Here is a 115343-nt window from a genome sequence, read left to right on the forward strand (position 1 = left end):
TAATTTTAAGGCTACACTAAAAGTGCCAAAGCAGTGTATTGCATTAAGCCCTGTGGCATACCCTTAGCCTGTGATTACTGATTAGGATTTTAACCCGAGATTATACTATCGCGGAATACCATCGGGCCAGGTAGCACCGGTGATACTGTCCCGACCCTGCTTGCATCGGGATGGGAAAGTAGTTCCGATAGCTATCGGAAGCCGCCATTTTAAAGAAAAGCCTCCCGGAGCAATCGGGGAGGCTTTTTTTATGCCCATAATTTTACAGCTACACTAAAAGTACCGGATCAGTGTACTGCATTAAGCCCTGTGGCATACCTTCTGCCTGTGATTACTAATTAGGATTTTAAACATGGATTATACTATCCCGGATTACCATCGGGCCAGGTAGCGCCGGTGATACTGTCCCGACCCTGCTGGCATCGGGATGGGAAAGTAGTTCCGATAGCTATCGGAAGCCGCCATTTTAAAGAAAAGCCTCCCGGAGTAATCGGGGAGGCTTTTTTTATGCCTGTAATTTTAAGGCTACACTAAAAGTGCCAAACCAGTGTATTGCATTAAGCCCTGTATCATACCTTTAGCCTGTGATTAGTAATTAGGATTTTAAACATGGATTATACTATCGCGGAATACCATCGGGCCAGGTAGCGCCGGTGATACTGTCCCGACCCTGCTTGCATCGGGATGGGAAAGTAGTTCCGATAGCTATCGGAAGCCGCCATTTTAAAGAAAAGCCTACCGGAGTAATCGGGGAGGCTTTTTTTATGCCTGTAATTTTAAGGCTACACACTAAAAGTGCCAAACCAGTGTATTGCATTAAGCCCCGTGGCATACCTTCTGCCTGTGATTACTAATTAGGATTTTAAACATGGATATACTATCGCGGAATACCATCGGGCCAGGTAGCCCCGGTGATACTGTCCCGACCCTGCTGGCATCGGGATCACGATAATAATTGGAGACTCAGTTATATGCGAAAAACTTTGCTGTTAATTTTGGCCGTATTAATCAGGAATCGACATACGAATATACATTATTGTGTTTTATGGTTTAATTCTAAAAAAAAAAAACAGAATCCCCCCTGTATAAAACAGGAGGGACTCTGAGGGTTATTCATGAGAAGAAGTTACTGTTTTACAACAGTACAAATATTTTTAATTCCGCTGTTTAAAGATGTTTTTACAATATATGTTCCTGATAGCCAATGAGATGTACTTAAGGCTTTGATGTTGCTTTTGCCAGTATAAATTAATAAACCGTTTGTATTATATATTTCAATACTTTCAATTTTATCAGAAGTATCAAAATAGAGAACACTATTAAAAAGACTTGGATAAACCGAAATTCCTGACTTGTTTTTATTTGATTCTGTGGTTACTGTTCTTGAAATATAGATGGTCATTGAGTAATCTGTGGTTAGTCCTGTAAAATATGGAAAAAGCTTAATCCATATAGTATCTCCTGGGTTTGCAGGATATGCAGATTGAGTTTGTTGGGTGAAAGCTGTTGTCCAGGCATTGCCATCGAATAGTTGAAGTGATATTGCCCCTTCGTTATATTGTGGATTATTGCTTCCTTCTTTATCTCGCTCTGAAGAGGTGTTGGTATAGATATTAATATTGTACCGATACGGGCCTTCTGGCAAATAAATTTTGAAATAATCAACATCGCTGTCTGTATGAATACTTAAACTGTCAAAGATTTTATAAAAATAGTTTGAGTTTATTTCAACAGGGAGTTGTTGTGAAACCTCAATCGAGTCATTATTTTCAAACCGGTCACCTTTAGGAGGTTCGGGTAATATAATAAGAGAAATGGGGTTTTGATATAAGCCCGGATTAATACGGTACTCATTTACAGTTCCAACAGGACATTCAAATACACTGATAAAATATTTACCCGGAGACAATTTTACGGAATCCAGCTTTAGTGTCAGATTAATGGAAGAATCAGGCTTGATTTCAATAAATTTGCTGGAATCAATTACACTGATGAAATTGCCCCAATTATTAAAAACCTTAATCTTTAACTTTCCCAAAAATGTTTTTTCAGATTTATTCAAAGCATGTATGAAGATGCCAAGACTGTCATTTTGGACTGGTGCAAAAGGGGTTAATTGCAAAGAATCCTTGAGAATAAGTGATGAAATGCTATCAGATTCAATTACAGTTATTTCTTTGAAATTCATGAATTCACTGTCTTTAAAAGGCATCCAGTTTGTTCTGTCTGTTTTGTAGAACACCCCTAGCAGATAATTTCCACCTGGTACACTTAGGTAACTGTTATTAAAAACCAGCCCGTCTCCCAGTGAATCACCTGCATTAATTGTCTTATTCCACTGATAACCGGAATATTGTATCATAGCAGAATCTTTATCGAACAGGAAAGCAGCGATGTCCCCGTTAAAATTATCCGGCCCGTTATTTATCGCATTAAATGTAATGTTGTATGGACTATTCATATATAATGTATCGCTGGAGAATTCTATTCCATGGCACATAGCCAGGTTATATTCTTCACTATTTAATGGCGGTTGAACACCAAATACAGCATGTTGATAATAGTTAAATCCAGCAGGATAAGCTCCTGGATTCAGTGCTGTTAATTCAAAATAGCCATCATTAAGGCCACCCCAGCCCCAGTTTATATGAAACTTATCACCATCATTATTTGAATATCCGTCAATGATAAATGCATGTCCACTTGAACTTCCAAATCCGGCATAAAGCAATGGTCTGTCATTATTGAGTTCATTACAGACACTATCCACCCAGTCCTGGTAGGTGAAATTGTGCATGTGCATTATGCGAAGATCCTGTTCATATCCGAAATAGTTTCTCAATGCATTCGCGAGTCGGTTCATCGTAGAACCACTTGCTGTAATGCCGTAATTCATGCTTACACTTACCCCACAGTCATACATAAGTTTGGCGACCGCTTCAACTTCTGAAGCACTGCTTGTAGCATTTAAATTTTGAGGCATTTCGGACCATTCATAGGTCTGGTTGGCAAAAATCACACTTTGCTGGCCAAAATTATTTGCGATATAATCGTAGAAGGATTGACCGTGTTCCGGATAGTTGTGAAATTTCATGATCTGGGCCATTGCCGTGGCTACACAACCGGTTACTGCTCTTTGTCCTAATTCATTTTCTGGACATAAATTATTGTAATAGGGGCTCTGACTCCACTTTGTATCAATCATCGGGACTACATCAGGATATACAACTCCACTTTTTGTATTCACAGAACTATTTAATAACCGATCCCACTCATTTTTTATATCAGCGACAGCATTGTGTTTAGAGGCAAAATCAATTTCTTCTTTATATTGTTCCAGTAATTCAATCATTGCATCAGGTATATGTTCCGGATCAATTTTGGAATTGAACGAATATCCCAGTACCGGTTTAGTGCTGTTACTGCCACTTATAATGATGAAGCCGGAACCATCATTTATATCATATGTGTAAAATGGAGGAGAAGTTGTTGCTGACTTTGTAACATATGATTCTTTTGCTGTTCCTATATCTACAGGTTTTAATTTATAAGCCTCAGAACTTTTAAACCCTATGTCAGTACTATGTATCTCAAGATAGTTCCGGGCTGCAGATAACGCAGTTTCAGGAGTAACATTTCTTGCCATACTATGAGAGGTCAACAAAACAAGCAGATAGAGTAAGTATTTATACATAAAGATAAATTATCATTAAAATAACAATTATTTCATTAATGACAGTGTGGCTCTAAAAACTACTTACTATATTAAAATAAAAAAGCCCATGCAAAATTGCACGGGCCGGATTATAGTCTAAGAACAAAAATTATTATCTGTAATCTTTAAGCTGATTCATCAATCTCTTTCTTGCAAAAAATATTCTGCTTTTTACAGTACCGATGGGTAATTCCATGTCGTCTGCAATTTCTTTATATTTAAAACCTGCAACATGCATCGAGAATGGTTTTTTATACTCTTCAGGAAAACTGTTCAGTACTTTGTTAATTTCGTTTAATGAATAAGCGCCGTCGGGTGTTTGAAATCCTGAATCCTGTGGTAAATTGAGATGATATAAATCCTCTGTTTTGTCAATCAAAGTTTGACTGTTGATAAATTTCCTGTAATTATTGATAAAGATGTTTCTCATAATTGTAAACATCCAACCTTTAAAATTGACATTATCAACGAACTTATCTTTATTGCGAAGTGCTTTTAAAGTTGTTTCCTGCAGAAGATCCTGTGCATCTTCCACGTTTGCAGTTAAACTTAAAGCAAATGTGTATAATTTGCTTTGAAGACCCAGTACTTTATCCTGAAATTGAAGTGTTGTCATGTCTTTAATTTTTTTTGGTTTAACTATACTTATTTTGGTTTTGCTGTAACAAATATAATGCATTATTTAGATAAAGTCCAAATAAAGATATGTGGAAATATTTCTTTAATGTAGAATACGTCTAAATAGACATAGTTGTAAATGTTTGAATGAGTGAATATTGAAGTTCGGAAAATTATGTTTGTCTAAATAAAAAATTGTCATATTTTTAATAAATTTTTGTTCTGTTAAGATTTTAGATGAACAAAGTATATAGCCTGTTTTACATATGAATGATTATATTTGTAAGGAACATGATGTATTAGATAAATATTTGAAAATGAAAAGAATATTAGTCCTTTTGCCTGCTCTGCTCTGCATTATAATGTGTGGTTATGCACAAGCTGACAGTTTGAAAAATACTGTGTATGTTATTGATATAAAGCAGGAAATTAACAGTACATCGTGGATTCATGTAGATGAAGGTTTCAGGGAGGCAAAATCACTGAATGCAAAGGCAGTATATATTCACATGAATACATATGGTGGAATGGTGATCTACGCTGATTCCATCAGAACTAAAATATTGAATTCAAAAATTCCGGTATATGTTTTTATTGACAATAATGCCGCATCAGCGGGTGCACTGATTTCTGTTGCCTGTGATAGCATTTACATGCGTCCGGGAGCAAACATAGGAGCTGCAACTGTGGTAAACCAGACAGGCGAGAAATTACCGGATAAATATCAGAGCTATATGAGAGCTACTATCCGTTCAACTGCAGAAGCGCATGGGAAAGATACTGTAATAGTAGGAAATGATACTGTAATTAAGTGGTTTCGCGATCCACGTATCGCCGAAGCAATGGTCGATGAATCCATTTATATCCCGGGTATTATCGATACAGGTAAGGTGTTGACATTCACAGCACAGGAGGCCCTCGATCATGGTTATTGTGAAGGGATATTTGAAAATCTCGGGCAGGTTATACAGGAAACCGGAAATAAATCTGCAGAAGTAGTAAAGTTTACACCGAGTTTTTATGATGGACTGAAGGGCATACTAACCAGTCCGGTATTGCATGGAATATTAGTGATGCTTATTATTGGTGGTATTTATTTTGAACTTCAGTCCCCTGGTATCGGCTTCCCTCTGGCAATTGCAGTACTTGCAGCAATACTTTATTTTGCTCCATTATATATTGATGGGCTGGCTGCCAACTGGGAAATTCTGATTTTTATTATCGGTTTAATTTTGGTAGCTCTGGAAATATTTGTAATTCCAGGATTCGGGGTTGCAGGCATTTCAGGTATATTGCTTGTTATTCTGGGGCTGTCATTAAGTTTAGTCGGTAACAGGAATTTCGATTTTCAAGGAGTCGATGTGTCAGGTATGGTTCGGGCACTGTTGGTTGTCGTTATGGGGATGTTTATGGGTCTTTTAGGCTCAGTCTGGTTAACTAAAAAGTTCTGGGGAAGAGGCAGACTTGCAAAATTATCGCTTCAGAGTTCTGAGAATGCAGAACTTGGTTTTGTGAGCTTTGATCCGGAGCTAAAGAAACTGGTGGGTAAAACCGGTGTGGCTACAACCGTACTTCGTCCATCGGGCAGGGTAATCATTAACGATGAATATTACGATGCAAAATCTGAAGATGGTTTTATAGAAAAAGGTGCAGCAATAAGAGTGATAGCACAGGAAAGTGGCCAGGTATATGTAGTAAAAACCGAATGAACCAGGTTAATTGTTATTCTTTTTAATGAATGCTAAAATGGCTGAACTTAAGAGGAGCAATATTCCGGGGTACCAAAGAGAAGCATTAAAACTAATCATTACTCCAACAAGCGAAAGTACATATCCAAGGAAGAACAAAATGAAATAAGGTGCAACATTTTTGAATATAATTCCTTTTTTTATTTTTATAGTCAGACCATTAAAAAGTAATACTGAACCTGTAATTAATTTAGATACTGCCCACCAGATATCATTTTTGCTTCTGAGTTCAATGAGTCCGGAAATGATATATGCAAAAGCAGTGATCACAATAACCATGATCCAGGTACTACGAATATTTTTATTATAATCCATTCGCTTTTTTTGCAAGTATAACTTTTTATTTGAAAACCTTAAACTTGTTTTACTTCCAAATATTTACATTTATCGATAAGACAGATGTGTTGATCGAAAAAAATAGATACAAATGGTTTCAATGGTTACATTTGGATAAAAAAGATTATGAAACCAAAAAGAAGCAAATACAACGTTTTAGCCGGTTTACTTTTCTTTATTATTATTCCGGGATGTGTAGTCATATCATTTTATCCGTTATATGAAGAAAAAGATTTATTTGCGAATGATTTGTTACTTGGAAAATGGTATGGTGACGATTCAACAGTATGGATATTTAACTATCCCACCGTGAAAAAGAATGGAATAAAAATCGATGACAGTACCGGGTATGTCATGCAAATAGTCACTGCAGATGGAGAAACTGAAAAATCTACTTTAGCAGTGCATGTAATTAAACTCGATAACCGCTATTATCTTGATTTTTATCTTGATAATTACGCACCGACAAAGGGGGACAGAGGTGATTTTGTTTTATTCGACCTGCACATGATGCCGGTTCATACCTTTGCCAGACTGGATTACTGGAACGATAGTGTTGAAATAAGTTGGTTTGATCCTGATTGGCTGGATCAGCAAATAAGAGAAAATAGGGTGAGGATTCGTCACGAGAAAAACGAATCAAACACCTTGTTAACGGCGAGACCACATGAATTACAGGAGTTTGTCAGGAAATACGGACACTTGGATGATGCTTACAGCATGGATCAGAAACTGATAAAAATAAAATAGATTTGAAGACTGATAACATATTCCGTTCTCTGTTTAAACTAAGGTTGCTTCAGCATTTTGCTTTCTGGCTGACATCAATTATTGTGTTGACTTATCTGTTTAAGGTATCGGCTCAGCCAGCGAAGATTGATGTTATATTTGCACTTATATTTCATATTCCACTATGGATTACTGTATACCTGAATCTTTACATTCTGATTCCCTGGTTATTACGCAGGAATAGATATACGGGTTATGGATTGGGTGTAATCGTTTTGGCTTCAGGAATGGCCTTCTTCTATCAGTTCTTATTTAACCATTTAATTGATCATATATTAAAAGGTTACTTCTTTATATCTTACTTTGAATATCGTGATTATATCCTATTCCTTGCAGGATACATTCTTATTACCACCCTTATAAAACTTGCCAGGGGGTGGTTTCACTTATCAGAAATTGAATCCGAGAAAAGGAACATGGAGTTACAGCTGATTAAGTCACAGGTGAATCCCCATTTTTTATTTAATACATTAAATACATTGTATAGTGAAGCACTGAATAAGGATGAAACACTGCCCGCTTCAATCTTAAATCTGTCTGATATGCTAAGATACAGTCTTTATGAATCCGGAAAGCCGTTTGTTAGTGCCGCGAAGGAAGCGGACTTTATAAGTGCATATTTTAAACTTCAGGAAAAACGTTTTAATAATAATAACAGCAATATTGATTTGAGAATAGTGGGTAAATTCGATGAAATGTATATCCCTCCATTAGTCTTATTACCTTTTGTAGAGAATTGCTTTAAACATTTGTCGGTCAATGAAAAGGGGAGCTTTTTTATTCACATCATTATCAGGCGACACAAAAACGCGCTTGAATTTGTGGCAGAAAATTCTTTTAATGAAGAGGAGAGGAGATTTAGTAAGGGTGGGCTTGGCGTTGACAATGCACTAAGGCGATTGGATTTACTCTACAAAAAAAATAGTTATAACTTTGAAAAATACGAAACACAATCTGTATATCGGGTAAGATTAGTACTTAAATCACAGAAGTAATGTCTGTAATAAAATGTATGATAGTTGAAGATGAGCCTTTTGCCAGAAAGGTTTTGCAGAATTATATTCATCAGTTTGAGCATTTGGAAATTGTAATGGAGGCAGAAAGCTCTGAGCAAGCCAGAGACTATTTGAATTTGCATTCTGTAGATCTTATTTTTTTAGATATTAATTTGCCGGGTACTGATGGTGTTGCGTTTTACCGGTCGTTAAAAAATCCTCCCAAGGTTATTTTAACAACCGCCTATCCGGAATTTGCCGTTGACGGTTTTGATATTCATGCGGTTGATTTTTTACTAAAGCCATTTTCATATGACCGGTTTGCTTCTGCTGTAAATAAGTTATTCAGGGAGATAAAGCAGTCAGAGACTTTTAAAGCTGAAGACGTCATATTTTTTAAATCCAGTAAACGAATTTACCGTGTAAAGTACGAGTCAATCTATTATATTGAAGGACTGGGAGATTATGTTTCGGTTCAAACCATGGATAATAAGATAATAGTGCATGAAACAATGAAGGATCTGGAATTTCAGTTGCGTGGATATGGTTTTGAGCGCATACATAAGTCGTTTATTGTGAATAGTAAACACATTGAATATATAGAAGGGAATCAGGTTAGTGTGAATGGCAGGTTAGTGCCGGTTGGTAAAGCATACAGGCACAATATATTGTCTTCTGACAATATGTTATAGTGCTGTTTATTAATAGGATAATTTAATTATGAGAACTTAATTTTTTCATTGTTGTTAGTATTGATGCAGATGTTTTGCGGGTATAGGAAAATGATTTGTATTTTTGCAGTCTAATTTTAACAAATGACAAAGTTAAGTGTAAATATCAATAAAATAGCCACTCTGAGAAATGCCAGAGGTGGAAATGTGCCTGATGTAGTTCAGGTTGCCAGGGATTGTCAAAATTTTGGTGCACATGGAATAACCATTCATCCCCGACCGGACGAGAGGCACATTAAGAGGGTGGATGTGGTAAACCTCAGACCTGTTGTAACTACAGAATTCAACATTGAAGGATATCCGTCTGAAGAATTTATTAACCTTGTAAAAAAGGTTCGGCCCGAGCAGGTAACTCTGGTGCCGGATCCACCGGATGCCATAACATCAAACAGTGGTTGGGATACGTTTGAGCATTTTAGCTTTCTGTCTGAAGTTATAGAAGAGTTTCGTTCGGCAGGTATTCGAACTTCCATTTTCATAGATACGGATGTCGATAACATAAAAAATGCAGCGGAAACAGGTACTGACAGAATTGAACTGTATACGGAACCCTATGCTTCGAAATATGGAAAAGACAGGGATGAAGCTGTTTTGCCCTTTGTAGAAGCAGCAAAAATGGCCAGAAAAGTAGGTTTGGGAATTAATGCCGGGCACGATTTAAGTCTTGAGAATCTGGCATTTTTAATTGAGAAAATTCCTTATATAGACGAAGTTTCAATAGGTCATGCTTTGATCTGTGAAGCCTTATATCTTGGTCTGGAAAATACAATTGGACAATATCTGGATATTCTTACAAAATAAAATTCTGTTTTGAAATTATTTTACAGAACACGGGGAACTGGTTCACCATTCGTTATTTTACATGGTTTGTACGGCATGTCTGATAACTGGATGTCAATTGTCAGAAAGATGGAAGATGAGTATCAGTTCATTTTACCGGATTTACGTAACCATGGAAGAAGTGAATTCAGCAGCAATCATACATACGACGCAATGGTAAACGATCTTGTTGAATTACTGGATGATCTGGGGTTGAATAAGATTATTCTGCTGGGTCATTCCATGGGAGGGAAAGTCGCCATGCGTTTTGCGCTTAAATATCCCGACCGGATCAGCAAACTGATCATTGTCGATATTGCACCAAAAAATTATTCCAATGCGACAAATTTTGGTAAAGAAACGGCCAATCATACTGATATCATTAATACTCTTATGAGTCATGCACTGGAAGGTGTTTCAAGCAGAGAAGATATAGATGCACTTTTTTCTAAAGATTTGCCGGATCCGAATCTCAGGTCATTTCTATTGAAAAACATAGAGAGAAATAAAGACGGTAAATTTACCTGGCAGATTAATCTGCCGGTTTTAAAGGAATCCTTACCCGGAATTCTTGATGGCTTTGATAATGTTAAAGGTGAGAATAATACCGATGTGCTGTTTATAAGGGGAGAGCGTTCGCCCTATATCCATCCTGATGATCTGTTCTACATTAAAAAATACTTTCCTAATGCTGAACTGGTAACTGTGAAAGATGCAGGACACTGGGTTCATGTACAGCAGCCTAGAATTCTGATAAATACTATTCGCTTTTTTTTATCCTGAATAAAAAAATAAAGGAAGCTTCGGTGGCCCGAAACTTCCTTCTTGGGAGAACAAAACTACATGGCAAAAACCACGTTGGGAAATTCGTTCTAGTTATATACGCTTTGACCGTGTTCGTGGATGTCAAGACCTTCACGTTCTTCGTTGGTCGGTACGCGGATACCTATTGTTTTCTTAAGAATAAAGAACAGAATGAATGCAGTTACGATTGTCCATGCACCTACAGCAAGTACACCAATGGCCTGAATTCCTAACTGATGAAATCCACCACCGTAGAGTAAACCACCGTCGGTTGCAAATACACCTACAAGCAGTGTTCCGAGTGCACCTGATGCACCGTGAACAGAGATTGCACCAACAGGATCATCCACTTTGAGTACTTTGTCAAACAGTTCTACAAAGAACACCACACCTACACCTGTAATGATACCGATGGCAACAGCTCCTTCAGGAGAAACTGCAGCACAACCTGCGGTAATACCTACAAGTCCGGCCAGGGCACCGTTCAATGTCATTGAGATATCAGGTTTTCCAAACTGTATCCATGTTGTTACCATGGCAGCCAGTGCACCGGCAGCAGCAGCCAGGTTGGTTGTAATAACGATCATTGCAACAGCATTTGCATTGTCACCGCTGATTGCAAGCTGTGAACCAGGGTTGAAACCGAACCAGCCTAACCACAGGATGAACACACCCAAGCCACCTAATATCAGGTTGTGACCCGGTATGGCATTGACTTTTTTGTTTTCGTATTTTCCAAGACGCGGACCAACGAGGATTGCACCGACCAGACCAGCCCAGCCACCTACAGAGTGTACAGCTGTGGAACCAGCAAAATCAATAAATCCTAGTTCGCTTAACCATCCACCGCCCCAGATCCAGTGACCTGAAATAGGATAAATTACAACGGTAATTAAAGCACTGATTACCAGGTAAGCAGTAAATTTTGTCCGTTCTGCTACCGCACCGGAAACAATTGTTGCTGCTGTCGCTGCAAATACGGTCTGGAAAAACAGACTGTGCATATCTTCAGGGTTGTCGTAAAAGAAGCTTAATTTACCAGCAAACCAGCCCTCTCCTCCGTACATTATACTGTACCCTACAAGCCAGAAAAGTAATGAACCAAATACAAAGTCCATAAAGTTCTTCATCAGAATGTTACCAGCATTCTTGGCGCGTGTAAAACCGGTTTCAACCAGTGCGAAACCTGCCTGCATAAACATTACAAGTATTCCGGTTATAAGAACCCACATTAAATCTATAGCGTATGTATCCATGATAATAATTTTTATACCTTTATGTGTTTTTAATCTTGTTCAAAAGGGTTGGACTGTTTGCGGCAGCCACCCCTTTTATTTTTTTATTTCTCGTATAGTGTTTCAGGACCTCTTTCTCCGGTTCTGATTCTCACTGTATCTTCCACGTCGGAAACAAAAATCCTTCCGTCTCCAACTTCACCCGTGCGTGCCGCATTGGTAATGGCATTCAGTGTTTTATCCAGGTTAATGTCTCTGACAATGATGGAAATGTACCTACGCTCAATAATACTGGTGTCGTATTTGGTACCTCTGTAGAGGTGACCTTCCTTTGCAATACCAACACCTCTGGCGTCCCAGTAAGAGAAGAATGTGATGTCTTCAGCTTCCAATGCATGTTTTACTTCTTCGAATTTTGTTAATCGAATGATTGCTTCAATCTTTTTCATGATAATACTGTTTTGTCGTTAAATTCCTCTTTATATATTATAGGGAGATTCCAACTGTGATAAAGAAGCCACCTGTTGATGGGTTTAATATTACAGAACCTGAAACAGGAAGCGAGAAACTGTCGGTAATTTTGACTTCTTTGGATGTACCCACTGCGATGTTACAAACGGTGAAGCTGCCATCAGAAGTATATGCACCATCACCAGCACCAAGTGTCAGATCGAATGATCCAAATGCATAAGCTGCTTCAACATAGGTATCGCCTGCCTCAAAACCCGGAGCAAACATATAGGCACCGGTAAGACTGAGGTCACCGACACCAACTCCAATCATTGGTTCAATGTAATGATTAGCAGAAAAATCAGTCCAGTCAGGTCCGAAATAGTAATCGGTAACGGTTAGTGATACAGGACCGAATGAATAGCTTGCATAAAGGTCCATTTCAAATCCTTCTGATCCAATAAAGCTCACGTTGCCGTCATCATCTGTTTCAAAATCAAGTCCACCTGTACTTACGGATCCCCATGCGCCAAGGGCAAAATCACCGGCACTGAATTCAACATAAGGTTGGAATGCAGCACCCGTTCCAAATTTAGAACCACGCCAGATATAGCTTGAATAAATATCCAGACCGGTTGAAAACTCCTGAGCAGTAAGACCAGGTAGTACAATTAAACTCAAAACCAATACACTCAAGATTCTTTTTACCTTTTTCATGATGTTAAAAATTAGTGTTATACAATCGTTTGTTTGTTCTCTTAATTTATGATTTCCAAATTTTATTCTCAGTTAATATATGACTAAATGTTAATCACGATGCAAATATAATGTCAAAAAGATATATCATCCAAATAATTTCCAATAAAAATGTAAAAAACATAAAAAAACTAAATAGTACCCTTTAAAAATAGGGGTATGTGTCTTTAAAAAAGGTGAAAAATTAAAATAAAGACCAAAAAATAGGGGTGTGGTGGGATAAAAACAATATATATTATTTGTAAAAATAGCTCTACAACATAAAAAATTAAACTTAACACCCATTAAAACTATCTTTAAAAATATCAAAATGATATATAAAAATAACAAGAGGTTTCAAAATGGTATTTTTATTCTGTGAGACCTGTGCAATATAGTTTTGATTAATACGTTATATCAATACAGTATAAAACGAGACATTAAACCATAAGTAAAATAACAGAGCAGGATGCTTAACTAAATACGAGATATATGAATTGAATTTACGCTGACTAACCAATTAATCTTTTAAGTTATGAAACGAATTAAAGATCATCGTTCATCCGTGAACTTGTTTATCGGCGTATTAATTTCTCTGGGATTTATTTTTATCTCATTTGAATGGTCTACTTCAGAAATTCATATCAGAATTATTGATGACCAACCGGCACAGGTTTTTGTGCCTGAACAACAGATTCCTGTTTACAGGGAAGAGCAGAAGAAAACGGAATTACCCTTATTAAAAGCAAGTTTTGAAAGAATGAAGATTGTAAAGGAGTACACACTTGAGATTAATGAGGAACCTGAGTTTGATGAACCTGGCAAGGAATCACCGGAAGATTTTCTTCCCGACATTCCGGTAACAACAGAAGTCATTGATGATGCTTTACCACTTGTTGAAATAATGCCTAAATTCCCGGGTGGTGAGAAGGCATTGTATGAATTTTTAAGAAAGAATATTAAATATCCTGAAATAGCTAAGGAGATTGGAATTCAAGGCAGGGTTTTTGTTGCGTTTATTATTGAAAAGGATGGTTCTGTAAGTCATGTGAAAATAGTACGGGAAAAAGACCGTTCTTTAGATGAAGAGGCGCTGCGTATTGTTCATTTAATGCCCAACTGGGTACCAGGCATGCAGAACGGACAGAAAGTTAGGGTTCGTATGACATTGCCGGTGAATTTTGTGTTGAAGTAAAATTAATTTTTTAAGAAACAGAAAATATATATATTTACCGGGCAATAAAAACAAATTGATTTTGTAATTTTGTGATATAATAAATAAGTAAAAATGGATATTAAAAAATCACCGAAAGCAAATCTCGAAAAATCAAAAATGATGTTTACCCAGCTGGGTTTAGTCATTGTTCTTGGTTTTATGTTCATCGCTTTTGAATGGTCACAGAATGATGTAAGTGACGTCAACGATTTCCAGATTCAGGAAGAAGTTCTGGAAGAAGAAGCTATTCCTGTAACCAGGCAAGAGCAGGTTCAACCACCACCACCACCACCACCACCAAAAATTTCAGAGGTTCTGAATATTGTGGAAAATGATGTTGAGCTGGAGGAAGAGCTGATCATTGAAGATACTGAAATTGATGAAGATACTGAGGTTGATTTTGTAGATATTGATACTGAAGATGAAGAAATTGATGAAAACGTGGTATTCCAGATTGTAGAAAAAATGCCATCATTTCCGGGTGGTGAAGCTGCAATGATGAAATTCCTCAGTGATAATATCAAATATCCGACCATTGCTCAGGAAAATGGAATTCAGGGACGTGTTTACGTTAATTTCGTGGTCAGTAAAACGGGTGAAATATCCAATATTAAGGTTGTGCGTGGTGTGGATCCGGCACTTGACCAGGAAGCCATCAGGGTTGTGAAATCAATGCCTAAATGGGAACCGGGTGAACAGAGAGGTAAACCGGTAAACGTATCATTCATGCTTCCGATAAACTTTGTATTGAACTAAGATTGTTCTTAATAATATTGAGAACCCGGCTTTTTGCCGGGTTTTTTTGTAATGTCAAATTTTTACATTTAAAGGTATTTATGATCGAGTCCAGAATAGAACAGGAAGAGGAAAAAGTAATCCTAGTCGGTGTAATTAACCAGGATCAAACGGAAGAACAGGCGGAAGAATATCTGAGCGAACTGGCTTTTCTGGCAGAAACAGCCGGTGCAATTCCCTCCAAAAAGTTTCTGCAAAAGCTGGATAAACCAAATCCGAAAACATTTGTGGGGCAGGGTAAGCTACAGGAGATATTGGATTATTGTAAAACGGAAGATATTGATCTGGTTATTTTTGATGATGAGCTAACGCCCACACAGTTGCGAAATATTGAACGTTTCTTATCGGTTCGTGTACTGGACAGAACCAATCTTATACTCGATATTTTCGCGAAACGGGCACAAACAGCCCATGCAAAAACACAGGTTGAACTGGCGCAGTATAAGTATCTTTTGCCCCGTTTAACCCGTATGTGGACGCACCTCGAAAGACAACGTGGTGGTATTGGAATGCGCGGCCCCGGGGAGACTCAGATTGAAACAGACCGCAGGATTATTCTCGATAAAATTGCACGGTTAAAAGAACAATTAAAGAAAATAGATAAGCAAAAGTCAACTCAACGAAAAAACAGGGGGAAGTTGGTACGTGTCGCCCTGGTTGGATATACCAATGTCGGTAAATCAACATTGATGAACCTCCTCAGTAAATCAGAGGTCTTTGCCGAAAATAAACTTTTCGCAACACTGGATACGACCGTTAGAAAGGTTGTGGTTGATAATCTTCCATTTTTACTCTCTGACACTGTTGGGTTCATCCGGAAATTACCGCACGATTTGGTCGAATCATTTAAATCGACGCTTGATGAGGTTCGTGAGGCTGATTATCTGATACATGTGGTTGACATTTCCCATCCCTCTTTTGAAGAACAGATTGAGGTGGTGAATAATACACTTCTGGAAATAACCGAGGTTCAAAAGCCGACGTTGGTTGTGTTTAATAAAATTGATGCCTATTCATATATCAGAAAAGATGAGGATGATTTAACTCCTAAAACAAGGGCAAATTACTCTCTCAATGAATTAAAACGGTCATGGATGGCAAGTCATAATGCACCATGCATTTTTATCTCTGCCAGAGAAAAACAAAATATTGATGCCCTGAAGACCGTGATCTATGAAAAAGTTAAGGAGATTCATGTCACCCGGTTTCCGTATAACGATTTCCTTTATGAGATTACAGGGGAAGATGATTTCGATGATTCAGAAAATCTTCAATAATTTTTTTGTGATCGAATGCGAGATCCGGCAAATTATCTACTGAATACCATCCGGCATCTCCCGCATCATCGTTAGCAACAGCTTTGTATTCAGATTCAATGCATTTATAATAGATGATTGAAATGGTTCTGCCTCTTGGATCCCGGTTGACTGTGCCATAAGTTTTAAACTGATGTAATTGTGGTATTTCGATCCCTGTCTCTTCCTGCAGCTCACGGATTGCCGCCTCTTCCAGTTCTTCTTCCATTTCCACAAAACCTCCGGGAAGCGCCCAGTTGTTTCTGAATGGATTGTTTTTTCTCTGAATAAGTAATACACGTTCGGGTGTAGTATTTGTCAACAATATTATATCAACAGTGACCATTGGACGGGGATACTTGTAAGAATATGTCATATTTTAAATATACTTAAAAAGAAACCAAAATTAGATATAATTCATTTTAAAGTCTAATTTTGCAGTAAACTACATTTAAAGCATGTTTGATCACTCGGATTATGATGCCATCAGACCTTACAGGGACGATGAAGTACAAAAAATTTTTCATGAACTTGCTGGTGAGCCTGATTTTCTAAGGTTAATAGGATTTTTGTATCCTGAATTATCAGTCAAGGGTTTTCTTAAATTATTATTCAGCCTTAATTCCATTGCGGATTTTCAGGAACAGGTCATTGCACCATACGTTCAGAATATTGCACGGTTAACTGCCGATTCTCTGACTATTGACGGGCTGGAGAAACTGAATAAAAGTACGCCGTATTTTTACATTTCCAATCACCGGGATATCATTCTCGATCCGGCTTTTTTAAACATATTGTTGATATCAAATAGTTTTGATACTACGGAAATAGCCATCGGGGACAACCTGCTGATTTATCCATGGATAAGGCACCTGGTCCGTTTAAATAAAAGCTTTATTGTGAACCGGAATGTTCCTGTGCGGCAAATGTTTGAGGTATCACAGAGATTATCAGATTATATCAAACATACCATGAATGATAACGGCCATTCCATATGGATGGCCCAACGGGAAGGAAGATCTAAAGATGCCAATGACAGGACGCATCTTGCAGTATTAAAAATGCTGAATATGAGTGGGGACAGTAACTTTATTGATAATATGAAGGAGCTTAATTTTCTTCCTGTCTCAATATCCTATGAATATGACCCATGCGATTTTCTTAAGGCACGGGAATTTTTAATGAAAAGGGATAATCCGGAATTTAAGAAAACTTCTGAAGATGATCTGGAAAGTATGTATACAGGTCTTAAAGGTTATAAAGGGCGTGTTCATTTTCATATTTGTGAACCCATTGCTCATGAATTATCGGACCTAAGGGATGTAGGGGACCGAAATCAACAGGTTGCCGGCCTTGCTCAGCTTATTGATAAGCATATTCATCTCAATTACAGGTTTTATCCCGGTAATTATATAGCTTATGATTTACTGACCGGAAGTGATAAATTTAAAGATATGTATTCGCAAGCTGATAAAAACAAGTTTCATAGCTATGTTGAGAATCAGTTGAATAAAGTACCAGAAAAAGAGAAGGAGTATGATTTTCTTTTGAACTCATTGATTGAAATGTATTCCAATCCACTGATAAATCATTACGAAGCTAAGGGTACACCAATTATGTAGTTCCTGTTCAAAATTTAATATCTACTTCTTATTTAATTCTTTCCATATCAGATCCTTAAGTTTGGTAATGTTCATGTTACTGACTGAGGATATAAACATATATGGAATTTCTGGTAAGTCATTTTCTATTTCCTGTATCAGCTCTTCGTCCAGTAGATCACTTTTCGATATGGCCAAAATCCGGTCTTTGTCAAGCAATTCAGGATTATATTGTTTCAGCTCATTCAGGAGAATCTGGTATTCTTTATGAATATCATCACTATCAGCAGGAATAAGAAACAATAGAATGGAATTTCGTTCAATATGACGAAGAAAACGGAGTCCTAAACCTTTACCCTGATGTGCACCTTCAATAATTCCGGGAATATCAGCCATAACAAATGACTGGTGTTCGCGGTAGGAGACGATACCAAGATTCGGAACCAGGGTAGTGAACGGATAATCAGCAATTTCCGGTTTGGCCGCAGAAACAACAGAAAGGAGTGTGGATTTACCTGCACTGGGAAATCCAACGAGGCCAACATCAGCCAGAATTTTTAATTCCAGCACCACAGTACGTTCCACGCGTGGTTCACCCGGTTGTGCATATCTGGGCGTTTGGTTAGTTGCTGTTTTAAAATGCCAGTTACCCAGTCCGCCGCGGCCGCCTTCAACCAGTATTTTTTCCTCGCCATCTTCAGTGATCTCAAAAATGACATCTCCCGTTTCTTCATCTCTTGCAACGGTACCCAGAGGTACTTCTATAATCTGGTCTTTTCCACTGGCACCGGTACTTCGGCTTTGACTTCCACTTTCACCATCATCAGCAAATATGTGCCTTTGATATTTTAGATGAAGAAGAGTCCACAGTTGCTTATTCCCTTTTAGAATAACATGTCCGCCACGGCCTCCATCACCTCCATCAGGACCCCCTTTTGGAACAAATTTTTCACGGCGCAGATGGGCAGATCCTGATCCCCCTTTACCGGAGCGACAAAATATTTTTACATAATCAACAAAATTTGTTCCTGCCATAAAATATTAAGCTTTAGAAATAATGTGTGCAATATCAGAAAAGATATCGTCAACGGAACCAACACCGTGAACCGGATAATGGGTGCCTTCCATCTTATAAAATTCAATTACCGGAGCTGTTTGTTTATGATATACATTTATTCTTTTCTCAATGGTTTCGAGGTTATCATCCGATCTACCGGAAGCTTTGCCCCGTTTCAACAGACGGTCAATAAGTTCTTCTTTATTGACTTCCAGGCTGATCATGGCAGCAACATCGGTTTCACGCTCATTGAGCATCTCCTTTAGTGCAACAGCCTGAGCTGTTGTTCTCGGAAAACCATCAAAGATTACACCTTTAGTGTTTTTGAGTTCGTCCAGTTTACCGGCAAGCATTCCGATTATTACATCATCAGGAACGAGCTGTCCATCATCAATGTATTTTTTTGCCAGAATGCCGAGATCAGTTTCTTTAGCAATTTCGGCTCTGAGCACATCGCCGGTTGATATGTGCGCCAGTCCAAATTCATCAATAATTTTGTCACTCTGTGTACCTTTACCTGATCCTGGAGGGCCAAAAATTACAATGTTTTTCATCACTAATCACTTATGTTTTTATAGATATCCTTTAAATTTCTGCCGTGACCATTATAATCCAGTCCGTAACCAACAATGAAGTCATTGGGGATACTCATGCCGACATAGTCCAGTGGAATACTTTTTTTGTATGCATCCGGTTTCAACAGGAGTGTTGCAATTTTAACTTCTTCAACTCCTAATTCATTGAGTTTGTCAATAATCAGTCCCATGGTATTGCCGGAATCAACGATGTCTTCCACTATTACAATGGTTCTGTTTTTTAGCGACTCATTAAACCCGATCAGTTCCTTAACAATACCGGAAGATTTAGTACCTTGATAGGAGGCCATTTTTACAAAGCTGACTTCACAAGGAAGAGTGATTTCCTTAAGTAAATCAGAGGCAAACATAAATGACCCGTTCAGGATGCAAACAAAAATAGGTGTTTTCCCTTTCAGGTCTTCATTGATCTTCATTGCAACCCTCCGTATTGAAGCCCTGATCTCTTCATGGAGAATTGAGATTCCGAAAGTCTTGTCGTGAATTTGTATCTGCTGCATGTTCTTATAACGTATGTGTTCTGAGCCGACAAATTTAAGCTAAAAAGTTCGTTACCCAAAGCAAAATTTAGGATCATACATACGATATGGCACCTTAATATGCCACACGTGTGTAAAGATTTTCGCATCAATGGAATAAAATGATATATTTGATTGTCTTAAATATGAAATGGAATCAGTTTTGCAAAGCAATATCTCTGATATAGATTTACTCCATCGGGTAAAAAACGGCGATCAGTATGCATATACTATCATCGTTGAACGCTATAGAAAGCAGGTGGCTAAAACTGTATTCGGTATGCTGGGTAATACGCCTGAGGCTGATGACGTTGGTCAGGATGTATTTATCCGCTTTTATCATTCCATTGATGGATTCAGGGGAGACAGTAGTTTGAGTACCTATCTGACCCGCATAGCCATCAATTTATCGTTGAACGAACTCAAAAAAAGAAAAAGAAAGGCTTTTTTCTTTTTTCAGAAAGACGATGGTTCACATCTGGAAATTGATGTGGAAGATGAAACAAGAATGGATGAGGAGATTGATAATAATGAGATTGTGGAAAAAGCGCTTTCCGAACTGGAGCCAAAATTCAGGACCGTTGTGGTTTTAAGGTTGATACAGGGATATTCAACCAGAGAAACAGCCGATATGTTAGGTTTACCTCAGGGAACTGTGCTGAGCCGGCTTGCAAGAGCACAGGATAAGTTAAAGGAAGTTATAAAAGACTTAATGATAGTGTGATGAAAAAGAACAGTGAAAATTTTGATGTCTTACTTAAGAATTACGATCGGGATTTCAGACCGTTTTTCGAAACCAGGCTGAAAGCCAGGTTGGACAAAGACAGAAAAGAAACACGGTATGAAATTGTGTATAACCGTTTCTTTAAGCGTGTTGTATATTCCGGTTTTGTTGCAATTGCCGCTATTTTACTGGCTATCTTTGTAATGAACGGAAGTCTTGGAATGGATTCTTTATTAGGAGTAAAAGATCTTTCAGTTGAAAACTCTCTCGTATTGTCTTTAGCTGATTTATAAAAGTCAATTATGAAACTTAAAGTTGTTATTCAGTTAGTTGTTGTCCTGATCCTTGGATTTTTTATCGGTTTTTTGACCAACAGCAGTATTGTGTCAAAAAAAATAAAAAACTACAACTGGAGAAGGGGAGAAGTAGTCTTCTGGACACGCACGCTTGATGAAATTCATGCTTCGCAGGAGCAGAGAGATAAGATAATGCCAATTGTGTTCAAGTATTCTGATAAAGGGCATCAGATAATGAGGGACGCTGCAAAGGAGATTGAACCGCTCTGGGAAGATATGGAAGAGGAAATTGCGCCTATTCTTACTCAGGATCAGCTGAACGTTGTAGAAGATATTAAGAAACGACGAATTGAGAAGTTCAGAGAGAGAATGAAAAATCAGGGACGGAATAATGATCGTTGGAGAGACGGAAGACGCGACAGTTCGGATCATGGTAAAAGATCCCAGGGGCCGCCACCTCCGCCACCACCCGGAGATAATTAATATCCATCGGGATTGTTAAAGTAATCCCGGATACCGATGGCCGGTTTTTGGTCCAGAACTTTATGATCCGGAATTATAAGTTGGGTAACCTGCTTTCCTTTGAGCTTATTGTCAGTTACAAACGTCTCATTCAAATTTACGGAACTCAGGTGATATTTGTCCCCCTGATTATGATAAACTATGGTGGCGACATATTGAATATCATCTCCAAACAGGTCATTATTCCCCTTAACATAATACGATTTACCCAGTACAGATTTTTTTGTGCTGCTGCCTTTAATGATACATTTGATTACTACACCTTCGTTTTTTAAAAGGTATAATTCGCCTTCATAATATTTAATATAGGCATCCTGTGTGGTAATCAGGTCCGGATCCAGATTTTTAAAGGCTATGTGTATTAATGTGTCTCCATCGAATGGTTCAGAATCAAGAAGTTCCAACTGATACTGATATAAATTTTCATCTGAAAAGATACTGGTATGACTTCTAACCACATCATAGTTAAGCAATTCATCCATGTTGGTCATGCCGGTTTTGAACGGAACCTCCCGGTAGTTGCGCTTGGTACTTAAAAAGGAATATGTTCTGCTTTTAAAAAGCTCTGCAGGGGTTTGGAATTTGTAGCCTGAATCATCGGTAATTGTTCCCTGTGATTCCGTAACCCGGTTTATATTCCCGGCGATGTACGTATTTTTATAATTAAAATTGTAAATGAACGGATCAGAAATGAAGTTTTCTTCCACGTTTTTTATCGCTTTTCTCACATAACCATACAAAACTTTAGATTCTGCTTCTATGTTTATGCTAACTATTTCGTAATTAATGGGTTTTAGTTCAATCACAGCGTTTTCAACTTTTTCAAGTTCTGATAATTTAAAACGCTTTGCGGAAAATCCGATAACCGAAATAAAAATGTTACTGTTTTCAAGTTCTTCGGGATAAGTCAGGATAAAATTTCCTTCTTCGTCGGTGGATGTTCCTGTGAGTGTATTTTCAATAACGATATTCGCAAACGGGATGCCTTCTCCGTTATATTCATTTACAATTTTACCACGAATTTCTCTTTCAGATTTTTTTAGGAAATCCATATCAGATTTATCTGTGACCTGGGAGAATGTAAAACTGCCTGAATATAATGTTGTTACGATGATTGCGATAAGTGTAAAGTATGTGTGACCTGCCCTTCTGAATCTACTTTTCATGAAGTTGTTTTTTTATCTATATTTGGGGTAAAATTAGAAAAAAAAACTGTATGAAGAATAGACTGGGGCTTAGCTTCTTAATCCTGGCAATATTATTTGCAGGAGGATGTGTTTCCAAGAAAAAGTATCTTGCAATGGAAACATTAAAAAACCAGTATGTGAAGCAGGCAACCAATTTGCAAAAGGAGAACGATGAGCTGAAGAGTGATCTTGCAAATTCTGAAAAGGAGTTCGATGAGTTTAATCAGAATCTGCGGTACAGTAATTCGGTAAAGGATGGAGATCTTTCAGAATTAGCCGCAAAACTGAAGGAGATGGAGGAGAACTTTAACAGAGCACAGACAGAGCTTTCGCGTACGCAGGATTTATATAAGGACCAGCGATTTTACAATACACAGGCAAGCAATGAAATTACCAGGCTCGAATTTGCTATTGAGCAGTTAAAGCGGGATACTATAAGTATCAATTACTCTTTAAAACTGGCCAGGGAAAAGAACGATCAGGTTCAGAAGAGATTGCAGGAAAGGGTGGATCAGATTAATGATAAGAACAGTGAAATTGCAAGGCTTCAAAATGAGATGGCCGCAAAGGATGAAGTATTAAAACAGGTGGAAGCCCAGCTGGCAGAACAAAAGACAAAAATTGATGCTATAAATACAGCCTTTATTGAATTAAGAAAAGATATGTTGAGGGCCAAGGCAAACAATACAATAATCGACCCGGGTACTGATCCTAATGTAGCTAAAATCAGTAAGACTCTGGGACATTATTAAGAAAATGTATCCCTTAACCATTCCCTGAGTTGAATGGCACTGTCGAAAACAATATCTGCGCCTGCTTCTGACAGCGTTTTATTTTTGAGTTTCCCTGTATTGACAGCAACAGTAAATATTCCGGCAGCTTTGGCTGCCTGAACACCCAACGGAGCATTTTCTATAACAATGGCTTCAGAAGCTTTGCATCCCATAAGGGATAATGCTTTATGATAGGGTTCCGGGGCAGGCTTCCCTCTTTCCACATCTTCACCGGTTATAAAAGAATCCTTAAAACGATTATTGTAATGGTGATTGATATAATTGATTAAGGATTTTTGTGAAGAACCGGTAACAACACAAAGGTTAAATGATCTGTCGTGAAGGAACTCTATTATTTCCGGCATTCCGGCAATCAGATCAGCCTTTCCCATTTCATTCATGAGCTCTGTTTTTCTGGCATACAACTCTTCAATTGTATTTTGATCCGGTGTTTCGTTCAGGATATCTTTAAATACTTCTACTATTGTTTCCCGGCCGGGTCTTCCTTCGTTCATATAGATCATCTCAGTGGGATAATCCACGTTGATTGTTTTGAATGTTTCTTTCCATGATTTTTCATGCAATGGCATGGAGTTATATAACACGCCATCCATATCGAATAAAAAAGCATTTATATTATTAACGTTCATGGGTTGTTTTAATATTAGTCTTCTACCTTAAAAGGAGTAATTAAAGGAATTGTTTATAGTATAGTAAAGATTATCAACTCCACTGGGTGTTAAAGAGTCATAGTCAATTTTAAAAAACAGATTAAATGAAAAGTTTTTACGGATGTCAATTTTCAAACGCGATTCACTCCATATTCTGTAGTCCTCAGGATCTGAATAGTCAGGCTCATAGTAAGTGCTGTGCTGTAATTTCGTGTTTTCACTCATTTGCCAGCTAAAGTTTAACAGGGAACTGAATTTTACAAGGCTTTTGCGGTTAATAATCTCGGCGTTTTCATATAATTCATTCAGATAAATGGTGTAAGCGACGAGACTGAGGGAGAACTTTTGAGACGAAGCAATCTTAAAACGAGGGCCACCACCAAGGATATTGCGGTATTTCAACTTTTTTACATCATTATAGTCATATTGATAGATGGCTTCAGCGGATATGAATTTTTCAGGTACCATGAAATTGTAAATTATACCGAAGTTCCCTTTGTTAATATTTTTTTCTTTATCTACCTGATCCAGAACAATATCACCAAATATCATATAGGTGTTCAGGCTGTCATTGTACTGAAGTTTCATGCGGGAACCATTCTGTATAATATCTTTATTATTGTGTGTAAAGTTTAACGAGTAACTCAATTCTCCCTGAATACCCCGGACCGGATTTTTTGATCGCCTTTCATCAAGGCTGATGATCTGGGAAAACGCATTGAGAGTGAAAAGAAGAGCCGTTAACGTAATTATGAGCCGCATGGTACAAGCATTAATTCTGAGGACAAAAATAAAAAAAGAAATGAAAGCTTCTAAAATTGCAATTATTCGTTTGCATGATTATCTTTGCTCGCTATTAAAAAACTGATAAAAATCAGGGTTATAACGTTTTTATGCCAATTATTTCAGAAAGAGGAATACGCATGCCGAAGTCCCCGATTCGTAAATTGGGGCCAATTTCGGATCAGGCTAAAGCCGACGGAGTAAAGGTATACCACCTGAACATCGGTCAGCCTGATCTTCCTTCGCCTCCCGAGGCATTGGAAGCTATTCGTAATATTCAGCGAACCATACTGGAGTATTCGCCAAGTGAAGGATATTTAAGCTACAGGAAAAAACTGGCGGAATATTATCATACGTTTAATATTGATGTTACAGCAGAAGATATTATCGTCACAACCGGTGGAAGCGAGGCGGTGACCTTTGCTTTTATGTCATGTCTTGATCCGGGAGATGAAATTATTGTACCGGAACCCTCATATGCCAACTATACTGCTTTTGCCATAGCTGCAGGTGCGATAATAAAAACGATTCCTTCGCATATTGAAGATGGTTTTGCCCTCCCACCTGTTGAAAAGTTTGAGGAACTGATAACAGACAGGACGAAAGGGATTATGATATGTAACCCGAATAACCCTACCGGTTATCTTTATACGCAGAAGGAGCTTGACAGCATAAGGGATCTGGTGAAGAAGTATGACCTTTTCCTGTTTTCTGATGAAGTATACAGAGAGTTTTGTTATACCGGTGCACCGTATATCTCCGCTTTTCATTTGGAAGGAATTGAGGATAATGTAATACTGTTTGACTCGGTATCAAAACGTTACAGCGAATGTGGAATACGGATTGGAGCTCTGGTGTCAAAGAACAAGGCGGTGAAGGATAACGTAATTAAATTCTGCCAGGCCAGATTAAGTCCGCCATTGATTGGCCAGATTGCTGGTGAAGCTTCGCTTGGAACCTCGCAGGAATACATGCTGAATGTTTATAATCAGTATGTTGAACGCCGTAAGTTTCTGGTGGACCGGTTGAACCGGATTAACGGAGTGTACTGTCCCATACCAATGGGGGCGTTTTATTGCGTGGCCCGCTTACCTATTGATGATGCGGATCGCTTTTGTGCCTGGTTGTTAAGTGACTACAGGCTGAATAATGAAACGATATTTATGGCACCTATGTCAGGGTTTTATACGACCCCGGACCTGGGCAAGGATGAAGTTAGAATTGCATACGTCTTAAATAAGGACGATCTGCGAAAAAGTGTGATCATTCTTGAAGAAGCATTGAAAGTCTATCCCGGCAGAACAATTTAGGAACTGCTTAACATTATATAAGAGGCACTGAATTTTAATCAGTGCCTTTTTTTTCTACATTTGTGAAAATTCATTACAACGTTGAATCTCGAATATTTTATAGCAAAAAACATTTATAAAGGCAGTTCAGAAAGTACCCGGTTTTCGGGACCTGCTGTAAAGGTTGCTATTGCCGGTATTGCTCTCGGACTTGCTGTAATGATTATCTCTGTAGCTATTGTTACAGGGTTTAAAAAGGAAATCAGGGCAAAAGTTATTGGCTTCGGATCCCACATCCGAATTTCAAATTTTGATAATAACAACAGCTTTGAGACGGTACCCATAAAAGCGGATACTTCATTTGTTGCCTCATTGTATAAAATTGAAGGGGTAAAAAAAATTCAGTCCTATGCAACAAAACCCGGAATCATAAAACATGGCGATGCTGTACAGGGTGTTATTCTCAAAGGTTTTGATACTGATTTTGACCACTCTTTTATCGATCAGAACCTGGTGAGTGGTAAACCGGTTCAGTTTGGAAGCGGTACCCGGAATGACAGTGTCATGATTTCTGAACGGCTGGCTAAAATGATGCATCTGAAGTTAGGGGATAAATTTAATACCTTCTTCTTCCAGAATAAAATAAGGGCGCGCAGTTTTTATGTCAAAGGTATTTTTCGCACGAATTTTCCTGAGTTTGACAAGCTGTTTGTTCTTGTCGATATCCGGCATATAAAAAAACTCAATAACTGGAATGATAACCAGGTGAGTGGTTTTGAGATTATTATTGATGATTTTGATCATCTGGATCAGATCGGGCGGGAAGTTTTTCTTAAAACAGCAAATAAATTTGATGACAAGGGCTCATCTCTTTTATCCAGAACCATAAAGGAATTGCATCCGGATATATTTGGCTGGCTGGATTTGCTGGATATGAATGTATGGATTATTCTGGCTTTAATGCTCACAGTGGCCTCTTTTAATATGATATCAGGTGTACTGATCCTTATTCTTGAACGGACTGCAACAATCGGGTTACTCAAATCTCTTGGGGCCAGAAACTGGTCTGTCAGGAAAATCTTTTTATATAATGCCTCCTTTCTTATACTTAAGGGATTGTTCTGGGGAAATGTAATTGGAGTTCTGCTTTGTCTTGCCCAGTATTATTTCAGGTTTATTCCGCTTGATCCTGTAAATTACTATGTGGATACCGTTCCAATAAATCTGAAACTGTGGCATGTTCTGGCATTAAATGCCGGATCCATGATTATGATTGTCTTAATGATGGTTTTGCCTTCTTACATTATTACAAAGATCAATCCTTCAAAAACAATGAAATTTGAGTAATATGGTTGGGTTTCCTGAGTGGTTGGCAGAGCGTTTAAAACATGAACTTCCAGGAAAGGAAGCTCAGTTGAAAATGGTACCTCCGGCAAGCAGAACCAATCGTTTTGAGCCAATGCTTAATCCCGTTTTAAGCGGTGTGCTTTTGCTCCTCTTTAAAAAGGGGGAGAAGTGGCAGACCGTTTTTATTAAACGTCCGGTGTACAATGGTGCCCACAGCGGTCAGATAAGTTTGCCGGGTGGTAAAAAAGAAGAAGCAGATAAAGATCTGTCAGCAACTGCTTTACGCGAGACTTTTGAAGAAGTTGGTGTAAATCCGGACGATGTTCAGCTTTTAGGCAAACTAACAACGGTTCAGATTCCTGTAAGTGGTTTTATTGTTGAACCATACGTGGGCTATATTGGTTATGAACCCATATTTATTCCGGATCCTGGTGAGGTAAAAGAGGTGATTACAGCAGAGCTGAGTTTATTTACTGATCCTGATATAAGAGATGTATTTACTTTCGTTAGGGGAACTTTCTCAATAGAAGCACCATATTATAAGTTGCATGGTGAAAAACTCTGGGGAGCCACGGCCATGATGATAAGCGAGTTCGAGGAAATTTGGAGAGAGTATTCTGAAAAGCGAACAACGAAGTAAAAAAATGATACTTTTGTAAGTCAATACAGAAAAACTAAAAACAAGGTATAAATGAAAAACAAGAGCACGGCTTTCTTTGGACACCCGATAGGCCTGTTAACACTGTTCTCTACAGAGATGTGGGAGCGGTTTAATTATTATGGCATGCGGGCATTACTTATGTTGTTTTTAACAGCTTCATTCGCCACCGGCGGATTTGGAATGGAGCAAAATGCAGCACAGGTCATTTATGGTATTTTTACAGGAATGGTGTATGTAACACCGATTATTGGTGGTATGCTGGCAGATAAAATTCTGGGTCAGCGTAAAACCATCTACATAGGTGCCATGACCATGGCTATAGGTCAGTTTTTACTGGCATATTCAGCCATAATCAGTCCTGCTAATTATGAATATAAGCAAACAATATTCTTTATTGGTTTAGGTGTGCTTATCTGTGGGAACGGTTTTTTTAAGCCGAATATTTCCACAATGGTAGGTGATCTGTACGAAATTAGCGATCCAAGGCGCGATGGTGCATTTACAATTTTCTATATGGGTATCAACATCGGAGCCACTATTGGTCCGCTTATCTCAGGATGGTTGGGTGAAGATATAGCATGGGAATACGGTTTTCTGGCTGCAGCAGTCGCCATGTTAATTGGCTTTACCTGGTTCTACTTTTCACATGGGGCGCTTGGAACAACCGGTATGCCTCCGAAGTATAACAGAACCAAAACTACTCTTACAGGAAAGGACCGGTTGGATATCGTATTATACATTGCAGGTATTATTGGTTTGGTAACGATTTTCGTTCTTGGGTGGAAAGAAATCCCAAGTGTAATTCAAAATATTCTTGTCATAGGTGTTGCTATTTTTGCTGTTGGTTACTTAGGCCGGATTATTTACAAGAATACCAATGGGAAAACAGAGTGGAGTCGTGTTACGGTTATTCTGATACTTGCGTTGGTTAATATCTTTTTCTGGAGTGGATTTGAGCAGACAGGAAGTACATTTAATATATTTATCAGGGATCAGGTAGACAGAACCATTGGTAGTTTTGAGGTTCCTGCAACATGGTTCCAGACAATCAATGCCATATTTATAGTCGTGTTCGCACCTTTATTTACCATTTTGTGGGCCAAGCTGGATAAATGGAAAATTAATCCGAATACACCAATGAAGTTCTCATGGAGTTTGTTTCTGTTGAGTGCGGGATTTGTGGTTATGGCATTTGCAAATGAAAGAGCTTCTTCCGGTATTTTAGTTAGTCCGCTTTGGCTGGTGGCTGTATTTATGTTACATACCTGGGGTGAGTTGTTTATGTCACCTATTGGTTTGTCTATGGTTACAAAATTGTCTCCTGCAAAACTGGTTTCTACTATGATGGGAATCTGGATGGGGTCATTTGCACTGGGGAACTACCTGGCAGCAATGTTAAAACCAATTGTCGAGAAATTTGATTTGCCACTTTATTGGTTCATTGCCATTGAAACGGCCATAGTTGGTGTGATTATGGCTATTGCAGCTCCATTCCTGAAAAAAATGATGAAGGGTTTGAAGTAATATTACTTATATATACCATATGAGACCCCGGAATTTATCCGGGGTTTTTTGTTTACCCTTATGACTTTTATCAGTTCATGAAATTCTATTGGAATATTTCGCTACATTTGCTTTTTAGGTATTTCATTTAACATCTAAACACATAACAATGAGCAAAGAACGACATCATCCAAGAGGATTAATGATCTTGTTTTTTACCGAGATGTGGGAACGGTTTGGTTACTATCTGATGCTCGGTATTTTTACACTTTACATGACAGAGTCCAAAGGTGCATCCTTTCCCGGACTGGGGATGAGTAAATTTGAAGCCGCTGATATATATGGAACATATCTGGCTCTGGTTTATCTGACTCCGTTTTTTGGAGGACTTCTGGCAGACCGGGTTTTCGGTTACAGACTCTCCATTTATCTAGGAGGCTCACTGATGGCATTGGGCTACATCGGATTATCCATTCCGGACAGCATGCCAGTTTTTTATAGTTCGCTGCTGCTGATAATCCTCGGGAATGGTTTGTTTAAACCCAACATTTCTGTGCTTCTTGGAAAACTCTATGAGAAACCGGAATATGAAGCCCGAAAGGATAATGGGTTTAATATATTCTATATGGGCATAAATATCGGTGCTTTCGTATGCAACTTTGTGGCTGCATATCTTCGTTTAACCTATGGCTGGGGCTGGGCATTTGCAGCTGCCGGTATCGGAATGTTTGTCGGATTGATATGGTTCACATATGGAAACTTTTCCACACCGGAACTTAAAGAGGCTGATAAAATAGCTCCAAAGAGAGAAAACGATATGAGCCTTTTGCGTATATTTTCAACTATGTTTTTGCCCGCATTTGGTGCTGCTGCCCTGGGCTGGTTGATTCCCAATAATATTTTCGGAAGCGACTCAACTGATGCATTTATCTTTTTCTGTTTACCGGTACTTTATTATTTCTATAATGTATGGCGGACAGCGGATAAAAATGAGAAGGAACCTATTGCAGCCCTTCTGGCCATATTTGGTGTAGTCATTATATTCTGGGCTGTTTTTCACCAGAACGGATCAGCCCTGACTTACTGGACACAATACAATACCAAGCGCGATGTTGGGCAAAATACCGAAATGGTATTGAATAAAATAGCCAGTACCGAGGAGGTTTCAACTGTTCCGCGAGAGCGGGAGATTGTAGGATTGCATGGAGAGCCCCGGGGAACTGAAATTGGAATGAGTTATTATTTTGACAACTACACCGGGGAATTGCCCAAGGGTAATCTTGAAGGAAAACCGGCAGACATTTCAGAAGAAACCTGGGATGCTATTCCAAAGGATGAACGCTCGGATTATGGTAAGCTTAAGTTATGGCCAACCGAACTTCAGGCATCAATAAATCCGGGTTTTGTTGTACTCCTGACTCCTTTAGTTGTGGCATTTTTTGGATTTCTAAGACGACGTAAAAAAGAACCGACCACACCCGGGAAAATTGCATGGGGAATGCTGATATCGGCCTTTTCCTGGCTGATTATGGTGGCAGCAGCAATTTTTTCAAAGAATGGCGCAGATAAAGCTTCTGTTTTCTGGCTCTTTGGTGTTTACGGGGTAATAACAATAGGAGAGCTTTGCCTGAGTCCGATGGGTTTATCCCTGGTCTCTAAGATGGCCCCTAAACGAATTGCGGCATTAATGATGGGGGGCTGGTTCTTATCAACAGCCATTGGCAATAAACTGTCCGGTGTGTTATCGGGAATGTGGGATCTGTTTGAGAAAAAGTCCAATTTTTTCCTGACGAATGCTATTCTCACATTCGGTGCATTTCTTGTTATTTTCTTTATCATGAAATGGCTTAAGAGGGTCTACACAGAACATGTAATCAGTAAACAATAAAAGAAAAGAGCGTTGCAGGGATGCAACGCTCTTTTTTTGAATGATTGATTTGAATTAACGGATATCTTCTGTTAAAAACAATGGTTTTTGTTTGAGTAAGATATCAACGTATTGTGCACGCGTATACTGCGTTTTGTCTTTAATATTTATGTGTGCGAGTTTACCTCTGAAATCATCAAGTGACTTATATCCTTTTGATGTCATCCAGCCATCCAGCCTATCCAGAATTGTTGGAATATGTTTCCATCCCCATTTATATATAACGCTTACAATCTGAACTGAATTGGCACCGGCAAGAATCATACTCACTACATCGTTCCAGGTATATATTCCGGTATTACTGACGATATCGGCTTCAATTTTACCGTACAATAAACCAGCAAATCTTAAAGCGTATAAGCGCTCTTCGGGTTCAGTGTAATCCCAGCTTAAAGCAAATTCTTCCTTGTGTGTATCAATGGTCGGTAAAAACAATCGGTTGAACAACACAAACGAATTGGCTCCTGCCTTATCAAGTCGCTCTATCAGGTTTAACGGATTTGTATAATATCGGCTCAGCTTTACCTGAACCGGAAGATTTGTTGCCTTTTTCACGGCTTCTACAATCCTGACCTGGTAATCTTCAATTTCCTTAGCAGTCCGTTCAAGCTTTTTAGGCGTATCATAAAAGTTCAGTTCAAGGCCGGCAATACCGGTTTCTGCAAGTGCTTTTGCATATTCTACCCAGGTTTGTTCAAACACACAGTTAATGCTTGCAAATACGGGTATATTAACTGCATTAACAGCTGCTTTTAATTTTAAAATATGTTCACCGGGCCCGCTATGCTCCACAACCGGAAACAGGTTTGTCATTTCTGCATTACGATCATCATACTGATGAAGCTGTTCGTCAAGCTCATATGCCTCGCGCATAATCTGTTCTTCGAATAAACTTTTAAAAACGATGGCAGAAATACCGGCTTCTTCTAATTCCTTTAACTTTTCGGGATGATTTGATAGGCTGCAGGCCCCTAAAACAAGTGGGTTTTTAAGTTCAACACCCATTAACTTTGTAGTGAGATTATTCATGGCATTTTTGTTTTAAAAACATTTGGATTCTCCGAAAAGTTTAATTGAATTTTGAATTTTGCGTATAAAAGCTAAGTAAGTTGCGGATTAAGGATAGCTATGGTTTGTTAATCAGGGGATTACTGAAAGAAGAAAAATTAGGTATGCTTAAACTGATTTATGATCAAAAAAGGCTGTTTATTGTTACGATGAACCTATGAGTCCATATAATGCTCTTCGAAATAGCTGAAGGTGTACGTTTTATTTATGCCGTTCACCGATACGTGAATTTCTTTTGTTTTGGTGTCAATTCTTAAGTCGTCAAATGTATGCTTACTGAAATTCCGGTATACCCTAACATCAGGCATTAGTTGTTTTTGAATGAAAAAAACAGCAAAGCGTCCCTCTGCATTCCGGGCTTTAAAAACCATTTCGTAAGCGTAATAGTCGGGATAAAAGAGCCTGACCGGTTCCTGAGGTGTAACTTCAGATTTGTAAAGCTCTTCAAAAAATGCCAGTTCCGGTTTTTCAGAATACCTGCAGGGGATCAGTTCTTCATAATCAATATCAAGTATGCCCCACAGATCGTTCTTTTTAGCATAGTAGAAAAAAAGAATATCCTTAGTACCAAATTCTTCTATGTTATCGTATAAATAGTTGTTCATTCAAGACGGTTGACGGGAAAATATTATCCTGTCCGATAATTCAGCATATTTAATATTAATTTTTAATCCTGAATTGCAAAGAAAATCAATTCATTCCTAAAAATATAAAATTATTATAACATTAATCTAAAATCAACACGTATTTGTAATTAGTTTGTTAAGAATGTATAATTGGCGTTTTTACTTCATCGGTGGATGTCTTAAATTCGTACTGTTCAGGATGCGGAACGCAATGTTATTTATAACAAAAAACAGTAACGATGATTCATGGTAAAAACAGAATAGGGAATGCACTGAGTAATTTGGGGTCAAACACATACAACACAATGGATCCGGCTAAAAACAGAGCTCTTGAGGGTTCTTTCTTCGCTGCGACCCGGGATGAAGTAAACAATACCATGCAAAAGGCATTAAAGGCCTTCTTTGTGTACCGGAATGTTCCGGCACATAAGAGAGCCGAATTTCTGCTGGCAGTTGCAGACGAAATAATGGCGACGGGTGATGCGCTGTTAGAAAGAGCTTCAGCAGAAACAGCCCTGCCGGTTGAACGTATTAAAAGTGAACGGGCACGGACTGTTGTACAACTGAAACTTTATGCCGGTTTAATCAAAGAAGGATCATGGGTAAATGCCAGTATTGATCATGGCGATCCTGACAGAAAGCCTAATCCTAAACCTGATTTACGCAGAATGTATTTGCCTATTGGTCCTGTGGTGGTATTTACTGCCAGTAATTTTCCATTGGCCTATTCCACTGCAGGTGGAGATACCGCTTCAGCATTAGCTGCAGGAAATCCTGTAATTGTAAAGTCTCATCCGTCTCATGCAGGAACAAATGAAATGGTGGCTGATGCCATAAATCGTGCGGCGGAGCGCACCGGAATGCCGGATGGTGTATTTTCGTCCTTGAATGATAATGGGTTCAGCGTTGGTGAACAACTCGTTAAGCATCCGTTGACCAAAGCAGTAGGATTCACCGGTTCGTTCAAAGGGGGCATGGCTTTGTGGCGGCTGGCAAATGAACGGGACGTTCCGATTCCTGTTTTTTCTGAGATGGGCAGTACCAATCCGGTTTACTTTCTGGATGAAACCTTACAAAAAAACAGTGTTCAGCTGGCAAAAACGATGGCGTCATCCATTACTCTAGGTGCCGGACAGTTTTGTACCAATCCGGGACTTATGGTCGGAATAAAAAGTAAGGCGCTGGAACATTTTTCTGAAGTGCTTGATGAGGAATTTCAAAAGGTTGTTCCTTCTGTAATGTTAAGTGAAGGAATTGCCGGTAACTATTTGGACGGACTTGAAAAAGCACTTCATCAAAAAGATGTTAAGCTTTTAACAAAGTCACCTCACCTGACTGATTTAGAAAATGCAGGTGTTCCCGGAGTGGCTACAGTGGATTTTAAAACATTCAGAACAAATCCTCTATTGCACGAGGAAATATTCGGACCATTTTCGTTGTTGGTAATCTGTGAAAACATGGATGAGATGATTGAATTTGCTTTCCTGCAAAAAGGCCAGCTGACTACGTCGGTTTTTGGAACAGATTCTGATTTTAATAGCGCCGGTGATCTGATTAAGCGGCTGATAGATAAAGCAGGACGGCTAATATTTAATGGTGTTCCAACCGGAGTAGAAGTCACCACTTCGATTCAGCATGGGGGACCTTATCCGGCAACTACTGACAGTAGATTTACCTCTGTAGGCCCGGATGCCATACTCAGGTTTGTTCGACCTGTTGCTTTTCAGAATGCTCCGGAAGCATTGTTGCCGGAAGAACTGAAAGACAAAAATATATTAGGGATCTGGCGTAAATTAAACGGTAAACTTGGAAAAGATTAACGGATTATCTCATCCAGTATCTTTTTATTCTCATCCGATAATTTGTTGTTTCTTGATTTAAGTTCAGCAAGTATGTCACTTGCTTTATCCCGATGTAGGCTCCGCATAGCTTTAAACATTACGCCGGTATACACTTTGTAAGTTGTAAATAATACCACCTTATAATTCTTAAGTGAAGGCAGGCGTTTTGCGAACAGCTTCCATTCCTTATCAGGATGCTGGAACATGAGAAACATACCTTGTGTCCAGCAACCCAGTAAAACATAATCTGACCCGGAAAGTAAATCATCACTGTAATCATCAATGGATTTAACTGTAACAGAATTTCCTTTTTGTTTCAGATAATAAGCTATTTCGCGGGCGAATGCGTTTGTAGTTCCCTTTTTACTTCTGAATAAAATGGTTATTTTCATTGGTGTCGGAAATTAAGAAGACAACTGTTTGGACTAAACTTTTGTAAATTCAGATTTGTTTTGTAAAAATAGTAATATTATAGCCCATGCCCAATAAAGAAAATGTAAAACGACCCATTTTTATTGTTTCGGGTGGTAAGGGGGTAGCCGGACACACAATGGTTCAATCCCTTATTATTCAGTATCCTGACAATAAGGTCCCCGTGAATATTATTCCCAATGTTCAGAACCGGGAAAAAATAGAGGAAGTAGTCAGAAAGGTAAAAACCAATAACGGACTCCTGTGTCATACGATGGTAAATGGAAAACTAAGGAAAATCCTGGTGGATGCCTGCAAAAAACATGAGGTTGATCATATTGATTTTATGGGGCCACTGGCTGATTTTCTTGAAAATGAGCTTGGACTGAAATCGGTAAATGTGCCGGGTTTGTATCGAAGGATAAATGCCCAGTATTTCGACAGGATAGAGGCGATAGAATTTGCGATGAACCATGATGATGGATTAAATCATGATCGCTTAAAAAAAGCAGAGATTGTATTGATTGGTGTTTCCCGAAGTGGAAAAACGCCATTAAGTGTTTATATGTCAATGTATGGTTGGAAAGTAGCTAATATTCCCATCGTTCTGGGAATTGATCCTCCACCGGAATTATTTCAGATTGATCCCCAGCGTGTGTTTGCATTAAAAATATCACCTCAGAGTCTTATTGCTCAAAGACATAAGCGACTGGCGCAAATGAATAATCTGAGTAATTCAGAATATATTGATTCAATTGCGGTGAACAGGGAGATAAGAAATTTCAATCTGATTATTGAACGAGGAGGATTTAGTACTGTAAATGTGACAAATAAACCGATTGAAACATCTGCCAATGAGATAATAGGTATGGTATCAGAACGTTTTGGAAGTGATTTTCCGCATGAATCTCCGGTTAGTTAGACCTTTTTTTGACCACAATACTGCAATTATATGCTTCCTTTTGTATTTTATCCGGAAATTCAGGATAGGGCGTAACGGATACAAGTTTAAAAATGAGATTCTGTACTACTATGTTGTCGGGAAATATCTCTGATCTGTTTGTGTTCAAAACAAAGGAAGTATCTTTTTCGTGATCAGAAAAAGAGAACACTGCGGCTGCATTTCCTTCCCAGACACATTCCACTCCTAATGGACATCGGGAGTCTGAGCTTATGCTGTCAAAACAGAGTGTAAAACCTTCATCGGAATTAATTCTGACTTGCTGATAACGGAAAGTAACCGTGTCATTCAAGTTAATCGCATAATGTCTTTCACTGGCAGGTTCATTTTCACATGCTGAAAGCACCAGAAGAATTAAGACGGTTAATAGAAGTTTATACATATTATTTATTTGATTTAAAGAAAGCTTATCAACAAGAATGGTTGCATGTATTTCTGTATTAAAATGTCTTAATTCATAATTTCATTAAAGTGACTATTCGCCTAAAAATTGTACTTTTACGGCTTGAAATTTAACAATTATTTGAATGGGAAAATTTAGCTGGATAGGAGGTGGCCTTGGTTTTATACTTGGAGGAGGTCCTATAGGCGCAATTTTAGGAGCTGCACTGGGCTATGTGGTCGATGAAATGAAAACCGGCGCAAAAACGCAGAACTATCAGTCATACAGGGGATCTGCACAACAGACATATCAGAGAAGTGCAACAAGGGGAGATTTTAACATTTCTTTTCTGGTATTAATAGCCGCTGTGATGAAAGCCGACGGAAAAGTCCTCAGATCAGAACTGGATTATGTTAAAGATAATTTTGTAAGGATGTTTGGTGCTGATGCCGCGAAGGAAGCGGTGAGGATGCTGGGCGATCTTATCAAACAAAATATTCCGGTGCGGGATGTTTGTATGCAGATTACGCGCAATATAGATCACCCGTCAAGGTTACAGTTGTTGCACTTGTTGTTTGGTGTTTCTGCCGCTGATGGAAACGTTGATCCCAAAGAACTTGAGTTGTTACAGAAAATTGCCGGTTACTTCAATATCTCAGACAGTGACTTTAACTCAATCAAATCGATGTTTGTAAGCGATATTTATTGGCCGTATAAAGTTCTGGAAATCGAAAGAAGTTCATCGAATGAGGAGGTAAAGAAAGCGTACCGGAAAATGGCGCTTAAATTTCATCCGGATAAGGTGAGCCATCTGAGCGAAGAAGTTGTTGTTCAGGCTAAAGAAAAGTTTCAGAAAGTCAGCGAAGCGTATGAGGCGATAAAGAAAGAACGTGGAATGAATTAATCAGCAATTGATAATATCTGAATAAGGGCAACGTTCATGAATTACATAAACACTGTTTTTTATCTAATATCTTAATATTATTTTTGCCGTTCAAAAAAACAAATACATGTTAAAAGGAATTTTATCAATATCAGGAAAACCCGGACTTTATAAAATGGTCACACAGGGTAAAAACAGCATAATTGTTGAATCATTACTTGATGGTAAGCGTATCCCTGCGCATTCATTTGCAAAGGTAATTTCTTTAGAAGACATTGCCATTTTTACCGAAACTGAGGAAGTGCCATTGGCGGACGTTTTTAAAGCAATTATTGAAAAAGAGGGTGAAGGTAATCCCGCCCCGGATGCCAAAAGTATATCAGGCGATGATCTTAAAACGTATTTTGAAGAGATTTTGCCGGAATACGACCGGGACAGGGTTTATGTTTCAGACATGAAGAAAGTGTTGGCCTGGTATAACTTACTGCTGGAAAATGATCTTCTGAAAACGGATGTAGAAGAGGACTCAAATGACGGTGAGGAGGGTATAGCTGATACAGAAGAAAAGGAATAGTAGGGTTCTTAGAATAAAAGAAAAAGGCCGGATCAGGATTGATCCGGCCTTTGTGTTATCGCATAAAGCGATAAGCAATCACCACTCTGGACTAAGCCAAAACTCAACATTTAAACAATCCGATAACCCCATGGAGTCCATTCGAATAAAATATTATGATATTTGAAATAAAAGTTTCCTTTAATTCTTACTTTAACAACACCTTCAGGAAGTACTTTAATATGCGTAGGACGCTCAACTAAAATGAATCCTCTGTTAGGAATATGTCTGTAAAACATTCCGTTATGTACATAGTATCTTGAACCATCAATATGAACAGCCATGAAATTCCTTGGGGGCTTAACCACCAGATGCGGACGTGTCTGAACAGGTAACCTTTTATGATAAGTTCTTTGATGCTTATACTTTACTGGTCTGTTGTTAAATACAACCGGTCCCTGGTTCTTATAATGATTACCGGTGTAGTTGTAGTTTTTATATTTATAAGTGGATTGTTCTTTTCTTTGTTCCACTTTTTCATGTCTGTTATCTCTGGTATTATGATTATTAGATCTGGCTCTGTTTCTTTCCTGAGCCTTTACGCCTGATAATGTGAATGCAACCATTAACACCATCGCGAGTACCCTGTATTTTGTTATTGTTTTCATGATTACTGATTTTAAGTTAAACTAATCAGCGCGCTTGAAAACAATTATGCAAATGGTGTGCCAAATTCAGAATTCAGCGTTTTTCAATATATGAACTTGTTGATATAGTGGAAGTTGTTAGATTTAATTTCAATGATGTATATTCCACGGGACAAGTCCGGATTTTTCAAATAGAACATGCCGTATTTGGTTTCATCATATATGGTTTGGTCGGTCATTGTTCTGTCAATATGCTTATTGAATACAACTCTTCCATTCAGGTCGTAAATATAAAGATCAGCTCCCGTTTCGTTTAATCCTTTTAAGTCAAACTTTAAGGTGTCAATAATAATGGATGGATAGACACTTACCGGATAATCATCAAACGTTGGGAGAGTTGTTTTTACCTGCAGGTAAGCTTCACCTGTTTCACCACCTGCCGAGCCATCCATCTGAATCCAGTAGGTTTTACCCGGTATAAGATCAGATACCGTAAATATCTCAGCAGAATAATCTGACTCATGCGCATCATCATTTGCAGCAATCAGTGTATAATCTGACTCATTTCCGCTCATTATATCTTCCCAGGTGCCGGTTGCAACAGCATCATAGAGTGCCAGCTGATTATCAAATCCTGTAGAAGTAATTCCAACTTTACCGGTCATTGGCGCTTTAAATTTAAACCAGACACTGTTTTGCAAACCACCCTCAGTGCACCAGCTTATCTGATTGTTACAGTTCCCTTCTTCAGGTGCCGGTTCATTGGCTTCAACTGTGGCATATGCATTACTGAACGGACCTTCGAGCTCATTAATGGTCAACTCATAAGCATCAGCGATGTCATCATAGGGCACAACAACACTTTGAATTTTTATACTATCCGTGGTTTCACAGGTGCCCAGAAATCCCCTGACTTTTATCCAGATTTCCGGTGACTGAATGTTAAAAGTCAATATAGGGCCTGTTGTTTCAGGATAATCTGTTGTTCCCGGCCAAATATAGCCATCAGCTCCATGTGCTATAATAGTAACCGGTTTTCCCCTGGCAACAATATCATCGCCCACACCATTTATCAGAAATATCTCCGGTTCAGTAACTACTTCCAGTACCTGGTATTTGGTAATCGTATCATTACCGAGATTACTGTAAGCAACCAGTCTGGCATCCAGAAATCCAACTTCCGGTAAATTCATGGAAAGATTTTCACTTGCCGCATAGGTCATCACAGTATCAAGTACTTCGTTTGCATTGAACAATATCCACCTGAAAGAGTCTACTGCACCAACTGTTGTGTTAATTAAGGAAACTTCATTATCCATACAGTAATTTGGGCGTTCAGCAACAAATCCTGCAACCGGCGCTTCCATGTTTTTAGCATAAGCTCTTACACATAAATCAAAGTCATTATCTGCTGTTATCCCCACATCCTCCCAGTTTAGGCCATCACTGCTGATCCACTGGTAACCAACCGGCTCAAGCCGCGGATTAGAAAATCCGGATTCTACGGTTTCAATTGGAATCGGCCAGCTGTAACCAGGTGTTTCATACCTGATCTGCACATAAAAATCACCTGTGTCAATCTCTGATGACATTTCAAAAGAGTGGTAGCCGGGGAACCGGCATATTTTTGTGGACAGTACTTCTATTGTATCTTTAAGGTAAGAACCGTCCCATGTTTTAGCTACAACAGCATCCAGAATTGTACCTCCTGTATTTACATACGATCCTATACGGTTTATAACCTGTTTTACAGGGGCATGATACTTAACAAGGGCATAGCTTACTTCACGGTTACCGGCATCCTTTATACCCCAGGAGGTGATCGCACCAAGTTGATCGTACAGGTAGAGTGTATCCACTTCATCTGTTTCTATTCTTCCCGGATAAAGTGATATTTCCTTCCCAACATACTTATCATAGTAGGATACATAAAAATACCCGTTCAGTCCCCAGTCATCTCCCCATGAATTTTTAATGATCCAGGCCCCTTTGCCCGGAGGATTCCCGGTAGCGATATTATTGACTACCATATTATCGTCCCATCCAACAATGGTTACACCGTGATCTACGGGTAGTACATCATTATAGTAATACGTAAAGGATGCTGAATTATAATGGGTGTAAAAATTATTGGTACTCATGCTGGTAGCAACTGCACCATATTTTACTATAAGCTGTTTAATGTTATCAATGCCCGAGGCCATATACATTTGTGTTACATATGCCGGATATTCGGTTTTATCTGTTACAGAAGTACATCCTTCAACCTTCATATTTGAATACGGATCGGCGGTTTCGTATACAGGTCCGGATAAGCGTGTCAGGTAAGCAGCTGCCAGAAAAGCATTTCCTCCATCGTATGGCGACCATTCAAATCCATGACAGTTGGCAAAATTTCTGACTGATAGTGCGACCTCAGGAAGGCCCAGTTTCATCCAGTAGGATTCCAGAGACGCTGAAGCTGCAAAAGCCCAGCATGTACCGTAAACGCCCTGATCCTTAATGGATGATACATAGTTTTCACCATTTACATCTCTGAGGTCAAAATACTCAGGTAACATCTCTGCACTCTTCAGTTCCATGTCAGAATAATGCACATTAAAAGGGTGAGGACGGTAGTTTCTGTATTCTTCCGGATGTTCAAGAAAATTCCGGTAGTCACTTTTAAAGGGTGCTTTACTAATATCCTGAGATAATACAGAAAACCAAACCATACAACAAAGAAGTACTGCTACACTAAACCTTCCCATCATTTCCTTGAATTAAATAAAGTCCTTAATGTTAATTTTATCAGGTAAAAACATGGTTGCGTCTCCACCATGACGTAAAATATCTCTGACAATAGTTGAATTAACCGGAGTTTGTTCCGGCGTTGTAAGCAGGAATACAGATTCAATACCGGACATTTTTTTGTTTATCTGAGCTATGGCGCGCTCATATTCAAAGTCAGCAGAAGTTCGTATTCCTCTTAGAATAAACCGGGCGCCGGCATCCTTGGCAAATTCCACCGTCAGGCCGTCATAACCTCTGACTGTAATTGCAGGTTCATCTTCAAAAACTTTTTCAATCATAGCCATACGGGCACTTAAAGAAAAGTAGGTATTTTTGTTTGAGTTGTATCCAACGGCTACTATAATCTCATCAAAAAGGGACAAACCTCGTTTCACTATGGCTTCATGACCAATGGTAATCGGATCAAAGCTTCCGGGAAATATCGCTACTTTTTTATCACTCATCTTTTTATATTGTTACGACAGAGAAACAAAGGTAAAAAAAACCATTAATTAATACACATTTAATATAGAATAACACTTTATGTATCTTATCTTGTTTCTGCAATAAAAAGCACCGATTCAATCCGGTGTTTCATTTTATTCAAATAAATTCTTCCTTTCTATGAATAAATAAAGGTTATCACTATTTTTGATTCATGTTCCTTTTTACAAAACACATAAGTAACCGGCATGGTTTTGTTGCGCGCCTGTTGAGTGACAGACTTGGGATTCCTGTAAAGTGGGTGGACGATCCGGAATACCTGAACTCCGATGCTGATGTTGTTGTTTATGATTCCGAACCATACGGGGGCAGGTTGACGATATATGATTCCGGTTTTTTATCTGAAAAAGGTCTGAGAGACCAAGCGCCGGAGTTTAAGATGCAGTTATTTCCGGCAAATGGTAATTTTATATTTGATTTTGATCTGTTCAGTGCCGTGTTTTATGTTGTTTCGAGGTATGAAGAATATTTTAAGAATGATCCGGATAAACATGGTCGGTTTAAACCTGAAAAGAGTTACTTATACACACAAAATCTTCTAAACATACCGATAGCTGATGAGTGGATATACAGATTCGGGAAATTGCTTACGGAACATTTTGAGATCACGCTCAATCCGCCACAATTCAGGTTACAGCCAACGATAGATGTGGATGTAGCCTATGCCTATCTTGGCAGACCTTTCTGGCTGACACTGGCGGGTTACGCTAGAGACGTTATGAACCGCCGGTTTAAGCTTGCTGCTGAGCGTTTCAGGGTCAATACAGGGCTGAAAAAGGATCCATATGACACCTATAATGAATTCAAAAAGCTTTGTGCTGAAAATTCGGTTAAACCGGCATTCTTCTTTCAGCTGGGAACACGGGATAAATACGACAAAAACCTGTATCCGTTGCAGCCTCTGATGACAAACCTGATAAATGATACTGCTGAGTGGGCAGAGCTTGGCATACATCCGTCGTACAGGTCAAATGATGTACCTGACAGTCTGCAATATGAAATGAATTTGTTCCATCGGATTGTCAACATGAAACCTACGTGTTCCCGGCAACACTACCTTCGTTTTTCGCTGCCTGAAACATTTCAAAGGCTTGCCGCTCATGGTGTGGAAAAAGAATATTCCATGGGCTATGCTCACGTTACCGGCTTCAGAGCCGGAACCTGCCATCCGTTTCCTTTTTTTGATCTGACCACCAATACCGAAACAGAATTGATTATAAAACCATTTGTTCTGATGGACGGGACTTTGAAAGATCATCTGAAACTCGGTGTGGAGGAAGCCAAAATGCAGATTGAACAGCTTATAAAGACGACCAGGAATTATCATGGTGAATTTATATTTATCTGGCATAACTCGTCACTCGATGGACCGGGAGACTGGCAAAACTGGTACCAGGTTTTAGAGCATATATTTAAAGTTAGTGTCAAATGATCCGTTTCCTGAAAAGAAAAGATATTGATGATTCAAAATGGGATGCTCTTGTTGCACATTCATGGCATGAAACCAGCTACGGTTATTGCTGGTATCTGGATCGTGTTACAAGCGAATGGCACGGCCTGGTCCTGGATGATTATTCTGCAGTGATGCCGCTGGCTACTTCTGTAAAATTCGGGATACCGTATGTGCTTAATGTCCCTTTTATGCAGTATACCACAGTTTATGGCACCAGACCTGATCCTGGATTATTCAGGCGGTTTATGGAAGCTGTTCCTGACAGATTCAGATTTCTGGATTTTAAGGTTTTCTTACCCTTTGAACCCCAATTGGATAACGCAGAAGTTACATCTCATACCAACCTGGTTCTTGATTTGAATAATCCGTTATCCGATCTTAAGACCGGGTTTAATACAAATACAAAACGAAATTTAAAGAAGGCTGATAGACAGAATATTACGGTCAGATCAATGGTTGATCCTGAACCTCTGCTGGAAACCTACAGGCAATTCAAATTACGTAAGTATAACTCAAAATTTGATGATCTTCTCAAAGGCAGGATCAGAGATATCATACATTATGGCGTTGAAAACGGACTGGGAGATTTAGTTTATGCCTATGATTCGGACAACAGATATCTGGGAGGTACCTATTTCCAAAAGTCCGGTTCCCGGTTTATTTATCTTTTTTCCGCAGCTGAAGAAACTGCACAGAAAACCGGAGCGATGGCTTTTATTGTATGGAAACAGATAGAGAAAAACGCAGGAAAGAGGAAAATTCTCGATTTTGAAGGATCGGATATTGAAGGTATTGCACGCTTTTACAAGGGATTTGGTTCAACCGAAGAAAAATATTACCATATTAAAATAAACAGGCTCCCCCGGATCATTAAATGGATAAAAGATTAGTTTTGCAATCTGATTTAAAATAATCCAAATGAAGAAATTAGTTTTACTTTTACCTGTACTGTTGCTCTTTTGGGCTTGTGAAAAGGATAGCAATGCGCCAGCAGATAATTCATTCAATCTGTTTACGGTTGACGATGATATTGCCCTGGGACAGCAGTTAAGGGATACCATTTTAAATGATCCTGAGCATTATTCCGTTCTGGATTCAGCTGAATACACTGAAGCATATCAATATCTGGATTCTCTGAAAACCCTTTTGCTTTCTACAGATCAGGTAGCCTATAACGATCGGTTTGAGTGGCAGTTATTTATTATAGAAGACTCGACAGTCAATGCATTTTGTGCTCCGGGAGGATATATTTTCTTTTATACCGGCATTTTTAATGTGATTGAAAATGAAGCACAGCTTACCGGAATCCTTGCACATGAAATGGCGCATGCAGCCCGAAGGCACACAACCGATAATATGACTCAAACCCAGGGAATTGCATTATTACTGAATATTTTATTAGGTGATGAGCCTTCAGAACTGGCTGTTATGGCTTCTAACCTGGCCCTGGGACTCGAAGGCCTGGCATTTAGCAGAAAACAGGAATATGAAGCCGATGAATATGCCGTTAAGTATATGTCGGCTTCAGGAGATTGGGAACCAAGGGCAATCGGAGATTTTTTTGATATTTTAAAAGAGATGCAGGGAGAATCATATACCCCTGTATTTTTGAGTACTCATCCATCGCCGGAGGACCGGTCTGAAAAAATACAGGAACACTGGACCACATATTCCGGAAAAGATGGAGCGTATCATACCGAAAGGTACTTAAAGTTTAAAGCATTGTTCCAGTAACAAAAAACCACAGAAGCTTCTGTGGTTTTTTGATATGTAGTCCTGTCGGTTTTACGATTTAGCATACTTAAGTAATATCTCTTTGGTGGATGGATCAGATGGATGCGTAGCTGTCGCATCAATTATTTTACCGTCCTTTCCGATAAGGATAAACCGTGGTATGCCCTCTATGATATATTTCTTTACAATATCAGATTCACCGGCTTTATCTGCAAAGATCTGATAACCCTGCAGTTTTTCACTTTTAACCATTTGTTCCCAATCGCTCTTATCAGGATCGATGGATACACTTACAAAAGCGATATCCTCATCGTGTAAATCCGCTTCCAGTTTTTTAAGAAATGGGATTTCATATTTGCAGGGGCCGCACCAGGTAGCCCAAACGTCAACGTATACGACTTTGCCTTTAAGCTGGTCAAGAGACACCATATTGCCATTCATGTCGGGATAGGAAAAGTCAGGTGCCGGCATACCGGGTTTAATGGAATTAAACGTTTCCATCTTTGATCTGAATTCATCAATATCCTTGTCATTCGATAATACCTCCAGGTATCTGTTTTCTGCAATAGTTTTCTGACTTTCGGTCATTCGTGGATACATCCTGAATATGTTCTTTGCAAGATCGTTTTTAATTTCCGGGTCTGCATCCAGTGAGTCAATCGCATCGATTGACTTATTCAGGTATACATCAGATTCTGAATCATCCTTATATTCACCTAAAGCATTATCAATTTTAATCTGATATTCATTTAAAACAAAGGTTTTGTACGAAGGAAGATACTTATAATAGGTCATATTATTCAGGGGAATATCTTCACCAACCAGTGCAAATGATTCCGGAATGGCAGATGTATCGCCAGGAGCATAACGGGAATGGTAAGCCGGATAATACTTATAAATCTGTGCAACATTGATATTGGCATACATCTTAATCATATCCGTAAATTCCGGCGACACTTTAGTCGCTGTTTTAAAACTGTCGATCAGTGCAAAATTCCGGTCCAGTTCAGACTTGAGATAATCATCGAATTTAGATGCCGGGAAAGCAAGCAGTTGTCTAACCGGAATCTTCGATGTATTTTCTACCACTTTAAGTGTCAACTGACTCTCAGGACTTCCCTCAATATTGACCAGGTCATATTTCCTGTTTTTCAAATCCTGAAGATCAAAACTTACCTTTATTTTGTCTCCCGGCTTTGCATAGAGCCAGAAGCCATAACGGTCGATGATAAAATCAAGGAATTGTCCTCTGTCTATTTTTACGACATCACTAAAACTTCCATCAGTTAAATTCAGCGTATCTATCACACCTGAAGCACTGTTTCTGATATAAAGGGTCGCATCACCTGCATTTGTTATATTTCCTGTTATTTCAGCTTCATCAGCAGGTTTACATGAAGAAACCAAAGCTATTAATGCCAGGATAAAAAAAGTCTGTTTCATAATCTTAATCAATATTATTTTTATTTAAATTAAACACATTTATATGTTTGTTAATAGTAGTTTTAAGTGATTTTTTTGCTGGGTGGTATAAAATTCAGATTGTATTAAATCATCCAGATACCCCTGCCGGCAGCGGTTTAACTCGTTTGTATCACCTTTTGCCTTTAATATTCTTAACAAGAACCATTTATAAATGTAGTTGTTTGGATAGCATGCGACAAGTTCCCTAGCATTTTTTAACGCTTGATTAAAATCTTTTTCTCCTTCAAAATATATTCGTACCAGAAAATACAGCGCTTCGGTTTTAACAAAAGCTGAGGGGGAATCCTTAAGGTGCTCAAGCATGTTAATTCCGGAACGCTTACTGGACTCCGGCCAGTCATTAAGGATATACTTTGCAGCAAACGTATTTTCTCTCGTAAACGTAATGTAATAGTTATAAAGTCCCCAGTAGAGCATGTTGAAATCATTGGCCGGTTCCGGTTCGTACTGATTAAAAAATGCTTTAATGTCGTCAAACAGCAGGAGGGGAGCAATGTAATTTGACCTGGATACATGAACCCTGAGTTTTAAGAGCACGACAGATACCTGGTATATTTGCTGTAAAGAATCGCTTTCAGGTGGTGTAACTTTATGCCTAAGGTATTCGCTGCAGGTTTTGATATTGTAGTCCGGTTCGTTTCCACTAAGGTATTCCCAGTAATAGGAATATGCATAGGGGAGAACCTTGTATTCTTTATCAATTTGTAGGTTGCCGGTTAGTTCTCTTGCTTCTGTGAACCGGAAATCATATATAAGACTTACAATGGAATCCAGTTGAGCCAGTTTGAATTCCCTCGCAAATGCAGGTTGCAATCCTAATACCAGGAGTAAAGATGTCAGGACGAGCAAGCCATATTTCCTATTGTTCTGACCCAATTTCAAGAATCTGATTAAATACCTCGTTTTTAACTTCCATCAGTTTGTGTTCGGCCATGTGTTTAGCTTTTTCTGCGCCACCCATGTAATACCGCTGAAACCATGGACCAAATAAAAACAGTCCGTCGAAACCGGAGTAGATAATACCAACTTTTATCATGCCGTACATGAGTGCACTCAGCAGCAGAAAAGAGTTTGCTCCTTCCTTTATGTTTCCGGTATAAATCTGACCAAGGCCCGGCAGGATGTAGCTCATGGTCTCTACTTTGGCCGGCCGGTGTCGTTTCTGCATTTTTTTCAGATAGGCAAATTGCGCATCAAGCTGGTTTATTTCCTCCGGAGAGAAGTTCTTTGCAAAGCTTGCCCTTGCATTATCAAAATCTTCCATGCCGTAATACACAACGCCAAGGTAGAACCAAAATGTTTCTGACTGAACCGAACCATAGAGGGAATCAACATTTACCAGTTCATAATAAGCATTTGAAAACCGCTTTCTCAAGATGTTAGAATAGGTTTTTTGAAGTAATATTTCGGTTTTCAGACTATCATCTTTCAGGGCAAAATATGCTTTGTCATAAAAAATGTCTGACAAATCGTATGCTCCCGTTTTAAAATAGCACTCTCCAATGCTCCTGTAGCTTTCTGCAGTATGTTGAGTACCGAGAAAGAGCGCACGGTTAAATTCCCTGGCAGCATCGCTGAAATTCTCTTTTTCGAATTGCTGTCTGGCAAACTGGTACGCCTGCTCTCCAACCTGTGCTGAAGAGGAAAAAATAAACAGGCTAAAAATCAGATATATATAGTTTCGTTTTTGTAACAATTTCATCTTCCTGTGAATGGTTGTATTTTCTAACTGCATTATATCCCCCATAAACATTTCCTGAATAATAACCTACAGCCATAGCTCCAAGGAACCATGTATATGGGTTTTTTATGCCGTATTTGTCATAAGCCCTGTATGCCAGGAATCCAGAAACAGATGTCATGAAAAAACCAACCAAACCATCGGCCCAGTTGCCGGCATACACTTTTCCTGATCCTGGAAGTACTGCAGAAAAAAGGGCGCCGAGGGCCGGATGTTTTCGGTTCATGTTTTTACTTTCATCTACCAGATTTAACAGGGGAGAGATGTTCGGTTCATTTCCACTAAGCTGAGCAGCAGCGTCCCAGGCTTTCTGCCATTCTTTTTGAACAAGTCGTGTGGAAACAATGTATTTTTGTTTATGTGAAAGGCAACAGTTTTTTTCAATAAAGGACATACAGGTTTCATAATCCCCGTTTTTAATCAGGAGGCTGGCATACAAAGTACCGTAGCTGTCGGGCATAAAACTCAGATTAGCATCGTGGCTGTAGTTTTTATACGCACTAAGAGCCTTATCCTTTTGATTGAGAATGGAGTATGTCTTAAACAGCATAAAGTTACTGACAGAATCACCGGGCTCAAAATATACCGCACGTTCAAATTCCTGAACGGCAAGACTGTATTGATTTGTGTTGAACAGATACTGTCCGAATTTGAGCGAATGTTCAAAATCATATGCCGTTTGCGAGAAGGCATAACCGGATAAGAACAATAAAGTAAGGAGGAGATTAATCTTTAACCGGGTCATAAAACTGTCCTGATTTATGTAAGGTGTAATACTTTGGAGATGCAAACGGATGACACCGGGTAAGCCGGTCGAAAATCTTAAAAACTGATTTTGGAAAGGGTTCCTGACGGAGACAATCTACAGCGTAGACCGAACAACTTGGATAAAAAACGCAGGACTGCATATCCTGTGAGGAGAAGAACGTTTTATATCCAACAAAAAGAACGGCAGCTGTAAATTCCAGTTCATTAGAGCTGTTTTTGATATAGGAATTATACGAGGTATGGCCAGAAACGTCAAAAAGGTTCTTCAGTTGCTGTTTTTCTTTCTGAGCCTTAATGCCGCCTGCAGTAAAAATAAGACCTGCAATAATGAGTAGTTTTAGTTTCATTGTGCAGGTATTTTAAAGTTATACATATCCTCGTTTGTAGTTTCATTCAGCTTTATATCAGCAAGATTGGTAATTTGCATGTACTGCGAAGAATCATTATAATAAGTCACGCTTAGAATCTCACTTGGTATTTCAGTGCCATCAATACTTTGATACTTTTTAAAGATCTGACGGCTGAGAATTTTCATATCCTTATCATAGATAACTACAGAATACAAACGTTTATCTTTATTAGCAACCAGAATTTTACCTACATATTTTCCAATTATTCCGTTCGGCAGCCATGATGTTACAACAACACCCTTTTTTCGTTCTACATTTTTAATTTCAAATCCGGCATTATCCAAACCATAGTTGGCAAAGGTACTGCTCAATAAATAACTGAACATGGTATGCTCCGGCGGGATAACATTTCTTCTTGTTTCCATTAAAGTATCACCATGGTATACATATAGAAATGTGTCTTTTATAACATAAGTTTCTCTTTTAGGGAAGGTATTTTTAAAAACCAGGGTTTTAATATTTTTATCAAAATAAACTTCACCTTTTGTGACCCGGTACATACTGTCCAGACCCTTGGATTTAAAGAGAAAATCGGAATGTATCCGGTAAGCTTCCTGAGCTCTTCCTGTTACCGAAATAATTATTGCAGCAAAAATTATAAGGACAAATCTTTTCATAGAAAAAGTAAAAAAGCCCGGATTTTCACCGGGCTATGTAATTTTAATAAAATGCAATTCCTCCGACACCCCAGATTAATGTAGCTATTATACAACCCCAAAGGGCTTTTCTGGTTTCGTCTCTATCCTGGTCAGTAAGGAAGTAAACTAATACTAATCCAACTATACCAAATACACATCCCCATAAGAAAGAAGGAATACCAAGTGGAGGCCCCATCTCACCGTCTGCCGGCAAAGGCAATGATGAAGATGAACTGACTAATTCCAGATTAGTAACATCCTGTGAAGCCAGCTCCTCATAGGTGACATCATTTTGAGAAATCAGATTTGTTACATCGTCTATCTCTGCAAATGCGTCATAAATGGCGTCTTCACTGAAATTTACAACCTCCTGAGCTTCATTTGAAAGATCAGTACCGTTAAAAGGCAAGGCTCCTGCAAATGTCTGAGCATTAAAAAGTACTAATGCCAGCATTACTGAAGCAGTTTTAAGAAAAAGTTTTTTCATAATAGCTATTTTTAGTGATTGATTTTTAGTCGTAGCAGCGACTCATACAAATATAGGTTTTGTATATAAGAATTGCAATTTCAACAGAATAAAAAAAGCCAGCTTTAGAAGTGGCTTTTTTTATTTCAGTAATCTGTATTGCTAAATTAATATCCATAAAATGAATATGAGAATACAAGGCTTCCTACAAAATATAATCCCCATACACCTGCGTTAGCTATACAACCCCAAAGGGCTTTTCTGGTTTCATCTTTATTTTCTTCAGTTAATAAATATACCAGGAGCAAACCAACCCAACTGAGTAAGCAACCCCATAAAAATGAAGGTATGCCTAATGGAGGACCATCAACACCGCTTTCATCAGCGCTTAATGGTAAGGAAGCATCCATACTTACGTTTTCCAGTATTGAGTTATCAGTGATCTCATCTGCAGAGACATCGCTGGATAACAACATGTCGGATAACGCATCAATTTCCTGAAATTCACTGTAAATAGCATCTTCGTTGAAGTTAACCAGTTCCTGTGCTTCATCACTAAAATCTGTCCCTAATAAAGGAGATGCGAAAGTCTGCAGATTTAGCAGGATTAATGCTAAAAATACAGCTAAGAATTTTTGAAAAAATTTAGCCATGGTTATAATATTTGGGTTAATAATACGAATAACAAATATAGTAGATCAATTCTACATAGTCAAGAAAAAAGCCATCCAGATTTTATCTGAATGGCTTTCAATACAGTTTTATTTCACTTATTGGTTCACAGCCTCAACAATATAAACCGCATAAACAACACCTGCCAGGATGTAACTCATCAGGCAACCAGTGAATGCTTTTTTAGCTTCTCTGTTATCTTCTGTGATCACTTTTACCAGGATAATTCCGGTAACGCCACCAACACAACCCCATAAAAATGAAGGTATTCCAAATGCCTCATCCATAGCATAAGGATCATCTTCACTTGCCAGGGGCAGAAGAGCAGCAGCATCGTTTATGTTATCAGCATATTCCCCTAATACTGAACTTTCAAAAGAGTCATATATTTCACTCTCATTGAAAGCAAAGAATTCATCAATTTCATTGTCCGAATTCAGACTGGTTACATAATTTCCCGCCTGGGTCTGGCTGGTAAAAATGATTAAAGCAAACAATAGTGACGTAATTTTCAAGAGTCTTTTTTTCATAATTAAAATATATTAAGTGAGATGTTTTGTCTGTCGTATATTGAAACTAAAGTGATTATCAGGGCAACAGTATTAAAAAAACAGCCGGTAAATGCATTATTGGTTTGTTTTATGTTTCGGTCAGTGGCGGCATAAATAAACATAACGCCCGGCACACCAAAGGCACAACCCCACAGAACAGAAGGAATACCCATCGATGTTTTATAATTAATTTCTTCCCGAGACTGGTCAAAAGCAACATGTTCCTTGTTTAGAATTATACTGGACGGAATTTCTGCTTCCGCTGAATTGTTGTGCTTGTTGAGTTGATTAACAAAGTATTCTATTTCCGAAAATGCGGCATAGATTTGATCATCCTTGAAGTTTAAAATCTCATCCGCTAAAGATGAACTATTGTGTTCCGAATAAAAATCTGATGAATATGCAGTATTAGATATAAAAGCAAAGCATAGGATAATCCAAACAGGTATGTCCAAATTTTTCATTCAACAAGTAATTTGAATCAAATATAGTATAATTTCTCTTTATTCCTGCCTCATATACTTATAATTCAACATTAATTCCAAATACCAGTTCCTTTATAGGCGTTGAAAAGTTGGTATCAAAACCATAATCAAACCATTCAGTGTTCAGGTTTATGTCAGGATCAGCTCCTGAGTACTTTGTCCATGTAATCAGGTTTTTACCAGTTATATATAAGGAAAGGTTTTTAAGATGCAGTTTCCCACAAATATGTTCAGGAACACTATATTTAAGTGTTAAAGCTTTTAAACGTAAAAAAGAACCATCTTCTACAAAGCGGGTTGATCCTAACCAGTTATAGCCATATTGATATAATGCTCGTGGAATTTCTGCAATATCGCCGTCTTTTCGCCATCTATCATTTACAGCAACAGTTTGATTGTCGAATGAATACATGTTTTCGAGCTCCATCCTTGCCATGTTGACAACACTGTTTCCAACCCGAAAGTTGAAGAATGTCCCCAGCCACAATCCCTTCCATTTTAACTCAGGTCCCGCAGTTCCGGATAAAATTGGTCTGGCATCACCAATAACGGTAATATCTTTTTCATTTATGTAGCCATCATGGTTCAGATCCTCATAAATTGCATCGCCTCCCTGAAAATAAAAAGAATCTGAGCCGGGACCAAGTATTACCGGTAGTGGTTTCCCTTCGCTGTCTGTCATGACATTGCCCTTCTCATCCCTTGCAATGGGAGCATTTTCCTGACTGCCGGTAATATAATTATTATAGCGGTATACCCCCAGGTAATTATAACCCTTTATCTCACCAAATGGTTGATTGAGTTTTATTTCGCTGTAGTATGTTCCGTTGGGACCTGAAATATAAGGTGAGCTAGAATAGTTTAAGCTGGATAATGATTTTTGTCGAGTATTCAGTTGAATATTAAACCGGATAAAAAAATCTTGTTTTTGGATCAAATACGCATTCAGATCAATCTCCCAACCCTTAACATCGGTGCTTTGATATATCATTAATGGATGATCAATGATTCCCGATGTATATGGCATTGTGTTTTTTAGGATAAGTTGATCATTCAGGGAGTTTTTAAAGTAACTAATCTTCAGGTCAGCCTTATCCCTGAATAGTGACATGAAAAGGTCAAGATGTTTGTACTGAAAAGATTCTGTATTGTCAATTCTGGTGATTTCAATAGTTTGGTTTGTATACGAAGTAGTGGTGTAATAAAAGGAGTTTTGCTGATGAATTTTTCCAAGCGTCGCTTTTATTGCCATAGTACTAATAACTGGTTTTAAAAGGAAATACTTTTCATTTGAAAGGATCCATTTTACGCTTGATGAATAATTCAGGGCAGGATCGTATTCGATCTCTTCATATTTTTTTATTTCACTTAGTCCTGAAAACTTAAATTCATATTTGTGATAAGCCTTGTAACTAATTCCCGCTAAAATGTTACTGATATTTGTTTCTTTACCTGGTATGTTGGTATGGCTCTTATAAAAGGGACCTTCTGCTGAATCATTATATTTTAAATTTTCATGGCGAAAGTAATATTCACCGAATAATTTAACGCTGTGATTGATACCTATGTAGGGATTGAAAGAGATTTGATTCTGTAGATTGAAGTTCTTTGAAGTGTATTCGTAGTTAAAAGTTGTACCTTGTAATTCGGGATTGGATAAATAATGAAAGAGATCCGGTAAAAAATCGGTTCTTAAATTATTGTAATGAGTGAAGTCAATTCTTAGATTATAGCAAACCGCTTGTAAAGGATTCAACACTAGTTTTATACTCGGATTTATGCGTGGCAACTCAGTTGAACTTGAAGCAAAGTTGGCAAAAGCAACCGGGTTTGGGTAGTCTTCGCCCTGAAGACTTGGCCGAGGTAAAAAGAAATCATCAGTTTTTTGACCGTCAACTGTATATTCATAAACTGACATATTAGGCATCATTTTTAGAGCAAGTTCTCTAATATCCATGGCTTTATTGGATTTGTAATAATCTGTAAGGTAATGATGTGCATAATTGATACCTCCTGAGATGTACAGAAGGTCTTTAATTTTATAATCCAAAAACAACCTGAAATTATAGTCTGTATTTCCGGTATTCATAATGGTTCCAGATCCTTTGTTGAACATGGTACTGAACCGGTAGCCTAATCCATTACGCCGACCGTTTAGTGTTAAGGCATGTTCCTGCTGAAAACCGGTTTGCGTAATTGCACTAAACCAGTCAGTATTTTTATTATAATTATAGTAATCAATAAATGTAAGGTCATAATTAAACTCATCAATATCAGATGCATATTCATCGTTATATGGATTATATAATGCCTGTTTCATTACCATTGAATAATCATCCCCGCTTAGCATCTTATAACCGGGTTTTTCCCAGCTGACACGGGTTTTTAAACTATAGTTGATATTGAGTTTAGTGTCAGAAGCTTTTTTTGAAGTGATGTATATAGCTCCGTTTTTTGCAGCTGAACCGTAGCTCATCAAATCGGTAGGGTCAGTTAATATTGTAACAGTTTCAATTTCTTCTTCTGAAATTCCAAGCAAATTGGCTATGTCACTAAGATCTGCTGTGGCATAATTTATTATATCCGAACTAAAGGTGTAGTATGGCATTCCATCCAGAATAATCAGTGGTTGCCCGAACAGGTTTAGTTTGCTGGTACCGGTGACCTGCGAGGAAAGTCCCATGCCATATTGCCCGGCCTTCAGCATATTATTTCCCTGGATAGAATCGGGGGAAGAACCTGTAACAGGAAAGAGGTTCGATACAGTAATGAATATGGTCAGAATCAAACAGAATTTTAGGGTTTCTTTTTTCATGGTTACATGATGTTATAATCCAACATTAATGCCAAAAATCACTTCGCGAATTGGTACTGCATAGTTAGAATCAAAACCGTAATTATACCAGTCTGTATTCAGATTAATGTCAGGATCCGCTCCGTTGTACTTTGTCCAGGTGATCAGGTTTTTACCAGTAGCATAAAAGGACAGGCTTGTCAGATGCAGTTTCCTACAGATATGTTCAGGCAAAGCATATTTAAGCGTTAAAGCTTTTAAACGCAAAAATGAACCGTCTTCAACAAAGCGGGTTGATGCCAGATTGTTGTAACCAGAGGATAATAAAGCTCTTGGCATCGTAGTTACATCTCCGGGTGTTCTCCATCTGTCAAGCGTTTCGACTGATTGATTTGAGGTTGAATACATATTCACCAGATTCATTCCTGTAAGATTAACAACATCATTGCCATAACTGAAGTTAAAAAATGTTCCCAGCCAGAAACGCTTATATGTTAAATCAGGTCCGAATGTTCCTGTAAGTAATGGTCTGGTGTTTCCTATAACGACTAGATCATTCTCATCAATGGTCCCGTCAAAGTTCTGATCCTGGTATTTAGCATCTCCACCCTGAAAGATATAGTTTACATCATTTGCTTTGTAAGTAACAGGAACAGGATATCCGTTTATATCTCTGATAATATTTCCATTTACATCTCTGGCAACAGGTGCATTTTCCTGTGAACCGGCAATATAAGTGTCGTATTGATATACCCCCATATATTTAAGTCCTGTAATTTCTCCAAAAGCATTTTGGGTATTAACATGATTCAGATAGTTTAAATCCCATAATTCATTCAGAGTAAAAGAAGTTGGATAGTTTTTTTCAGCAATGTATTTTTTACTCCAATCCAGTTGCATGAAGAAATTGATAAGGAATTCTGTTTGTTTGACAATCTTGGTGCTAAGATTTATTGCCCAACCTTTTATTTCTGTATTTTGAGTTAATCCAAATACATCACTGTATCCACTAGCCGGCTGAAGGATGGTTGGAACCGGCGAATTCTTCAATGAGTTTTGAAAATAGCTTATATTTAACGTTGATGTATGATTAAGAATTTCAAGATACAGGTTAGCTTCCTTACGTAAAGTTTGTTCAATGCCTTCTGTATTTAACCTTAGTGTTGAAGAAGGGATGTACTTGTAGGCTTCAGTATAATAGGCGCCAGGGAAATTAATGCTTCCCAAAGATGCATTTAAAGCGGTATGATTTAATACATGATTTTGTTTAAAAAAAGGTTCATTTGAAATAATCCATTCAGCATGTACACCATAGTTGTATGTTCTGTCCAGTTTTTTATTCGCTATTTTTATTCTTTCTGAAGAACCGTTTATTTCAAACAGATATCTGTCAAGCAAATTGTAGTGCAACCCTGCCAAAAACATATTTGACTTTTCATTATAAACTATTGGGTCGTATATGTATTGGGATGAGAAACCGGTTTCGGTTTCTTTAATAATGTTTTTCGTTGACTGGAAATGATATTCACCTGATATGGATAATTTCTGATTTTTTTTAGTGAGGAGTTGATACGTAAAAGTGTTTCGAATATTTAATATGCCGTTCTTATGATTCGTACTCGAAATATTTTCTGCAATTTGATCAAATGAGAAGATGTTGAAAAGATAAGGATTGATTACGTTATTTTCTATTTGAAACTGGTTAAAATCAAGTTTGAAATTGTACAACAGAGCTTTTAGTGGATTTAGTTCTATATTTATAACTGGTGTAAGTTGTGACACCAAGATATTGTTCTCTGAGTATTCTGCATAAGCTACGGGATTTGGAAAATTATATCCCTGAAAACTTCGCGATGGCAAAAATAATTTACTTGTCTTTTCACCTTCGTCCGAATATTCATATACGGACATGTTGGGCATCATTCTTAATGCCAGTTCTCTGATGTCAGAAAAGGTTTCAGGGATATTGCAATTTTCAGAAGTAAGTTTATTGTAATTAAGCCCGGCAGAGACATATCCGATGTTTTTTATTTTGTAATCCAATAATAATCTGAAATTGTAATCCTTGCTTCCTGTATTGATAATGGTTCCCTTACCTTTTCTAAACATAGTTGATGCTCTGTAGCCGATGCCTTTTACGCTTCCATTAAGCGATAAGGTATGCTCCTGCAAAAATCCGGTTTGTGTGATTTCCTTAAACCAGTTTGTATTCTGGCCAAAATTGTAATAGTAATATGGTTCTGTAGGCTGGTAAAGAAGTTCCTTATGTGTATATACCTCCAAAGGTGTCCCATATCCATTCATGTAAGCCTCTTTTATAAGTGTGGCATACTGTTCGCCACTTAACACGTCGTAAGCTGCCTTTTCCCAGCTGACACGGGTTTTTAAACTATAGTTGATATTGAGTTTAGTGTCAGAAGCTTTTTTTGTAGTGATATATATAGCTCCGTTTCTTGCAGCTGAACCGAAGCTCATTAATTCGGTAGGATCAGTTAATATTGTAACTGATTCAATTTCTTCTTCTGAAATTCCAAGCATATTGGCTATGTCACTAAGATCTGTGGTGGTATAATTTATAATATCTGAACTGAATGTATAATATGGCATTCCATCCAGAATAATCAGTGGTTGCCCGAACAGGTTTAGTTTACTGGTTCCGGAAACCTGCGATGATAGTCCCATGCCGTAGTTCCCGGCTTTAAGACTGTTCTTTGCTGATATCGTATCTGTTTGTGCCTGAAGTAAAGTTGGCTGATAAAGAATAAACGCAAAAAATATGCATGGGATATAACGTCCGATAAATAATGACAACAACAGGTTTTTCATGTTTTGATTCCGTCAGCGTTAATGATTTGTGGTAAACAGATTAAAAGTAATGTTTTAATTGATCGGATCAAAAATATGCAACAAAAAAGAGCCACCCATTGGCAGCTCTTTATTATTTTAAAATGCGATAATTCACTTAAAATCTTCCGATTCCTGATCCTTCGATTGGGATCAGCGCCTATTTTCAGGAGAGCAAATTTATCTTGTGTCTTAATGATCACATATTCATTCCACCGCAAACATGCAGTACCTGTCCGGTGACATATTGCGAGAGGTCAGAAGCAAGGAAAATACAGGCATTGGCCACATCTTCAGGTGTACCACCACGTTTCAATGGAATTGTTTTAGCCCATTCCTGTTTAACTTCATCAGACAGTTTATTGGTCATTTCAGTAATGATGAAACCCGGTGCGATTGCGTTACTTCTGATACCGCGTGATCCAAGTTCTTTGGCAACAGATTTTGTAAAACCAATCATCCCGGCTTTAGACGCGGAGTAGTTAGCCTGGCCGGCATTTCCACTAACGCCAACCACAGAACTCATGTTAATAATGGATCCGGCTCTTTGTTTCAGCATGATAGGCTGAACTGCTTTTGTGAAGTTGAAAACAGACTTCAGGTTGACGTTGATTACAGCATCCCACTGTTGTTCTGTCATACGCATCAGTAAGGTGTCCATTGTTATCCCGGCATTATTAACCAGTATATCAATCTGTCCGAAATCATTTTTTATGGCTTCAACAACCTGCTGAGTTTCTTCAAATTTACTGGCATCCGAAGCATAACCTTTTGCCTTTACACCAAAAGCTTCGATTTCTTTTTCCGTAGCCGTTGCATTTTCGTCAATTCTGAGGTCTGTGAATGCAATATTGGCACCTGCTTTGGCAAATTCAATGGCAATAGCCTTACCAATACCACGGGCTGCCCCTGTTATTAAAGCTGTTTTCCCTTCAAGTAGTTTCATTTTGTTATATTTTTATTAAACCGCGACAAATATACAAACTTAAGCGAACCATTTTATAATAATAACTTAAATATACTGCTATAGTTTAGGTGGTATTTTTGATTATCAGGTTGTTACACTCATTGTGCCATGATCCTGCACCTGTGGTTAAATGTTTCATACTGGATATAACGGTTGTTTTTCAATATAAATAAGCTAAAATGCAGTGCCGGCTTATTGTTGAAAATTGGAATGCATTATCTTTGTTGTTTATTGATGAAGAAAAACACTTTTAATATTATAGTAAAGCAAAAGTGCAATATCAGTTTATCATAACAATTACCGAGCATCGCTACCTGGGGTGGATTGTCGTTCCTACACTGGTTAAAAGGACGAATGAATCATTTATCACCTTTCATGAACAGGCATCTACATTTCATTTTGGAAAGGATGGATATGAGTTTGAAGCGCATGAAAAGCAGATAATTAAGTATTTCGAGAAGTTTTCGGAACATAATCTGGCTGCGCTGTTCAGTAAAACTAAAACAGTTAATGAGTTTTTCAGTCAGCTTACACTTGACCGGTTTGAGGAAAGAATCCGGCCGTTTATAGAGGAGTGGGCCGGAAAAATGCTGCTTTTAATTGTGGAGTACGAAATCCCGGTTTTTATCCGTAAACCCAACTATAACAATCTGTACGATGCCGATCAGTTAAAGATGGCCGGATCAGATTCAAAAACCATCTTTAATTTTAATGACGAAAAAACAGCCATTCATTACAGCCTTTCAATCCGGCACAGGGGAGAGGATATCAAATTACTGAATAAAAGTCTGCTCATCTTGAGTAATTCACCGGCCTGGGTAGTCATAGGCCATTCACTTTTCAATTTTAATGATGTGGATGCCAAAAAGCTGCAACCCTTTACAAAGAAAAGGCATATCGAAATTCCGGGATCAGCCAGAAATAAATACATGGAGACCTTTGTGCTCAATGCGATTAAAAACAACACAGTATTGACAAAGGGGTTTTCTATTATTGATAAGGAACCGGAACATTCAGCACATTTATTTCTGGAAGAGGACCTGGAAGGGCAACCTGTTCTGAGTCTCAAATTTAAATATGGTAACCGCTATTTTATTCGTAGTGGTAAAAAAGCTGTTGATGTAAGTTTTTATAAAGAAAATGATACTTATATATTTCAACGCTTTAACCGCAGATGGATTTGGGAAGAGCAGCTGGAACAGAAACTGACCGAAACCGGCTTAAAGAAGAAGCAGAATGCATTTTTCAGGCCGGAAGGATTTACGGATAATACATCGGTTAATCTTTATGTCCTGGTCAACTGGATCAACCAAAACACAAAAAAGCTGAATGAACTGGGTTTTGAAATAGATCAGAGTCATTATAAAACAAACTACTATACCGGACATATTGATTTGTCAATGGATATGTCGGATACCATAGACTGGTTTGAACTATATGGTACGGTAAAGCTCGGGGACTACAAAATTCCGTTTATCAGGTTTAAAAAGCATATACTAACCGGAACACGTGAATATCAGCTGCCTGATGGTGAGGTGGTTGTATTGCCTTTGGAATGGTTCACCCGTTACCAGGAGATCTTTAAGTTCAGTAAGGAAAAAGATGAAAAAATAGTCCTGGATAAAATCCATTTTAATCTGCTTCAGAACCGTGATGTAAGGCAGGTAGATCGTGAAGTGCTGGAAGATGTGTATTCGCACAGACCTGATATCAATATACCTGTTCCCGAAAGTTTGAATGCTACCCTCAGAACTTATCAGAAAGAAGGGTATTCATGGTTAATGCATTTACGTAAAAATGAATTCGGGGGATGTCTGGCAGATGATATGGGGCTGGGAAAAACGCTTCAGGCCTTAACGGTGTTGCAGTATATTTATGAGGGGAGTTTCGGAACAAGAAAGCGCAAAACAGTCAACCGTATCATTGATGATACAAAACCAAAAGAACAGCTGAATCTTTTTGACCAAAAGTTAAGTGATGAACCGGAAACTGAGGCCGAAGCACATCGGTTGCCGGCCAGCATTATTGTAATGCCTAAGTCCTTGTTGCATAACTGGCAGAACGAGATAAAGAAATTCTGCCCCGGGATGCTGGTGTACACGTATACAGGAAATAAACGCCTGCGTTCTATGGATATCTGGAAAATATTCAGGCATTTTAATGTTATTCTGACCTCTTACGGCGTGGTTCGGAATGACCTCGCATTTTTGAAAACCTATCAATATCATTATCTGATTCTGGATGAAAGCCATTTTATTAAAAATCCGTCATCTAAAATCTACCGGGCTGTCAATCAGCTGGAAGCAAAACACCGGCTTGCCATAACCGGAACACCCATAGAAAACTCACTGCAGGATCTTTGGGCGCAGTTCAATTTCATCAATCCCGGCTTACTTGGGTCTCAGAATTATTTTAAAAACCACTTTGTTATTCCCATTACTAAAAACAAGGATGAGAAGCGTGAAGAACGTCTGCAGAAGATTATTCAACCTTTCATCCTTAGAAGGACCAAGCATCAGGTGGCCAAGGATTTACCTCCTTTACATGAACAGGTCTTATATTGTGCAATGACGGATGACCAGAAGCAATTGTACGAAAAGGAAAAATCAGGAATACGCAATAATCTGCTGCAAAATATTGAACAGGCAGGTGTGGATAAAACGCGACTTCTGGCACTTCAGGGTTTAATGCGTCTGCGCTTAATGGCAAATCATCCGGTTCTGGTTAATAAGGATTATGAAGGTGATTCTGGTAAGTATGACCGGATCAAACGCAACCTGAAAAACCTGAAAGCTGAGAAACATAAGGTGCTGGTGTTTTCTTCATTTGTTAAACATTTAAAGATACTTGAAAAATACTTTCAGAAGAAAGACTGGAAATACAGTATGCTTACCGGCGCAACGGAAAACAGGGAACAGGTGATTGATGCATTTATGAACGATCCGGATAATCATGTGTTTCTGATCAGTCTGAAAGCAGGTGGTGTCGGATTGAACCTCACCGAAGCTGATTACGTATTTATTATTGATCCGTGGTGGAATCCGGCTGCCGAGATGCAGGCTGTTAACCGGGCTCATCGTATTGGGCAGGATAAGCACGTAATGGTTTACCGCTTTATTACAAGCGACTCCATTGAAGAAAAAATAAGCAAATTGCAGGAAAAGAAAAGTGAGCTGGCCAGTACATTTATCAATACCAATAATCCTTTTCAAAACCTCTCTCAGAAAGAAATTGATGAGTTGTTTAAATAGTTGGCGGTAGCCTTCAATGTCAGTATACAGTTATAATTTCCAACACATACCTTACAGGTTCTTCTGCTTTAAATATTAAAATATTTGCAGAAGATGCTGATAATTAAGTTTATACTGTTAAACATTTAAAGAACCGGTATTATAGTTAAGGGGATACTTAAGATTTATTAATGTACCGGACTACAATGATTATAAAATCTAAATTATAACTTACAAAGTTAACCAGAAGTCAGGTTAACTATAAAAAGTTTTTAGATTCTAATCATTTAGCTATTTTTAAGCTTTGTTACAAGAAACACAATTTTGAATAAAGACAAATATTTCTGCCTGCGTTTTTACATGTTATTACTATGTATGTTCTCTTTGCTCGCGAACAGCAGTAGTCAATGTAATATACAGATGGTAAATGTTGAGCGACACGGAATATCACCTGAAATTTTCAGTGGAAAGATCTACATTCCGGATTTAAATGTAACCAAGGGATCACCATATTTATTTGAAAACGGTTTCCGAAAGGGGATTATTTATATGGGACAGATGGGATTTGAGGATGTACTTATAAATATTGATATCACCAGGCAGTTGTTAATTATAGAAACTGGTGAAAAATCTTCCTATTCAAAAATCATCATTCCACATCAAAAGGTTGATAGTTTTTTTGTGGATGGAACAAAATTTATCTGGTCCGATAAAATCGAGAATGGCAGAGGATATTTAAAAAGGGTCAGTACAGGAAAATTGAGTTTATATATTATCACAAAAAACAGAAGAGTTATCGATCAGCAACAGCAATCATTTAAATATACAAAAAAGCAGAATGGTTGGTATCTACAAAAGGATGATGCCATTAAAAAAGTAAACTCCCGTAAAAAAATGATAAAATTTCTCTCTGAACAAAATATGGATGTTCAGAAATCCTATGTAAAAAAACATGTTATCTTATGGAGGTGGTATGAAAATTCAGCCAAAATCGAACTTGTAAGATATCTTAATTCAATGGATCATAAATGATTAAGTGGGTATACAGCATATTATTTTTTTTATTACTTCCCCAGTTATATGCACAAAACGCTGATGCCAGGGTAAGTCTAAGATTACATAATAATTCATTAATTGAAGTATTTACAGATTTAGAAAGTCAAACAGGTTTTAAATTTGTGTATAGGGATTCAGATTTACCATCCGAAAGGATTACATACAAAAAAGATAGTATTGATTTTGGAGAAGCATTAGAAATCATTTTAACTGCTTATAGTTTAAATTATACAACACTTGGGAAGTACATTTTTGTATTAAAAGACGTTTTGGTAACTGATGAGTTATCTCTTCTTCATAAAACAGCTGCATCAACGGAATCTGACAGTTTGGATGCTAAAGAAGATTATTTACAACAAAGAGTTTTGAATGGCATTGAACCAGACCAGCCTGAGCAGATTTCAATCGGAAAACCAGGAGGAGGTTCTTTAAACAAGGTTTTAGTCCGCGGTAGGGTTACCAGCGCCGATACAGGAGAACCGTTAATCGGGGTAAGCTTTAGTATTCAGAATTCAGTGCAGGGAGCTGTTTCTGATTTTAATGGTATCATTTCACTTTCATTATATCCAGGAAATTATGCAGTTAGAATCTCTTCTGTTGGTTTTGAATCACAAAACATTAATTTTAATGTACTGGGCGATGGCCAATTTTCAGTGGAAATGTACCCCAGCATAATCTCCTTAAAAGAAATAAAGGTAAAGAGAGAAACCAATTCATTATTAAACAGAACAGTTACAGGACTTGAACAGGTTGAATTAGAATCTATCCGGGACATGCCTGTTCTTATGGGTGAACGTGATATATTAAAATCATCGCAGTTGTTGCCGGGAATTGTGACGGTAGGAGAAGGATCGGCAGGATTAAATGTAAGAGGAGGGAATGCGGATCAAAATATGTTTCTAATTAACGGATTACCCGTATATAATACCTCACACCTGCTCGGTTTTTTCTCAGCTTTTAATTCAGATGCACTGGATAATTTCAATATTTATAAAGGTAATCTTCCGGTTAAATATGGTGGACGTTTATCTTCAGTTTTTGATATTACCACACGCGAAGGTAACAGAAAGCAGTTTAAAGCCCATGGTGGTATTAGTCCTGTCTCTGTATTTTTTACAGCGGAATCTCCTGTTGTGAAAGATAAAAGTGCCATATTGTTCAGCAACAGAATTACATGGTCTGATGTTTTATTAAAACAGGTAAAAGAACCTGATATCAGGGACAGTGAAGCAGGTTTTGGCGATTTTTTATTATCGTATAATCAGGATTTTTCTGACAAGAATAATCTTCGGATATTTGCATATTACAGTAAGGATAATATAAAAATTGCCAGTCTGAACCAACATCAGTATTCAACACTTGGGAGTACCATAAGATGGAACAGCAGTATTAGCAGAGCATTGAAACTTAATACAGAAGCTGTGGCAATGCAATACACTTCACTTAACAGTAATATAGCAGATAAATCGTCTGCATACACTCAGGAATGGGGGTTGGGACAGTATCAGATTAACAGCCAGTTACAATATATATCTTCAAAAAATTATATAGCTCAGGCAGGTATAAGCTCAATTTTATACAATCATCGAAGGGGAGATCTGGTCCCATTTAACACCGATTCACATATCGGTAAATTGAATCTTCCTGTAGAAAATGGCTTAGAAAGTGCCGTATATGGTTCTGTGCAGTGGAATGTGAATCAGAAACTATCTTTCAATGCCGGACTTAGAGTTAGTTTTTATCAAATGGTGGGGGGAGGTAATGTACTTCAGTATGCTAAGGATGCACCACCTGAAGGTCTATTTGTAACCGATACTTTACATTTTAGGAATGGTGAAATCAGTGCTTCATCTGTTAACCCTGAACCAAGATTTGCTTTAACATATAAGCCCGGAAAATATGATGCATTTAAGTTCTCCTATAACAGAACAAGCCAGTATATATTTATGTTAAGCAATACTGTAGCCATTGCACCAGGTGATCAGTGGAAATTGTCAGATTATCATATTAAACCTCTTATTGGTGATCAGGTGAACATTGGATTCTATAAAACCATTCCATGGTACGGCCTGGAAACATCTGTAGAGTTATTTGCCCGGAGAAATGTAAATATTCCTGAATATATAGATGGTGCCGATTTTAAAGGCAATGAATATATTGAACAGGTTACCCGGGCCGGAACAAACACGGCTTATGGAGCTGAGTTTTTATTGAAGAAAAAAGGAGGCCGTTTCAACGGTTGGTTGTCATATACATACAGCAGGTCTTTTATGGAAGTGAATGGTGAAAATAACTGGGAAGATATTAATTATGGAATCAGATATCCCGCAAATTTTGACAGACCTCATGTTTTAAACCTTGCAACCACTTTTAGATACAACAGAAGATTTATGTTCTCCGGGAATTTCGTATATAATACAGGAAGACCTGTTACATTACCGGAAGATTTGTGGTTTCTAAACGGAATATCTCTGATAAATTATTCGGACAGAAATCATTACAGAATTCCAGATTATATAAGAACAGATCTTTCTTTAAGCATTGAAGGGAATTTAAAAAAACAGAAATTTCTTCATAGCTCATGGTTGTTCAATGTATATAATGTGTTTGGAAGAGATAATATTTACTCCATATTTTTTAAAAATGAAAACGGCAGGATGAACGGCTATACTTATTCAGTTATTAGTGTTCCTGTTTTTACTGTGTCATGGATATTTAAACTTGGTAATTATGCGAATTAGTTTGTTGTCGATATTTTGCTTATTACTATTAAACAGCTGTATAGACAGTTATCATTTTTCGCGTGAAAAGAATGATGATCAAAGACCACTGGTTATTTATGGCTCTTTAACGGATCAACCTGGAACTTCTTTTGTTGAAATCAGTTATGCCACGGACCCTGGGAGTCCTTCAACTAATGAAGTGTCTGGTTGCGATGTAGAATTAATCAGTAGCGAAGGAAAAGTATACAATTATCATGAAACGTATGCAGGTCGATATGAACTGGAGATTAGTGCCGGTCAGATTGATACTACAATCACTTATTTTCTTAGATTGAATGTTCCAAACAGGGGAGTGTACGAATCTGATCAGGAAGGTTTCGAAGAATCATCAGAAATCACATCTGTGTATGGAGAACGCGATGATAAAGCAAATTATGATGGATCAGATACAATACAAGGCGTACAGTATTACGCGGATATTAGAGGACGTGACAATGATGGACGCTATATGCGATACGAGGTTATTGAAACCTGGGAAGATTACTCCCCGTTTATATTCGATGCTTATTATGACGGAGAACTTCATATTGGAAGAGATGAATCGTTAAAGCATTGTTACAAAACAACACCTGTAAACAAAATATTTACTTTATCCACTGCACCACTGACAGAAAACAGTTTTAATGGCTATAAACTGCAATATGTGGATAATACAACACAAAGGCTGTACTATAAATATACGTTTCTGGTGCGACAGTTGACTGTGAGTGAGAAGGTTTGGAACTTTTGGGAAACACTAAAGAAGAATAATCAGGATAATGGTGGATTATATGAGACTCAACCAGCTGATGTAAAAGGGAACATTCATAAGTTAGATTCAGATGAAGAAGTTCTCGGTGTTTTTGAAGTTGCAGCGTTAAAGGAAAAGCGAATTTATATTGATGATCAGTACGGCATGAAATTCAGGCTTGGTTTGTATTGTGAATTATATGAGATGGAAATGGGTTTTACTCCTGATACAACAAAGTATCCTCAGTATATTACCATTGTAGATGGTGCATTCTGGACTGCTCATCAAATGTGTTACGATTGCAGATTAAGAGGAGGAACTTTGGAGCCTCCGGATTTTTGGATATGGGAATGAGATTAATACTGGTAAATATAGGATTTTATTTATGCTTGTTTTACGGCATTGCTAATGCTGCACAGCATGAAAAAGCTGCATTTTTGTTCAACACTGAAAGACAAATTTATGCATCAGGAGAGAAGGTACAATTTGCTGTGATTTTTAAAAATGACCTGAGAGATTTGGGACAGGTTCTAACGATTGAATTATTGACATTGGACAGCCGGTTAATAAAAGGTGCAAAATATAATCTACACCTCCCGGTAACATATAATTCATTTGAACTTCCACCTGACCTTGACGCAGGAAATTATATTTTGTGTGCATATGCATCAGGGTCTGGTTTGTATATTACTCCCGCAATGCAACTTATTTCTGTAGTTTATAAGGGCAACCTGCTTCCTCCCTGCATTGTCAGTTCTTCCAAAACTTCAGATTCTGATGAGATCATTGTAAAAACAATAAAGAATGATGAAAGGGTTGAATCACCTTCAACCTTGCTTGTTCAATTGCACAATGTTGGGATGAAAGTGGAAGGTTCACTAAGTCTTGCAAGATCACCTGCAGTTTCTACTCTCTCATTCAGTAAAACAGCTGAGACGAAAACAATGGTTGATGACCCTGATGTGAACAAAAGAGGAGCTTTGATTACCGGTGAGATCATGAATGAGAGAACGGGTAATCCGGAAGCTTTTAAGAGGGTTGATTTCTCAACTCTGGCAAATCCAGGCATGTTTTTATCCTGTTCAACCAATGAAAAAGGAAAATTTGAAATGTACTTTCCCTTTCCGATGTCATCAATGGAGATCATAATTTCAGCTCATACATCAGACAGTGTTTCGATTACTTTAGACAACCAATATCGAATTCCAAAAACAGAATTAACTCATTTTGAAAATAGTGTTGTCAGATTGGATACGATTTCTGATGCCTATGAGAATACAGCCCTGGAGATTTTTAAAGTCTCTCAACTAAAGGCATACTTTACATCAGATATTAAACAAATAAAAGACTCTGTCACTATGCGTTGGTTTTATGGCGAACCAGATTATTCCATTGAACCTGATAATTTTATACAGCTACCAACAATGGAAGATTATATTCTGGAACTTATCCCCGGTACCTATTCGAGAACTGAAGGAGATAAGAAGAAAATAGAGATTGTTCAGAAAAACAGTTTCTATGCCGGTTATGAACCATTATTGTTAATTGATGGAGTACCTGTATATGATCATAAGACTTTCCTTAGTATTAATGTCAGGCAAATTTCAAAAATTGAACTGGTCAGATCGCTATACAGACATGGCGAATATCTTTTTGGAGGCATTATAAATGTTATAAGTAAAGAGAATAATCTGGCAGGCATGAAACTGAAGGGTAATCACCGAGTATTTAATGTTGACTTTTTAACACCCGATGTTTCATGCAAGATATCGAAAATGGAGAAATCTGCAAATGTTCTGGTTGATTATGGCTACTGGAAACCTGATATTGTACTACAAGAAGGACAGTTTGAGGAAATCGAAATAGCAAAACCGTTTGTTGCAGGGGAATATGTTCTATCCTTTAAGGGTCTCGATGTCATGGGGCATATAAGAACTGCTACCTATGTATTAAATATAGATAAGTAAATAACCAAGTGATCAGCAAAAAATTTATTAACGAAATGAGTAACTCCAAATCATTAGAACAAATCCGTCAGGATAATGAAACTCGTGCTGAGAGACTTGAAAAAGAGCTCGCACAAATGACAGAAGAGGAGCGGGAGGAGTTTTTAAAAGCCTCTCGTTCCCTTGGGGAGAAATTCAAGGAGCAAGGGTTTGACTTTGAGTGAAACTTAAGTCAGATCAAATCAGGACATAGTATTAAGAATATTTCCTCAATACTTTTAAAAACCATCAGAACTTCATCTTTGGTTTTTTTAAGTAAAAATTATCCTAATTATAACTGCAAAGCTGGTTTCCTTTATCCATTCGTTATAAACTGTTCTTTTTTTTTATAATTTTATCCCCTCGGTATGAAAAAAATGATGACATTAAATTGCTAAACTAAGACTATAAAAACTTCCTTTAAATGAATAATGAAGCCCATGCCAGAATTAAGATCAATAAGCTGCTTGAAGAAGCAGGGTGGAGGTTTTTTGATTCTGAAGAAGGAAAGGCAAATATTCTGCTTGAAAATCATGTTAAGATAAAGCGGCATGAAATAGATGCCTGGGGCAATGATTTTGAATAGACGAAGCATGGTGCACTGGATTTTTTACTGGTCGATTCTGACAATAAACCGCTGGAATTTCGGCGGGAAACCGGCGGACTATAAAAAACAAAGGTTATGCAAAAATGCATAACCTTTTGATTTTCAGTCAGTCGGGATGACTGGATTCGAACCAGCGACCCCACGCCCCCCAGACGTGTACTCTAAACCGGACTGAGCTACATCCCGTATTTTGTTAAAAGGATCGATTTCCTTTAACCGAGGCGCAAATATAGTAAAATCATTTTTTTGTTTACATTTTTTGGTTTTTTAATTTTTCAGCGTACTTGTTTTTAGTCTGATGGCTCGATTTAACATTATCTCAAAATGTTAAAAATCAAATGATTAATGATTTTAACAGTTTATAACATTTTGATTATTAGCAAGTTGTGCTTGTTAAACTTTGTTAATCGATATTGCAATGCAAAGGCAAGATGTATATTTGTGTTCATGAAGAGATTTTACATATGGATTTTAGCAGCTGTGGTGGCAATCTGTTTTATAGGTTTGCTTTTTATACAGTTTGTATTTGTATCCCGTATGGTGCATGAGCGGAATGATCTTTTCAATCAAATCGTAAATAATTGTATTACCAGGGTAATTCAGACTATGGAGACTGAAGAAATGCTGGCAGAAGATACTGTAACAGAAGCAGCGCCGATCCTTGGAGGTGGGCAGTATTCCATTAAAATACAATCTGAGCGGTTTAATTATCAGATCAAAGATGAGAATGGTGAACCCAAGCTGGTTGGAACATATGAAAAATCGATTCAGAATTTATCTAATAATCCCAGGCTTAATCTCAACCGTAATAAGCCGGAAACATTTGCTTCAAGGCAGATGGAGCTTAATGAGAGGATAAACGGAAGGGTCAAGCAAAAGCGGGATAAACTAAGTCATATTCAAAAGTTACTCGATATTGAGGACAGGCCGGTTATTAACAGGATCAACCCGGAAAAGTTAAAAAGTGAACTGAGCAATGAGTTTTCAGACAACGGTATCAGTTTACCATTTTTTGTAACCGTCGTGGATCATGAGGGGGATACTGTTTATAATAACGATCCGGCAGGAATTAAAAACATCAATGCGGTTTATAAAAGACATCTGTTCCCCAATGATATTCATCCTAAAGCCCATTTTGTTTCCGTTTATTTCCCAACCAAAAAAAGTTACATTTTCCAGTCCATGAGACTGGCGACTCCAACCCTGGTTTTTGCAACTATTCTTATTGTGTCAATTGTGCTCATGATTTATATTCTGTTCAAACAGAAAAAGTTGTCAGAAATTAAGAATGATTTTATTAATAACATGACGCATGAGTTCAAAACGCCGATTTCAACCATATCGCTTGCCTCGCAAATGCTTAAGGATACGGGAGTGTCAAAAACACCTCAGAGCCTCAGCCATATTTCCAGGGTCATTCATGATGAAACCAAGCGACTGGGATTTCAGGTAGAAAAAGTGTTACAGATGGCTATTTTTGACAGAGATAAAAGCCGTTTGAAACTTAATGAATATGATATTAATGAACTGATTCATTCGGTAGTTACTAACTTTTCGCTCAAAGTTGATAGTAAGGGTGGCCATATTGAAGAAAAACTTGAAGCGGAACAAAGTTTTCTGTCGGTTGATGAACTGCATTTTACAAATGTTATTTTTAACTTACTTGATAATGCATTAAAGTATTGTCACAGAGAGCCTCAACTGGAAATTAAGACATGGAATGAAAAACAAAAGCTCTGCATAAGTGTTAAAGATAATGGTATTGGTATAAAGAAAGAAAATTTAAAACGCGTATTCGAAAAATTTTATCGTGTGCCAACCGGAAATGTTCATAATGTGAAAGGATTTGGACTTGGTCTGGCATATGTTAAAAAGATCATAGATGATCACAACGGAACTATTCGCGTTGAAAGTGAAGTAAACACAGGTACAACATTCATAATTTGTTTACCCTTAAATAACCCATAGTGATGGAAGAAAAATTCAAAATTCTATTAGCCGAAGACGATGAGAATCTTGGCATGTTATTACGGGAGTATCTCATGGCAAAAGGTTTCGAAACCGTGTTAAAACCAGATGGTGAAGCTGCATATGATGCTTTTATGAAGCAAAAATATGACCTTTGCATCTTAGACGTTATGATGCCTAAAAAAGATGGGTTTTCCCTGGCTCAGGATATACGTGTACTCAATTCTGAAATTCCGATTATCTTTTTAACAGCTAAGTCGCTTAAGGAAGATATCCTGGAAGGATTTAAAATTGGAGCAGATGATTATCTGACCAAACCTTTCAGTATGGAGGAATTACTCTTTAGAATCGAAGCAATATTAAGGAGAACTTCGGGTGTGAAACAGAAAGAGCAGCAGACTTATCAGCTTGGTAAATATGCTTTTGATACGCAGAAACAGACACTTTCTGATGATAATGAAACCGTAAAGCTGACAACGAAAGAGTCAGAGCTGTTAAAACTGTTATGCTCTCATGCGAATGATGTTCTGGAAAGAAATTATGCATTAAAGAAAATCTGGATTGATGATAATTACTTTAATGCCCGTAGCATGGATGTTTATATTACCAAGTTAAGAAAGCATCTGAAAGATGAACCGGGAGTTGAGATTATCAATATTCATGGAAAGGGATATAAGCTGATAATTGGCTGACCTTCTCTTTAGAACAATACAGGACTGTTCATAAAGCATTATTCGGATTGTTGAGAGCGCAGCACTGCGAGCTATAGAGCAAATTCGTCAATGACTTTTTGGAACAGTCTTTTTTTTGCCTGTCCATTTAACCTGTATCTCTTAAACCTGAAAAAATAGAACAAAAAGAGGTTGAAAATTGTACTAATGTTTTAGTACGTATTTATTTTTTTTGATCTTTGCGGCCATGTTGATTGAGAAATTTTTTAACGGTATAATAATAGGACTTTTAGCATCTGTTCCTTTAGGGCCAATTGGGATTCTTATTATCCAGCGGACCATGAATAAAGGACGTATTTCCGGATTGGCATCGGGCCTTGGAGCTGCCTTTTCCGATATGATTTATGCTATAATTGCTGGATTCAGTATTTCCTATATTATCGATTTTGTAAAGGAACAGCAAAGCTGGATTCAGCTTTTTGGTAGTCTGGTAATGGTTGTATTTGGCTATTTTACATACAGATCCAATCCTGCTATTCAGTTACGTAAAGCTCAACGACAGTCCGGCACCGGTAGTTTTATCCAGGATTTGGTTACAACTTTCGGCCTGACGATTTCTAATCCTCTGTTGATTTTTGTTTTTATAGGAGTTTTTGCTGGTTTCAAGGTGATGCAGGGAGGAGGTATGGCAGAACGCTTAATCGTAATACCGGGAATCTTTTCAGGAGCTATTTTGTGGTGGTCAACGCTGTCATTTATTGTCAGTCTTTTTCGAAAAAAAATAAATCTTCGCGGATTATGGCGCTTAAACCGCATTACCGGAATGATTATTATTGTTCTCTCTATTATCAGCCTTGTTTATGCCATACTGGAATTAACCGGTGTTTTATTGCCTGAAATTGTTGTGGGATAGTCCTATTTTCTAGGATGAAACTTCGAAATTGTCTTCTTTAATGTTTCTTTATTCATATGAGTGTATATCTCCGTTGTCAGGATAGAGGAATGACCTAGCATCTCCTGGATTACCCGAAGGTTAGCACCGTTTTCCAAAAGGTCGGTAGCGAAGGAATGGCGGAATGTATGCGGAGAAACTGTTTTATGGATTCCTGCCAGCTCAGCCAGATTTTTAATGATGGTAAAGATCATGACCCGCGTAAGTTGTTTCCCCCGGCGGTTCAGAAAAACAAAATCTTCGTGACCTTTTTCAATATCCAGATGAACCCTGTCTGTTCGGAGATAAAGCATTATTTCATTTAATGCTTTCCTGTTAATAGGAACCAACCGTTGTTTATTTCCCTTTCCAATGACGCGGATGAATGATTCGTCAAAGTAGAGTTCTGAAATTTTTAGCTCTGTAAGTTCAGATACCCTTAAACCACAACCATACAGGGTTTCCAGGATCGCCTTATTACGCTGTCCTTCAGGTTTTGAAAGGTCAATGGCTGAAATCATTGCATCAATTTCTGCTTCACTTAATACATCCGGTAGTTTTCGTCCTGTTTTAGGCCCTTCAATTAATGCCGTAGGATCATCATCAATAACTTTTTCAAGCAGAAGAAACCTGTAAAATGATTTAATACCCGATATTATTCTGGCCTGGGTTCTTGGAGATATACCAAGATCTGCGAGCGATTCAATGAAAACACTTAAATCCCGGTACGAAAGTTTTGTTATCATAAGATCAGCATCTGCGCAATATGAGGTGAGCTTTTGCAGGTCCGTCATATAGGCTGTGACTGAATTTTCAGAGAGGGACTTTTCCAGTCTGAGGTATGTTTTAAAGTTCTTTACGATTAAGTCTTCTTTCAATACTAATAATTTTGTTCTAAAATAATGATAATTCTTAATTTTTTCAATCTGTAATCCTTTTGTTGTACAAATTCAGAATATTTGCATTACTTTTGCAAAGCAGAAATACTAAATTTATAAAATATTATAAATGAGGATATTAATAATTAACGGACCGAATTTAAACCTGTTGGGAGTCAGAGAAAAGAATATTTATGGCAGCCAGAGTTTTGAAGCATATTTCGAAAAAATTAAACAGGATTTCAGCACATTCGATCTGAGTTATTACCAATCTAATTCCGAAGGGGAATTAATTGACAAACTGCATGAGGTAGGATTTACCTTTGACGGCATCATTTTAAACGCCGGAGCTTATACACACACTTCTGTAGCTATTGCAGATGCTATATCTGCCATTAATTCACCGGTTATAGAGGTTCATATCAGTAATATTGCCAAACGGGAATCCTTCAGACATCATTCATTTATAGCACCGGTATGTTATGGTTCTATAAGCGGATTTGGTCTCGATTCTTATCGTCTGGCTCTGGAAAGTTTTAAACGCAGAGACTAATAGTATCAGAAATTCCATTATTATATTATGAAGCATACAAAAATTGTAGCGACGATCTCTGATCTTCGTTGTGACGTTGGATTTGTACGTTCACTGTACGAATCGGGAATGAATGTAGTAAGAATGAATACCGCACATATGGATCATGAAGGTATCAACAGGATTATTACAAATGTGAGAGAAGTATCTGATGATATTGCGATCCTTATGGATACCAAAGGTCCTGAAATAAGGACAACAGTGCTGGATAAGTCGCTGGAAATTTCTTTAGGTCAGAAGTTAAAATTAAAAGGTGCACCGGGCGTGAAAAGCTCATCTGATTGCATTTGTGTATCTTATGATAAAATTGTTGATGATGTGTCAGTTGGCAGTAACATCTTAATTGACGATGGGGAAATCGATCTGAAGGTTGTTGAAAAAGATGATGAATACTTATACTGTGAAGCACTGAATAACGGGGAGTTAGGAAGCCGTAAGAGTGTGAATGTTCCCGGGGTACGCATCAATCTGCCATCCCTTACAGAGAAAGATATCAGTAATATTGGTTTTGCCATTGAGAAAGATATTGATTTTATTGCACATTCTTTTGTACGGTCTGCTCAGGATGTGAACGATATTCAAAAACTGCTCGATGCAAAAAACAGTAAAATAAAAATTATTGCCAAAATTGAGAATCAGGAAGGCGTAGAAAATATTCATGAAATACTTGATGTGGTATACGGAGTAATGGTTGCAAGGGGCGACCTGGGTATAGAAATAGCTCAGGAAAAGATTCCCGGCATTCAGCGTCATCTCATCAGGGAGTGTGTACTGGCTAAAAAGCCGGTTATTGTAGCCACACAGATGCTGCATAGCATGATTAAGTATCCACGCCCTACACGTGCAGAAGTCACAGATATTGCCAATGCCATATATTACAGAACAGATGCATTGATGCTGAGCGGTGAAACAGCTTATGGCCAGTTTCCCGTAGAATCGGTGAAAACCATGGCTCGCATAGCCGAGGAGGCTGAGAAAACAAAAATGGCAGCGAACGATATCCGTATACCATTCTCTCATGATGATCATGATGTGACTGCTTTCTTAAGCAAACAGGCTGTAAAAGCCGCATCCAGGGTAAATACAAAAGCTGTACTTACCGATAGCTCAACAGGCAGGACAGCACGTATACTCGCTGCTTTCAGGGGAAGAAACCCGGTGTATGCACAATGTTATAACAAGCGTACAATGCGCGAACTGGCTTTATCATACGGCGTGTTTGCAAGCTATCTACCTGCAGACGAGAACAGCAAGGAATATATCTGTTCTTTTGTCAAGGATCTGATTAGTAAGAAGCTCATAAGGGAGCAGGATCTGGTACTTTATCTCGGCGGTAGTGTTGGTATTGGAGGCGGAACATTTATTGAATTGTTTGAAGCCGGAAAGCCCCTCCAGGCACAAAAGGACGATAAATAAGAAATTTCAGAACAAAAGGCACTGTTTATTGTTTTTCAAAATGAAAAAGATTAACAACAACAGATGCTGAATCTTAAGAGCTTACTTATAAAATTTTTGCCCGGGTTTATTCCCATTATTCTGTTTGTGATTGCAGACAGCATATGGGGAATAAAGACCGGGCTTTATGTTGCTGTCGCTTTTGGTGTGATTCAGTTCATCTATGTATTGATCCGGCATCATAAAACTGATTTCTTTATTCTGGCCGATACCTTGTTGCTCATTATTCTTGGGGTTATTTCTCTGATGCTTCACAATGATGCTTATTTTAAGCTGAAGCCAGCGATGATAGAGACGATTTTTGCGGTTTTAATCGGGATATCCATATTCTCAAAACATAACATAATGATGCAGATGTCACAGCGGTATTTGCGTGACGTTAAGTTAACGGAAGCTCAGGTGAAAGAGTTTAAGGCTAATCTCACCGTTACATTTTATATTTTTCTGGTTCATATTTTAATGGTTATTTACTCGGCTTATTTTATGAGTGAAGAAGCCTGGGCTTTTGTAAGCAGTGTATTGCTTTACCTTTTATTTGGCGGCTACCTGCTGTTTCAGGTGGTCAGGTATCGTATTATTAAGAACAGGATGAAACTGGTGGAATGGCTGCCTATGGTAGACGCCAAAGGTGGAGTAAAGGGAAAAATTCCACGTTCAGAATGTCATGGAAAAGAGAAAATCATGCATCCGGTTGTCCATCTTCATATCATCAGGAACCGTTCAGTTTTTCTGCAAAAAAGGCCGTATGATAAACTTGTGCAGCCCGGAAAATGGGATACGGCAGTTGGAGGACATCTTAACTACGGTGAGGATATTGAGCAGGGATTAAGAAGGGAAGCATTTGAAGAAATTGGACTTAAAGATTTTACACCCCGTTTTCTGGTCAAATACGTTTGGGAAACTGATATGGAAAAGGAGTTGGTCTATTGTTTTATTTGTAATGACCATGAAAATATTTCCATAAACAGGGAAGAGGTTGATGATGGTAAATTCTGGCCGATTAATCAAATCCGGGAGAATATGGGAAAAGAAGTATTTACGCCTAATTTTGAAAAAGAATTTGAATTTCTTGAATGCATTTATTTTGGTGCTGATTAACACCTTAATTTTCCCGGATAACCAAAAATGTAATGAATGCAGGAAGGCCCGCTACCAGAGTTATTAGTAAAGCCTTGTAGGGTTTTTCTTTTTTTCTGATTAAAAATAAGGTCAAAGCCAGTGTAAGATTAAACAACAGAAAGGTAAGGCCGGCTGATATTTCAAAATGTGGCTTGATTACCTGGTTTTTTCTGAAATTAAAAGTGATTCTTACCGGAATAAAAAAGTCTTTGAATACATCATATGTTTGGAATTTTTTCGGGCTTCTTTTGTACTGAAACGATCTGAATGTTTTATAGTTGTCATTGATAACATTAAGCCGCACTTCCCGGTCATTCTGAAACAGAAAGGTTTTGTTGAACTGGTTGCCAAAAATAAGTAATTCATCCCTGGACGGATTATAGCCATTAATATCCGTTTTTATAACGGCATTCGTGGTACCCAGATGAAGGTATATTTCATTTTGCTGGCTAACTATAACAGCCAGAATTTCCATGTTTACCGGATCAGTACAAAAAATAAATTTAACGGTCAGATCTCTGGGGAGTGGAATGATTTCAGTAACCGCTTCTCCTCTGACCATCTTTAGGTTAAACAGATGATTATGTGCATCTAAAAAATAATACCCGTTATCAAAATTCTTTTGTACCCGGATATCACCATAAATACGTTTGACAGGAAAAACAAAACCCGGTTCAACCAGACTGTTTGTGAATTTTTCGGACTTCTCTGTGTCTTCTTCTCCTGTATAAACATTAATAAACTTTATGCTATGTTTAAAACTGAAGAAATCCACCGGAATATTATAATGTGTTGCTTCATCAGTGTTTTCAAACATTGGCACCAGAACGGGTTGTACTTCATCTGCTATTCCCTCCGGGAGCCTGAAAAAATAGCTGTGTTGTTTAAGATTGTTTATGATTAAAGGTTCACCCTTTATAGAATCGGGCAATTTTCCATTTTTTTCAAGTTTTCTGTAGTAAAAGACTGGTAGCCGGCTGTAGTAAGTTTCCTTACTGATTTGCTGCCCATCGGCAGTTGAGTATTGGGTTGTCGGTCCATGTTTCTTGTTCAGAAGGAATTCATCCTTATATGTGCTGTAGGTAATAAGTACATTTTCTGGCAGAGGTTTGAATATCAGATCAAACAGCAACGGAATTAAAAACATCAGTGTCAGGATGGAAATAATTATGACGATATTTTTACTTAATCTGATCATTGTTTTCCTTTTCTTAAGCGGTTGAGCGTAAAATAGGGTATGGTATAAGAGAGCAAGACATATGCTAATATTACAAAATTCAGTTGATGCGTTGTATAATTCTCAGTTTGCCAAAGTGAAACCGTTATAGCGGTTAATCCAAGAGTGGAAAGAAAAATCCTGTATTTCCATCCGGGTTCAAAAAGCACAGTTGTTAACCATATGTAGGTTAGGTAACCTGACAATATCCATGTGAAAATGTTGGCTAAGGATGCCTTTACTACAAGGATAGGTAGAAAATGATTACTTATCATGTAGAAAGCAGAAATCAGGAGAATAGCGAATCCTGTGTAAATAAGGTAGCCATAACCGGTCATAAGAGCAAAAAGTTTTATCTCATTTGCAGGCAACAGCATGGTTAGTCTGTATTTATGGTTGTTAATTTCAGGAACAAACTGAAAAAGTGCAAGAATAAGAGCAAAAACTGCGGGCATTAGGTGCAATGCACTTTGGTACAGTTTATTTTGTGTTGCGATTGAAAAGACATTATTAACATATAGCTGGCCGGAAAACTGAGTGTTGAGTATCTGGGACCAGATAAATAATAATGATAGTAACACGAAAATCCCAACGATGATGAACCATTTGGTTTTTAACCATTCTTTATAGAAAATACCCTGTATCATATCTTATCAATAAAGAGGTTTACAAAAATATCATCAAGGTTCGACCCCAGCTTTTTATGGTTGAGTTTAAAATCTGTCAGTGAAAGAGGAGGTATAAAGTCATTGTAATCCATTATTGCAACATCATCCACCAGTTTTTCCATGTCCTGTATAATGTGTGAAGTTGCAAGGACAGTCTTTTCATTGGTTCTGGCATAATCGGACAGGTCGTTAATAAACATTTGTCTGTAAACCGGATCCAGACCCATGGAAAAATCATCGAGAATAAGAAGGTCCGGATTTTGTGCCATAATAATGGCAAGTGCTACTTTTGAGCGTTGCCCACGGGACATCGTACCAATTTTTTGCTTTAGTCCGATTTTGGCATTTGTTATATAACTGTTATACAGATCGAAATTCCATTTTGGATAAAACCGGGAGTAAAATTTTTCAGCTTCGGTTACATTCATAAAGGTGTACTGTATGTGACCTTCTATAAGATACCCGGTTCTTCGTTTACTTTGAACAGATTGTTTATTATAGGGTTCTCCGAATATGAATGCTGAACCTGAGTCCGCTTCCAGAAATCCGGTCAGGATATTAATTAGGGTCGATTTTCCAACACCATTTGGCCCGAGTAATCCAAGTATTCTTCCCTGCTGAAGTGAAAAGGAAATATTATTCAACACTTTTTTTGTGCCGTAACCAAAGGACAGGTTGTGTACATCAATCACTTTCATTCAAAAATCAACTTGTAATGAAATTTCAACTACAGAACGCATGCTTTGACCGTTCTCAGGTATTATAAAAGTACTGTTTAAACCAATATGGCTTAAACTTTCTGATCCAAATAATTTATGATACTTCCCAAATGTACCATTAAAACTTAGAATTCCGGCATTCCTGTTAAAATATTGAATCTCTTTATAGTAAACATAGTCTGAAGGTATGCCATCGAGGATGTCATTTTCTGATAAGTTGAACAACCGTTTAGAAAATCCGGCTTCCAGCGAGAATATATAATTTGGAGACTTTCGTTCAAAAGATAGGAGAACAAACGGACTAATCCATTTGTAGCTGTATTTGTATCTTTGTATTATACCTTCATAATTCTCTTTATGCTCTGTGGATTCAATCCCGCTGTTTAAACTGAGGTTGTAATGCCTAAGTTTAAAATCCAACACATAGGCAAATTTTTGAAACAGGTCATATTGCAGATATTTATCCACTGTTCCGTATATTTTCCAATATTCACTGACAATAAGACTGTCATTGAATTTTCTTTTAATGAATTCTTTACCGGTTTTATTTTGTTGCGTAAATGAGTAGGACAGCTTATGGGTAAATCGCTTGCCCATTAAACTTATATTTGGTTCTAATGAGAACACTGATGATTTTATCAATGCTTCAGGGATTAAAACACTCCAGCTAATATTACTTTGGGTTACCTTTGAATTATCCTGGTGGGCTTGAATTTTTAGCAAAGCCTGCAAACGCTTACTGGCATATGCTACATCCCCGTCTATTCCCAATTTTCTCTGTGTTATTTTACCTGTGTAAAACTCGTAGTCAAACACATTTTCAGAAAGTCCCAATCCAAGTAATTGATAAATCTCAACAGGATGCAAGCCCTTTATCTGCATATCAAATTCATTTCCTGAATTGATTATAAGCGGTATTAGACATAACTTTAATTGATAATAATTGACTTTAAGAACAGGTTTAAGACCCAGTTTATACCCGGTAATTTTAAATCGTGGATCAATTCTGTTATAGGTAATTGAATTGGCATATGAAACGAGGGCTCCCAGGTTTATTTTTTTTGTCAGATCATGATAATAACCGCCATATAGGCTTATGTTATTACTGTAAAAAGTCTTTTTACTTTTCTCAAAGAGGAGGTAGGGGTAAATGTCAGGAGTATAAAAGGGCCAGAATGTGTTTTTTTGCTCAATACTCTGATAAGATAGACCTCCTTCAAGTTTTATGTCGTTAAACAATTGAAATCCGGTATATGAGATGCCATAACGATTTTCATATTCCGGTTCATTCCAGTTAAAATATTCTCCACTACTGAATCTGGAAAAAAGATTGAGGTGCGAATTAAAGGTTGATCCGGAATCCGCCTGGCCAAACAAATGTCCTGTTAGAAAAATATGAAATAATATGATGGACTTAATCTTATTCATTCAAACCCGGGTTAGGAACCTGATGATTTAAAAAATCATAGGTGGAATTGTTCGTATCCCTGAATACTTTCCGACCATCTACATCTGAAACCAGTTTTCTTGAAATGCATGTTCCACTACCTTTGGTACCATTGTATGTAAAACCGGCATCCAGAGACTCAGGAAATCGTTTGAAAGCTTCAGCATTCTCATTCTCCAGAACATCAATGGCATCAATAACCCAGGTATTTGGTATATGTACAACGTATCGGACATGGCCATTCGGATAAGTAACTTTTTCTTTGTGTTCAGTTATAAATGCTTCAACATCATCTGTTTTAGGATCAAGTATCATTAAACCTCCTCCAAATTTGACAAAAAAAGTAATGTCCTGGCTGGGTTCCATCGTAAATAATTCTTTCAGGTTCTCTGCTGGTGAATCCAAATCCGGTTTATTTTCAAAAATGACATAGAACTCGAAGTTAGCACTGGAAAGATCTACCGGAGAATTAACATTCCCATTGGGATCATCTTTATGATTAATGGCATCGCGTGCGATAACAATACTATTGCCCGGAAAAAGAAGATTTTGGTTTGTATTCTCAGGAATCTGCCAAAGCATATCAACAACAACACTGTCTTTGATGTAACTCCATCGATTATACCCATAACCTACGGATTCATGTTTAGCTATAATAATGCCGCTGATGTCAATAGTCTTGTCACTGTTATTGTACAGTTCAAGATACTGATCCGCAAAATAATGATCTCCCGAATTGGTATAGGACCCGGAATAATAAAATTCACGAATTATCAGATCACTCTTGAATGCAGGAACTATAATAAGTGTGTCTTCCGTGGATTCGAGTACTGAAATGATTTTATTTGCATTAAGTACAAGAGAATCGATAAAATATTCCTGCGATATAAACTCTGCATGCTCCGGCGATATTGTCACACTGGTGGATAAACTATAAAAACCCGGATCAAGATTTTCGAATACCAGCTGGCCTTCAGAGTTAGCTTGGACCGTTACAGATACGTCTTTCTGGAGGTGTCTGAGTTTAACCGGAATATTACCAACTGCAACTGATCCGAACTGTTCGTTAAAATTAACCTGCAGGGACAGGGAAACAGGATTCCTGTCAAATTCATCATTGCAACCTGTTAACCATAAAATGATGAGCACTATGTAAATTAATTTTTTCATTTTATAACGTAAGATAATTCAAATCCAAAATATAAAGGTGTATTAACCCGAATCAGGCTGTTACTTATTTCCTGTTCAACCAGTGGTCTGTTGTTAAATATATTGTTGGCCAGAAAAGACACTTTAAGCTTTTGCCTGATCTCTTTTGATATTTTCATATTGATCTGCGAAACAACTGGAAATGATTCCTTTAAATAATGCGATTGCGAAGGCGTTTGTATATAACTTGCAAAATATGGATCATGTAGCATTTCATTGGTAAAATCAGAGATTTTGCCTTCGCGGTTTATCAGGGCAACCGGTATTTCTATTGTTCTCAAAGGCAGGTACGAATATAACCAAATGGTTTGAACAGAAACTGAGAAAATAAGCTGAGCTCTGGGAATATGGGTTATAAACCTTAAGTTAGATGATAACCTCTCTGATAATTTACCACGAGTTCCTTTGTAAATTCCTATGTAGTCAAACTGATAGCTTGTACCGCTATAGGGCAGATCATATACGGTTCCGGCATTAGTTATGGTTTTAGTTCTGAACCATGCCCCTGTTAAATTAATATAGGTCTGCACCGGTTCAATTTTGTCTGTTTTAATGCTATATTCAATACCTTCTTTCAGGGTATATACTCTGTTTTCAGGGTAGTAATATTTATTATAGAAATTAGCAACAGTATAACTCAGATTTTGATCTTCAGGAAGAAGTCTGGTATCTACAGCCTGTCCCGGATCATACACCCGGTAAGTTGAATTGATATAGTTAGCGGAAGGTAAAATACCATCAGAATGCACCTCCTTAAATGCTGTAATTACAGCATGTAAAATATGATTATTAAATGTGATCCCAACTTCAGCTTTCTTGCTTTTTGCAGGAAGAAGGTCCGGATTTTGAGTTGAAAGTTTTTGGGTCGTCAAAACGAGGTAACTGTTATCGGGATTTGATGTGTTGTATTGATTGTAACTGATCATATCAAACCAGGCATTGTCAGGGTGCAGATACCTCAGAATGGGAATTTTGTACTGTAAGCCATATCCAACATGAATGGCAAGCCAGGCATTTTTGTTTATTAAATATTTATATGATGTATTCAGCCGTGGTTCAGGAAAGGTTTTAAATCCTGTTCCTTTAGTGGCATAGAACGTTTGTCTTAGTCCCAGTTGCGCATCTATTCTGTGCCTACCTTCAGTTTTATTTATGTTTTCTTCCAGATAAACAGCACCATGGTATAAGGCCGGTATTTCTGAAAATTTCTGTTTTCGAGGTGTAAATCCTTTTTTTACAGGTGGATAGTTGCCTTCATAGTCAAAACCTTTCCCCAGGTTTTTCTCAAAGTTAAAATCAGCTCCAAGTAAAGCACTGGAATTTACTGTTGCTATTGATCTGCTGAATCTGGTATTTGATTTTAAAGCTGAAGAGAACGGCATACCGTTGAAACTGTATTTTGCCAAGGTTTCAGAAGGAACAAAATAACCAAAATTTTCACCGTTTGTGATGCTCATTGTAAAAGCAGATACTTCACCAAAGGATAGGTATTCTTGTATTTTCATCAACTCCCTGTCAATTTCTGATTCAATTGAAATGTCAAAATGATTCATCAATTTACCTGAATTCCATAACTGGTATTTCAGAATAGCTCTTAACCCTGAATTATCTTCGATATAACTTTCATTATCAATAATCAGATCGTAGTCTTTTTTTTGTTGATCCAGTGTGTAATAGCCTGAAATTTTGCTGGTTAAAAGTTGGTTTTTATTTAACATATGTCGCGATCCAAGCGCTACATTTAATCGCTTGTAACTTGAAATTGGTGTACGCACATCTGTTTTTGAAGACGTGTAGGATATATTGCCTCCAATGGTATTTTGCCCATTAATCTTAATCCCTTTTGAAAATCCCGCGCTGGTAAGGTTCGGATTATATTTAAGCTTTGCAACAGATTTAAGGGAGTAGATACTGGTTTTAACCTCAATAACTCCACTGGTTAAATCCCCATAATGAGCAGACGGTATTCCTTTAATTATATTTACGGATTCGATGTTGTCGGTTGAAACTGACCGAAGATCGTTTCCTTTTGCAAAAGGATAAAAGCGTTGGACAAAAATAATCTTAGGATAATCTTGTGATGTTGTCAGAGCCTGCATTTTTGTATTCGAGGAAATCTGTATACCGTCTATAATTAATGCAGTCCCCAAAGAGCTTATATTATTGTAATCGATTTCCCGTATAAGTGGAGCATTGAATGTTGACAGATCAGGATTCTCCGTAACATTCCCTGGTAAAAGTTGAAAAACATCTTTTAACCCTGCAGGTTGCAAATACGAAAGGGCTGTTTCACCAATATAGGTACTGTTTTCTGTTATTGAATTTTCTTCTCCTGAAACAGTAACCGTTTGTAAATTATAAGATTCCTTATTGAGTTCGATGCTATCTGCAGCCTCTCTTGCAAAGATCTCAACCGTTTTATAACCGATATAAGATATGATGAAACGCGAGGAGTCAGAAGAAGAGCTGATCGTAAATCTGCCATTCTTATCCGTGATCACTTTAAAATAGTCATCCGCGTTTATTACGGTTGAGAATGGGAGTGGCTTTTTTGTGTCCGCATCCGTAACTGTGCCGGACACACTCTTTATCTGGGCTGTTACGGTTATATAAATAACAGAAAACAATATGCTCAGAAATAACCTGCCGGGCCGCATTGAAATTACTGAATAATTAGCTTATGGACTGAGATACGATTGTCAATACCGGTAGTTCTGAAGATATAAATGCCACGACTTAAGGCATTCAAATCAACGGTTGTGCTTCCGGAATATATAAAATCACTGACCAATACCTTACCACTCAGATTATACACATCATATTTTGCCTGCACTTTTGAATTTACAGTGAAAATATTGTAACCGGTCCTAAACACATTTATATCACTGTTATATACTGCATGATGATATGAATCAGGAAGATTCATATCTGAAATATTCATTGTAAAAACAAAATCACTGGCCAGTGCATAGATTGAATCACCCAGAATTCCCCCAGCATCAAACAGAGTTTCACCCGGACTGTATGGTTCCCAGTTTTCGCCCCAGTCAGTTGTTAATGCTGTTTTCGAAGCTGATCCTACAGCCAGTATATTTTGATGTCCCAGATAAAACAGGTCATTGCAACCTAACATACTGAGTTTGGAAAAACTGTGGTCTTCAGGGGAATAGTCAAAAATACCATCACTTGTTGTAGCGATTAAATAATGATCGTTTTCAGCTTCAACGACATTATACACATAAAAATTTGCATCGTTGTCATTTGCCGTAATCAGTCCCGGAGTTATATCAACCCAATTGCCATCCAGCGTTGTGTATAAAGCTTTATTGCCACCCAGAAATCCCAGCGTATCTTTAAAAAAGATCGATTTGATACTTAATCCTTCAAAGTCTGTGTTAAAGATATTCTCCCAGCTTTCACCAAAATCAGAAGATGTGAAAAATGCACTGTGTTTATTTTGTTCTGTTCCGTTTGTTTCCACCCAGTTAGCGTAGGTATAAATATTCTTTTTGCTATCCATGGCAACATTAATAATGTCTATTGAATACGAACTATCCGCAAATGCATCTGTTACAGGATTTTGAGATCCATCACTTATGGCAGTATAATCGAAGATGTTCCAGTTCGAACCTTTATCGTACGAAATCAGCAACAGGGAATTGACATAATCCTCTGGTTTTGCATCGTCTGTAAGTTTAATTCTTTTCAGACAGGTAAGTATGGTATCACCATAAATGGCCAGATCATAATAGTCCACTGCTTCAGGATCAAATTTACCTATGGTGTCGGGAAGGTTAACATCATGCCAGCTCTGCCCCCTGTCAGTGGTTTGTTTAATTGCCGAATTTAATCCCACAATAACTGCTGTATTTTCATCTACAACTACCATTTTTTGCAGGTTGGATCCATCGGCAATTTTGGTTTTATTCCAGGTGATCTGACTAAAAACAAGACTTGTTGAAAAAAATAAAATGAGGAAAAAACTTTGGGTACGCATAGTTTTCGTTTATAATTCAAGGAGTAATTTATGTTGTTTTAAAAATTCTTTTGCATCAGATTCTGTCTTAAAAATATCGTGTGGTCCATCAAACCATATCTCATCCTTTTCAATGCCAATTTTATAGCAGTTAAACTGGTCAAAAAGAGATACTTTTTCAAGCGCTTTGCATCTAACCCCTCTTAATGAAACATCTAAAATTTCACAATGAACTGGTTTCCCAAGCATTACCTTTCCATCTTTGCTATAGACAACAAGGCCCCAGGCATCCATGCCTTTTTTTAACCATTCAGGATTCGTTTTATGGCTTGGATCATTTAGTATTAAAAAACGCTCATCCTGATTTACCGCTTCAGCCTTACGACACGAAATATGTGTAGTTGCAACTAAAATGATTAATATAGAAAGTGTTAAATATTTCATTTTAAGTTTAAAAAAGTAAAAATATAAAAAATATACACTTCCGGCGAATAGAATATTTATAAATAAGAAAACATAAACACATTTTTCATTTATTTGCTAAAGCGCTCAGAAATTTGTTTTTTTATACTACCAAACTCTTAAAACTAAACCATGCTTGTTAAAACGTATGCCTCGGCCGTTATTGGCATTGATGCCAAAACAATTACCATTGAAGTTAATGTTTCTTCAGGGATCAAGTTCTTTCTTGTGGGATTGCCAGACAGCGCAGTAAAAGAGAGCCATGAAAGAATCGTTTCTGCTGTGAATGAAATGGGGATGAAATTACCACGTAAACAAATCATAGTTAATATGGCTCCTGCCGATATCCGAAAGGAAGGCTCAGCATACGATTTGCCTTTGGCAGTGGGAATTCTGGCGGCATCAGAACAGATCAGCGATCAAAAGCTGGAGCATTATGTTATGATGGGTGAACTTTCACTGGATGGCATCCTAAAACCGATAAAAGGAGTGCTGCCGATGGCTATTACAACAAGAATTGAGGGCTACAGGGGCATTATTGTACCTAAGGAAAATGCAAAAGAGGCAGCCGTAGTAGATGGCATAGATGTTTATGGTATGGAAAGTTTACGGGAAGTGATTGATTTTATGGAAGACCGTATTCAACCGGAGCCGGAACAGGTGAATACCAGGGAGGAATTTTTTAGTCATTTGGGAGATGCTGAACTGGATTTCTCTGATGTACGTGGTCAGGAGAATGTGAAACGTGCCCTCGAGGTAGCCGCCGCCGGAGGACATAATATTATTCTGGTTGGTCCTCCCGGGTCAGGTAAGTCCATGTTATCTAAGCGAATACCATCCATTTTGCCGCCATTCACGTTGCGTGAAGCACTAGAGACGACCAAAATTCATTCTGTAGCCGGACGTCTTGAATCCGGTACATCTTTAATGACCACACGACCTTTCAGGTCGCCTCATCATACAATTTCAAACATTGCGCTGGTTGGGGGAGGTACATATCCTCAACCCGGTGAAATATCGCTGGCTCATAATGGAGTGCTGTTTCTGGATGAAATACCTGAGTTTCAGCGCACAGTACTTGAAGTGATGCGACAACCCCTCGAAGACCGTAAAATTTCTATTGCCAGGGCCAAATTCTCGGTGGAATATCCGGCAAGTTTTATGCTCGTTGCCTCTATGAACCCATGCCCCTGTGGTTATCATAATCATCCGGAACGGGAGTGCGTATGCGGACCCGGAGCGGTTCAACGCTACCTAAGCCGGATTTCAGGACCATTGCTGGACAGGATTGATATCCATATTGAAGTGGTTCCGGTGTCTTTTGATAAGATGGCGGATAAACGGCCATCGGAACACAGTACATCCATAAGGGAGCGGGTGATGAAAGCAAGACTGATTCAGGATGAACGCTTTAAGGATAAAAAAGATGTGCATTGTAATGCACAGATGAGTTCTAAAATGATCCGTAAATACGTGGAACTGGACGAAACAAGCCTTACCATGCTGAAAAATGCCATGGAAAAACTGGATCTCTCGGCACGGGCTTATGACCGTATTTTAAAGGTCTCCAGAACCATTGCTGATTTGGCCGGTTCCGAAAATGTACTGGCAGAACACATTGCCGAAGCCATTCAATACCGCAATCTTGACAGGGACAGCTGGAGTGAATAGTTTCTCTTTTCGTATAAAACCTTTTCCAAAGTTTTAAACTTTGGAAATGTTAACTTTAATTGAACTTTCAATAAAACTATAACTTAGCGTTTATAATATGACCAAAAAAAACGGATATTGAACACCATATCGTAATTCGTTGAGATCAGGATTCGTTCATGAGTATTATGACATTGTTGATTTTGAATACATTATACCTCACCGATTTTATCCAGTATAGATTGCATCTTTTTTTTCATCCGACCAGGTTTACCCTTGCGAATGTCAAATTTCAATGATGAATAAATACGGTTGCAATCCGGCTCCAGTTGGTCGTAGCAGGTTTTTATCATTGCCAGTGCTTCATCCATTGTTTCAGTTTCAATTACTGTTCCCATAGGTGTAAGCTCATAGGTCGCTCCACTGTCCCTTATCACCTCTAGTAAACGACTCACATAATGACTCACACTTTCCCCCTTATCGGTTGGGAACATTGCAAATTCAAGTAACACACTCATTTTATTATATTTTTATTAAACGTTTTCTGCTATTTCCGGCTCAAGAATATAGTGTAAAATTTTATGACTCACAATTTCCTCCGGGGTCACTTTAACCTGTAGCGGAATAATCTCAACACCTTTCTTGTGTACCTCAACAAGTTTCCGGGCATAGTCAGGATCAATATCCCGTGCCGGTTCAAAATGATATACATCCATTCGCTGTATGATGTAAAGCATCACGGCTCGCATACCATTTTCTTTTACGTCCATGAGTGTTTTAAGGTGTTTCAGGCCTCTCGCAGTAACAGCATCCGGAAATTTAGCTACCCCGTTTTCATTCAGTGTCACATTCTTGACCTCAATAAAACAGGTCTCAACTGAATTTTCTGCCATAATATCGAAGCGACTGTCTTTATATTTCACCTCGCGTTGAACTGTCGAATATCCTTCGAGTCCGGGGATCGTCCCTTTCATAATTTCTTCAAGTGCAAAGCGGTTTGGGTTCATAGTGTTGATGCCGACCCAGTTCCCGTTTATTTCAATCATTTCCCAGGTAAACCTCGTTTTGCGGTTAGGGTCTTTTGCAGGGGACAGGAAAACATCAGCTCCTTCTTCAATACAACTCTTCATGGTTCCTGAATTTGTGCAGTGTGCCGTAATTATTTCACCAGTATCTAGTTTTATATCAGCAAGAAACCTTTTATAACGTTTTATTAATGTACCTTTGGTAAGCGAAGTTTCAAATTTCATATTCAATAATCCGATGTAACTTTATAACTGAATAATACGTTCTAAAAATACTGTTTAACTTAAGTTTAAAACGAATGAAAGCCACTAAAGTTTTTTTTGTCATCACTGTTTTCCTTATTTCTGTAATGTACAGTTGTTCATTTGAACCGGGTTCCAAAGATGCCTATTTGTCTCAGTTCAATGACTTTGTAGAAAATGTGGGAAATTCATATAAAGATTATACCGATGAAACGTGGGAAAAAAAGGATAAACAGTTCAGCAAATACACCGATGAATGGTATATGAAGTTCAAGGATGAATTGAATGTAAAAGAACAGATTACAGTAAAAAAACTGGCGATAAAATATGCTTTGTATAGAAACGGAGAAGATTTAAAGGGTGGACTTGAAGAAGGCATAAAAGCGTTGAAAGAATTGGGAGAGGAGTTTCTGAAAATTTTAGACACAGATACATCTGACGAAAAAACAAAAATTGAAATATCGATTGAATGACAAAGGAAAACCTGATTTAAGGTGGTATCTGGCAGCTTGTTTCTTAATGCTGGCCGTGTTTTTCTTTTATCTTGGACTGTCGTTGCCTATTATGTCAACCAAGAAGCAGTTGATTATTTCTTTTGGTTATACCGAAACAACATTATGGGATTCAATTGTATACTTCTGGCATGGGAAAGAATATTTTCTGGCTTCTGTTATTTTCTTTTTTACTATTGTGTTCCCCATTGTTAAATTTATTCATTTAGGTGCATCTCTCTTTTATCCCCCATTTAAGCGTATGAAGTTATTTAGTCTTTCTCACTATATCTCCGATAAGTGGAGCATGTTGGATGTCTTTATAGTTGCGTTGGTAATCTTTCATATAAAAATGAATTCACAGGTTGTGGTGACAAGCCTTAAGCCGGGAACTACTTTTTTAGCTTTGTCGATTATGTTCAGAATGTTATCAAATGAACTGGGAATAAGGCGAATTATTAAAGAGTCCTGAGGGACATAAGCCAGTTTTTATGCTTGGATGGCTTGTAATCGTTTTCACCTCTTTCTTCTGTTGTTTTACCACATTCAGCTGCTTTTAAGAACCTCTTCTATCATAATTATTGTTGTTTATTGGTATATTTATTATCAATATAAGGTTAATTATCTGGTTTTGTATCACGGTTTTATAGCCCGTCCAGACGAAAACATATTAACTAAAAGTAAAATTAAAGGTGAGAAAATTAGGTTTTAATATTAATATAATGTAAATTTGTTTTGTGATTGCTTAATTTAATATTAAAACACAATTGTTATGAAGACGGTCAACGCTATTAAACAGAAACTCTATAAAGCCTTTATAGGGTTTGGCGAGCTGATTATTAAGGTTAAGGGTTACAAATATGAGTAATCGTTAACCGGATGTTCTGTTTTGATGGTTTTTTTTCTTTGTAATCTCAAAATGGATTTAACTAAGTTAAAAAAAAGGTGCCTGATAAGACACCTTTTTTTTTGTGTGTTAGTTTTAGTTCTTACAGGATTCCTTCATCAGCCATGCTGTAATATGTACTTTCACAGATGATAAGATGATCCAGCACTGAAATATCCAGAACTTCGCCTGCTTTTTTAAGTTTCCTGGTAATCTGGATGTCTGCATCGCTTGGGGAGTTATTGCCTGAAGGATGATTATGGCAAAGAATTATACTGCTAGCCAAAACCTCCAGACCTGGTTTAAATACGAGTCTTGGATCTATTACTGTTCCACTCACGCCACCCTGGCTTAGTCGGCGCTTAGAGATGATTTTATTGGATCGGTTCAAATATAACACCCAGAACTCTTCGTGATGTAAATCTGCCATTACGGGTTGAAAAAGCTTGTAAACATCTCTGCTTGAGGTTATCTTCTCAGTTTGAGATACCTCGTGAAGATTTCGGCGTTTTCCCAGTTCAAGAGCTGCTACAATGGTTATTGCTTTAGCAGGCCCGATACCGTTAAAGCGTTTTACCAGTTCATCTACACTGAATTTACCGAGTTTGGGCAGGTTATTACCTGCGTCTGCAAGAATACGTCTGGAAAGTTCAACGGCTGTTTCGTGTTTTGTACCTGAACCGATAAGGATGGCAAGCAATTCAGCATCAGAAAGGGCAGAAGAGCCTTTGTAAAGCATTTTTTCGCGTGGTCTGTCCTCAAGTGCCCAGTTTTTAATGGTAATATTGGAACTCATAATCAATTGGTTTGGGTAATGTTTAAACCAAAGTTACAAAATAGCAGGACACAAAAAAAGCCTTTCATAAAATGAAAGGCTTCTTAATATCATCTAAACAGATACTTAAAGTGCGTTGACATGTTTTGCCAGGCTTGATTTTAAGTTTCCTGCTTTGTTTTTGTGGATCAGATTCTTTTTAGCAAGTTTATCAAGCATTGAAGAAACTTTAGGTAACAATTCTGTAGCTTCATTTTTGTCAGTAATGCTTCTCAACTTACGAACTGCGTTACGTGCAGTTTTTGCATAATATCTGTTATGCAATCTTCTAACCTGTGTCTGACGAATTCTTTTTAATGCTGATTTGTGATGTGCCATTAATCTATTCTTTAATCTTTTAAAAGTAGCCCGTAGGGGAATCGAACCCCTGTTTCAAGAATGAAAATCTTGCGTCCTAACCCCTAGACGAACGGGCCAACATGTGTTTTTGTGCAAAACTTTTTTCTCGTTTGCGGCTGCAAATATAGACTGTTATTTTAATCACACCAAATATTTTTTTAAAAAAAACAAGAAAATATTTCAGGTGAAATTTAAACAGTTTGATTTACAATATATTCATTCGCCGAAATTCTTTATTTATGCGATGAATAGTACTTCATAAACTGCACCCGTTCGTAAAATGCAGGATCTTCACTGTTGTTATAATTCAGTTTTCCTCTGAAATCTGAGAGGGTATTGAACCCCTTTTGTTTCATCCATTCTTCCAACGCTGTGGTCATCTGAGACACAATACTGTTTCCGTTTTTATAAAGTGCCGAACATACCTGAATCGTTTGTGCTCCTGCCAGTAAGAGCTTTATCACACTGTCCCAGTCATGAACACCTGTGGAAGCCGAAATTTCAATATGCTCAGTCAGGCCGGAGGTAATTGCAACCCATCGCAGGGTGTTATGCAGATCACTGGGTACACTGAACACATCAGATGAAGTGAGTTCAAGTTTATCGATATTAATATCAGGCTGATAAAACCTGTTGAACAGTACCACTCCTTTAGCACCTTCTGCCTTTAAACGGTCAACTACCTGTACAACATTGTCGAAGTAGTAGCTGATTTTTACGGAAACAGGAATGCTGACCACTTTTTTTACACTTCTGACAATATCATAGTGCTTGTCTGCATAGGATGAATTGTTTTTCAGTGACGCATTCATTATGAATACATTCAGTTCAAGAGCATCTGCACCTGCTTCTTCAATTCGTTTTGCAAAGTCAACCCATTCACCACCTGAATAACAGTTGATACTTGCAATAATTGGGATGTTAGCTTTTTCGGAACATTCTCTGACCAGGTTCAGATAGGCTTCCAGATTTTCGGAACGCACATAGTTTTTTACGTAATCATAAGCTTCAGGATAGTCCTGGCTCTGATCTATTGCGCTACCGGCATTCATGTTGATCTGCTCCTCGAAAAGCGATTTAAGCACTACGGCTCCAATACCTGCTTTTTCAAGTTCCAGAACTTTCTCTACTGAATTGGTAAGGCCGGAACTGCTCGCAATAAGTGGGTTCTCAAGCTCAAGGCCTAAATACGAAGTCTTTAAACTTATCATCTGATATAATGTATTTTATAAAGCAAATATAACTAATCTTGCCTGTGTACCAAATATCATTTGTTATAATGTCGTTCGCCGAAAATGGAACTGCCGATACGGACCATATTACTGCCATTTTTTATGGCCAGTTCGTAATCACCTGACATCCCCATTGAAAGAAACTTAAAACCAGGATCATTACTTAAAACTGTTTCTTTTAATTCAGAAAAAAATGACTTTAATGTTGCAAATTCACGGTTGATCTGGTTTTCATCTTCAACATATGATGCCATACCCATCAAACCTGTGATATTAAGGTTTTGAAAAGAACGAAATTCTTCAGAAGCCAGCAGTGCTGTAATATCCCCTTTGGAAAGTCCGAACTTGCTCTCTTCTTCAGCTATTTTTAACTGTAATAGGCAGCTGATAACCCGCTTATTTTTTTCACCTTCCTTATCAATGGTTCGTAAAAGTTTTAAACTGTCTACGCCATGTATAAGATGAATAAAAGGTGCAATATATTTTACCTTATTTGTCTGAAGATGTCCGATAAAATGCCAGCGGATGTCTTTGGGCAGATGTTCATATTTTTCGGCAAGATCCTGAACTTTATTTTCCCCAAAATCAAGATGCCCTGCCTGATAGGCATCCATAATCATGCTCTCGGGTTTTGTTTTGGAAACCGCCACCAGTGTAACATAATCCGGTAGCCTGGATGTTATGGTTTTAATGTTTTCAGCAACCTGCATACAAATATAAATTTACACAAAAATAGAAAACCTAAAGGGAAAAAACAGAAAATTGATAAGCTAATGCCAGACAATACAAAATAAAAAAAGCCTCCGAAGAGGCTTTTATCTAAAAGAATTTAAAACCGACCGAGAACATCAGCATATTTGTTTTCTGTTCAAAATCGAGTTTTGAAATATCGTTTAATCCATATTCATATCTCACGTCCACATAAAAGCTTGCAATATCAAGACTGGCACCTACCTGCCAGTTCCAGTTGGCTGTTTCCAGTTCTTTTGACAGATCGAATCCATCTTCAAAAGGCTTATTGATGGAAATGCCTCTGGATTCAACTGTTTGATCAGAGGATACATTAAATTTTGGAGTCAGATCTATTTTTTCGTTTAACAGAATTGAAGCGGATGGCCCCGTGAATATATTCAGTTTCAATACTTTTAAATCCAGTGCTTTGATCCCAAATAAAACCGGAATGTCCAGCGTTGACAATTGAATACCCTGTGTTACCTCAGTTAATACAGCAGCATTTCCGCTTTCAGTATTGACTTCTGTGTCTACGACATCAAGATTCATTTTACCGTTTCTGACCACAAAATTAGCTTCCGGTTGCAGAAAAAGTCTTTTAAGCTTAAGGCGTGCGAATAAGCCTATGCTTAATCCATTCGAAGCATCCTGAATAAATTCGCTGCCACTGTATGATAGTTTTTCGGAACCATAATAAATATTCTGAACCTTGTCAATGGTAAATGTCGATGATGTGATTCCGCCCTTAATGCCCAGATCCAGAGGTGACTGAGCAATCATACTTCCCAATAGAAAAACAAGTAGTACTCCTGTTGTTGTTATTCTTCTCATGACTGACTTTCTGTTATTTTGTGCAATATTATTAAATTATGATTATAATTAAAACCCTTTTGTTAAATCTTTGTCAACTGCCTTTACACCATGTACCATCCAGTCCGGTGCCGGTTCATCTTTAAGATAATGATCAAAAAACTGTTTCATTCTTGTTGATAAGTCCATTCGGTTACCCCAGCTTGAAGGTTTTAAATTATGCGGTTCATTATTATATGTCAGCATCCATACCGGTTTATCCAGCCGTCGTAATGCCACAAAATATTCTATTCCCTGGTACCAGGGAACCGCACCATCATTATCGTTATGCATTATTAGTAACGGAGTTTTAACCTTATTCGCATAAAAAAGCGGAGAATTTTCAATATACAGTAACGGTTTATCCCAAAGGGATCCTCCAATACGGCTTTGTGTATGCTCATACTGGAACATCCGGCTCATACCGGAACCCCATCTGATTCCGCCGTAAGCACTGGTCATATTGCTGACAGGCGCTCCGGCCATTGCCGCGGCGAACATATTGGTTTGGGTCACCAGATAAGCTGTCTGATATCCTCCCCAGCTTTGCCCCTGAAGTGCCATATGGTCTGCATCAACCCAGCTGTAACGGTCAAGCAGGCATTCCACACCGCTTACAATACACTCGTAGGCACTTTGTCCCGGATAACCAATACGATATTTAATGTCCGGAACAAAAACAAGGTAGCCATTGCTGGTGTACAATGTCTTGTTTATGGTTGAATAACTTGGATATATCGAGTTGAAGCGGTTAAGGTTATCTGCATTTCGCTCATAAAAATATACCATCATTGGGTATTTCTTTTCCGGATCAAAGTTTTCAGGTTTATAAAGCAGGCCCTCAAGCTCATCTCCGTTAAATGAGCGCCATTTAACCAATTCAACAGTGTTCCAGATAAACGTATCCTTTTGTAGATTGGCATCAGAAATTTTTTGATTTACAGTCATGTTTCTGTTGCATATCCAAAGATCGGGGTATTCGTTGCAGTCCTGTTGTGTGTAATACATTATTTCCGATTCATCAGCTTTTGCAGGATTGCTATAGTATTTTGCGTTATAAACCAGATCTTCAGGTCCCTCATATCTTTGCAGGTCGAGGTTTGCAAAACCGGCATCTTTCGTTTTTTCATTAAAAACATTCAGAAGCTGAAGTTTTACAGGATCAATATACTCCTGATCTTTTTCCAGGTCTATAAATCTGTACCGTGTTCTTGATTGTCTGCCTTTGGTAAGGTTAACGGGTGCTGACTTCCCTTTAGGATCAACTTCCCATATATCGTAGCGATCATATATATAAACCTTATCATCGTTTTTACTCCATCCTCCGATGCCATAATTGCCGGGATCATCAGGGATGTCATTCTCTTCATTTACCAGCATGGTGGGAATTCCTGTATTTAGTACCTGTGAGCTGCCTTTTTTAATATCTGTAACATAGTAATTGCTGTCCGATGGTTGAAAGTAAACCGCAAAGTTTTCATCGGGTGAAATATTAACGCTGTTTACTCCTTTTATCAATGGTTGTTTCCGGCCATTTAACATATCAACCAGGTAATAATCATTCAGAAACTTTGCAGTCCAGTTGCTTGCTCTCAGGTAAGGATCAGGAGTATAAACAAGTGCATATTTTTTGTCTTTTTTAGTACTGTATCTAATGTATTTAAGCTCTTTGTTAGCAAGCTGTACAACTTTTTTCTCTTTAATATGATACACAGCAGTATAACTTCTGTTTTTTTCACGCTGCAGATTTATCTTTTGTCTGGGCTGAAGTTCCAGGTCTGTCCATGACCAGACATCCACGCTGACCTTTTCACCACTAAGCAAAGTATCTTTTGGGTCCTGTTGCGGTTTTGGTGCTGAACCGAAATATAACCTTCTGCCACTTTCTGAAAAATTAAGATTGCTGTGTTCCGATGGCGCCCAATCTTCGGGGAAGGATTTGGTTAATGTATCAGCAACCGGAATTAAACGGTTGCTTTTTAGGTTGAACATATCCAGTTGCCATATTTTGGTTTTTAAGGTATCTGTGGAGCTTAGCCAGGCCAATTGTGTGCCCTCATCATCCGTTGTGAGTTTACTCACTTCACCTTCTACAGTATAAATGTTATTCTGCTCCATTGTCCCGGTATTAAAATAATTGACATATGACATGGTAACGGAGTCTTCTTTTTTGACGGCATATGTAAGAATATTACCGTTTTTTGACCATTTAAAACCGGTGACATTACGTATTAATATTGTATCCAGGGTCGATCCGTTAAATATGACCATATTATCCCCTCCTTTAGATAATTTGTTTTTTTTTATTTTTACCGAATCTGCCTGTGTGGTGTCTTTGGGGGGTAAGTACTTTTCTTCAGTCGTAAAAGCCACCCAGGTTCCATTGTCTTCGGGAATATCAAATAACTTAACCCTGGGAAATTTAATTAACGTGTCTTTAGCATACAGGAATATTCCAAGTGAATCTTTGGGTTGCTTGTTTTTCGGCAGGTCTTCTTTTTTGGCATCGCGTTGCGTTTGAAGGCTGGGTTCAATTTTAAAAGCGATCAGGTCGGCTGAATGGCTGAATCTTAATCCCGAAGATAATAAAAACGTGTCGTTTTCGGATTTTTCAATATCGTATACAATGGTTTGTGCATCGCCTTTACCAGGTTTAAGTTTATAGGAAATCTTATTTCCTGTTTGTGAAAGTTTGACTTCCGTTATTGAATTCCAGTCATTGAAATCTGAAATTTCAACCGGTCTTTTTTGAGCAAAAATGATAAATGGAATCAATGCGAAAATAAACAAGAAGAGCTTTTTCATTTGATAGTGTGTTTATTGAGGCACTAAAGTACAAAAATCATGCAAAATATCGGGTTGGTTTTATCATTGTCTTCCTTTATCTTTGATTTTTAAAGAAAACATAGATGGATAAAAAGAGTGAAAACCAGGTTTCATGTCCTAATTGTGGTTATGCTATTGATGTGAATGCTATCCTGTATCAGCAGATGGAAGAGGATTTCAAACACAGATATCAGAATTATCTGAGTGAAGAGCGCAGGAAATTTAAAAAATTGCAGGACGATATTGAAAACGAGCGGAAGTTGATTGAAGAACAGAAGGAGGGGTTAGAGAAAAAGGTTGAAGAAGATGTTAAAATCAAACTCAGAAATGAAAAAGAAAAGCTCGAGTCTGAACTCCGAAAGTCATTGAAGGAAGAACAGGAAGAGGTGTTGGAATCCATGCGAAAAGAGTTGCTTGAAAAAAGTGAGAAAGTAAAGGAGCTAAATAAAAAACAGGCTGAAATAGAGCGTCTCAAACGTGAAAAAGAAGAGCTTAAAGATGTGATTGAAGCTGAAGCACAAAAGAAAATAAATGAAGAAGTAGCCAAGGAAAGGGAACGGCTGGAAAAAATGGCTGTTGAAAAAAGTGAACTTCGTTTGAGAGAAAAAGATACACTGATCAATCAGTTGAAAGAACAGGTTGATGAAATGAAACGGAAAGCTGAACAGGGATCAATGCAAATGCAGGGCGAGGTTCAGGAACTGGCGATAGAGGAGTTCTTAAGGGAACAATTTCCCCTGGATAGCATCGAAGAAGTTCGTAAAGGTGTAAGAGGTGCAGATTGTAAGCAGATTGTAAATACAAGAACACATCAGAACTGTGGTGTGATCTATTACGAAAGTAAGCGTACCAAGGACTTTCAGCCGGCATGGATAGAAAAATTCAGAAACGATATGCGCGATATGAATGCCAATATTGGTGTTATTGTGACTGAAGCTATGCCGAAAGATATGGATCGGATGGGATTAAAAGACGGGATATGGATCTGTAATTACATAGAATTTAAGGGACTATGTGCAGTACTAAGGGAATCGCTTGTGCAACTTAGTCAGGCTGTTGCATCTCAGGAAAACAAGGGTGATAAAATGGTGATGCTGTATGATTACCTCACAAGCAATGAATTTCGTTTGCAGATTGAAGCCATTGTAGAGGGTTTTACTGAAATGCAGAATGATCTGGACAGAGAACGCCGGGCCATGGAAGGTGCATGGAAAAGACGGGAAAAACAGATTCAGAAAGTTCTTTTAAATACGAATCACATGTATCATTCGGTGAGAGGTATTGCCGGTAATGCTATTGCACCGGTACAGGCCCTTGAAATGCCGGATGAAGAATAGATCAGATATGAACAAGACTGTATTAAACGACTCCAGACTCTATATAATTTTTGGTATTACCCTGTTTGCAGTTTCAGGTGTTGCAAGTTTAGCTCCTGCCTTTCCCGCTATTATTGATCACTTCGGATTAAGTGAAAAACAGATTGGCTATCTGATTACCGTTTTTACGGTTCCAGGCATCGCTTTAACACCTGTTACGGGAATTCTTGCAGACCGGTTTGGGCGTAAAACAATTCTGATCCCATCGATGGCCTTATTTGGAATTGGGGGTGTGCTTTGCGCCTTTCAGGAATCTTATCATATGTTGCTGATAATGCGTTTTATCCAGGGTGTGGGGGCATCTGCACTGGGTTCACTTAATGTAACTTTAATCGGCGATCTGTTTGATGGCAAAAAACGGGGAGACGCTATGGGGCTTAATGCAAGCGTCCTGAGTATTGGTACTGCATCTTTTCCCGCAATCGGCGGGGTACTGGCAGTCTTTGACTGGCGTACAATTTTTTATATTCCCGGTTTGATTATTCCTCTTATTGCCGTTGTTTATTTCAGGCTCCATGTACCTGTTGTAAACGGAAAAGTCAAATTTAAGGATTATCTTTCAAGGGTTTGGGATACAATTGACCGAAAAATTGTATGGGGGCTATTCATTACAAACATTCTGGCTTTTGTAATTTTATACGGAGCCTATCTCACATTTTTACCTTTATTGCTGAAGCAAAGACTGGAAGTTGGTTCGGCAACCATTGGTGGAATTATGTCCCTCATGTCGATAACAACCGCTGTCACTTCTGCTCAGTATTCTAAAATTGTTGAAAAATTCACATCCTATAAAATGTTGTTCGGGAGTTCAGTATTATATGCGTTGAGCCTTTCAGTGTATGCATTTGCAGATAACTGGCCGTTCATTATCCTGGCTACGATATTGTTTGGCCTTGCACATGGTAGCTTTATCCCAAATGTACAAACCATGTTAGTCGGTTTAGCTCCCATATCCGAAAGAGCTGCATTTATGTCGGTTAATGGAATGGTACTGAGGATTGGACAGTCAATAGGGCCAGTCTTTGCTGCGATGTTTTTTATAAATGGCAGTTTTATGTATGTGTTTTCTGTCAGCGCCTTACTTGCTTTAACTATGCTGTTGTTCATAAAGTACATGGTTGTAAAAGGTAAACCAGCGGATTAATTTCCGGGTTTTACGTCCGGAAAATGACAGGTTATGATATAAAAATGGTAATCCGTAGTAGATTTTTATGCTGAAAATGGGTGAAATCACACTTTTATGCATAAAATTCTGAAAAAAAAACAGTAAAAATTTAGAGCCTTCAAATTTTTATTTAAATCAATTCTTATTTGGTGAAAATGAAAACGGTTTCATAAAACCTTAATTTTTGAAGGCCTTAATTCATAGAGGTTCTGTGGTGTTGTTTTGATTATAAAATTGAATTAAGTGTCAAATATACAGTTAATTAAATAAATTTGTATGATGCCTTAGGAGAGGTTTATTTTTTGTTAAAATGTTAAAATATTTAAGTGTTTTGTGTCTTTTTTTATTCTAAATAAGAAAAGAAATGTTTGCAAAATATTCAATTTGAATTCGTTATGTAGATATAAAACAGAGAGTATATGTTAATTATTTTAGCAAATTACTTCATTTTTTAAATAAATATTTCAATATTTGTATTTGTTCATAACGCGTTGATAAATGAAAACCCCAGGACATGTTATGATCAGATTTATAAAACTGTACGTAATTAGACGGTGATTTAACTTGCAATAGTATTTCACTTTGAAATCTATCCTGTTGTAAAAATCACTTGCAAAAAATGTATTATGAGCATGAACCATTTTATTAACAAATATAACCCTCAATTCTAACTCCCCATGGATGCAAAAGTATTATCGCAAACGGTGACAAAGTCTCAGCTGATGGAACAGGTGGAGACCGTATCAAGAAAAAATATTACTGAAGCTGATTTTAAACTTATAGATAAGCTCATTTCCCGAATAGGAAATGCATTTAGAAATAATGAATTAGATAAATCTGATCTTGCATATTTAAGCAGATTATTTGGAGATGATTTTCTACTGAATACAATACAAGGGTATGGTTTAAGAAAGCCTCAAGGTTATGCAGGTGATTATCTGATGATTGATAAAATATACACATATCATCAATCAGAAATAGGTAAGTATCAGGTTTGGGATAAGTATTTTCATGCACAATCTGCTCCCAAGGCTGTTAGAAATCGTAAAAAATATTTTAAGTCAAAACTTAAACATAAGTTAAGTACAACTTCTGATAAAATTGAACTTCTTAATGTTGCTAGTGGGCCAGCCCGTGATATACTTGAGCTTTATCAGGAAATTGATAATCCAAAACAACTGTCAACAACTTGTGTTGAAATTGATGAGAATGCAATTAAATATGCAAGCAATCTTGTAAATGGTTATTGCCAAAATATAGAATTTGTCAAGGCAAATGTATTAAGATACAGAACAGAAAAGAAGTTTGATGTTGTTTGGTCTGCCGGTTTATTTGATTACTTCAACGAGAAGGCATTTATTATGGTTTTATCACGCTTTAAGGATTTTGTTAAACCAGGAGGCGAGATAATCATAGGTAACTTTAATGAGCGAAATAATCCAAGTCGTGATTACATGGAAATCTTCGGTGAATGGTTTTTGCATCACAGAACTGAAGAGGAATTAGTCACTCTTGCTATGAAATCAGGATTCGATTTTACACAAGTTAACATTGGTAGAGAACCTGAGAATGTTAATCTATTTATGCATATTAAGTGCTAATCTATTTAGAATAAGTTTTTTAAATGATAATTGAGCTTGATTATTTAACAATAGTCAAGCTTTTTCTTTTAAATATTAACCTATAATTAACTTTTTTGTGTTTTTTTTATCTGTATTATTAAATTTTGTTTAAATTTGGGAATTAAAATTTCGCAATGGCAGGATCATTAGAAAGGAAACCCAGAATAATGAATGGCATCGATCTGAAGGATATAAGAATCGGTCTTTTGTCTGCACTGTTTATTTACGGTCTGTTCGGTATTCTCGATCCATTCATGATGCCAATTAATTATAAATCAGCCTGGTTTATTAGATATGTTATTATTTTACCTGCCATAGTTCTCGTTTGGATTTATACTTATCATAAAAGTTTTACGCATCGAACAAATGAAAAATTACTAGTCCTTTTATTAGCTGGGCAGATTGGTATTATTTCAATGATTGCAGCTTCAGAACCAGGAGAAAATGCATTTTGGGGATATTATGCAGGGTCAATATTGGTTTTTTTGTGGGCCGGATTTGTTTTTAAGTTTTCATTCATTTATTCTACAATTGTATTCTTCGTTGTTGTGTTTTCATATGATGCAATTGCTGTTTTCGATCAACATTTGTTAAGCCATGGTATGCATTCTGAGGAATTTACATGGTTTTTAGGTAATAATTTCTTCCTTATAAGTTCTGGTGTTTTGGCAGTGATTGGATCGAACAGGTTACAACAATCCAACAAAAAAATAGAAGAGGAAAATATAAAGTATAAACTGGCGAAGGAAAAAGCAGAAGAGAGTGATCGGCTTAAGTCAGCCTTTCTGGCCAATATGAGCCACGAGATCAGAACACCGCTGAATGCAATCCTGGGATTTTCGCACTTGCTGAAAGATGAAGAAGCTGATGAGGAAGAGGTCAAACAGTTTTTGGGTCTTATTAATAATTCGGGGAATAATTTATTGCGGATTATCAACGATATTATTGATATTTCAAAAATAGAGGCCGGGCAATTGAGCGTTACCAAATCCAGATTTAATATTAACGAAGTTCTTAGGAATGTCGCACAGAAATACCAGAATCTGGACATTTACAATACGAATGGAGATGTAGAGTTTATCGTCAATACGCCTGTGAAAAATGATGACCTGCAGATAAGAAGTGATATTCAACGCCTGGAACAGGTTTTGGATAACCTTATTAATAACGCATTTAAATTCACGCGAAACGGGAGAATAGAGGTTGGTTACAAGGTCAGATCAAAAGAAGGTTATGGTTACCTTGAATTTTTTGTAAAAGATACAGGTAAAGGAATTCCAACTGATAAGCAGCATATCATTTTTGAACGTTTCCGTCAGGTTGAGGAAGATATTTACCACGAAGGAGCAGGTTTGGGACTTAGCATTTGTAAAGGAATACTTAAGCTGCTTGAAGGTGATATCTGGTTCGAATCAGAAGAGAATAAAGGGACCACATTTTGTTTTACACTGCCACTGTAATTATAGCCATCCGTTAAAGTAAAACATGTTATTAAAACAATTTCTCAGATCCGCCTCCTGTTCAAATATTCCGTAAAATGTCGATCCGCTTCCCGACATAGATGCATATAGTGCACCGTTTGCATAAAGGATTTCTTTTAGTCTGATCAATTCAGGAAATGATTTAAATACTGAATTCTCAAAATCATTCTTAAGTACCTGCTTCCATTCGCTCACCGGTAACTGAATAATATCTGAGATGGATAGTTCAGGCATTGACGGTTTTACATTTTTATAAGCCAGAGGAGTAGGTATGCCTACAGCGGGCTTTACTAAAACAAGAAAATAATCTTTCAGGCTAAATTCCACTGGTTTTATTATATCTCCAATCCCGCTTACCAATGCAGGCTTGTTATAAATAAAAAAAGGACAATCGGCACCAATCAATACCGAAAGATCAGCGAGCTGCTGTTCGTTCAGATGTAATTTGAAAAGTTCATTAAGCCCGGAAAGACAAAAAGATGCATCTGACGAACCTCCGCCGAGACCTCCGCCAAATGGAATGGATTTATGCAAATGAATATTTACCGGTGACAAGCTGTATTTTGCCTTTAAAATATTATAGGCTTTAAGAACCAGATTATCATCAGGTTTTGAGTCCAGTTTGATCCCTGTTTCACTAAAGCTGAATTCTTCCGATACAGCAATCTCAAGTTTATCCCTGAGGGGAACAGGATAGAACAGTGATTCTAAATTGTGATAACCATCGGGTCGTTTATTTATGATGTTCAGCCCTAGATTGATTTTGGCATTTGGATAAAGGATCATTGGATCAGTTTTAAGCAAAAATAAGCATAGAAAATGAATAACCTGATATCCAAAGGTAAAAGGCGAAAAGACAGCAAACTTTTCACAACTTATAAACAAAAAAGCCTTACTGTATTTTTTTGACTGTAAGTACGATATAAAAGTCATCAACAAACTCGTCTTTCCATCCTGATTTATCCGATGTGTTTGCTAAATTTGACCTCAGTTTCTACCTGGAGGAACCTACTAATTTAACATAACACACATTTTTAAACAGGAATAATAATGGCTCAGAAAAACACGAGGTCTGCTCAGTACAAACCGACAGTCCCTGCAAATGAATTTGGTAAACTTCCGCCGCAGGCAATTGAACTGGAAGAAGCGGTACTTGGTGCACTGATGCTCGAAAAAAGCGCTTATCCGGCTGTTGGTGATATACTTAAGTCAGATTCATTTTATAAAGAGTCACATCAGAAAATATATTCAGCTGTTGTTGATCTTTTTTCCAAGGAAGAACCGATCGACCTGCTCACTGTAACTGAGCAGCTGAAAAAGAAAGGATTACTTGAGGAAATAGGTGGGCCTGTATATATTTCCCAGTTAACGACCAAGGTAGCTTCTGCAGCACATATTGAATACCATGCCCGGATTATCGCACAGAAATATCTTCAGCGTGAGCTGATACGCGTTTCTACAGAAATTCAGAATAATGCCTATGATGAGAGTCTGGATGTGGATGAGCTTCTGGAATCAGCAGAAAACAGCATCTTTGAGATCTCGCAGGTTGGTGTTAAAAATGAAACGACACAAATTAACCCGGTTATTGAAGAAGCTATACATAACATCGAGGAAGCATCGAAACAGAAAGAAGGGTTGAGTGGTGTGCCGTCCGGTTTCAGAAAACTGGATAAAATAACTTCAGGATGGCAGAATTCCGATTTGATTATTCTTGCAGCCCGTCCAGCAATGGGTAAAACAGCCTTCATTCTTTCGATGACCCGGAATATTGCCCTGGATTTTAACAGACCTATTGCCATTTTTTCCCTTGAAATGAGCAATGTTCAGTTGGTAAACCGTCTTATTTCCAGTGAATGTGAAATTGAAGGTGAGAAAATTAAAAATGGTCGCCTGAGTCATGAAGAGTGGGACCATTTGAATCATAAAATTAAAAACCTGCAGGATTCTCCCATTTTCGTAGATGACACCCCCGGTTTATCCATTTTTGAACTCAGGGCCAAATGTCGAAGACTAAAACAAAAGCATAATATCTCGGCAATCTTTATTGACTACCTTCAGTTGATGAATGCAAAAGATATGAAACCGGGAAGCAGGGAGCAGGAGGTAAGTTTGATTTCCCGTTCCCTGAAGGGACTGGCGAAGGAACTGAATGTGCCAATCGTTGCGCTTTCGCAGCTCAATCGTGGCGTGGAAGGCAGAACCGGCTATGAAGGTAAGCGACCACAGTTATCAGACCTGCGTGAATCGGGTGCTATTGAGCAGGATGCGGATATGGTGTTATTTATTCATCGTCCTGAATATTATGGGATTACAGAAGATCCTGACGGAAATGATTTGATTGGGGTTGCTGAGGTGATCATTGCGAAACACCGAAATGGTGCTACAGGTACTGTTCAGATCAGGTTCAGGAAAGAGCTGGCCAAATTTATTGATCCTGAAGATGATTTCACCGGGAATTATCCCGGAGCAGGTGAACCCATAACGCTGAGTTCCAAGATGAACAGTTATGAAGAGGACTTCGGCTCACAGTCGAATGATTTTAACAGGCCGGGAGGTGGTGAGGACCGTCCGTTTTAATTCGCTTTAATTTTTAGTATCTTCGGAAAAATTTTTTCTATGGAAAACGAATCCGTTGTCATTCGTCTCAAGGACGCAGAGATCAGTCACAGGGAACTGGTCGTATTGCGGGATGTTAATCTGGAAGTTAAAAAAGGTGAGTTCATCTATTTAACGGGAAAAACAGGAACGGGCAAAAGCAGTCTTCTGCGTACACTTTACGCCGATATTCCGTTGCTCAGCGGTGAAGGTGAGGTGGCTGGCTATGACCTGCAAAAACTTAAAAACAGGGAAATTCCTTTTTTACGTAGAAAGATTGGCATTGTTTTTCAGGATTTTCAGTTGTTATATGACCGCAATGTCAGTGCAAATCTGGAATTTGTTCTTAAAGCAACAAACTGGAAGGATAAAAAGATGATTGATAACAGGATTAATGAGGTTCTGGATCATGTGGGAATGAAAAATAAAGGCTATAAAAAACCCCATGAGCTTTCAGGAGGAGAGCAGCAGCGTGTTGCTATAGCCAGGGCACTGCTGAATAAGCCGGAACTGATTTTGGCTGATGAACCAACCGGAAATCTTGATTTTGAAACATCTACGCAGATAATGAAGATTTTACAGCTGATCAGAGATGAAGGAACCACAATACTTATGGCTACGCATAATTCAAGCCTTCTGGAGGTTTTTCCCGGACGGGTGATTAATTTTCAGGAAAGTATTTTGGTGGAGGAAAGCAACTGATTATCGTCTTATCAGGGGACGTATCAATTCTTCAAGGCCGTTAACTTTAATTTCATACATTTCTTTTAAAAGATTCCCGAGCTTTCCTTCAGGAAAACCTTTCTGTCGGAACCAGACCAGGTAAGGTTCGGGAAGGTCAACCAAATACCTGTTTTTATATTTTCCGAATGGCATGCGTGTATTCGCCAGCTTTATTAAATGATCTTTATTAAACAGTTCCATTAAAAAGTACTTTAACCTTTTCAATTCTTGCTTCAAGTGGCATCGTTACATCTATCCAGTGAATCTTAAAACCCCGTCGTTCCATCCCTCTGAACCATGTCATTTGCCGTTTGGCAAACTGATGAATGGCAATCTCCAGTGATGCGTACATGTCTTCCCGCGAAATTTCACCTGTCACGTATTGGGTTACAAATTTATATTCCAGGCCGTAATAGATTAAATCTTCGGGTGAGATGCCCTTATCCAGCAGGGTCTTTACCTCTTCAATCATGCCTTCATCAAGACGTGACTTCAACCGGTGACTTATTTTTTTTCTTCGAAGCTCCCTGTCGATAGACACACCAATTATCAGCGGACTGATAGCAGGGTATTCCGTATTGTCAATTTCATGCTCCCTGTAGTAATCCGCTATTTCAATCGCCCTGATGGCTCTTCTTTTAGTATCAGTATCGGTACTGTTGTGCAGTGTTTTATATGTTTTTAAAATTGCTTCAAGTTCAGTTAAGGTGTGAGGTTCCAGTTTTTGTCTTAAAGCTGTGTTTTTAGGAACATTGACCAGTTTATAACCTTTCAGAACAGCCTCGATATAGAGACCTGTGCCACCGCAGAGCAGAGGAAGTTTGTTTCTGCGCGATATATCTTCAAATGCAGCTATAAAGTCACGTTGGTATTCGTATACATTATACTTATAGCCTGCATCCACTATATCAATCAGATGGTAGGGAACAGGAGTTCCCTCAGCGGTATATTCCTGCAGATCCTTACCGGTTCCGATGTCCATTCCCCTGTAAAGCTGACGACTGTCGCCACTGATGATCTCTCCGTTAAACGCCTTTGCCAATGCTACGGCAAACCCAGTTTTACCGGAAGCCGTGGGACCAACAATTGTAAGCAGATTATATGCCGATTTTGGATCGTTTTTCATATTCCGGGTCAAAATAACAAAGAAAAAAGTAATATTAGTTAACTGATCAATTTAATTTGCAGGCCATGTATAAAATTGATTAATTTTGCGCCAATAAACGCATTGTATGAGTTATAAAACCTTATTTAACCGCTTAAAAAATTTAATCATCTCACCTTCGGCAGAATGGAAGGAAATCGATAAGGAGGAGTTATCAGGACTGAATGCTGTGCATCAGTTTGCGCTTCCGCTTATTGCTTTATCAGCAATTGCTGCCTTTATCGGTACTGCAATTTACCTTGAAGGTTTTAATGTTGAGGAATCGCTTAAAAAGGCTTTACTGGTTTTTGTGAGTTTGTTTTCAAGCATCTATGTTTCCATGGGAGCCATATATTTTTTAATGCCTAAATTCAACCTTTCACAGGATCGTAATAAGGTATTTCGTTTTGTGGCTTATGCATCGGCAGTGATTTTTGCCATAAAATTTATTACAGAGTTGATCCCTGAACTTTTTTTTCTGAAAATACTGAATTTATACACGGCATTCATTGTCTGGGAAGGTGTAACACCTATATTTGAAGTGAATGAAAAAGATAAAGCCAGTTTTGTGGTATTTTGCTCCTTTGTAATCATTGCCGGAAACTATGCCGTATTTAGTTTGTTACGTATATTAATGCCGGGGTTCTGAATATGAATAAAACACAGAATAACATTAATATCAAAAACAAACGGGCTGCGTTTGACTATGAACTGATAGAAAAGTTCAATGCCGGTCTTGTGCTGACAGGAACTGAAATAAAATCGATAAGAGATGGCAAGGCCAGTCTTGTGGATTCTTACTGTTATTTTGCCAATGGGGAATTATGGATTAAATCCATGAATATATCCGAGTATTTTTATGGGTCATACAACAATCACAACTCCACACGCGACCGTAAGCTTTTATTACAGAAAAAGGAACTGCGTAAGCTCGACCGGAAAATTAAGGAATCAGGATTGACCATTATTCCGGTCAGACTTTTTATCAATGAAAAGGGCTATGCCAAACTGCAGATTGCGCTTGCCAAAGGGAAAAAGGAATACGATAAACGGCAGACCCTAAAGGAGAAAGATGATAAGCGCCAGATGGATCGTTTTATGAAGCGTTAAAGATGATTAAGGCATTTAAATTCAGATAATACTGGATATAACTTTAATATTCAGTTTTTCAGGCAATTTCTCCGGCACCTTCCCGAACTACTTCTGGTTCAGCTAATGTACAGTCAATAACTGTTGAAGGGATATTGCTGCCAAATCCACCGTCAATAACCATATCTACCATATTCCCGTATTTTTCATGAATCAGTTCAGGATCCGTAATGTATTCAAGAACGGCATCGTCAGAGTGTATGGATGTGCCTACGAGAGGGACACCAAGTAAAGCTGTAATTTCTTTAACAATGTTATTGTCCGGAACACGGATACCAATACTTTTTTTCTTACTGCGAAACAGTTTGGGTACATTATTATTCGCTTCAAGAATAAATGTAAAAGGCCCCGGAAGGTTATTACGCATCAGCTTAAATACCGGATTGGATATGGGTTTGGTGAACTGCGACAGTTGGCTCAGATCGGAACAAAGCAATGAAAGGTTATAGGAATTTTTCTGCTTTAACTGATGAATCTTATCTATCCCTCTAGGGTTGTTTAAAGAACAGCAAAAGGCATAAATGGTATCAGTTGGAATGATGATAACCCCGTTATTCCGGAGTATCTCCACAACTTCTTCAACCTGCTTTGGGTTTGTGTCTTTTTCGTATAATTTCAACAACATAACCGTTCTTTTATGTGAAAATACGAATAAAAACACCACTATAAGCCTTTTGTGGATAAAAATTGTTTAACTATTTCCATAATCAGAAAAAAGGAGCGCTTAAAGTTTTTTATATTTGTTACAAATTAATGATCGTGAGTAGAAAAATAATTATAGCAATTGACGGATATTCTTCCTGTGGCAAGAGCACACTTGCCAAAGATCTGGCAAAAGAATTAGGTTATGTGTATGTTGATTCCGGAGCAATGTACCGGGCCGTTACCCTTTACTGCATTGATAATCATATCATACAGGACGGGAATTTACATGCCGAAAGTCTAAAATTTGCCATGCATGATATTCAGGTTGGATTTCGGTATGATCCCTTGCATAATGAAAATATTACCCTTCTAAACGGAAAAGATGTTGAAAAGGAGATTCGTTCAATGGAGGTTTCCCGGTTTGTCAGTCAGGTGAGTGCGCTGAAGTACGTTAGAGAGGCCATGGTGCATCTTCAGAGGCAGATTGGAAAAGAAAAGGGAATCGTTATGGATGGAAGGGATATCGGCACCGTTGTTTTTCCTAAAGCTGAACTTAAGATTTTTCTGGTGGCCAAACCGGAAATCCGGGCTAAAAGACGGTTTGATGAATTGAAATCAAAAGGATACGAAGTCAGCATTAAGGAAATTGTTGAAAATATTAATCACCGTGATCAATACGATACAAGCAGAGCAGAGAGTCCGTTACGAAAAGCACTGGATGCCATAGAACTGGATAACAGCTTTCTGAATCCGGGACAACAGCTGGAAAGGGTTCTTTCTATAGCGAGAAAAAAAATAGCAGATGGCGTACAAAATTGAAATTGATGGTGGGTCGGGATTTTGTTTTGGAGTTGTCAATGCCATAAAAAAGGCTGAGGATGTACTGAACAGGGGAGAAGAACTTTACTGCCTGGGCGATATTGTTCATAACAGCATGGAGGTTGAACGTCTTGAAAAGCTCGGACTGAAAACTATAGATTATCAAACCTTTGAAACACTGCAAAACGCTACTGTCTTGTTGCGTGCTCATGGAGAGCCGCCTTCTACCTATGAGACAGCTAAAAGAAACAACATAACACTTATTGATGCTACCTGTCCTGTTGTTCTTCAACTTCAGAAAAGGGTAAAAAAAGGATATCATTCCGCACAGGAGGGGAAAGGACTCGTGGTGATTTACGGGAAAAAGGGACACGCTGAAGTAAACGGACTGGTAGGACAAACCAATAACGAAGCTGTAGTGGTGGAGAATGAAGATGATTTGAACGGATTGAATTTCAATCAACCGATATATCTCTATTCCCAAACTACAAAACAGGAGGAAGGACTGCTGGATATTGAACACGAAATACTGGACAGACTGGGTGAAAACGGTGTTCTGGAAATGCATAATTCGATATGCAGACAGGTCTCCAGACGTGTGCCGGGAATAAAGGAATTTGCAGAACATAACGATCTGGTTTTATTTGTAAGTGGCAGAAAAAGTTCAAATGGTAAAATGCTTTATGAAGCCTGTAAACAGGCGAATGCTGAGTCTTATTTTATATCTTCCGCCGATGAACTGGACTATACCTGGCTGATGGGGAAGCATAACATTGGAATCTGTGGTGCAACTTCCACGCCCCGCTGGTTAATGGATGAGGTGGCAGAAAAAGTAAAGAAACATCTGGATATATATAAAGCGCTGTAATTTGATTATTTTTGTGTTGAAATAATTCAGATTATGGATCGTTCTTAAACAGAACGCAAAAAGTGAATAGATGAAGAATCTGATAATTATAGTATTTGTTTTAATCTTTGGAACAGTAAGCGCACAGGAATTTAATTGTAAAGTGTCTGTAACGCACCGTTCAATCCAAAGCACCAATGTCTCCGTTTTTGAGAATATGGAAAAGACCATTAGTGAGTTCATGAATAACCGCAAGTGGACCAATGACGAATTTAAGCCTAAGGAAAGGATTGACTGCAATTTTCTGATCAATCTTACCGATATGCAAAATAATGAGAATTTTTCCGGAACGCTGACAATCCAGGCCCGTCGTCCGGTGTATAATTCATCCTACAATACACTGATGTTTAATTATATCGATAAAAACTTTGCATTTACTTTTGTGGAGTTTGATCCGTTGATATTCAACGAAAACACCTTCGATAATAATCTGACATCGGTCCTTGCATATTATGCGTACATCATTCTGGGGATGGATTATGACTCCTTTGGACCTATGGGCGGACAACCATTTTTTCAGGTTGCTGAACACATCGTTAATAATGCGCAGAATGCATCAGAATCGGGATGGAAAGCCATGGAGAGCAGAACCAACCGTTACTGGCTCATTGAACAACTGTTGCACGATGATTTTAAACCATTCCGGATGTTCATGTACAATTATCACAGACAAGGCCTGGACCTGATGGCGGATAATCCGGTTGAAGGATTGAAGAATATAAAGAAGGCTATTCCTACACTGCAGGATCCGTACAGAAAACAACCCACTGCTATATTATTTCAGATTTTTGCAGACACCAAATACGAAGAGTTTATTAATCTGTTTAAACCGCATGATGCTGCTACCCGAAGCGAGATCGGAACGATTTTAAAAACGATTGATCCCCAGCACATTCAGGATTATGACAGGATGATTTCTGGTTAAACCTACTTTTATGCTCAGATCTTTATCCATTCGGAATTTTGCGTTGATCCAAAACCTGAATATCAGGTTTTATGATGGCATGTCGGTCATAACCGGTGAAACCGGTGCTGGAAAATCCATCATGCTCGGGGCTTTGAATATGATTCTTGGTCAACGGGCCGATTTGTCTGCTATCATTAATAAAGAGGAAAAATGTGTGGTGGAGGCACAATTCAGGATTGAAGGTTATAGTCTGGAAGGGTTTTTCAAAAATAATGACCTGGATTACGATCATCAAACCATCATCAGAAGGGAGATAACGCCCTCAGGAAAATCGAGAGCTTTTATTAATGACACTCCGGTGACACTTGATATACTCAGGGTGTTGACCGAATCACTGATTGATATTCATTCGCAACATGAAAACCTGTTATTAAACGATAGCAGCTTTCAGCTTCAGATTGTGGATGGAATGGCCAGAAATTCTGCTGTCTTAAATGAATATCAAAAAGCCTATCAGCTTTGGTTCAGATTAAAGAAGGAGTTACAGGAACTTCAGGATGCAGCAGATAAGGCTGCTGCCGATAAGGACTATTTTCAGTTTCAGTTTGATCAGTTGGCTGATGCCGGTTTAACAGACCGGGATGAACAGAACCATCTGGAGGAAGAACTTGAAGCCTTGACCCATGCTGAAGAGATTAAAATGGCTTTGTCACTGATTTCAGGATCTGTTGATGATGAAAGCGGGGGAGTATTGAACCGGCTGACTGAAGCAAGAAATGCAGCACACCGGATCAGTCCTTTTCTGTCTCTGGCAGAGGATTTTGACAAACGACTGGAAAGTGTTATTATAGAATTAAAAGATATTGCAGGTGAGGCAGAACTCAGAGCCGGTGATATTGAGTACCTGCCTGAACGAATTAGTGAGATTACAGACAGATTAAACCAGTTGAACGATTTACAGCATAAACACAGAGCCGGAAGCATTGAGGAACTCATGCAGCTGAAAGAGGATCTGGAAACAAAGTTATCGGCTATTTCGGGTTATGAAGATGCCATCCTGGATAAGGAAAAGGAAGTGAATAAAGCATTCTTCATCCTGGAAAATACCGCTGATCAATTATCAGTGTCCAGAAAAAAAGTACTTCCTCTTCTGGAAAAACAATCATCGGAACTGTTGCATGAACTGGGAATGCCGAATGGAGTGTTAAGGGTACAGCACGAAGCTGTTTCTGCTTTTAGTGCATCAGGAAGAGACAGGATCACCTTTTTATTTTCGTCCAATAAAAAACATGCACCACAATCTCTTTCCAGAATTGCGTCAGGAGGTGAAAAATCCCGGCTGATGCTGGCTTTAAAAAGTCTGTTATCTTCAAGTAAGGCGCTTCCAACAATTGTTTTTGATGAAATTGACACCGGAATTTCCGGTCTAATAGCTGCTAAAATGGGTAAAATAATGGAAAGAATGGGTGAGACAATGCAGGTTGTAACCATAACCCATTTACCTCAGATTGCAGCCTGTGGATCACACCATTATAAGGTGTTCAAACTGGATGGTGAAAAGCCATCTTCGAATGTGGTTGAATTGCAGCAGGATGAACGGTTACATGAAATTGCAACGTTGCTGAGTTCAGAAAATGTGACTGAAACCGCCTTGAACAATGCCCGTGAACTGATGGGAAACTAGTTTATTCTTTGCACGGTTCCGGATGTATGGTGGCTTCCATGTTCATTTCTTTCCTTACGTCTTTCTCTATTTTTAATGTTATCTCATGGGCCTGATCCAGTGTCATCTCCGGATTCATTCGAATATGAAAGGTAATTTCGGAATGCCTTCCATATTTGTGAATATGAATGTGGTGAACGGTATCGCTCTCAATGTATCTGTCGCAAATGGATTTTAGTATTTTTAAAGTCCTGTTATCCGGTTCATCTCCCAAAATCCGGTTAGCACTGTCATTTATAATTTCAATGGCAGCATATAAAATGAGCAAAGCTACTGCAATACTTAACACTGCATCGGCCCACCAGAAATGTTTGCCTAAAAATATACCGGCTAAAACCACAAGTGAAGAGAAAGCATCGCTACGGTGATGCCAACCGTCTGCTTTTACACTTCTGGATTCCGTTTTTTTAAAGATCCGGAAGGCGTATTGAGCCATTCCCTCCTTCGAAATTATTGAAACAATAGTTACAATAATAGCTACAATGCCAAAATTTGCAGCCTCTCTGTTTTTAAAGCGCGATATACCTTCCATAAAGAACTCCCATGCTACTGCTGCAAGCAGGGCTCCAATGAGCAAGGCGATGACGAGTTCGGCTCTTCCGTGGCCAAAAGGATGCTCTTTGTCGGCTGGTTTTTCAGATAGTTTAGCTCCGAATAAGACCAGAATAGAACTGAAGGAATCAGATAGGGTATGCCATGCATCAGCAATTAGTGCCGCTGATGAAGATACAATACCTGCCCAGAATTTTATACCGAACAGAATAATATTACCAAATACGGATACCCAGCCTTCGCGCTGGTTAAGCTTTTCAGGGGTCATATTTATTTATTTACAACAGAACTGTATGTTCCAGTAAAATCTTTAAACCAATGCCTATGAGG

Annotated in this window: 111 protein-coding genes and 2 tRNA genes (1 of these 113 running past the window's edge); 54 read left to right on the forward strand and 59 right to left on the reverse strand. The window is 38.0% G+C overall.

Translation table 11 applies throughout. The features are described 5' to 3' along the window. Positions 1-105: 105 nt before the first annotated feature. The 3 genes from ACE1EF_RS00005 to ACE1EF_RS00015 form a co-directional block, all read right to left on the reverse strand. The gene (locus ACE1EF_RS00005) at positions 106-258 is read right to left on the reverse strand and encodes a hypothetical protein (RefSeq protein ID WP_375718537.1); all 153 of its coding nucleotides are present in this window, start codon (positions 256-258) and stop codon (positions 106-108) included. An 868-nt stretch (positions 259-1126) separates the two neighbouring features. Then, complete coding sequence (locus ACE1EF_RS00010; RefSeq protein ID WP_375718538.1) at positions 1127-3646, reverse strand: thiol protease/hemagglutinin PrtT; 2520 nt, start codon at positions 3644-3646, stop codon at positions 1127-1129. A gap of 181 nt (positions 3647-3827) precedes the next feature. After that, positions 3828-4331 carry a sigma-70 family RNA polymerase sigma factor gene (locus ACE1EF_RS00015; RefSeq protein ID WP_375718539.1) on the reverse strand — a complete coding sequence of 168 codons (504 nt, stop codon included), beginning with the start codon at positions 4329-4331 and terminating at the stop codon, positions 3828-3830. A 319-nt stretch (positions 4332-4650) separates the two neighbouring features. Here ACE1EF_RS00015 and ACE1EF_RS00020 point away from each other — a divergent pair, with 319 nt between their 5' ends. Beyond that, positions 4651-6042 carry an NfeD family protein gene (locus tag ACE1EF_RS00020; RefSeq protein WP_375718540.1) on the forward strand — a complete coding sequence of 464 codons (1392 nt, stop codon included), beginning with the start codon at positions 4651-4653 and terminating at the stop codon, positions 6040-6042. A gap of 6 nt (positions 6043-6048) precedes the next feature. Here the strand turns inward: ACE1EF_RS00020 and ACE1EF_RS00025 are convergent, their stop codons facing one another. Then, positions 6049-6396, reverse strand: a complete 348-nt coding sequence (locus ACE1EF_RS00025) for a hypothetical protein (RefSeq protein ID WP_375718541.1) — start codon at positions 6394-6396, stop codon at positions 6049-6051. A gap of 147 nt (positions 6397-6543) precedes the next feature. Between ACE1EF_RS00025 and ACE1EF_RS00030 the strand changes: the two genes are divergently transcribed. The 5 genes from ACE1EF_RS00030 (at position 6544) to ACE1EF_RS00050 (ending at position 10534) form a co-directional block, all read left to right on the forward strand. Beyond that, positions 6544-7167, forward strand: a complete 624-nt coding sequence (locus tag ACE1EF_RS00030; protein WP_375718542.1) for a hypothetical protein — start codon at positions 6544-6546, stop codon at positions 7165-7167. Between the two features lie 2 nt (positions 7168-7169). Next, positions 7170-8201: a sensor histidine kinase gene (locus ACE1EF_RS00035; protein WP_375718543.1), complete on the forward strand. Its 1032-nt coding sequence runs from the start codon at positions 7170-7172 to the stop codon at positions 8199-8201. Next, positions 8201-8893: a LytR/AlgR family response regulator transcription factor gene (locus ACE1EF_RS00040; protein WP_375718544.1), complete on the forward strand. Its 693-nt coding sequence runs from the start codon at positions 8201-8203 to the stop codon at positions 8891-8893. The genes ACE1EF_RS00035 and ACE1EF_RS00040 overlap by 1 nt, the downstream gene beginning before the upstream one ends. A 123-nt stretch (positions 8894-9016) precedes the next feature. Further along, a complete protein-coding gene (locus tag ACE1EF_RS00045) occupies positions 9017-9733 on the forward strand; it encodes a pyridoxine 5'-phosphate synthase (RefSeq protein ID WP_375718545.1) in 717 nt (238 codons plus the stop codon). Positions 9734-9742: 9 nt separating this feature from the next. Beyond that, a complete protein-coding gene (locus tag ACE1EF_RS00050) occupies positions 9743-10534 on the forward strand; it encodes an alpha/beta fold hydrolase (protein WP_375718546.1) in 792 nt (263 codons plus the stop codon). A gap of 89 nt (positions 10535-10623) precedes the next feature. Here the strand turns inward: ACE1EF_RS00050 and ACE1EF_RS00055 are convergent, their stop codons facing one another. The 3 genes from ACE1EF_RS00055 to ACE1EF_RS00065 all read right to left on the reverse strand — a co-directional run bounded on the left by ACE1EF_RS00055 (position 10624) and on the right by ACE1EF_RS00065 (position 12957). Continuing rightward, a complete protein-coding gene (locus tag ACE1EF_RS00055) occupies positions 10624-11811 on the reverse strand; it encodes an ammonium transporter (protein ID WP_375718547.1) in 1188 nt (395 codons plus the stop codon). 83 nt (positions 11812-11894) lie between these two features. Further along, on the reverse strand, positions 11895-12239 hold the full coding sequence (locus tag ACE1EF_RS00060; RefSeq protein ID WP_375718548.1) for a P-II family nitrogen regulator: 345 nt from the start codon (positions 12237-12239) through the stop codon (positions 11895-11897). A 37-nt stretch (positions 12240-12276) separates the two neighbouring features. Continuing rightward, complete coding sequence (locus ACE1EF_RS00065; protein WP_375718549.1) at positions 12277-12957, reverse strand: hypothetical protein; 681 nt, start codon at positions 12955-12957, stop codon at positions 12277-12279. Between the two features lie 553 nt (positions 12958-13510). Here ACE1EF_RS00065 and ACE1EF_RS00070 point away from each other — a divergent pair. The 3 genes from ACE1EF_RS00070 to hflX all read left to right on the forward strand — a co-directional run bounded on the left by ACE1EF_RS00070 (position 13511) and on the right by hflX (position 16263). Then, a complete protein-coding gene (locus tag ACE1EF_RS00070; protein WP_375718550.1) occupies positions 13511-14170 on the forward strand; it encodes an energy transducer TonB in 660 nt (219 codons plus the stop codon). A 93-nt stretch (positions 14171-14263) separates the two neighbouring features. Beyond that, a complete protein-coding gene (locus ACE1EF_RS00075; RefSeq protein WP_375718551.1) occupies positions 14264-14947 on the forward strand; it encodes an energy transducer TonB in 684 nt (227 codons plus the stop codon). Positions 14948-15027: 80 nt separating this feature from the next. Further along, complete coding sequence (hflX, locus tag ACE1EF_RS00080; protein ID WP_375718552.1) at positions 15028-16263, forward strand: GTPase HflX; 1236 nt, start codon at positions 15028-15030, stop codon at positions 16261-16263. Here the strand turns inward: hflX and ACE1EF_RS00085 are convergent. Continuing rightward, positions 16220-16657: an NUDIX domain-containing protein gene (locus tag ACE1EF_RS00085; protein WP_375718553.1), complete on the reverse strand. Its 438-nt coding sequence runs from the start codon at positions 16655-16657 to the stop codon at positions 16220-16222. The genes hflX and ACE1EF_RS00085 overlap by 44 nt on opposite strands. A gap of 82 nt (positions 16658-16739) precedes the next feature. Here ACE1EF_RS00085 and ACE1EF_RS00090 point away from each other — a divergent pair, with 82 nt between their 5' ends. After that, positions 16740-17903: a 1-acyl-sn-glycerol-3-phosphate acyltransferase gene (locus tag ACE1EF_RS00090; RefSeq protein ID WP_375718554.1), complete on the forward strand. Its 1164-nt coding sequence runs from the start codon at positions 16740-16742 to the stop codon at positions 17901-17903. A gap of 21 nt (positions 17904-17924) precedes the next feature. On the opposite strand, the gene obgE is transcribed toward ACE1EF_RS00090, so the two are convergent. Genes obgE through hpt form a run of 3 tightly spaced genes read right to left on the reverse strand, consistent with a single transcriptional unit; the run spans position 17925 to position 20035 of the window. Then, positions 17925-18917, reverse strand: coding sequence for a GTPase ObgE (gene obgE / locus ACE1EF_RS00095; RefSeq protein WP_375718555.1), 993 nt, complete (start codon positions 18915-18917; stop codon positions 17925-17927). Positions 18918-18923: 6 nt separating this feature from the next. Continuing rightward, the gene (locus tag ACE1EF_RS00100) at positions 18924-19493 is read right to left on the reverse strand and encodes an adenylate kinase (protein ID WP_375718556.1); all 570 of its coding nucleotides are present in this window, start codon (positions 19491-19493) and stop codon (positions 18924-18926) included. A 2-nt stretch (positions 19494-19495) separates the two neighbouring features. Then, positions 19496-20035: a hypoxanthine phosphoribosyltransferase gene (gene hpt, locus ACE1EF_RS00105; protein ID WP_375718557.1), complete on the reverse strand. Its 540-nt coding sequence runs from the start codon at positions 20033-20035 to the stop codon at positions 19496-19498. 169 nt (positions 20036-20204) lie between these two features. Here hpt and ACE1EF_RS00110 point away from each other — a divergent pair, with 169 nt between their 5' ends. From ACE1EF_RS00110 to ACE1EF_RS00120, 3 genes are read left to right on the forward strand one after another with little or no spacing between them, the layout of a single operon-like run. Next, a complete protein-coding gene (locus ACE1EF_RS00110; RefSeq protein ID WP_375718558.1) occupies positions 20205-20777 on the forward strand; it encodes an RNA polymerase sigma factor in 573 nt (190 codons plus the stop codon). Continuing rightward, positions 20777-21070 (forward strand): hypothetical protein, encoded by a 294-nt coding sequence (locus tag ACE1EF_RS00115; RefSeq protein ID WP_375718559.1) that lies wholly within the window; start codon positions 20777-20779, stop codon positions 21068-21070. Before ACE1EF_RS00110 ends, ACE1EF_RS00115 begins: the two co-directional genes overlap by 1 nt. Positions 21071-21079: 9 nt before the next feature. Then, entirely contained in the window at positions 21080-21556 is a 477-nt protein-coding gene (locus ACE1EF_RS00120) for a hypothetical protein (protein ID WP_375718560.1), read from the forward strand. Here the strand turns inward: ACE1EF_RS00120 and ACE1EF_RS00125 are convergent. Next, positions 21553-22761 (reverse strand): carboxypeptidase-like regulatory domain-containing protein, encoded by a 1209-nt coding sequence (locus ACE1EF_RS00125; RefSeq protein ID WP_375718561.1) that lies wholly within the window; start codon positions 22759-22761, stop codon positions 21553-21555. The genes ACE1EF_RS00120 and ACE1EF_RS00125 overlap by 4 nt on opposite strands. Positions 22762-22811: 50 nt before the next feature. Between ACE1EF_RS00125 and ACE1EF_RS00130 the strand changes: the two genes are divergently transcribed. Further along, a complete protein-coding gene (locus tag ACE1EF_RS00130; protein ID WP_375718562.1) occupies positions 22812-23534 on the forward strand; it encodes a hypothetical protein in 723 nt (240 codons plus the stop codon). Here the strand turns inward: ACE1EF_RS00130 and ACE1EF_RS00135 are convergent. Together ACE1EF_RS00135 and ACE1EF_RS00140 are read right to left on the reverse strand one after the other, a co-directional pair. Continuing rightward, positions 23531-24205, reverse strand: a complete 675-nt coding sequence (locus ACE1EF_RS00135) for an HAD family hydrolase (protein WP_375718563.1) — start codon at positions 24203-24205, stop codon at positions 23531-23533. The genes ACE1EF_RS00130 and ACE1EF_RS00135 overlap by 4 nt on opposite strands. A gap of 27 nt (positions 24206-24232) precedes the next feature. Beyond that, positions 24233-24988, reverse strand: coding sequence for a DUF481 domain-containing protein (locus ACE1EF_RS00140; protein ID WP_375718564.1), 756 nt, complete (start codon positions 24986-24988; stop codon positions 24233-24235). A 131-nt stretch (positions 24989-25119) separates the two neighbouring features. Between ACE1EF_RS00140 and ACE1EF_RS00145 the strand changes: the two genes are divergently transcribed. From ACE1EF_RS00145 to ACE1EF_RS00165, 5 genes are all read left to right on the forward strand, one after another. Beyond that, positions 25120-26319, forward strand: a complete 1200-nt coding sequence (locus ACE1EF_RS00145; RefSeq protein WP_375718565.1) for a pyridoxal phosphate-dependent aminotransferase — start codon at positions 25120-25122, stop codon at positions 26317-26319. An 81-nt stretch (positions 26320-26400) separates the two neighbouring features. Next, the gene (locus ACE1EF_RS00150) at positions 26401-27645 is read left to right on the forward strand and encodes an ABC transporter permease (protein ID WP_375718566.1); all 1245 of its coding nucleotides are present in this window, start codon (positions 26401-26403) and stop codon (positions 27643-27645) included. A gap of 1 nt (position 27646) precedes the next feature. Next, the gene (locus ACE1EF_RS00155; protein ID WP_375718567.1) at positions 27647-28285 is read left to right on the forward strand and encodes an NUDIX hydrolase; all 639 of its coding nucleotides are present in this window, start codon (positions 27647-27649) and stop codon (positions 28283-28285) included. A gap of 51 nt (positions 28286-28336) precedes the next feature. Beyond that, entirely contained in the window at positions 28337-29830 is a 1494-nt protein-coding gene (locus tag ACE1EF_RS00160) for a peptide MFS transporter (protein ID WP_375718568.1), read from the forward strand. 148 nt (positions 29831-29978) lie between these two features. Further along, entirely contained in the window at positions 29979-31697 is a 1719-nt protein-coding gene (locus ACE1EF_RS00165) for a peptide MFS transporter (RefSeq protein WP_375718569.1), read from the forward strand. A gap of 54 nt (positions 31698-31751) precedes the next feature. Here ACE1EF_RS00165 and ACE1EF_RS00170 read toward each other — a convergent pair whose 3' ends face one another. Then, positions 31752-32765, reverse strand: a complete 1014-nt coding sequence (locus tag ACE1EF_RS00170) for a dihydroorotate dehydrogenase-like protein (protein ID WP_375718570.1) — start codon at positions 32763-32765, stop codon at positions 31752-31754. 194 nt (positions 32766-32959) lie between these two features. Then, a complete protein-coding gene (locus ACE1EF_RS00175) occupies positions 32960-33409 on the reverse strand; it encodes a hypothetical protein (protein ID WP_375718571.1) in 450 nt (149 codons plus the stop codon). 260 nt (positions 33410-33669) lie between these two features. Here ACE1EF_RS00175 and ACE1EF_RS00180 point away from each other — a divergent pair, with 260 nt between their 5' ends. Beyond that, complete coding sequence (locus tag ACE1EF_RS00180; protein WP_375718572.1) at positions 33670-35250, forward strand: aldehyde dehydrogenase (NADP(+)); 1581 nt, start codon at positions 33670-33672, stop codon at positions 35248-35250. Here ACE1EF_RS00180 and ACE1EF_RS00185 read toward each other — a convergent pair. Next, positions 35247-35663 (reverse strand): flavodoxin family protein, encoded by a 417-nt coding sequence (locus tag ACE1EF_RS00185; protein ID WP_375718573.1) that lies wholly within the window; start codon positions 35661-35663, stop codon positions 35247-35249. The genes ACE1EF_RS00180 and ACE1EF_RS00185 overlap by 4 nt on opposite strands. Before the next feature lie 86 nt (positions 35664-35749). On the opposite strand from ACE1EF_RS00185, the gene ACE1EF_RS00190 reads away from it, so the two are divergent. Then, positions 35750-36604 carry a pyruvate, water dikinase regulatory protein gene (locus tag ACE1EF_RS00190; protein WP_375718574.1) on the forward strand — a complete coding sequence of 285 codons (855 nt, stop codon included), beginning with the start codon at positions 35750-35752 and terminating at the stop codon, positions 36602-36604. Here the strand turns inward: ACE1EF_RS00190 and ACE1EF_RS00195 are convergent. Next, positions 36597-37025 (reverse strand): hypothetical protein, encoded by a 429-nt coding sequence (locus ACE1EF_RS00195; RefSeq protein WP_375718575.1) that lies wholly within the window; start codon positions 37023-37025, stop codon positions 36597-36599. The genes ACE1EF_RS00190 and ACE1EF_RS00195 overlap by 8 nt on opposite strands. A gap of 145 nt (positions 37026-37170) precedes the next feature. Between ACE1EF_RS00195 and ACE1EF_RS00200 the strand changes: the two genes are divergently transcribed. Beyond that, entirely contained in the window at positions 37171-37929 is a 759-nt protein-coding gene (locus ACE1EF_RS00200; protein WP_375718576.1) for a TerB family tellurite resistance protein, read from the forward strand. Positions 37930-38035: 106 nt separating this feature from the next. Then, positions 38036-38482, forward strand: a complete 447-nt coding sequence (locus tag ACE1EF_RS00205) for a DUF5606 family protein (RefSeq protein ID WP_375718577.1) — start codon at positions 38036-38038, stop codon at positions 38480-38482. Between the two features lie 110 nt (positions 38483-38592). On the opposite strand, the gene ACE1EF_RS00210 is transcribed toward ACE1EF_RS00205, so the two are convergent. The 3 genes from ACE1EF_RS00210 to coaD form a co-directional block, all read right to left on the reverse strand. Continuing rightward, on the reverse strand, positions 38593-39129 hold the full coding sequence (locus tag ACE1EF_RS00210) for a hypothetical protein (protein WP_375718578.1): 537 nt from the start codon (positions 39127-39129) through the stop codon (positions 38593-38595). An 83-nt stretch (positions 39130-39212) separates the two neighbouring features. Continuing rightward, positions 39213-41861 (reverse strand): C1 family peptidase, encoded by a 2649-nt coding sequence (locus ACE1EF_RS00215; RefSeq protein ID WP_375718579.1) that lies wholly within the window; start codon positions 41859-41861, stop codon positions 39213-39215. 9 nt (positions 41862-41870) lie between these two features. Next, the gene (gene coaD / locus ACE1EF_RS00220; protein ID WP_375718580.1) at positions 41871-42344 is read right to left on the reverse strand and encodes a pantetheine-phosphate adenylyltransferase; all 474 of its coding nucleotides are present in this window, start codon (positions 42342-42344) and stop codon (positions 41871-41873) included. A gap of 194 nt (positions 42345-42538) precedes the next feature. Between coaD and ACE1EF_RS00225 the strand changes: the two genes are divergently transcribed. The 3 genes from ACE1EF_RS00225 to ACE1EF_RS00235 are packed head-to-tail and all read left to right on the forward strand — an operon-like array spanning position 42539 to position 45571. Continuing rightward, on the forward strand, positions 42539-43816 hold the full coding sequence (locus tag ACE1EF_RS00225) for a polysaccharide deacetylase family protein (protein ID WP_375718581.1): 1278 nt from the start codon (positions 42539-42541) through the stop codon (positions 43814-43816). Beyond that, complete coding sequence (locus ACE1EF_RS00230; RefSeq protein ID WP_375718582.1) at positions 43813-44727, forward strand: GNAT family N-acetyltransferase; 915 nt, start codon at positions 43813-43815, stop codon at positions 44725-44727. Before ACE1EF_RS00225 ends, ACE1EF_RS00230 begins: the two co-directional genes overlap by 4 nt. 28 nt (positions 44728-44755) lie before the next feature. After that, a complete protein-coding gene (locus tag ACE1EF_RS00235; protein WP_375718583.1) occupies positions 44756-45571 on the forward strand; it encodes a M48 family metallopeptidase in 816 nt (271 codons plus the stop codon). Between the two features lie 51 nt (positions 45572-45622). On the opposite strand, the gene ACE1EF_RS00240 is transcribed toward ACE1EF_RS00235, so the two are convergent. The 13 genes from ACE1EF_RS00240 to fabG form a co-directional block, all read right to left on the reverse strand. Next, positions 45623-47014 carry a TlpA family protein disulfide reductase gene (locus ACE1EF_RS00240; protein WP_375718584.1) on the reverse strand — a complete coding sequence of 464 codons (1392 nt, stop codon included), beginning with the start codon at positions 47012-47014 and terminating at the stop codon, positions 45623-45625. Between the two features lie 39 nt (positions 47015-47053). Then, positions 47054-47932: a hypothetical protein gene (locus tag ACE1EF_RS00245; RefSeq protein ID WP_375718585.1), complete on the reverse strand. Its 879-nt coding sequence runs from the start codon at positions 47930-47932 to the stop codon at positions 47054-47056. Beyond that, positions 47916-48758, reverse strand: a complete 843-nt coding sequence (locus tag ACE1EF_RS00250) for a DUF5683 domain-containing protein (RefSeq protein ID WP_375718586.1) — start codon at positions 48756-48758, stop codon at positions 47916-47918. Before ACE1EF_RS00250 ends, ACE1EF_RS00245 begins: the two co-directional genes overlap by 17 nt. Beyond that, positions 48715-49542 (reverse strand): tetratricopeptide repeat protein, encoded by an 828-nt coding sequence (locus tag ACE1EF_RS00255; RefSeq protein WP_375718587.1) that lies wholly within the window; start codon positions 49540-49542, stop codon positions 48715-48717. The genes ACE1EF_RS00250 and ACE1EF_RS00255 overlap by 44 nt, the downstream gene beginning before the upstream one ends. After that, positions 49523-49912, reverse strand: coding sequence for a membrane protein insertion efficiency factor YidD (gene yidD, locus ACE1EF_RS00260; protein WP_375718588.1), 390 nt, complete (start codon positions 49910-49912; stop codon positions 49523-49525). The genes ACE1EF_RS00255 and yidD overlap by 20 nt, the downstream gene beginning before the upstream one ends. Next, positions 49909-50592, reverse strand: coding sequence for a hypothetical protein (locus tag ACE1EF_RS00265; RefSeq protein ID WP_375718589.1), 684 nt, complete (start codon positions 50590-50592; stop codon positions 49909-49911). The genes yidD and ACE1EF_RS00265 overlap by 4 nt, the downstream gene beginning before the upstream one ends. A gap of 43 nt (positions 50593-50635) precedes the next feature. Beyond that, positions 50636-51100, reverse strand: a complete 465-nt coding sequence (locus tag ACE1EF_RS00270; protein WP_375718590.1) for a hypothetical protein — start codon at positions 51098-51100, stop codon at positions 50636-50638. A 146-nt stretch (positions 51101-51246) separates the two neighbouring features. Continuing rightward, complete coding sequence (locus ACE1EF_RS00275) at positions 51247-51732, reverse strand: hypothetical protein (protein WP_375718591.1); 486 nt, start codon at positions 51730-51732, stop codon at positions 51247-51249. Between the two features lie 117 nt (positions 51733-51849). After that, positions 51850-52281 carry a hypothetical protein gene (locus ACE1EF_RS00280; RefSeq protein WP_375718592.1) on the reverse strand — a complete coding sequence of 144 codons (432 nt, stop codon included), beginning with the start codon at positions 52279-52281 and terminating at the stop codon, positions 51850-51852. 2 nt (positions 52282-52283) lie between these two features. Then, positions 52284-52766 carry a hypothetical protein gene (locus ACE1EF_RS00285; RefSeq protein WP_375718593.1) on the reverse strand — a complete coding sequence of 161 codons (483 nt, stop codon included), beginning with the start codon at positions 52764-52766 and terminating at the stop codon, positions 52284-52286. A gap of 58 nt (positions 52767-52824) precedes the next feature. After that, complete coding sequence (locus ACE1EF_RS00290; protein ID WP_375718594.1) at positions 52825-55602, reverse strand: SusC/RagA family TonB-linked outer membrane protein; 2778 nt, start codon at positions 55600-55602, stop codon at positions 52825-52827. Positions 55603-55614: 12 nt separating this feature from the next. Further along, on the reverse strand, positions 55615-58407 hold the full coding sequence (locus ACE1EF_RS00295; RefSeq protein WP_375718595.1) for a SusC/RagA family TonB-linked outer membrane protein: 2793 nt from the start codon (positions 58405-58407) through the stop codon (positions 55615-55617). A gap of 217 nt (positions 58408-58624) precedes the next feature. Beyond that, the gene (fabG, locus tag ACE1EF_RS00300; protein WP_375718596.1) at positions 58625-59371 is read right to left on the reverse strand and encodes a 3-oxoacyl-[acyl-carrier-protein] reductase; all 747 of its coding nucleotides are present in this window, start codon (positions 59369-59371) and stop codon (positions 58625-58627) included. 293 nt (positions 59372-59664) lie between these two features. On the opposite strand from fabG, the gene ACE1EF_RS00305 reads away from it, so the two are divergent. The 7 genes from ACE1EF_RS00305 (at position 59665) to ACE1EF_RS00335 (ending at position 69762) form a co-directional block, all read left to right on the forward strand. Further along, positions 59665-62643: a DEAD/DEAH box helicase gene (locus tag ACE1EF_RS00305; RefSeq protein ID WP_375718597.1), complete on the forward strand. Its 2979-nt coding sequence runs from the start codon at positions 59665-59667 to the stop codon at positions 62641-62643. Positions 62644-63042: 399 nt separating this feature from the next. After that, positions 63043-63654, forward strand: a complete 612-nt coding sequence (locus tag ACE1EF_RS00310) for a hypothetical protein (RefSeq protein WP_375718598.1) — start codon at positions 63043-63045, stop codon at positions 63652-63654. Continuing rightward, positions 63651-66419, forward strand: a complete 2769-nt coding sequence (locus ACE1EF_RS00315; RefSeq protein ID WP_375718599.1) for a carboxypeptidase-like regulatory domain-containing protein — start codon at positions 63651-63653, stop codon at positions 66417-66419. The genes ACE1EF_RS00310 and ACE1EF_RS00315 overlap by 4 nt, the downstream gene beginning before the upstream one ends. Then, positions 66409-67545: a DUF4249 family protein gene (locus ACE1EF_RS00320; RefSeq protein ID WP_375718600.1), complete on the forward strand. Its 1137-nt coding sequence runs from the start codon at positions 66409-66411 to the stop codon at positions 67543-67545. The genes ACE1EF_RS00315 and ACE1EF_RS00320 overlap by 11 nt, the downstream gene beginning before the upstream one ends. Then, positions 67491-69158, forward strand: a complete 1668-nt coding sequence (locus ACE1EF_RS00325) for a hypothetical protein (protein WP_375718601.1) — start codon at positions 67491-67493, stop codon at positions 69156-69158. The genes ACE1EF_RS00320 and ACE1EF_RS00325 overlap by 55 nt, the downstream gene beginning before the upstream one ends. A 35-nt stretch (positions 69159-69193) precedes the next feature. Next, a complete protein-coding gene (locus ACE1EF_RS00330) occupies positions 69194-69361 on the forward strand; it encodes a hypothetical protein (RefSeq protein ID WP_375718602.1) in 168 nt (55 codons plus the stop codon). Between the two features lie 239 nt (positions 69362-69600). Then, entirely contained in the window at positions 69601-69762 is a 162-nt protein-coding gene (locus ACE1EF_RS00335; RefSeq protein WP_375718603.1) for a hypothetical protein, read from the forward strand. Between the two features lie 131 nt (positions 69763-69893). Here the strand turns inward: ACE1EF_RS00335 and ACE1EF_RS00340 are convergent. Next, positions 69894-69969 (reverse strand) — tRNA-Pro (locus ACE1EF_RS00340). Positions 69970-70230: 261 nt separating this feature from the next. On the opposite strand from ACE1EF_RS00340, the gene ACE1EF_RS00345 reads away from it, so the two are divergent. The 3 genes from ACE1EF_RS00345 to ACE1EF_RS00355 all read left to right on the forward strand — a co-directional run bounded on the left by ACE1EF_RS00345 (position 70231) and on the right by ACE1EF_RS00355 (position 73335). Beyond that, positions 70231-71751, forward strand: coding sequence for a sensor histidine kinase (locus ACE1EF_RS00345; protein WP_375718604.1), 1521 nt, complete (start codon positions 70231-70233; stop codon positions 71749-71751). Positions 71752-71753: 2 nt separating this feature from the next. Further along, positions 71754-72443 (forward strand): response regulator transcription factor RprY, encoded by a 690-nt coding sequence (gene rprY / locus ACE1EF_RS00350; RefSeq protein WP_375718605.1) that lies wholly within the window; start codon positions 71754-71756, stop codon positions 72441-72443. 226 nt (positions 72444-72669) lie between these two features. Further along, positions 72670-73335, forward strand: a complete 666-nt coding sequence (locus ACE1EF_RS00355; protein WP_375718606.1) for a LysE family translocator — start codon at positions 72670-72672, stop codon at positions 73333-73335. A 2-nt stretch (positions 73336-73337) separates the two neighbouring features. On the opposite strand, the gene xerD is transcribed toward ACE1EF_RS00355, so the two are convergent. Then, complete coding sequence (gene xerD / locus ACE1EF_RS00360; protein ID WP_375718607.1) at positions 73338-74231, reverse strand: site-specific tyrosine recombinase XerD; 894 nt, start codon at positions 74229-74231, stop codon at positions 73338-73340. 130 nt (positions 74232-74361) lie between these two features. On the opposite strand from xerD, the gene aroQ reads away from it, so the two are divergent. The 3 genes from aroQ (at position 74362) to ACE1EF_RS00375 (ending at position 77376) form a co-directional block, all read left to right on the forward strand. Further along, complete coding sequence (aroQ, locus tag ACE1EF_RS00365; protein WP_375718608.1) at positions 74362-74784, forward strand: type II 3-dehydroquinate dehydratase; 423 nt, start codon at positions 74362-74364, stop codon at positions 74782-74784. Between the two features lie 27 nt (positions 74785-74811). Continuing rightward, positions 74812-76239: a pyruvate kinase gene (gene pyk, locus ACE1EF_RS00370; protein WP_375718609.1), complete on the forward strand. Its 1428-nt coding sequence runs from the start codon at positions 74812-74814 to the stop codon at positions 76237-76239. 63 nt (positions 76240-76302) lie between these two features. Then, positions 76303-77376, forward strand: coding sequence for an NUDIX domain-containing protein (locus tag ACE1EF_RS00375; protein ID WP_375718610.1), 1074 nt, complete (start codon positions 76303-76305; stop codon positions 77374-77376). A gap of 4 nt (positions 77377-77380) precedes the next feature. Here ACE1EF_RS00375 and ACE1EF_RS00380 read toward each other — a convergent pair whose 3' ends face one another. From ACE1EF_RS00380 to ACE1EF_RS00415, 8 genes are read right to left on the reverse strand one after another with little or no spacing between them, the layout of a single operon-like run. Beyond that, on the reverse strand, positions 77381-78595 hold the full coding sequence (locus tag ACE1EF_RS00380; protein WP_375718611.1) for a DUF4857 domain-containing protein: 1215 nt from the start codon (positions 78593-78595) through the stop codon (positions 77381-77383). Next, the gene (locus ACE1EF_RS00385; RefSeq protein ID WP_375718612.1) at positions 78592-79260 is read right to left on the reverse strand and encodes a hypothetical protein; all 669 of its coding nucleotides are present in this window, start codon (positions 79258-79260) and stop codon (positions 78592-78594) included. The genes ACE1EF_RS00380 and ACE1EF_RS00385 overlap by 4 nt, the downstream gene beginning before the upstream one ends. Continuing rightward, positions 79257-79979: an ABC transporter ATP-binding protein gene (locus tag ACE1EF_RS00390; RefSeq protein WP_375718613.1), complete on the reverse strand. Its 723-nt coding sequence runs from the start codon at positions 79977-79979 to the stop codon at positions 79257-79259. Before ACE1EF_RS00390 ends, ACE1EF_RS00385 begins: the two co-directional genes overlap by 4 nt. Further along, on the reverse strand, positions 79980-81428 hold the full coding sequence (locus ACE1EF_RS00395; RefSeq protein WP_375718614.1) for a DUF6850 family outer membrane beta-barrel protein: 1449 nt from the start codon (positions 81426-81428) through the stop codon (positions 79980-79982). Further along, positions 81421-82617, reverse strand: coding sequence for a DUF4876 domain-containing protein (locus ACE1EF_RS00400; protein WP_375718615.1), 1197 nt, complete (start codon positions 82615-82617; stop codon positions 81421-81423). The genes ACE1EF_RS00395 and ACE1EF_RS00400 overlap by 8 nt, the downstream gene beginning before the upstream one ends. Then, positions 82614-85313 carry a TonB-dependent receptor domain-containing protein gene (locus tag ACE1EF_RS00405; RefSeq protein WP_375718616.1) on the reverse strand — a complete coding sequence of 900 codons (2700 nt, stop codon included), beginning with the start codon at positions 85311-85313 and terminating at the stop codon, positions 82614-82616. The genes ACE1EF_RS00400 and ACE1EF_RS00405 overlap by 4 nt, the downstream gene beginning before the upstream one ends. Positions 85314-85318: 5 nt before the next feature. Then, positions 85319-86653: a T9SS type A sorting domain-containing protein gene (locus ACE1EF_RS00410; protein ID WP_375718617.1), complete on the reverse strand. Its 1335-nt coding sequence runs from the start codon at positions 86651-86653 to the stop codon at positions 85319-85321. 9 nt (positions 86654-86662) lie between these two features. Beyond that, positions 86663-87076, reverse strand: a complete 414-nt coding sequence (locus ACE1EF_RS00415) for a hypothetical protein (protein WP_375718618.1) — start codon at positions 87074-87076, stop codon at positions 86663-86665. Between the two features lie 150 nt (positions 87077-87226). Here ACE1EF_RS00415 and ACE1EF_RS00420 point away from each other — a divergent pair, with 150 nt between their 5' ends. Further along, positions 87227-88765 (forward strand): YifB family Mg chelatase-like AAA ATPase, encoded by a 1539-nt coding sequence (locus tag ACE1EF_RS00420; protein WP_375718619.1) that lies wholly within the window; start codon positions 87227-87229, stop codon positions 88763-88765. 191 nt (positions 88766-88956) lie between these two features. Here ACE1EF_RS00420 and ACE1EF_RS00425 read toward each other — a convergent pair whose 3' ends face one another. After that, positions 88957-89262 (reverse strand): MTH1187 family thiamine-binding protein, encoded by a 306-nt coding sequence (locus tag ACE1EF_RS00425; protein ID WP_375718620.1) that lies wholly within the window; start codon positions 89260-89262, stop codon positions 88957-88959. Positions 89263-89277: 15 nt separating this feature from the next. Next, positions 89278-89994 carry a DNA/RNA nuclease SfsA gene (sfsA, locus tag ACE1EF_RS00430; RefSeq protein WP_375718621.1) on the reverse strand — a complete coding sequence of 239 codons (717 nt, stop codon included), beginning with the start codon at positions 89992-89994 and terminating at the stop codon, positions 89278-89280. 74 nt (positions 89995-90068) lie between these two features. Between sfsA and ACE1EF_RS00435 the strand changes: the two genes are divergently transcribed. Next, a complete protein-coding gene (locus ACE1EF_RS00435; protein WP_375718622.1) occupies positions 90069-90485 on the forward strand; it encodes a DUF6565 domain-containing protein in 417 nt (138 codons plus the stop codon). Further along, positions 90466-90975: a paraquat-inducible protein A gene (locus ACE1EF_RS00440; protein ID WP_375718623.1), complete on the forward strand. Its 510-nt coding sequence runs from the start codon at positions 90466-90468 to the stop codon at positions 90973-90975. The genes ACE1EF_RS00435 and ACE1EF_RS00440 overlap by 20 nt, the downstream gene beginning before the upstream one ends. 517 nt (positions 90976-91492) lie before the next feature. Here the strand turns inward: ACE1EF_RS00440 and radC are convergent. The 7 genes from radC to ACE1EF_RS00475 all read right to left on the reverse strand — a co-directional run bounded on the left by radC (position 91493) and on the right by ACE1EF_RS00475 (position 98181). Then, a complete protein-coding gene (gene radC / locus ACE1EF_RS00445; RefSeq protein WP_375718624.1) occupies positions 91493-92185 on the reverse strand; it encodes a RadC family protein in 693 nt (230 codons plus the stop codon). A gap of 105 nt (positions 92186-92290) precedes the next feature. Continuing rightward, positions 92291-92542: a 30S ribosomal protein S20 gene (rpsT, locus tag ACE1EF_RS00450; protein WP_375718625.1), complete on the reverse strand. Its 252-nt coding sequence runs from the start codon at positions 92540-92542 to the stop codon at positions 92291-92293. 26 nt (positions 92543-92568) lie between these two features. Beyond that, a tRNA-Glu gene (locus tag ACE1EF_RS00455) sits at positions 92569-92640 on the reverse strand. Between the two features lie 156 nt (positions 92641-92796). Further along, positions 92797-93774 (reverse strand): dihydroorotate dehydrogenase-like protein, encoded by a 978-nt coding sequence (locus tag ACE1EF_RS00460; RefSeq protein WP_375718626.1) that lies wholly within the window; start codon positions 93772-93774, stop codon positions 92797-92799. Positions 93775-93830: 56 nt separating this feature from the next. Continuing rightward, positions 93831-94505: a YggS family pyridoxal phosphate-dependent enzyme gene (locus ACE1EF_RS00465; RefSeq protein ID WP_375718627.1), complete on the reverse strand. Its 675-nt coding sequence runs from the start codon at positions 94503-94505 to the stop codon at positions 93831-93833. 109 nt (positions 94506-94614) lie between these two features. After that, positions 94615-95358: a porin family protein gene (locus ACE1EF_RS00470; RefSeq protein ID WP_375718628.1), complete on the reverse strand. Its 744-nt coding sequence runs from the start codon at positions 95356-95358 to the stop codon at positions 94615-94617. A gap of 48 nt (positions 95359-95406) precedes the next feature. Then, positions 95407-98181, reverse strand: coding sequence for an alpha/beta hydrolase family protein (locus ACE1EF_RS00475; protein WP_375718629.1), 2775 nt, complete (start codon positions 98179-98181; stop codon positions 95407-95409). 104 nt (positions 98182-98285) lie between these two features. Here ACE1EF_RS00475 and ACE1EF_RS00480 point away from each other — a divergent pair, with 104 nt between their 5' ends. The 4 genes from ACE1EF_RS00480 to ACE1EF_RS00495 all read left to right on the forward strand — a co-directional run bounded on the left by ACE1EF_RS00480 (position 98286) and on the right by ACE1EF_RS00495 (position 103825). Beyond that, a complete protein-coding gene (locus tag ACE1EF_RS00480) occupies positions 98286-99539 on the forward strand; it encodes a DUF2130 domain-containing protein (RefSeq protein WP_375718630.1) in 1254 nt (417 codons plus the stop codon). 7 nt (positions 99540-99546) lie between these two features. Further along, positions 99547-100722 (forward strand): MFS transporter, encoded by a 1176-nt coding sequence (locus ACE1EF_RS00485; RefSeq protein ID WP_375718631.1) that lies wholly within the window; start codon positions 99547-99549, stop codon positions 100720-100722. A 698-nt stretch (positions 100723-101420) separates the two neighbouring features. Then, the gene (locus ACE1EF_RS00490) at positions 101421-102344 is read left to right on the forward strand and encodes a class I SAM-dependent methyltransferase (protein WP_375718632.1); all 924 of its coding nucleotides are present in this window, start codon (positions 101421-101423) and stop codon (positions 102342-102344) included. Between the two features lie 155 nt (positions 102345-102499). Then, the gene (locus ACE1EF_RS00495) at positions 102500-103825 is read left to right on the forward strand and encodes a sensor histidine kinase (RefSeq protein ID WP_375718633.1); all 1326 of its coding nucleotides are present in this window, start codon (positions 102500-102502) and stop codon (positions 103823-103825) included. On the opposite strand, the gene ispE is transcribed toward ACE1EF_RS00495, so the two are convergent. Next, positions 103826-104632, reverse strand: coding sequence for a 4-(cytidine 5'-diphospho)-2-C-methyl-D-erythritol kinase (gene ispE, locus ACE1EF_RS00500; protein ID WP_375718634.1), 807 nt, complete (start codon positions 104630-104632; stop codon positions 103826-103828). It abuts the gene before it with no gap. A 264-nt stretch (positions 104633-104896) separates the two neighbouring features. Here ispE and dnaB point away from each other — a divergent pair, with 264 nt between their 5' ends. Beyond that, the gene (gene dnaB, locus ACE1EF_RS00505) at positions 104897-106426 is read left to right on the forward strand and encodes a replicative DNA helicase (protein ID WP_375718635.1); all 1530 of its coding nucleotides are present in this window, start codon (positions 104897-104899) and stop codon (positions 106424-106426) included. A gap of 39 nt (positions 106427-106465) precedes the next feature. Further along, on the forward strand, positions 106466-107146 hold the full coding sequence (locus ACE1EF_RS00510; RefSeq protein WP_375718636.1) for a cell division ATP-binding protein FtsE: 681 nt from the start codon (positions 106466-106468) through the stop codon (positions 107144-107146). Here ACE1EF_RS00510 and ACE1EF_RS00515 read toward each other — a convergent pair whose 3' ends face one another. Together ACE1EF_RS00515 and miaA are read right to left on the reverse strand one after the other, a co-directional pair. Further along, the gene (locus tag ACE1EF_RS00515) at positions 107147-107368 is read right to left on the reverse strand and encodes a DUF3820 family protein (protein ID WP_375718637.1); all 222 of its coding nucleotides are present in this window, start codon (positions 107366-107368) and stop codon (positions 107147-107149) included. It abuts the gene before it with no gap. Next, entirely contained in the window at positions 107355-108293 is a 939-nt protein-coding gene (gene miaA, locus ACE1EF_RS00520) for a tRNA (adenosine(37)-N6)-dimethylallyltransferase MiaA (RefSeq protein ID WP_375718638.1), read from the reverse strand. Before miaA ends, ACE1EF_RS00515 begins: the two co-directional genes overlap by 14 nt. 106 nt (positions 108294-108399) lie before the next feature. Here miaA and ACE1EF_RS00525 point away from each other — a divergent pair, with 106 nt between their 5' ends. Together ACE1EF_RS00525 and smpB are read left to right on the forward strand one after the other, a co-directional pair. After that, entirely contained in the window at positions 108400-108960 is a 561-nt protein-coding gene (locus tag ACE1EF_RS00525; protein ID WP_375718639.1) for a Yip1 family protein, read from the forward strand. A 2-nt stretch (positions 108961-108962) separates the two neighbouring features. Further along, entirely contained in the window at positions 108963-109421 is a 459-nt protein-coding gene (smpB, locus tag ACE1EF_RS00530) for an SsrA-binding protein SmpB (RefSeq protein WP_375718640.1), read from the forward strand. Between the two features lie 58 nt (positions 109422-109479). On the opposite strand, the gene ACE1EF_RS00535 is transcribed toward smpB, so the two are convergent. Further along, a complete protein-coding gene (locus ACE1EF_RS00535) occupies positions 109480-110085 on the reverse strand; it encodes an L-threonylcarbamoyladenylate synthase (protein ID WP_375718641.1) in 606 nt (201 codons plus the stop codon). Between the two features lie 134 nt (positions 110086-110219). Here ACE1EF_RS00535 and cmk point away from each other — a divergent pair, with 134 nt between their 5' ends. The 4 genes from cmk (at position 110220) to recN (ending at position 114422) form a co-directional block, all read left to right on the forward strand. Continuing rightward, a complete protein-coding gene (gene cmk / locus ACE1EF_RS00540) occupies positions 110220-110924 on the forward strand; it encodes a (d)CMP kinase (protein WP_375718642.1) in 705 nt (234 codons plus the stop codon). Continuing rightward, positions 110908-111792, forward strand: a complete 885-nt coding sequence (locus ACE1EF_RS00545) for a 4-hydroxy-3-methylbut-2-enyl diphosphate reductase (RefSeq protein WP_375718643.1) — start codon at positions 110908-110910, stop codon at positions 111790-111792. Before cmk ends, ACE1EF_RS00545 begins: the two co-directional genes overlap by 17 nt. Before the next feature lie 70 nt (positions 111793-111862). Beyond that, positions 111863-112756 (forward strand): type IX secretion system protein PorD, encoded by an 894-nt coding sequence (porD, locus tag ACE1EF_RS00550; RefSeq protein ID WP_375718644.1) that lies wholly within the window; start codon positions 111863-111865, stop codon positions 112754-112756. Positions 112757-112766: 10 nt separating this feature from the next. After that, a complete protein-coding gene (recN, locus tag ACE1EF_RS00555) occupies positions 112767-114422 on the forward strand; it encodes a DNA repair protein RecN (RefSeq protein WP_375718645.1) in 1656 nt (551 codons plus the stop codon). Between the two features lies 1 nt (position 114423). On the opposite strand, the gene ACE1EF_RS00560 is transcribed toward recN, so the two are convergent. Further along, a complete protein-coding gene (locus ACE1EF_RS00560) occupies positions 114424-115281 on the reverse strand; it encodes a cation diffusion facilitator family transporter (protein WP_375718646.1) in 858 nt (285 codons plus the stop codon). Between the two features lie 10 nt (positions 115282-115291). Then, positions 115292-115343, reverse strand: partial view of a manganese efflux pump MntP gene (locus ACE1EF_RS00565; protein WP_375718647.1) — the 3' portion only. It continues 542 nt past the right edge of the window; only the last 52 of its 594 coding nucleotides appear in the window; its start codon lies off the right edge, out of view; its stop codon occupies positions 115292-115294.

The organism is Quyinboa sediminis (assembly GCF_042219855.1).
Classification (GTDB): Bacteria; Bacteroidota; Bacteroidia; order Bacteroidales; family UBA5342; genus JBHJHP01.

Coding starts and splice junctions, on each gene's coding strand:
- miaA (WP_375718638.1), bottom strand. CDS start 108,293: ATGAAAAACGATCCAAAATCGGCATATAATCTGCTTACAATTGTTGGT.
- ACE1EF_RS00465 (WP_375718627.1), bottom strand. CDS start 94,505: ATGCAGGTTGCTGAAAACATTAAAACCATAACATCCAGGCTACCGGAT.
- ACE1EF_RS00195 (WP_375718575.1), bottom strand. CDS start 37,025: ATGTATAAACTTCTATTAACCGTCTTAATTCTTCTGGTGCTTTCAGCA.
- ACE1EF_RS00225 (WP_375718581.1), top strand. CDS start 42,539: ATGTTCCTTTTTACAAAACACATAAGTAACCGGCATGGTTTTGTTGCG.
- ACE1EF_RS00425 (WP_375718620.1), bottom strand. CDS start 89,262: ATGAGTGTGTTACTTGAATTTGCAATGTTCCCAACCGATAAGGGGGAA.
- ACE1EF_RS00090 (WP_375718554.1), top strand. CDS start 16,740: ATGTTTGATCACTCGGATTATGATGCCATCAGACCTTACAGGGACGAT.
- ACE1EF_RS00460 (WP_375718626.1), bottom strand. CDS start 93,774: ATGATAAGTTTAAAGACTTCGTATTTAGGCCTTGAGCTTGAGAACCCA.
- ACE1EF_RS00125 (WP_375718561.1), bottom strand. CDS start 22,761: ATGAAAAGTAGATTCAGAAGGGCAGGTCACACATACTTTACACTTATC.
- ACE1EF_RS00145 (WP_375718565.1), top strand. CDS start 25,120: ATGCCAATTATTTCAGAAAGAGGAATACGCATGCCGAAGTCCCCGATT.
- sfsA (WP_375718621.1), bottom strand. CDS start 89,994: ATGAAATTTGAAACTTCGCTTACCAAAGGTACATTAATAAAACGTTAT.
- ACE1EF_RS00495 (WP_375718633.1), top strand. CDS start 102,500: ATGGCAGGATCATTAGAAAGGAAACCCAGAATAATGAATGGCATCGAT.
- ACE1EF_RS00480 (WP_375718630.1), top strand. CDS start 98,286: ATGGATAAAAAGAGTGAAAACCAGGTTTCATGTCCTAATTGTGGTTAT.
- coaD (WP_375718580.1), bottom strand. CDS start 42,344: ATGAGTGATAAAAAAGTAGCGATATTTCCCGGAAGCTTTGATCCGATT.
- ACE1EF_RS00390 (WP_375718613.1), bottom strand. CDS start 79,979: ATGAAAGTGATTGATGTACACAACCTGTCCTTTGGTTACGGCACAAAA.
- ACE1EF_RS00335 (WP_375718603.1), top strand. CDS start 69,601: ATGAATAATGAAGCCCATGCCAGAATTAAGATCAATAAGCTGCTTGAA.
- ACE1EF_RS00120 (WP_375718560.1), top strand. CDS start 21,080: ATGAAACTTAAAGTTGTTATTCAGTTAGTTGTTGTCCTGATCCTTGGA.
- pyk (WP_375718609.1), top strand. CDS start 74,812: ATGAAGCATACAAAAATTGTAGCGACGATCTCTGATCTTCGTTGTGAC.
- hflX (WP_375718552.1), top strand. CDS start 15,028: ATGATCGAGTCCAGAATAGAACAGGAAGAGGAAAAAGTAATCCTAGTC.
- radC (WP_375718624.1), bottom strand. CDS start 92,185: ATGAGTTCCAATATTACCATTAAAAACTGGGCACTTGAGGACAGACCA.
- ispE (WP_375718634.1), bottom strand. CDS start 104,632: ATGATCCTTTATCCAAATGCCAAAATCAATCTAGGGCTGAACATCATA.
- ACE1EF_RS00240 (WP_375718584.1), bottom strand. CDS start 47,014: ATGAAACAGACTTTTTTTATCCTGGCATTAATAGCTTTGGTTTCTTCA.
- ACE1EF_RS00135 (WP_375718563.1), bottom strand. CDS start 24,205: ATGAACGTTAATAATATAAATGCTTTTTTATTCGATATGGATGGCGTG.
- ACE1EF_RS00415 (WP_375718618.1), bottom strand. CDS start 87,076: ATGAAATATTTAACACTTTCTATATTAATCATTTTAGTTGCAACTACA.
- ACE1EF_RS00420 (WP_375718619.1), top strand. CDS start 87,227: ATGCTTGTTAAAACGTATGCCTCGGCCGTTATTGGCATTGATGCCAAA.
- ACE1EF_RS00355 (WP_375718606.1), top strand. CDS start 72,670: ATGTTGATTGAGAAATTTTTTAACGGTATAATAATAGGACTTTTAGCA.
- ACE1EF_RS00190 (WP_375718574.1), top strand. CDS start 35,750: ATGCCCAATAAAGAAAATGTAAAACGACCCATTTTTATTGTTTCGGGT.
- ACE1EF_RS00410 (WP_375718617.1), bottom strand. CDS start 86,653: ATGCGTACCCAAAGTTTTTTCCTCATTTTATTTTTTTCAACAAGTCTT.
- ACE1EF_RS00100 (WP_375718556.1), bottom strand. CDS start 19,493: ATGAAAAACATTGTAATTTTTGGCCCTCCAGGATCAGGTAAAGGTACA.
- recN (WP_375718645.1), top strand. CDS start 112,767: ATGCTCAGATCTTTATCCATTCGGAATTTTGCGTTGATCCAAAACCTG.
- ACE1EF_RS00235 (WP_375718583.1), top strand. CDS start 44,756: ATGAAGAAATTAGTTTTACTTTTACCTGTACTGTTGCTCTTTTGGGCT.
- ACE1EF_RS00475 (WP_375718629.1), bottom strand. CDS start 98,181: ATGAAAAAGCTCTTCTTGTTTATTTTCGCATTGATTCCATTTATCATT.
- ACE1EF_RS00485 (WP_375718631.1), top strand. CDS start 99,547: ATGAACAAGACTGTATTAAACGACTCCAGACTCTATATAATTTTTGGT.
- ACE1EF_RS00405 (WP_375718616.1), bottom strand. CDS start 85,313: ATGCGGCCCGGCAGGTTATTTCTGAGCATATTGTTTTCTGTTATTTAT.
- ACE1EF_RS00285 (WP_375718593.1), bottom strand. CDS start 52,766: ATGAAAAATTTGGACATACCTGTTTGGATTATCCTATGCTTTGCTTTT.
- ACE1EF_RS00470 (WP_375718628.1), bottom strand. CDS start 95,358: ATGAGAAGAATAACAACAACAGGAGTACTACTTGTTTTTCTATTGGGA.
- ACE1EF_RS00075 (WP_375718551.1), top strand. CDS start 14,264: ATGGATATTAAAAAATCACCGAAAGCAAATCTCGAAAAATCAAAAATG.
- ACE1EF_RS00130 (WP_375718562.1), top strand. CDS start 22,812: ATGAAGAATAGACTGGGGCTTAGCTTCTTAATCCTGGCAATATTATTT.
- ACE1EF_RS00065 (WP_375718549.1), bottom strand. CDS start 12,957: ATGAAAAAGGTAAAAAGAATCTTGAGTGTATTGGTTTTGAGTTTAATT.
- ACE1EF_RS00040 (WP_375718544.1), top strand. CDS start 8,201: ATGTCTGTAATAAAATGTATGATAGTTGAAGATGAGCCTTTTGCCAGA.
- ACE1EF_RS00535 (WP_375718641.1), bottom strand. CDS start 110,085: ATGTTGTTGAAATTATACGAAAAAGACACAAACCCAAAGCAGGTTGAA.
- rpsT (WP_375718625.1), bottom strand. CDS start 92,542: ATGGCACATCACAAATCAGCATTAAAAAGAATTCGTCAGACACAGGTT.
- ACE1EF_RS00025 (WP_375718541.1), bottom strand. CDS start 6,396: ATGGATTATAATAAAAATATTCGTAGTACCTGGATCATGGTTATTGTG.
- ACE1EF_RS00560 (WP_375718646.1), bottom strand. CDS start 115,281: ATGACCCCTGAAAAGCTTAACCAGCGCGAAGGCTGGGTATCCGTATTT.
- ACE1EF_RS00200 (WP_375718576.1), top strand. CDS start 37,171: ATGGGAAAATTTAGCTGGATAGGAGGTGGCCTTGGTTTTATACTTGGA.
- ACE1EF_RS00255 (WP_375718587.1), bottom strand. CDS start 49,542: ATGACCCGGTTAAAGATTAATCTCCTCCTTACTTTATTGTTCTTATCC.
- ACE1EF_RS00290 (WP_375718594.1), bottom strand. CDS start 55,602: ATGAAAAAAGAAACCCTAAAATTCTGTTTGATTCTGACCATATTCATT.
- ACE1EF_RS00140 (WP_375718564.1), bottom strand. CDS start 24,988: ATGCGGCTCATAATTACGTTAACGGCTCTTCTTTTCACTCTCAATGCG.
- ACE1EF_RS00165 (WP_375718569.1), top strand. CDS start 29,979: ATGAGCAAAGAACGACATCATCCAAGAGGATTAATGATCTTGTTTTTT.
- ACE1EF_RS00280 (WP_375718592.1), bottom strand. CDS start 52,281: ATGAAAAAAAGACTCTTGAAAATTACGTCACTATTGTTTGCTTTAATC.
- ACE1EF_RS00045 (WP_375718545.1), top strand. CDS start 9,017: ATGACAAAGTTAAGTGTAAATATCAATAAAATAGCCACTCTGAGAAAT.
- ACE1EF_RS00435 (WP_375718622.1), top strand. CDS start 90,069: ATGAAAGCCACTAAAGTTTTTTTTGTCATCACTGTTTTCCTTATTTCT.
- ACE1EF_RS00020 (WP_375718540.1), top strand. CDS start 4,651: ATGAAAAGAATATTAGTCCTTTTGCCTGCTCTGCTCTGCATTATAATG.
- ACE1EF_RS00155 (WP_375718567.1), top strand. CDS start 27,647: ATGGTTGGGTTTCCTGAGTGGTTGGCAGAGCGTTTAAAACATGAACTT.
- ACE1EF_RS00320 (WP_375718600.1), top strand. CDS start 66,409: ATGCGAATTAGTTTGTTGTCGATATTTTGCTTATTACTATTAAACAGC.
- ACE1EF_RS00315 (WP_375718599.1), top strand. CDS start 63,651: ATGATTAAGTGGGTATACAGCATATTATTTTTTTTATTACTTCCCCAG.
- ACE1EF_RS00160 (WP_375718568.1), top strand. CDS start 28,337: ATGAAAAACAAGAGCACGGCTTTCTTTGGACACCCGATAGGCCTGTTA.
- ACE1EF_RS00005 (WP_375718537.1), bottom strand. CDS start 258: ATGGGCATAAAAAAAGCCTCCCCGATTGCTCCGGGAGGCTTTTCTTTA.
- ACE1EF_RS00265 (WP_375718589.1), bottom strand. CDS start 50,592: ATGAAAAGATTTGTCCTTATAATTTTTGCTGCAATAATTATTTCGGTA.
- ACE1EF_RS00030 (WP_375718542.1), top strand. CDS start 6,544: ATGAAACCAAAAAGAAGCAAATACAACGTTTTAGCCGGTTTACTTTTC.
- ACE1EF_RS00215 (WP_375718579.1), bottom strand. CDS start 41,861: ATGATGGGAAGGTTTAGTGTAGCAGTACTTCTTTGTTGTATGGTTTGG.
- ACE1EF_RS00400 (WP_375718615.1), bottom strand. CDS start 82,617: ATGAAAAAATTAATTTACATAGTGCTCATCATTTTATGGTTAACAGGT.
- ACE1EF_RS00010 (WP_375718538.1), bottom strand. CDS start 3,646: ATGGCAAGAAATGTTACTCCTGAAACTGCGTTATCTGCAGCCCGGAAC.
- ACE1EF_RS00060 (WP_375718548.1), bottom strand. CDS start 12,239: ATGAAAAAGATTGAAGCAATCATTCGATTAACAAAATTCGAAGAAGTA.
- ACE1EF_RS00375 (WP_375718610.1), top strand. CDS start 76,303: ATGCTGAATCTTAAGAGCTTACTTATAAAATTTTTGCCCGGGTTTATT.
- ACE1EF_RS00250 (WP_375718586.1), bottom strand. CDS start 48,758: ATGAAATTGTTACAAAAACGAAACTATATATATCTGATTTTTAGCCTG.
- ACE1EF_RS00110 (WP_375718558.1), top strand. CDS start 20,205: ATGGAATCAGTTTTGCAAAGCAATATCTCTGATATAGATTTACTCCAT.
- ACE1EF_RS00015 (WP_375718539.1), bottom strand. CDS start 4,331: ATGACAACACTTCAATTTCAGGATAAAGTACTGGGTCTTCAAAGCAAA.
- fabG (WP_375718596.1), bottom strand. CDS start 59,371: ATGAAACTACTTGAAGGGAAAACAGCTTTAATAACAGGGGCAGCCCGT.
- ACE1EF_RS00295 (WP_375718595.1), bottom strand. CDS start 58,407: ATGAAAAACCTGTTGTTGTCATTATTTATCGGACGTTATATCCCATGC.
- ACE1EF_RS00515 (WP_375718637.1), bottom strand. CDS start 107,368: ATGGAACTGTTTAATAAAGATCATTTAATAAAGCTGGCGAATACACGC.
- hpt (WP_375718557.1), bottom strand. CDS start 20,035: ATGCAGCAGATACAAATTCACGACAAGACTTTCGGAATCTCAATTCTC.
- ACE1EF_RS00275 (WP_375718591.1), bottom strand. CDS start 51,732: ATGGCTAAATTTTTTCAAAAATTCTTAGCTGTATTTTTAGCATTAATC.
- ACE1EF_RS00545 (WP_375718643.1), top strand. CDS start 110,908: ATGGCGTACAAAATTGAAATTGATGGTGGGTCGGGATTTTGTTTTGGA.
- ACE1EF_RS00510 (WP_375718636.1), top strand. CDS start 106,466: ATGGAAAACGAATCCGTTGTCATTCGTCTCAAGGACGCAGAGATCAGT.
- ACE1EF_RS00115 (WP_375718559.1), top strand. CDS start 20,777: ATGAAAAAGAACAGTGAAAATTTTGATGTCTTACTTAAGAATTACGAT.
- aroQ (WP_375718608.1), top strand. CDS start 74,362: ATGAGGATATTAATAATTAACGGACCGAATTTAAACCTGTTGGGAGTC.
- ACE1EF_RS00210 (WP_375718578.1), bottom strand. CDS start 39,129: ATGAAAACAATAACAAAATACAGGGTACTCGCGATGGTGTTAATGGTT.
- porD (WP_375718644.1), top strand. CDS start 111,863: ATGAAGAATCTGATAATTATAGTATTTGTTTTAATCTTTGGAACAGTA.
- ACE1EF_RS00490 (WP_375718632.1), top strand. CDS start 101,421: ATGGATGCAAAAGTATTATCGCAAACGGTGACAAAGTCTCAGCTGATG.
- ACE1EF_RS00525 (WP_375718639.1), top strand. CDS start 108,400: ATGAGTTATAAAACCTTATTTAACCGCTTAAAAAATTTAATCATCTCA.
- ACE1EF_RS00345 (WP_375718604.1), top strand. CDS start 70,231: ATGAAGAGATTTTACATATGGATTTTAGCAGCTGTGGTGGCAATCTGT.
- ACE1EF_RS00175 (WP_375718571.1), bottom strand. CDS start 33,409: ATGAACAACTATTTATACGATAACATAGAAGAATTTGGTACTAAGGAT.
- ACE1EF_RS00330 (WP_375718602.1), top strand. CDS start 69,194: ATGAGTAACTCCAAATCATTAGAACAAATCCGTCAGGATAATGAAACT.
- ACE1EF_RS00395 (WP_375718614.1), bottom strand. CDS start 81,428: ATGAATAAGATTAAGTCCATCATATTATTTCATATTTTTCTAACAGGA.
- ACE1EF_RS00270 (WP_375718590.1), bottom strand. CDS start 51,100: ATGAAAAAACTTTTTCTTAAAACTGCTTCAGTAATGCTGGCATTAGTA.
- obgE (WP_375718555.1), bottom strand. CDS start 18,917: ATGGCAGGAACAAATTTTGTTGATTATGTAAAAATATTTTGTCGCTCC.
- yidD (WP_375718588.1), bottom strand. CDS start 49,912: ATGAAACTAAAACTACTCATTATTGCAGGTCTTATTTTTACTGCAGGC.
- ACE1EF_RS00070 (WP_375718550.1), top strand. CDS start 13,511: ATGAAACGAATTAAAGATCATCGTTCATCCGTGAACTTGTTTATCGGC.
- ACE1EF_RS00380 (WP_375718611.1), bottom strand. CDS start 78,595: ATGATCAGATTAAGTAAAAATATCGTCATAATTATTTCCATCCTGACA.
- ACE1EF_RS00230 (WP_375718582.1), top strand. CDS start 43,813: ATGATCCGTTTCCTGAAAAGAAAAGATATTGATGATTCAAAATGGGAT.
- ACE1EF_RS00170 (WP_375718570.1), bottom strand. CDS start 32,765: ATGAATAATCTCACTACAAAGTTAATGGGTGTTGAACTTAAAAACCCA.
- smpB (WP_375718640.1), top strand. CDS start 108,963: ATGAATAAAACACAGAATAACATTAATATCAAAAACAAACGGGCTGCG.
- rprY (WP_375718605.1), top strand. CDS start 71,754: ATGGAAGAAAAATTCAAAATTCTATTAGCCGAAGACGATGAGAATCTT.
- ACE1EF_RS00085 (WP_375718553.1), bottom strand. CDS start 16,657: ATGACATATTCTTACAAGTATCCCCGTCCAATGGTCACTGTTGATATA.
- dnaB (WP_375718635.1), top strand. CDS start 104,897: ATGGCTCAGAAAAACACGAGGTCTGCTCAGTACAAACCGACAGTCCCT.
- ACE1EF_RS00185 (WP_375718573.1), bottom strand. CDS start 35,663: ATGAAAATAACCATTTTATTCAGAAGTAAAAAGGGAACTACAAACGCA.
- ACE1EF_RS00310 (WP_375718598.1), top strand. CDS start 63,043: ATGGTAAATGTTGAGCGACACGGAATATCACCTGAAATTTTCAGTGGA.
- ACE1EF_RS00180 (WP_375718572.1), top strand. CDS start 33,670: ATGATTCATGGTAAAAACAGAATAGGGAATGCACTGAGTAATTTGGGG.
- ACE1EF_RS00205 (WP_375718577.1), top strand. CDS start 38,036: ATGTTAAAAGGAATTTTATCAATATCAGGAAAACCCGGACTTTATAAA.
- ACE1EF_RS00055 (WP_375718547.1), bottom strand. CDS start 11,811: ATGGATACATACGCTATAGATTTAATGTGGGTTCTTATAACCGGAATA.
- ACE1EF_RS00385 (WP_375718612.1), bottom strand. CDS start 79,260: ATGATACAGGGTATTTTCTATAAAGAATGGTTAAAAACCAAATGGTTC.